78 protein-coding genes, 2 tRNA genes and 1 pseudogene are annotated in these 96,587 nt (G+C 50.5%); 33 read left to right on the top strand and 48 right to left on the bottom strand.

The genetic code is table 11. The annotated features are described in order from the left end of the window. Positions 1-158: 158 nt before the first annotated feature. Together ACO0K8_RS21755 and ACO0K8_RS21750 are read right to left on the bottom strand one after the other, a co-directional pair. Positions 159-323, bottom strand: a pseudogene (locus ACO0K8_RS21755) (TipAS antibiotic-recognition domain-containing protein); the annotation flags it as partial. Positions 324-338: 15 nt separating this feature from the next. Next, positions 339-539 carry a hypothetical protein gene (locus tag ACO0K8_RS21750; protein ID WP_422948753.1) on the bottom strand — a complete coding sequence of 67 codons (201 nt, stop codon included), beginning with the start codon at positions 537-539 and terminating at the stop codon, positions 339-341. Positions 540-720: 181 nt separating this feature from the next. Here ACO0K8_RS21750 and creD point away from each other — a divergent pair, with 181 nt between their 5' ends. Beyond that, positions 721-2,151, top strand: coding sequence for a cell envelope integrity protein CreD (gene creD, locus ACO0K8_RS21745; RefSeq protein WP_422948752.1), 1,431 nt, complete (start codon positions 721-723; stop codon positions 2,149-2,151). Between the two features lie 382 nt (positions 2,152-2,533). On the opposite strand, the gene ACO0K8_RS21740 is transcribed toward creD, so the two are convergent. Beyond that, complete coding sequence (locus ACO0K8_RS21740; protein ID WP_422948751.1) at positions 2,534-2,899, bottom strand: helix-turn-helix domain-containing protein; 366 nt, start codon at positions 2,897-2,899, stop codon at positions 2,534-2,536. Between the two features lie 417 nt (positions 2,900-3,316). Here ACO0K8_RS21740 and ACO0K8_RS21735 point away from each other — a divergent pair, with 417 nt between their 5' ends. The 5 genes from ACO0K8_RS21735 (at position 3,317) to ACO0K8_RS21715 (ending at position 13,261) form a co-directional block, all read left to right on the top strand. Further along, the gene (locus tag ACO0K8_RS21735) at positions 3,317-4,915 is read left to right on the top strand and encodes a site-specific DNA-methyltransferase (protein ID WP_422948750.1); all 1,599 of its coding nucleotides are present in this window, start codon (positions 3,317-3,319) and stop codon (positions 4,913-4,915) included. A gap of 8 nt (positions 4,916-4,923) precedes the next feature. Continuing rightward, positions 4,924-7,623, top strand: coding sequence for a DEAD/DEAH box helicase (locus ACO0K8_RS21730; RefSeq protein WP_422948749.1), 2,700 nt, complete (start codon positions 4,924-4,926; stop codon positions 7,621-7,623). A 417-nt stretch (positions 7,624-8,040) separates the two neighbouring features. Next, on the top strand, positions 8,041-10,887 hold the full coding sequence (locus ACO0K8_RS21725; RefSeq protein WP_422948748.1) for a type VI secretion system Vgr family protein: 2,847 nt from the start codon (positions 8,041-8,043) through the stop codon (positions 10,885-10,887). A 50-nt stretch (positions 10,888-10,937) separates the two neighbouring features. Further along, positions 10,938-12,422 carry a DUF2515 family protein gene (locus ACO0K8_RS21720; RefSeq protein WP_422948747.1) on the top strand — a complete coding sequence of 495 codons (1,485 nt, stop codon included), beginning with the start codon at positions 10,938-10,940 and terminating at the stop codon, positions 12,420-12,422. Further along, complete coding sequence (locus ACO0K8_RS21715; protein ID WP_422948746.1) at positions 12,419-13,261, top strand: hypothetical protein; 843 nt, start codon at positions 12,419-12,421, stop codon at positions 13,259-13,261. Before ACO0K8_RS21720 ends, ACO0K8_RS21715 begins: the two co-directional genes overlap by 4 nt. 483 nt (positions 13,262-13,744) lie before the next feature. Here ACO0K8_RS21715 and ACO0K8_RS21710 read toward each other — a convergent pair whose 3' ends face one another. Further along, entirely contained in the window at positions 13,745-14,764 is a 1,020-nt protein-coding gene (locus ACO0K8_RS21710; protein ID WP_422948745.1) for an aldo/keto reductase, read from the bottom strand. Positions 14,765-14,893: 129 nt separating this feature from the next. Here ACO0K8_RS21710 and ACO0K8_RS21705 point away from each other — a divergent pair, with 129 nt between their 5' ends. Continuing rightward, positions 14,894-15,790, top strand: a complete 897-nt coding sequence (locus ACO0K8_RS21705; protein ID WP_422948744.1) for a LysR family transcriptional regulator — start codon at positions 14,894-14,896, stop codon at positions 15,788-15,790. A gap of 137 nt (positions 15,791-15,927) precedes the next feature. Here the strand turns inward: ACO0K8_RS21705 and ACO0K8_RS21700 are convergent, their stop codons facing one another. From ACO0K8_RS21700 to ACO0K8_RS21690, 3 genes are all read right to left on the bottom strand, one after another. Next, complete coding sequence (locus ACO0K8_RS21700; protein ID WP_422948743.1) at positions 15,928-16,533, bottom strand: chromate transporter; 606 nt, start codon at positions 16,531-16,533, stop codon at positions 15,928-15,930. Next, positions 16,530-17,105 carry a chromate transporter gene (locus ACO0K8_RS21695; protein ID WP_422948742.1) on the bottom strand — a complete coding sequence of 192 codons (576 nt, stop codon included), beginning with the start codon at positions 17,103-17,105 and terminating at the stop codon, positions 16,530-16,532. Before ACO0K8_RS21695 ends, ACO0K8_RS21700 begins: the two co-directional genes overlap by 4 nt. 103 nt (positions 17,106-17,208) lie before the next feature. Continuing rightward, positions 17,209-17,703 carry a phage regulatory CII family protein gene (locus tag ACO0K8_RS21690; RefSeq protein ID WP_295749606.1) on the bottom strand — a complete coding sequence of 165 codons (495 nt, stop codon included), beginning with the start codon at positions 17,701-17,703 and terminating at the stop codon, positions 17,209-17,211. Between the two features lie 201 nt (positions 17,704-17,904). On the opposite strand from ACO0K8_RS21690, the gene ACO0K8_RS21685 reads away from it, so the two are divergent. After that, entirely contained in the window at positions 17,905-18,687 is a 783-nt protein-coding gene (locus ACO0K8_RS21685) for a hypothetical protein (protein WP_422948741.1), read from the top strand. A gap of 58 nt (positions 18,688-18,745) precedes the next feature. Here the strand turns inward: ACO0K8_RS21685 and ACO0K8_RS21680 are convergent, their stop codons facing one another. The 4 genes from ACO0K8_RS21680 to ACO0K8_RS21665 form a co-directional block, all read right to left on the bottom strand. Continuing rightward, entirely contained in the window at positions 18,746-19,657 is a 912-nt protein-coding gene (locus ACO0K8_RS21680) for a methylglyoxal synthase (protein WP_422948740.1), read from the bottom strand. A gap of 77 nt (positions 19,658-19,734) precedes the next feature. Next, positions 19,735-21,021 (bottom strand): putative bifunctional diguanylate cyclase/phosphodiesterase, encoded by a 1,287-nt coding sequence (locus tag ACO0K8_RS21675; RefSeq protein ID WP_422948739.1) that lies wholly within the window; start codon positions 21,019-21,021, stop codon positions 19,735-19,737. Positions 21,022-21,023: 2 nt separating this feature from the next. Beyond that, positions 21,024-22,754 (bottom strand): HD-GYP domain-containing protein, encoded by a 1,731-nt coding sequence (locus ACO0K8_RS21670; RefSeq protein ID WP_422948738.1) that lies wholly within the window; start codon positions 22,752-22,754, stop codon positions 21,024-21,026. A 197-nt stretch (positions 22,755-22,951) separates the two neighbouring features. Next, positions 22,952-23,614 (bottom strand): GGDEF domain-containing protein, encoded by a 663-nt coding sequence (locus ACO0K8_RS21665; protein WP_422948737.1) that lies wholly within the window; start codon positions 23,612-23,614, stop codon positions 22,952-22,954. A 75-nt stretch (positions 23,615-23,689) separates the two neighbouring features. Here ACO0K8_RS21665 and ACO0K8_RS21660 point away from each other — a divergent pair, with 75 nt between their 5' ends. Together ACO0K8_RS21660 and ACO0K8_RS21655 are read left to right on the top strand one after the other, a co-directional pair. Beyond that, positions 23,690-24,604 (top strand): 1-aminocyclopropane-1-carboxylate deaminase/D-cysteine desulfhydrase, encoded by a 915-nt coding sequence (locus ACO0K8_RS21660; protein ID WP_422948736.1) that lies wholly within the window; start codon positions 23,690-23,692, stop codon positions 24,602-24,604. A gap of 346 nt (positions 24,605-24,950) precedes the next feature. Beyond that, positions 24,951-27,770 (top strand): tetratricopeptide repeat-containing sensor histidine kinase, encoded by a 2,820-nt coding sequence (locus tag ACO0K8_RS21655; RefSeq protein WP_422948735.1) that lies wholly within the window; start codon positions 24,951-24,953, stop codon positions 27,768-27,770. 32 nt (positions 27,771-27,802) lie between these two features. Here the strand turns inward: ACO0K8_RS21655 and ACO0K8_RS21650 are convergent, their stop codons facing one another. Next, a complete protein-coding gene (locus ACO0K8_RS21650) occupies positions 27,803-28,168 on the bottom strand; it encodes a hypothetical protein (protein ID WP_422948734.1) in 366 nt (121 codons plus the stop codon). Positions 28,169-28,488: 320 nt separating this feature from the next. Between ACO0K8_RS21650 and ACO0K8_RS21645 the strand changes: the two genes are divergently transcribed. The 3 genes from ACO0K8_RS21645 to ACO0K8_RS21635 all read left to right on the top strand — a co-directional run bounded on the left by ACO0K8_RS21645 (position 28,489) and on the right by ACO0K8_RS21635 (position 33,103). Then, positions 28,489-30,792: a DEAD/DEAH box helicase gene (locus tag ACO0K8_RS21645; RefSeq protein ID WP_422948733.1), complete on the top strand. Its 2,304-nt coding sequence runs from the start codon at positions 28,489-28,491 to the stop codon at positions 30,790-30,792. A 333-nt stretch (positions 30,793-31,125) separates the two neighbouring features. After that, complete coding sequence (locus ACO0K8_RS21640) at positions 31,126-32,688, top strand: DUF2269 family protein (RefSeq protein WP_422948732.1); 1,563 nt, start codon at positions 31,126-31,128, stop codon at positions 32,686-32,688. A 16-nt stretch (positions 32,689-32,704) separates the two neighbouring features. Further along, entirely contained in the window at positions 32,705-33,103 is a 399-nt protein-coding gene (locus tag ACO0K8_RS21635; RefSeq protein ID WP_422948731.1) for a DoxX-like family protein, read from the top strand. 271 nt (positions 33,104-33,374) lie between these two features. On the opposite strand, the gene ACO0K8_RS21630 is transcribed toward ACO0K8_RS21635, so the two are convergent. From ACO0K8_RS21630 to hmgA, 3 genes are all read right to left on the bottom strand, one after another. Then, positions 33,375-35,246, bottom strand: a complete 1,872-nt coding sequence (locus tag ACO0K8_RS21630; protein WP_422948730.1) for an ATP-dependent nuclease — start codon at positions 35,244-35,246, stop codon at positions 33,375-33,377. A 416-nt stretch (positions 35,247-35,662) separates the two neighbouring features. Continuing rightward, positions 35,663-36,988, bottom strand: coding sequence for a fumarylacetoacetase (fahA, locus tag ACO0K8_RS21625; protein ID WP_422948729.1), 1,326 nt, complete (start codon positions 36,986-36,988; stop codon positions 35,663-35,665). Further along, a complete protein-coding gene (hmgA, locus tag ACO0K8_RS21620; RefSeq protein ID WP_422948728.1) occupies positions 36,989-38,296 on the bottom strand; it encodes a homogentisate 1,2-dioxygenase in 1,308 nt (435 codons plus the stop codon). It abuts the gene before it with no gap. A gap of 117 nt (positions 38,297-38,413) precedes the next feature. Here hmgA and ACO0K8_RS21615 point away from each other — a divergent pair, with 117 nt between their 5' ends. Further along, positions 38,414-39,319: a LysR family transcriptional regulator gene (locus ACO0K8_RS21615; RefSeq protein WP_422948727.1), complete on the top strand. Its 906-nt coding sequence runs from the start codon at positions 38,414-38,416 to the stop codon at positions 39,317-39,319. 125 nt (positions 39,320-39,444) lie between these two features. After that, positions 39,445-40,581: an alpha-hydroxy acid oxidase gene (locus tag ACO0K8_RS21610; RefSeq protein WP_422948726.1), complete on the top strand. Its 1,137-nt coding sequence runs from the start codon at positions 39,445-39,447 to the stop codon at positions 40,579-40,581. 74 nt (positions 40,582-40,655) lie between these two features. Here ACO0K8_RS21610 and ACO0K8_RS21605 read toward each other — a convergent pair whose 3' ends face one another. Beyond that, positions 40,656-41,132, bottom strand: coding sequence for an Hsp20 family protein (locus ACO0K8_RS21605; protein ID WP_422948725.1), 477 nt, complete (start codon positions 41,130-41,132; stop codon positions 40,656-40,658). 276 nt (positions 41,133-41,408) lie between these two features. Here ACO0K8_RS21605 and ACO0K8_RS21600 point away from each other — a divergent pair, with 276 nt between their 5' ends. The 6 genes from ACO0K8_RS21600 to ACO0K8_RS21575 all read left to right on the top strand — a co-directional run bounded on the left by ACO0K8_RS21600 (position 41,409) and on the right by ACO0K8_RS21575 (position 45,422). Further along, a complete protein-coding gene (locus ACO0K8_RS21600; RefSeq protein WP_422948724.1) occupies positions 41,409-41,960 on the top strand; it encodes a thymidine kinase in 552 nt (183 codons plus the stop codon). Between the two features lie 155 nt (positions 41,961-42,115). Next, positions 42,116-42,430, top strand: a complete 315-nt coding sequence (locus tag ACO0K8_RS21595; RefSeq protein ID WP_422948723.1) for a hypothetical protein — start codon at positions 42,116-42,118, stop codon at positions 42,428-42,430. Positions 42,431-42,639: 209 nt separating this feature from the next. Next, positions 42,640-43,272: a GIN domain-containing protein gene (locus ACO0K8_RS21590; protein ID WP_422948722.1), complete on the top strand. Its 633-nt coding sequence runs from the start codon at positions 42,640-42,642 to the stop codon at positions 43,270-43,272. Between the two features lie 207 nt (positions 43,273-43,479). Beyond that, positions 43,480-43,776: a hypothetical protein gene (locus ACO0K8_RS21585; RefSeq protein WP_422948721.1), complete on the top strand. Its 297-nt coding sequence runs from the start codon at positions 43,480-43,482 to the stop codon at positions 43,774-43,776. Positions 43,777-43,987: 211 nt separating this feature from the next. Then, positions 43,988-44,479 (top strand): hypothetical protein, encoded by a 492-nt coding sequence (locus ACO0K8_RS21580; RefSeq protein ID WP_422948754.1) that lies wholly within the window; start codon positions 43,988-43,990, stop codon positions 44,477-44,479. A gap of 34 nt (positions 44,480-44,513) precedes the next feature. After that, a complete protein-coding gene (locus ACO0K8_RS21575; RefSeq protein ID WP_422948720.1) occupies positions 44,514-45,422 on the top strand; it encodes a DMT family transporter in 909 nt (302 codons plus the stop codon). A gap of 45 nt (positions 45,423-45,467) precedes the next feature. On the opposite strand, the gene ACO0K8_RS21570 is transcribed toward ACO0K8_RS21575, so the two are convergent. Further along, a complete protein-coding gene (locus ACO0K8_RS21570; RefSeq protein ID WP_422948719.1) occupies positions 45,468-46,106 on the bottom strand; it encodes a cysteine hydrolase family protein in 639 nt (212 codons plus the stop codon). Between the two features lie 113 nt (positions 46,107-46,219). Here ACO0K8_RS21570 and ACO0K8_RS21565 point away from each other — a divergent pair, with 113 nt between their 5' ends. Then, the gene (locus ACO0K8_RS21565) at positions 46,220-47,239 is read left to right on the top strand and encodes a GlxA family transcriptional regulator (RefSeq protein ID WP_422948718.1); all 1,020 of its coding nucleotides are present in this window, start codon (positions 46,220-46,222) and stop codon (positions 47,237-47,239) included. A 113-nt stretch (positions 47,240-47,352) separates the two neighbouring features. Here ACO0K8_RS21565 and ACO0K8_RS21560 read toward each other — a convergent pair whose 3' ends face one another. The 3 genes from ACO0K8_RS21560 to ACO0K8_RS21550 all read right to left on the bottom strand — a co-directional run bounded on the left by ACO0K8_RS21560 (position 47,353) and on the right by ACO0K8_RS21550 (position 49,883). After that, complete coding sequence (locus ACO0K8_RS21560; RefSeq protein WP_422948717.1) at positions 47,353-48,879, bottom strand: M48 family metallopeptidase; 1,527 nt, start codon at positions 48,877-48,879, stop codon at positions 47,353-47,355. 318 nt (positions 48,880-49,197) lie between these two features. Beyond that, positions 49,198-49,566, bottom strand: a complete 369-nt coding sequence (locus ACO0K8_RS21555) for a DUF5329 domain-containing protein (protein WP_422948716.1) — start codon at positions 49,564-49,566, stop codon at positions 49,198-49,200. A 104-nt stretch (positions 49,567-49,670) separates the two neighbouring features. Then, a complete protein-coding gene (locus tag ACO0K8_RS21550; RefSeq protein ID WP_422948715.1) occupies positions 49,671-49,883 on the bottom strand; it encodes a hypothetical protein in 213 nt (70 codons plus the stop codon). Between the two features lie 316 nt (positions 49,884-50,199). Between ACO0K8_RS21550 and ACO0K8_RS21545 the strand changes: the two genes are divergently transcribed. The 4 genes from ACO0K8_RS21545 to ACO0K8_RS21530 all read left to right on the top strand — a co-directional run bounded on the left by ACO0K8_RS21545 (position 50,200) and on the right by ACO0K8_RS21530 (position 56,242). Next, a complete protein-coding gene (locus tag ACO0K8_RS21545) occupies positions 50,200-53,400 on the top strand; it encodes a fibronectin type III domain-containing protein (protein WP_422948714.1) in 3,201 nt (1,066 codons plus the stop codon). A gap of 217 nt (positions 53,401-53,617) precedes the next feature. Continuing rightward, complete coding sequence (locus ACO0K8_RS21540) at positions 53,618-54,577, top strand: 2-hydroxyacid dehydrogenase (RefSeq protein ID WP_422948713.1); 960 nt, start codon at positions 53,618-53,620, stop codon at positions 54,575-54,577. A 103-nt stretch (positions 54,578-54,680) separates the two neighbouring features. Next, positions 54,681-55,376, top strand: a complete 696-nt coding sequence (locus ACO0K8_RS21535; protein WP_422948712.1) for a tetratricopeptide repeat protein — start codon at positions 54,681-54,683, stop codon at positions 55,374-55,376. A gap of 155 nt (positions 55,377-55,531) precedes the next feature. Continuing rightward, positions 55,532-56,242 (top strand): hypothetical protein, encoded by a 711-nt coding sequence (locus ACO0K8_RS21530; protein ID WP_422948711.1) that lies wholly within the window; start codon positions 55,532-55,534, stop codon positions 56,240-56,242. Between the two features lie 158 nt (positions 56,243-56,400). Here ACO0K8_RS21530 and ACO0K8_RS21525 read toward each other — a convergent pair whose 3' ends face one another. The 18 genes from ACO0K8_RS21525 to ACO0K8_RS21440 all read right to left on the bottom strand — a co-directional run bounded on the left by ACO0K8_RS21525 (position 56,401) and on the right by ACO0K8_RS21440 (position 75,695). After that, complete coding sequence (locus tag ACO0K8_RS21525) at positions 56,401-57,315, bottom strand: hydroxymethylglutaryl-CoA lyase (protein WP_422948710.1); 915 nt, start codon at positions 57,313-57,315, stop codon at positions 56,401-56,403. Between the two features lie 84 nt (positions 57,316-57,399). Continuing rightward, positions 57,400-59,397, bottom strand: coding sequence for an acetyl/propionyl/methylcrotonyl-CoA carboxylase subunit alpha (locus tag ACO0K8_RS21520; protein ID WP_422948709.1), 1,998 nt, complete (start codon positions 59,395-59,397; stop codon positions 57,400-57,402). Between the two features lie 63 nt (positions 59,398-59,460). Then, entirely contained in the window at positions 59,461-60,480 is a 1,020-nt protein-coding gene (gene bioB, locus ACO0K8_RS21515) for a biotin synthase BioB (RefSeq protein WP_422948708.1), read from the bottom strand. Positions 60,481-60,504: 24 nt separating this feature from the next. Next, complete coding sequence (bioD, locus tag ACO0K8_RS21510) at positions 60,505-61,209, bottom strand: dethiobiotin synthase (protein ID WP_422948707.1); 705 nt, start codon at positions 61,207-61,209, stop codon at positions 60,505-60,507. Next, positions 61,206-62,396: an 8-amino-7-oxononanoate synthase gene (gene bioF, locus ACO0K8_RS21505; protein WP_422948706.1), complete on the bottom strand. Its 1,191-nt coding sequence runs from the start codon at positions 62,394-62,396 to the stop codon at positions 61,206-61,208. Before bioF ends, bioD begins: the two co-directional genes overlap by 4 nt. Next, on the bottom strand, positions 62,393-63,751 hold the full coding sequence (gene bioA, locus ACO0K8_RS21500; RefSeq protein ID WP_422948705.1) for an adenosylmethionine--8-amino-7-oxononanoate transaminase: 1,359 nt from the start codon (positions 63,749-63,751) through the stop codon (positions 62,393-62,395). The genes bioF and bioA overlap by 4 nt, the downstream gene beginning before the upstream one ends. A gap of 311 nt (positions 63,752-64,062) precedes the next feature. Further along, on the bottom strand, positions 64,063-64,845 hold the full coding sequence (locus ACO0K8_RS21495; RefSeq protein ID WP_422948704.1) for an enoyl-CoA hydratase/isomerase family protein: 783 nt from the start codon (positions 64,843-64,845) through the stop codon (positions 64,063-64,065). A gap of 10 nt (positions 64,846-64,855) precedes the next feature. After that, positions 64,856-66,478 (bottom strand): carboxyl transferase domain-containing protein, encoded by a 1,623-nt coding sequence (locus tag ACO0K8_RS21490; RefSeq protein WP_422948703.1) that lies wholly within the window; start codon positions 66,476-66,478, stop codon positions 64,856-64,858. Between the two features lie 29 nt (positions 66,479-66,507). Then, positions 66,508-66,882: a YchJ family protein gene (locus ACO0K8_RS21485; RefSeq protein WP_422948702.1), complete on the bottom strand. Its 375-nt coding sequence runs from the start codon at positions 66,880-66,882 to the stop codon at positions 66,508-66,510. Between the two features lie 135 nt (positions 66,883-67,017). Beyond that, positions 67,018-67,410, bottom strand: coding sequence for a rhodanese-like domain-containing protein (locus ACO0K8_RS21480; RefSeq protein ID WP_422948701.1), 393 nt, complete (start codon positions 67,408-67,410; stop codon positions 67,018-67,020). A gap of 139 nt (positions 67,411-67,549) precedes the next feature. Beyond that, positions 67,550-68,155, bottom strand: coding sequence for a 2-hydroxychromene-2-carboxylate isomerase (locus tag ACO0K8_RS21475; RefSeq protein ID WP_422948700.1), 606 nt, complete (start codon positions 68,153-68,155; stop codon positions 67,550-67,552). A 27-nt stretch (positions 68,156-68,182) separates the two neighbouring features. Next, positions 68,183-69,319: an acyl-CoA dehydrogenase family protein gene (locus ACO0K8_RS21470; protein ID WP_422948699.1), complete on the bottom strand. Its 1,137-nt coding sequence runs from the start codon at positions 69,317-69,319 to the stop codon at positions 68,183-68,185. Positions 69,320-69,414: 95 nt separating this feature from the next. Further along, entirely contained in the window at positions 69,415-70,083 is a 669-nt protein-coding gene (locus tag ACO0K8_RS21465; protein WP_422948698.1) for an SDR family oxidoreductase, read from the bottom strand. A 79-nt stretch (positions 70,084-70,162) separates the two neighbouring features. Further along, the gene (locus ACO0K8_RS21460) at positions 70,163-71,359 is read right to left on the bottom strand and encodes an acetyl-CoA C-acetyltransferase (protein ID WP_422948697.1); all 1,197 of its coding nucleotides are present in this window, start codon (positions 71,357-71,359) and stop codon (positions 70,163-70,165) included. Positions 71,360-71,418: 59 nt separating this feature from the next. Then, positions 71,419-73,275, bottom strand: coding sequence for a bifunctional isocitrate dehydrogenase kinase/phosphatase (gene aceK, locus ACO0K8_RS21455; RefSeq protein ID WP_422948696.1), 1,857 nt, complete (start codon positions 73,273-73,275; stop codon positions 71,419-71,421). Positions 73,276-73,472: 197 nt separating this feature from the next. Further along, the gene (locus ACO0K8_RS21450) at positions 73,473-74,657 is read right to left on the bottom strand and encodes an isovaleryl-CoA dehydrogenase (protein ID WP_422948695.1); all 1,185 of its coding nucleotides are present in this window, start codon (positions 74,655-74,657) and stop codon (positions 73,473-73,475) included. A 43-nt stretch (positions 74,658-74,700) separates the two neighbouring features. Then, the gene (locus tag ACO0K8_RS21445; protein ID WP_422948694.1) at positions 74,701-75,168 is read right to left on the bottom strand and encodes a PaaI family thioesterase; all 468 of its coding nucleotides are present in this window, start codon (positions 75,166-75,168) and stop codon (positions 74,701-74,703) included. Between the two features lie 116 nt (positions 75,169-75,284). After that, positions 75,285-75,695 (bottom strand): MerR family transcriptional regulator, encoded by a 411-nt coding sequence (locus ACO0K8_RS21440; RefSeq protein ID WP_422948693.1) that lies wholly within the window; start codon positions 75,693-75,695, stop codon positions 75,285-75,287. Between the two features lie 185 nt (positions 75,696-75,880). Here ACO0K8_RS21440 and ACO0K8_RS21435 point away from each other — a divergent pair, with 185 nt between their 5' ends. The 6 genes from ACO0K8_RS21435 (at position 75,881) to ACO0K8_RS21410 (ending at position 85,908) form a co-directional block, all read left to right on the top strand. Next, positions 75,881-76,972: an MBL fold metallo-hydrolase gene (locus tag ACO0K8_RS21435; protein ID WP_422948692.1), complete on the top strand. Its 1,092-nt coding sequence runs from the start codon at positions 75,881-75,883 to the stop codon at positions 76,970-76,972. 136 nt (positions 76,973-77,108) lie between these two features. After that, positions 77,109-77,999, top strand: coding sequence for a DMT family transporter (locus tag ACO0K8_RS21430; RefSeq protein WP_422948691.1), 891 nt, complete (start codon positions 77,109-77,111; stop codon positions 77,997-77,999). 153 nt (positions 78,000-78,152) lie between these two features. Continuing rightward, a complete protein-coding gene (locus ACO0K8_RS21425; RefSeq protein ID WP_422948690.1) occupies positions 78,153-78,746 on the top strand; it encodes a hypothetical protein in 594 nt (197 codons plus the stop codon). A gap of 339 nt (positions 78,747-79,085) precedes the next feature. After that, positions 79,086-80,222, top strand: a complete 1,137-nt coding sequence (locus ACO0K8_RS21420) for a methyl-accepting chemotaxis protein (RefSeq protein ID WP_422948689.1) — start codon at positions 79,086-79,088, stop codon at positions 80,220-80,222. Between the two features lie 15 nt (positions 80,223-80,237). Further along, a complete protein-coding gene (locus tag ACO0K8_RS21415; RefSeq protein ID WP_422948688.1) occupies positions 80,238-85,475 on the top strand; it encodes a PAS domain S-box protein in 5,238 nt (1,745 codons plus the stop codon). A 19-nt stretch (positions 85,476-85,494) separates the two neighbouring features. Then, positions 85,495-85,908 (top strand): response regulator, encoded by a 414-nt coding sequence (locus tag ACO0K8_RS21410; RefSeq protein ID WP_422948687.1) that lies wholly within the window; start codon positions 85,495-85,497, stop codon positions 85,906-85,908. A gap of 72 nt (positions 85,909-85,980) precedes the next feature. Here the strand turns inward: ACO0K8_RS21410 and ACO0K8_RS21405 are convergent, their stop codons facing one another. The 6 genes from ACO0K8_RS21405 to argS form a co-directional block, all read right to left on the bottom strand. Next, the gene (locus tag ACO0K8_RS21405) at positions 85,981-88,383 is read right to left on the bottom strand and encodes a TonB-dependent receptor plug domain-containing protein (RefSeq protein WP_422948686.1); all 2,403 of its coding nucleotides are present in this window, start codon (positions 88,381-88,383) and stop codon (positions 85,981-85,983) included. 396 nt (positions 88,384-88,779) lie between these two features. Then, positions 88,780-89,568, bottom strand: coding sequence for a helical backbone metal receptor (locus ACO0K8_RS21400; RefSeq protein ID WP_422948685.1), 789 nt, complete (start codon positions 89,566-89,568; stop codon positions 88,780-88,782). Next, the gene (locus ACO0K8_RS21395; RefSeq protein WP_422948684.1) at positions 89,568-90,344 is read right to left on the bottom strand and encodes an SDR family oxidoreductase; all 777 of its coding nucleotides are present in this window, start codon (positions 90,342-90,344) and stop codon (positions 89,568-89,570) included. The genes ACO0K8_RS21400 and ACO0K8_RS21395 overlap by 1 nt, the downstream gene beginning before the upstream one ends. 153 nt (positions 90,345-90,497) lie before the next feature. Further along, complete coding sequence (locus tag ACO0K8_RS21390; protein WP_422948683.1) at positions 90,498-91,211, bottom strand: thiol:disulfide interchange protein DsbA/DsbL; 714 nt, start codon at positions 91,209-91,211, stop codon at positions 90,498-90,500. Positions 91,212-91,238: 27 nt separating this feature from the next. Beyond that, positions 91,239-91,892: an SPOR domain-containing protein gene (locus ACO0K8_RS21385; RefSeq protein WP_422948682.1), complete on the bottom strand. Its 654-nt coding sequence runs from the start codon at positions 91,890-91,892 to the stop codon at positions 91,239-91,241. Positions 91,893-91,914: 22 nt separating this feature from the next. After that, positions 91,915-93,627 carry an arginine--tRNA ligase gene (gene argS, locus ACO0K8_RS21380; protein ID WP_422948681.1) on the bottom strand — a complete coding sequence of 571 codons (1,713 nt, stop codon included), beginning with the start codon at positions 93,625-93,627 and terminating at the stop codon, positions 91,915-91,917. Between the two features lie 244 nt (positions 93,628-93,871). Here argS and ACO0K8_RS21375 point away from each other — a divergent pair, with 244 nt between their 5' ends. Further along, the gene (locus ACO0K8_RS21375; protein ID WP_422948680.1) at positions 93,872-94,780 is read left to right on the top strand and encodes a recombination-associated protein RdgC; all 909 of its coding nucleotides are present in this window, start codon (positions 93,872-93,874) and stop codon (positions 94,778-94,780) included. Between the two features lie 361 nt (positions 94,781-95,141). Here the strand turns inward: ACO0K8_RS21375 and ACO0K8_RS21370 are convergent, their stop codons facing one another. The 4 genes from ACO0K8_RS21370 to ACO0K8_RS21355 all read right to left on the bottom strand — a co-directional run bounded on the left by ACO0K8_RS21370 (position 95,142) and on the right by ACO0K8_RS21355 (position 96,372). Then, positions 95,142-95,480 (bottom strand): Arm DNA-binding domain-containing protein, encoded by a 339-nt coding sequence (locus tag ACO0K8_RS21370; protein ID WP_422948679.1) that lies wholly within the window; start codon positions 95,478-95,480, stop codon positions 95,142-95,144. Positions 95,481-95,604: 124 nt separating this feature from the next. Then, positions 95,605-95,681: transfer RNA gene (locus ACO0K8_RS21365), tRNA-Asp, on the bottom strand. 36 nt (positions 95,682-95,717) lie between these two features. Beyond that, positions 95,718-95,793 (bottom strand) — tRNA-Val (locus ACO0K8_RS21360). Positions 95,794-95,964: 171 nt separating this feature from the next. Next, complete coding sequence (locus ACO0K8_RS21355) at positions 95,965-96,372, bottom strand: GtrA family protein (RefSeq protein ID WP_422948678.1); 408 nt, start codon at positions 96,370-96,372, stop codon at positions 95,965-95,967. Positions 96,373-96,587: the final 215 nt, after the last annotated feature.

Below are 96,587 nucleotides of genomic sequence, written 5' to 3'. Positions count from 1 at the left end.
GATTCCATCAGGGCCCGCAGGGTATTTCTCTGCTCTAAGGCCGGATATAAAACTGCAGCTTTACCTATTTAATAAAACATAAAAAATATCTTGGCAAATGGAAGGTGTTCATATAAAACCCGCATGGAATATGCGCGCTGGAGCATGCCACAAAAAATTTATAGCTTAGCGGCATAGACGCACATCGCGTCACCCAAAAAACTCAGCATCTGCGGATGATAGGCATTGTGAAAATCGCGCATGCTGGGGTTGTCTTGATAAAACAAAGCCATGCCCAGGTAGGCCTCGGGACTCGGGGTGTAAAAGCGGCAGGCGATTGTATAGTGCTGAGCTAGTAGTTACTGGATATGTGTATCGCTGGCAGTTGAAGTGTCGATCACGCTCGCCAGCGTTTTGTACAGCGCATCCCAATCGGCATGCACCTGATTGCGATCCACATGTGCCCAGTGATTGGTTTCTGCCAGGCTTATGCTCTGCTCCTGGCTAAGCGCATTTCTGCAGGTTTCCAGATAAGTAGCTTCGAGGTTTTGTAGGCGCATACTGTCTATTTTTCTCATTTCTAAATGATGATTTCTAATGCTATAACTTGGCATTGTACCAAGAATTAATTATCTGAATTGCATCGTGCAATATCCGCGCTCCGCCTGCACTTCACACAAAACGCATCATCAACGCACATGCCTTCTTTACAGTCAGGTTTCCTTATAGCCGGAGTCTGCCATGCAAAGAACTTTACTTTTTAAAACCATCATAGTTGCGCTGCTAATGCTGCTGCTAGGCGTGCCCCTGATGATGATACAGTCCACCATTACTGAGCGCCTGCGCTATCGCGACGAGGCGGTGCGCAGCATAGCGGCCGATTCGGTCAGCGAGCAAACTTTGCTGGGGCCGGTACTGGTGCTGCCGTATAGCGAAACGTATGAAGAGCAGGAAATCGTCGATAGTGTCAGCAAAAAAACCGTGTCACGGCGCTATACCTTGCAGCATAAGCATCTGGTGTATCCGGACGACTTGAAGTTGACCGGAACGGTCGATACCGACCATCGCTATCGCGGCATCCATAAGGTCTTGGTATATAGCGGCCAACATACAATGACAGGTGATTTTACTTTGCCGCTGTTGGCGAATCTGGCGCGTAGCGTAGCCAGTTCTGAGTTGACTGCAGGCCAGCCGTATATTGCGCTTGGTCTGAGCGACACCCGTGGTTTGCGTAATTTCCCCAGCATACTCTGGAACGGTAAGCCGTTTGAGTTCAAACAAGAGAGCAAACTGCGTGCCTTTAGCTCAGGCTTGCATGCGCCGCTAGAGTTAATGGCATTAAGCAGCCCAGAACACGCGAAATTCAGTCTGGATCTGGCGATCGACGGTATCGAACGCATGCACTTTGTGCCTATCGCCAAAAATAACCAGGTTAGTTTGACTTCAAAATGGCCTCATCCGCAATTTGGCGGACGCTTTTTACCCACGCCGAAAGAGCGCAAGATTGATCAGAACGGCTTTTCTGCTACCTGGAATATTTCGGCATTAGCCACCAGTGCGCAACAGCAGTTTAGCGCCTTAGAACTAGGCCGTGCTATTGATGTTCCGGCGGTAGTTGCCAGCGCCACCGTCGATGTTGCACCGGCACCTGCGGCGGCGATGGCGGTGCACGAACTCGATAGTTTTAGCGTGGCGTTTATCGAACCTATCAATGTGTATTCGCAAGCTGATCGCGCCATCAAATACGGCATGCTGTTTGTAGCGCTGACCTTTGCCGCCTTCTTCCTGTTTGAAATCTTGAAGTCGCTGCCTATCCATCCTATCCAATACACTCTGGTAGGTTTGGCGCTGGCCTTATTTTTTCTGTTGCTGGTGAGCTTGTCCGAGCACATTGCATTTGCCCATGCATATCTGCTGGCCGGTGGCGGCTGTATTTTGCTGATCGCCTTTTATCTGAGTTTTGTATTGCATAGCTGGCAGCGTGGCTTAGGTTTTGGCGGCGGCCTGTGCCTGTTGTATGGGGTACTGTTCGGGCTACTGCAGTCAGAAAGCAATGCCCTGATCATGGGTAGTATCCTGCTGTTCGCGGTGTTGGCAAGCATCATGGTGGTGACCCGTAAGGTCGACTGGTACCAACTGGGCACAGCGGCAAGCAACAAAATCGCCGCGTAAATCTGTGTTGAGGGCGACGAATAAAACATTCGGACCAAATCCCGCCTGCAAGACTTAAAGAGAAATTTAAAGGGTCCACATCAATTACTTTAACTGATGCGGACCCTTTAATTGTTTGAGATTTAGTTCGCATCTTCAATTCTATAAAAAATTAGACCTTACGCATCCGCAAAAAAGCTCAGCTAATTTTATTCCCTACTAGACAAAAACGAGGTCTGCCCTGACGCGCATATCCCATGCGGCTCGCAGGCCAGGCTGGCTTGAAACCCGCATGGGATATGCGCGCTGGCAGGGGCTTGCAAAAAATAATATTGGAAGTGAGTGACAGACTTTAATTCGGTCTACAGCAGGCATACTTAGCAATTCAATGCTATAGAGGTAATTAATCTGTCTTACCCTGCGATTTCAGCATCACGGTAATAAACTCATTTACCATCAACTGATGCTCAGGCGTGAGCAGCATAAAGCGGGTGACGAAATCTTCTAGCCTTTCTGTTCCTTCCCGTTTTTCTTTTTTTGTGCCAACGATGAGTTGCGCTTCAATATTTTGCTCCGCCATTAAATAGAGCGACGACACCGGGAAATTGAAAATCTTCGCCAATTTTTCAGTAATTTCCGGCGTAGGGTTTTGTTTGCCGCGTTCTATACGCGACAAATTCGCCGCATCCATCTCCGCGACGAATGCAATATCTTCCAAGGTGGCTTTCCTTGCCAGCCTAAGTTTGCGAATGACTTGACCAATTTTCATAGCCCAAATTGTCAATGCGGCTATCGCAGATGAAGAAAGCGGATTTCGCTAATTTTCATAGATAATTTGCGTATAATGCATTTTTTGATCAAAAAATTTGCGCCCAAGGCAAAAAATCACATCAATCAATCTCAGCACCGCTAGAAACCTGCGTTTATACGGTGACAAGCAGCTCAGTCAGATGCGGCTTTTTGCCCTGCAAACAAACCGGGCTTCATGTTCACTGCCTACCACGCCAATTACTACGCGCACGCACTCACCCTAAGGCATGGTTCGGATGGGGTAGATCGCCTGTCGCAATCGCTATTTGATGCGGGCGTTGATCTCCATCCGTATCAGATTGGCACACAAAATAAGGCGAAGTGTTAGCCATGAGCCGTTCAACCAAACAAAAAAATAGCAGGATGAAATACTGAAATGCCGACACTGACCTGGGTAGGAAAAGACAAGGTGGTCAATCACCATCATGAAGTACCGTTTCGCGTATTGAATCAGCAATATCGCTTTGATGCGCCTGCCGATAAGCCAGCTAACAGCACAAACAATCGGATTATCCACGGTGACAATCTTGAAGTATTAAAAAGCCTGCTGCCAGAATTTGAAGGCAAGGTGAATTGCATCTATATCGATCCGCCCTATAACACTGGTAATGAAGGCTGGGTTTACAACGACGCGGTGAATGATCCAAAAATCAAGAAGTGGCTTGGGCAGGTAGTTGGCAAAGAAGGCGAAGACTTGTCAAGACATGACAAATGGCTTTGTATGATGTATCCGCGATTGAAGTTGCTACATCGTTTGATAGCAACCAATGGCGTGATATTCGTATCAATCGATGACAACGAGATGGCAACGTTGCGGCTTTTAATGGATGAAATATTTGGCGCTGGAAATTTTATCGCTACCATAGCATGGCAACGACGAATTTCTCCAGATTCCAGATTGGGGCTGAGTCAGGCACACGACCACATCATCGTATTTGCAAAAAATCGAAGCATGCTGGAACTTCACCCGATTCCGCTTAGTGCTCAGCAAACAAATGGATTTAAGAACCCCGATAAGGATGTTCGGGGTGCGTGGGTATCAACCGACTTTACTGCACAAGGCTGGCGGCCAAATCAAATGTATGAAATTTCCACACCTGGAGGCGAGGTATTTTTACCGCCGCGAGGTCGCTGCTGGGCCAATATTGAAAGCGTTTTCCAACAACTCTTAAATGAAGGAAGAATGTGGTTTGGCAAAGATGGAAAAGGTCGTCCACGAGTTAAAACCTATCTTTCTGAAAGTACAGGAGTGAGTGCATGGACATGGTGGACAAATGAGGAATGCGGCCATAATCAGGAAGCAAAAAAAGAGATCATAGAAATACTTGGACATGACCTGCCATTTGATACGCCCAAGCCGACACGTCTTATCGAACGCATCTTACAAATTGCCTCAAATTCGGACTCCATTATTCTTGATTCATTTGCAGGATCTGGCACAACCGCGCATGCAGTGCTAAAGCTCAATCAACAAGATGGGGGAAAGCGTCGCTTTATCTTAATTGAAGCAATGGATTATGCTGAAACGCTGACAGCGGAGCGTGTGCGCCGCGTGATGGGCGGTTATGGCGAAGGCAGTAAAGCCGTCGCGGGTCTGGGTGGTAGCTTTGATTTCTACAATGTGGGCGAAGCCCTATTTTTGCCGGATGAAAATCTGAATGAAGCGGTCGGCATTGCGGCCATTCGCGATTATGTAGCCTACACCGAAGGGATTCCAGTATCTGATCGTTGCGCGCAAGACAATCCCTATTTACCGCATTTATTGGGACTCAATACGGAGATGGCCTGGATATTCAATTACGAAACAGATAGCGTCACTGTGCTTGATCTGAATTATTTGGCGGGCATCAAACTCGGTGCAGCCAAACCGGCGACCGCCATTATTTATGCTGATCGCTGCTTGCTGGATGACGCCTTTATGCGCCAACACGGAATTAGTTTCAAAAAAATTCCCCGCGACATTACTCGTTTTTAGGGAATAACATGGAACTCAAACCTTATCAAGAACGTGTCATTACTGAACTTGGCGAATTTCTCAGCATGTTAGACGCCACGCAAAGAATTGACCACGCTTTCAATCAATGTTGGACAGTACGTGGCGTGACCAAGATGGACGCGTACAAGAACAACGTAGCTGGCGTACCGCACGTGTGCGCCAAGGTGCCAACCGCAGGCGGTAAAACATACATCGCCGTCAATGCACTTAAAACGATATTTGATGCGTTTCATCGTCATAACCCTAAACGCCCTGCCTTTGTCGTGTGGCTAGTACCGTCGTTGACGATACTGGATCAAACCGTCAAAGCACTATCGAATACTGATCATCCGTATCGAAAACGTTTAGATAATCTTTTTCGCAAACGCGTAGCCATCTACGAGAAAAAAGATTTACTTCAAGGTGCAGGTTTTTCGCTCGATACCGTGCGCGAACAATTGTCGATAGTGGTGATGAGTTTTGATTCTCTGCGCGCTAGGAACAAAGAAGACCGCAAGGTTTTTCAGGATAACGGCTACCTGGCGTCTTTTTTGAATTTCGAAGAAGAAGATAACACCGAATATTTGCTCGCCGATTACGACGCATCTGCCTTAATCAATGTGATACGACGTTTGAAGCCAGTGGTGGTAGTGGATGAAAGTCATAACGCTGAATCGGCACTGTCGCTAGAGATGTTGCACAATTTAAATCCGCACTTCATCTTTGACCTGACAGCAACACCTAAAAACAATAGCAATATCGTGAGTTACGTTGACGCAATGCAGCTCAAAAAATATCACATGGTCAAACTGCCTGTGATCGTCGCCAATCGCAAAGATAAGCATGAAGTCATCGATGCTGCATTGATATTGCGCCGCAAACTAGAAGAGATCGCGATTGCAGAAGAAGCACAAGGTGGAAAGCATATACGGCCTATTATTTTGTTTCAGGCTGAACCAAAAACTGCAGACGACAAACAGACCTTTGAAAAAATAAAACAAGCGCTGATCGCACTAAAAATTCCAGAAGAACAGATCAAGATTAAGACCGCAAATTTAAATGAATTAAAGAATGTCGATCTGATGGCGCGTGATTGTCCGGTACGCTACATCATTACTATCAATGCGCTTAAAGAAGGATGGGATTGTCCTAATGCGTATATTTTGGCGGCGCTAGGCGATAAATCCTCCGCAGTCGATGTCGAGCAAATTCTGGGACGGATATTACGCATGCCGCACGTGCAGAAGCACGGTAACGAGATGCTCAATATGAGCTATGTCTTTACTGCCAGCACGCGATTTTCAGAAACTCTGGAGAGCGTAGTAAAGGCATTGAATCGCGCTGGTTTTTCGGATCGAGACTGCCGTTCTCTGACTGCAGAACAAATTGAGGCCATGCAATTATCAGCCAATCCACCTCAAGACGGCAAGACTGGTGATCTCTTTGCGACTCAGCACAACACTGACAATAGCGTCGCCGTTAGCAATAGTGATACAACTGAAAATGATGACGAGATTGACATCACGAGAATCACTCCCAATTTTTCTCGCAGCGATTCTGCGACAACATCAACGGATAGTGTTATCTCTATCGGCAGCTCTAACGAAAACGGCTTTATTGCAGCGATTACTGCCGAAGCCAGCGCGCAAAATCGTGCTTACGACGAAGCAGCACAGGCTAGCAGTTTTGATGCAGTACCCATTGAATTAGAGTCAAAGATGAACCGACACAGAATGAAAGATGTGTTTCGAGGCGAGGCCTTGCAACTGAGATTGCCTCAATTTTTTATCCAGGTAGAAACCGGTGGCTGGTTTGATGCGAACGAGTCACAGCAATTAGTCGAGCGCAAGTTGTTATTGAAAAATTTTAAGTTGGCGAATCTGGATGCAACGGTCAATTTTGAAGATGTAGACAATCAAATGTACCGAGTCGATCTTGAGCAAATCGGTGCTGAGGAATACTCACCGAAGCCATTTAAGATTGATCATAAAGGCCGCCTAAAATTCAACAACATTATCCTTGCGCAATCACGCGAACAACAAGTAGTTAATCTGACCTCCAGGTTATTTGACCTCATCGGAAATCTCTATCCTATCGATGATGCAGACGCTAAACGTTATATCATGCGTATCGTGGAAGCGATGGATGGTGAGCAAATTCGTGATTGTCTTGAACGCGACATTGCTTATGTAAAAAAAATTCGGCAGAAGATCGATACCTTGGCGAATACCCATGCGCAGAAGAGTTTTCAGGATTTGTTAGATGTCGAGAAAATCTCCATTCGACCTTGTTTTTCGCTCCCTGAAAACATTACACCCAGCGCAAATGCACCCGCAATTCCGAAAAGTCTATACGTCACTGAGGCATCAATTGGTAATTTTGAGCAAAGAGTTATCAACGACATTGCTAACCTTGAAAATGTGCAATGGTGGCATCGCAATTTAGTGAGGGGAAAAGGTTTTCATATCAATGGCTTCCTGAATCACTACGCGGATTTCATCATTAAAACCAAAGCAGGTCGCATCATCGTACTTGAAACAAAGGGCGACGACAGAGATAACTCGGACTCAGAATTTAAGTTAAAACTTGGTAAGTTATGGGAAGCAAAAGCAGGTGGGTGCTTCAAATACATGATGGTATTTGAAAATAATCCAATTGATGGCGCTGAGAAGTTGTCTGATGCACTCATCAAACTTGGTCAGCTCTAAAATGAACTGAATGCTCGTTGCCCGCATCGGCTGCTTCGACCTTGGATGAATTGCAACGCCAGTACACGTTGCTGTGAGTTTTAAAAAAATAGACCATTTTAATAAATATCCAATATCGGGATGTTCGTGCAATCCATCTTCAAAACTGCTGGGCGCTTGGTTCAGGAAATAATTTGCACTGCCCTGACGCGCATATTCCATGCGGTTCTCAGGCCAGGCAGGCTGGAAACCCGCATGGAATATGCGCGCCAGAGCATGCCATATTTTTTTACGCTCAATCTCCGGCGCGGCACCTGACAGCCGTGCTGAATGTGATGGCCGCATGTAGATGTTTTTTACATCCACTTACAACTAAATGACTTTTACACAAGTTATTCTTTTATAATCAGATTCCCCTGTCTTTCCTTGGATCTTCTGATGCCCGCCCTGCCTTCTGACTTTGCCGCCATCAGCGATCAACTATTCGGCTCCCTATTAAGCCAGCATGCCCGTCTGATTACTTTAGAGACGGCGCAGGGTTCGGATCTGCCCGATTCTTTGATGGTAGAGAGCTTTAGCGGGACCGAGGCGGTGAATGCATTGTTCTGCTTCGATATCGATGCCCTGAGTTTATCGACAGCGGTCGACCTCAAGCAATTCATCGGGGAGGAGATCACGCTACGACTGTTGCAGGCCGATGGCAGCAAACGTGCCTGGCATGGTTACTGTACCGAGGCGCAATGGCTAGGTGCCGATGGCGGTGTGGCGCGTTATCGTTTGCGTCTTGAACCTTTTCTGGCGTTTTTGCGCTTACGCCGTGACGCCTTTATTTTTCAGGACAAAGATGCGCAAGAAATCGTCAGCGATCTGCTGGCCGATTATCCGCAAGCCAATTTCGCCTGGGATGTCAGGCAGCCGCTACGCAAGCGCGCCATCTGCACCCAATACCGCGAAAGCGATCTGGATTTTTTAACTCGCCTGCTCGCTTCAGAAGGCTTGAGTTACCGCTTTGAACACGATCAGGCTGGCTCTGGTTCTGATTCCGGAAGTGCCAGCCAAGCCAAACACAGATTAGTCGTCTTTGATGCGCATGCCACCGCCCCGGCCATGCCAGGCGACAGTAGCATCCGCTACCACGGCGTACGCGCCAGCGAGGCCAGCGATACCATCAATCAGTTCGCTGCCATCCGCCAGGTGCAGAGCAATGCCGTGACGGTCTCGAGCTGGGATTTTGCGCAGCTCAGTGCACCGGCCTCGGAACTGCGCTCTAGTCTGGCAGCCGGTGAACTGCCTGCTCTGTCTATCTATGATGGCGTGGCAGATCGCGCCTATACCGACAGCGCGGCCGCCTCGGATCATAGCGAGCTGCAATTGCGCGCCTTAGAAATGCAAAATAAGCGCTACCAGGGCGGCGGCGCGGTGCGCCAATTGGCCGCTGGCCATGCCTTCACTTTAAGCCAGCATGCGCATTACTTGCCTGGTGACGACGCCTTCACGATGCTCTCGATAGAACATAACGCCACCAACAATATAGCAGCCGGCGTGGCGCGCCTGCTCAACATCAATGAACTAGAACGCGGCACCTATAGAAATACCTTTAGCTGTGTACGACTGAGCGTGCCCGTCGTGCCGGCTGCCAGCGCAGTGCGCCGTCCACAAAACGCACTGGGCGCACAAGTGGCGCTGGTGGTCGGCTTAGCTGGCGCCCCCTTGAGCACCGAACGCGATCATCAGATCAAAGTGCAATTTGCCTGGCAACGTGGGCAAGCGCCGCTGGCTGGTGGCTTGACAGAGACCGGCAGCCCAGTCGACAGCAAAGGCAATGCCCCCGGCAATGAAACTTCCGGCACCTGGGTGCGCGTAGCCGAGGCCTTGGCCGGGGCCAATTGGGGGACTAATTTTACGCCGCGCATAGGCAGCGAAGTCGTGCTCGATTTTATCGAGGGCGATATGGATAGGCCGGTCGTCATCGCCCAGCTCTACAACGGCAGCGATCTACCGCCCTACTCGGCCGGTGTCGATTCTGGCGTCAATCACGCCGGTTACTTGTCCGGCATGCATAGCCATAATCTGGAAGATGGCGGCTACAACCAATGGGTGGTCGATGACACCCAAGCGCAATTGCGGATGCGCTTAGCCAGCAGTAGCGCCGCCTCGCAGCTCAATCTCGGCTATCTGATCGCGCAAGCGCCTACCTCGGCGCAACGCGGCAGCTATCGCGGCATCGGCTTTGAACTACGCAGCGATGCCTGGGGCAGTCTGCGCGGTGCCGAAGGCGTATTGATCTCCACCAGCGCACGCCAGGCCAAAGGCAGCAGCGTCAGCTCAACGCAAATGGATGTACAAGAAAGTGTCGCCCAACTGAAAGCCGCGCACAGCACGGTGGAGGCAATCAGCCAGGCCGCCACCCATCAAAACGCCTTGATCAGCAGCGATGCGAATAAGGCGCAAGTGAATCGCATCACGGCATTAGATCAACAAAAAAAAGGCAAATACACGGCCGCAATCAACGGCCACACCGCACACAAAGCCAAGCCAGGCACGCGCGACTTAGACCCGGCACAGCCGGTAGAGAAGTTTGAGAGCGCCATCGTGCATCTGGAAGGTCCAGCCAGCATCAACCTCGCCAGCCCGGCGTCGACTGCCCTATTCGCCGGTCAACAGCTGCACTGGACCACGCAAGCAGACAGCCACTGGGCGGCCGCCCACACCGTAGCCAGCGTCTCGGGTAACGCCACCAGCCTGTTCACGCATGCCGGCGGAATACAGGCCTACGCCAGCAACGGCCCGCTATCGCTACAAGCCCACACCGACAAACTAGAACTACTGGCCGACCAAGAGATCACCATCATCTCCGTCAACGACAAAATAGAAATCAAGGCCAAACAAAAAATCACTTTGATGGCCGGACAATCCTCCGTCACCCTGGAAGGCGGCAACATCACCTTCACCTGCCCCGGCAATTTTACGGTGAAGGCAGCACAGCATGTGTTTGATGCGGGGGAGAACAAGGCGGCGGAGTTAGGTAAGTTGCCGGATCAGCTTAGCCCTAATGCGCCGCCCCCACATTCACTCTTCATTCACTACGATGAGCAGATTATGTATAAGGATGAGCACGATAAAGCTATCGCCGAAATGCCTATTCATGTCCTCAATCAAGCCGACACAGCCCACACACTTGTAGAAAAAAGCCTTGCTACAGGTGCGATTGAGAGAATGAATACCCCGAGTGCACAGCCGCTAGAATACGCCTTACGCTATATCGGCTTTATCCCTAAAAAATAATCGACATCGTCACAGAGTCAAGCGCAGTCAACCACAAAGCGAGCCAAACAATGGATCAATCAGTGAAACTAAAAGGAGAGGTATTAGAAGTGCTCGGTGTCTGCATGACCAACACAAGGCCAGACTCCGTCCACATTGCTGAAGTTAAGTACTGGCATTTATGGTCGTATGCGCAGCAAGCGGCACTGATCGCCGTCAGCGACAAAGACCCAAAGACCTATTTGTACGATCTCATCGACGATCCTGAACGCCGTGCCAAACGTATCGCCGCCAACTATGCCGATTTGTATTTTAAAAGTGCTACAAAAACGCATGGTAAAGTCCAATTTCACTGGGTCGCTTTAGCCGCATTTGTGGTCAAAGATATTGTCGAAGCGTTTCGCTTTGCACGCGAAGACGTCTTGCAAAGGGAGTGGAAAGCCGCTGCTGCAGCCGCCAGCGATGGAAAAATCGCCACCGCCTGGAATGCACTTTCCAGCACGGCTGCCAGCGTTGCGCGTAACTCGCCAGTGGCCGATGTAGGGAGTGTCGCCATCACCGACGCCTCGCCGTATCAGCATGTGTTACGCACCTACGCCGCCTTAGCCAAAGGAAATCTATGGTTATTCATGGATATTTTCCCCTTCATGTGGTTCTTTTTAAAATATGGGATTAACCCTGATGGCAGCTTAAATCATGCGCGACTTGAAAACTGCTTATCCGAACGCGATTGGAATACTTTTCAAATCGCCTCTAAAACTGCCATAGAAGATTTACCCTTCGGCCCTAAATGGATAGCGCGCATGAGTAATTGGCTAGACAAAGATGTGGTCTACAAAAAAGGGCAGGCATTTTTTGAGATCACTCCAAGTTGGAGCCAGGATGGCGGTTATGGTGCCTGGAGCAATGCGGCGCGGTTTGCGCATAATTATTGCAAAGTCCACGTCAAAGAGCATGACAAAGGCTACCGCACGCCAGCTAGCCATTATTGGGGCAAATTTCAAGAAGCCTTTTATGTCATGGAATCAGAACACATAGAACTGAGCCGCGTGGTAAAAGATAGCGCCGCCACCGCCGCCGTGGTGAAGGCACGCAACTTTAAGGCTACCCCAGAGATACGTGCTGCGTATCTTGAAATTATCGAGAGCTACTCAGCAAAATCCAAGTTAAAAAATCAACAGGAAGAACTTGCATTCATCGCCAACCATGAGCAAAGAAATGTTTTACAGCCGCTGATTTATAACGATCCAAAACTGATAGAAACCATGGATATGAATCACCGCTTTAGCCGCCTCACCGGCGGGTGGATTTCTCCGCAATTTAAGGTGGTGTATAGCTTCTCGCCTAAGACTGACGATCCTAAACTGCAAACGGTCTTCGATGCACCGGATGGTGTCATTGATAGATTTATCGGTAAAAATAAAAGCTTACCGAATGAGGGCGATAGGATGAATTTTGTGGCAGATATTGCGCGAGATTTTAATCGATTGATGTTTGAAAAGCGCTCTTACATGGAAGCTGAATTACGCAAAATTCAAGGCTGGTTAAACGCATGAAACACAAAATACTCAGATTGGGTGCGGTCTTGGCGTGTGTGCTGATCGCCTATAACTTTTTAGGAGCAAAGAAAATGACAGAAATTAAACTTGATATAGGTAAAAATATAGTAGAAACCGCGAAGGCCTCAGGTGTGCCAAGGTTTCAGGTAGGCAGTACCGCGGGTATGGTTTCTTATAGCATTAATCAAATACCTGCCGATATAACAGCCCACTTCATCCGACCAGGTTATGAAATTAGCGTTGCCCCCTTATTTTCTTTGAAAATATATGCAGATGAAGATCTTAAAAATAATCTCGCCGTAGACGAAGTTTACCTAGCCATTGACAACAAGATCAAAACCCATGCAGCAGGACAAGCTTTTGTGGCGCAATTAATTGCGCAGTTTCAGCGCGGAAAATGGCAGCGCCTGATTGATGAAAGCTGCCCTGCTGTTACGGGTAGATCTAGCTTTTTAAATGCAGTGGGTGAGTTAGATGTGATGAGTAATTGTGCTCTTGATCCAAATTACAAACTCAGCGCCGAAGAATGGCTATTGATGATGGTAAGAGGACATACTTACCAATGGCTGGGGGATGGGGTGATTGCCGAATTAGAGGTAAAGTGGGCGGCATATGGCGCTGGAGATATTACGTATGTTATTACACTCACATTTAAAGATTTTGCGATTCGCACCAAACGTGATGCAGAAAACGAGGCAACACGACTTAAAGAAGGCGATGCCCAAGGCTGGAACAGCACCGCCGACTCTATAAAAAACGCAAAGGAAACTGAAATTAAAATTAAATTACTGGAAGAAAATGCCCTGAAACGTGGCGACAAAGTACTCGCCCGCTAGATAAAAAATCGAGTACGGAAGATCGCGGTACATTGATCGTTCGGCTAGCGAGAAAGCAAATTAGCTGAAAATTTGTCTTTGAAATTAATAGGTTTGCACATGAAAAATGAAACCAATCACGCAATATCCATGCGCCTTCCAGCCTGAAATGTGCTTGAGACCCGCATGGATAATGCGCAATGCAATTTCAAATCTCAAATAAACAATTGCGCATCTGCCGATTACATTTTCAAAAATGTCCCGCCCTAACGCGCATATTCCATGCGTGCTGGCAGAGGCACTAGTGAGAAATTGAAATGTTTGCGAGGCCAGTTATTTCGGCCGAAGCAACCCAGCGTCGCACCATACTGGCCCAGGTGCCGCCTGCGAGATGGAAAGCTCAGCATCAATTACTTTAAATCGATGCTGAGCTTTTTGATTGCGTTGAATTGCGTTTGCTTGTTTTGATTGGATTGGAATTTTGACGAACTACCAGCAAGAAAACTATCGGTCTACCATGGCCATACGTTCCTGGTTATAACGCTGACCTGCCACTTGCGCTAATGCCTGGCGCAATGCTGCAAGCTCGCTAGTATCCAATTTAATTTCCAGTGACTGCATGTTTTGCTCCAAAAATGCGCGTCGTTTTGTGCCGGGAATAGCGACGATATCTTCACCTTGATGCAAGACCCAAGCTAAGGCAATTTGACCTGAGCTCAGTTGTTTACTCTGTGCGATACGCTGGACTACACTTGCCGCTTGCATGTTCAGATCAAAATTACCCGCTTGCAAACGCGGATCGAGATGCCGAAAATCGGTTTCTGGATATGCTTCGGCGCGTTTTGCAGTGCCGCTTAAAAAACCGCGTCCCAGCGGGCCAAAAGCTACCAGACCTATGCCCAGCTCGCGCAGGACGGGTAACACATCCGCTTCCAGATTGCGTTCCCACAAGGAGAATTCGCTTTGCACCGCACTGATAGGGTGGACCGCATGCGCTCTGCGTATATTCGCTACGCCGGCTTCGGACAAGCCTAAAAATCGCACCTTGCCCTCGCGCACCAGATCTGCCATGACACCGACTACGTCTTCTATCGGCACCAGGGGGTCTATCCTATGTTGGTATAACAGATCAATATAGTCCGTCCCTAAACGACGCAAAGAGCCTTCCACTGCTTGCCGGATATGCTGAGGATGGCTATTCACGCCGGTCGTCACACCATCCTCGATCCGGAAACCAAATTTAGTCGCCAGCACGACTTGTTGGCGTCGTCCTTTTAGTGCGCGTGCCAGCAACAATTCGTTCTCATAGGGGCCATATTGCTCGGCCGTATCAAACAAAGTGACGCCTAACTCCAGCGCCCTATGGATGGTGGCAATCGCTTCGGTCGGATTTGCCACACCATAGGCATCGTCGCTCATCCCCATGCAGCCCAAACCTAGCGCCGAGACGCAAAGTCCTTGCGTGCCTAGTTGACGTTGCGGGATGGCGTGATCACTCAACTGCCTGCTGAAATTTGTTTTCATCTTTTTTCCAATATTCTGTGTTGCCACCAGCGTTATCGCTAACGACAAGTATCATCGCAATTGCATATCGCCACAATCCGCTTAAAATGCAATAGATTATTGATTTGAACGCAACAATAGGAGCACTTGATGGAAATGCTTAAGGAAATGGCGATCTTTGCGCAGGTCGTAGACAGTGCTGGTTTTTCGGCGGCGGCGCGCCATCTTGGCCTGACTACTTCGGCGGTAAGTCGCCACGTCTCGCGTTTAGAAACGCATATGGGCGGGCGTCTATTGCAACGCACCACGCGTTCGATTGCCTTAACTGAACTTGGTCAGCAAGTACACCAAGGCTGTACCCGCATGCTGAGTACAGCGCGCGAAATCCATGCATTGGCAGGTAGTTACAGCGCGCGCCCAAATGGCGTGATACAAGTCACCGCACCTATCGTGTTTGGACAAGTCTGGCTGGCACCAAAACTACCGGGTTTTCTTGCCCTTTACCCTGAGGTAGATATACAGCTGACACTGGTAGACCGCACCGTTGATCTGATCGACGAAGGAGTCGATCTGGCGATACGTATTGCGCGCGATTTAGCCCCGGGTCTGGCAGCGCGCCCACTGTGTTCTTTGCGGTATATTTTAGTAGCTTCGCCCAACTACCTGGCAAAAAACGGTAGCCCGGATCGGCCGGAAGCGCTGCCAGAACATCAATGCATCTATCTCGGATACGCCAGATTTAGAGACCATTGGACATTACAGCGTGCCGCACAAGAAGTGAAAATAAAAGTACCGACCCGCATCACCATCAACAATAGCAGTGCGATTCTGGCCGCGGTACTGGCTGATGGCGGTATCGGTTTGCTACCCGACTTTACCGCGCAGGCAGCGCTACGCGATGGAACGGTGCAACAGATCTTGCCTGAGTGGGAATTGAAAGAACCCTACACTGGTGCCGCCTATGCGGTGTACCAACCAGGCAAACACCTGGCTCTGAAGGTCAGGGTCTTTATCGACCACCTGGTAGCGATGGCAGACTCGGTGTAGCAGAATCAGTACTAGACGCCGGAAAGCCATGCCCTAGCGCGCATATCCCATGCGGTCTGCAGCCCGGCATGCCCGCAAACCCGCATGGGATATGCGCGCTGGCAGGGTGCTGAAAAATTTATTCGCTCAGTCGAGCACTAAATCCAGCCGAACCAGCCCAGCGCGGCACCGGCCGCCAGCAACCACAGCAAATGCATTTTGGTGCGCCAGACCAGCACTGCGCAAGTTGCGGTGAGTAGCCAGATCGGCCAGTCCTGGCTGAGCGTTTGATGCGCGCTTGCCATGATCCAGCCGGTCGCCAGTAACAGCCCGATGACGATAGGCGCCATGCCGAGTTTGAAAGCGCGTACCGCGCGCAGTTCGCGGTTTTGGTGGCCCCAGCGCGCCGCTATAAAGGTCAGCGTGGTGCTGGGGATGAGGATGCCGCCCATGGTGGTCATCACACCTAGTAGACCGGCCCAGATGCTACCGGTGTTGAGGCCGACGTTCCAGCCCATCAAGGCGACGAATAAGACATTCGGGCCAGGTGCCGCCTGAGCAATCGCCACCGAAGAATTAAATTGCGCGTCAGTCAGCCAGTGCTGTTGATCGACCAGATAGCGGTGCATGTCGGGCAGGGTAGAAATTGCGCCACCGATAGACAGTAGCGAGAGCATCATGTAGTGCGTTAAAAGATTGAGCCAATCCTGCCATTGCAGACTAAGTTGCTGCGCCACCTGCAAGCTGCTGGCCGCCGCGCTCATGCGTCTAGCTTTCGGTACGCCAGATAGCAGGCCGCGCCGCCTAAACTGATCAGCACATACACCAGCGGAATCCGCAACCAGCCTATGCTGACGAAACACAGTGCACTAAACACTAAGCAGCTGCGCCAGCCTAAGGGATTGCGGTTGAGGGCGGGTGCCAGTTTGAGGGCGGTGGCAATGATCATGCCGGCAGTCACGGCACTCATGCCACGCAATGCGCCTGCCACGCCGGGATGGGTGGCGACCTGGGCATACAGCAAGGCCACCAGTAAGACGATTAACAGGGGCAGGCTCAGCATGCCCGCCAGTGCGGCCAGCGCGCCCGGCAAACCGAAGTAACGGCTGCCTATCATCATCGATAGATTGACCACATTCGGGCCGGGCATGATTTGCGCAACGGCCCAGTCTTCTATGAATTCTTCTTTCGTCAACCAGCGTTTTTTCTCTACCAGTTCGCGTTGGACTATCGCCAGTACGCCGCCAAAACCTTGTAGCGCCAGTAAGGTGAAAGAGATAAATAAATCCGCCAGCGAGCTTGGCTGAGGATGGGGGGCAACGGCAGGTTTTGGCATGATGCGCTAAAGTGATTTTATGCGCGCCGGGTGAGCCATGAGAGCGCGCTCATGGCCCTCATTGTAAAGCAGGCTCAGCGATCTTGCTGACCGGCTTACCGGTTTACTCTTCGTCTTCGCCTAAGTGATGGATGCGGATGCGGGCGCGCCATTCGCCCAATGCGGTCAAGGCACCGAGAAATTCTTTTTCTATCAGATCTGCCTCGGCCACGGTGATCACACCATCCATCAAGGCATCCGACACTGCCTCGGCCACGCTGCCGACCTGGCTCATTACACGGCACACGGTTTGCGACAAATCGTCTTTACTAATTTGATCCGGCTCCGGCACCCGGAAAGCCGCCATGCCATGCCGTCCCAGCAGTGCATGCAATGGCAACAAGGCATCCTTAACGCCGGCCTGATGGCAATGTTCTACGATCATCGAGAGTTCTTCAAACGAGGGGTAGTGGGTCTCTATGCCGGGTGCCAATTTATTGCGTAAAACGTTGACCGAAATTTGCATGCGGAGTGCCAATGCCTCTAGTCCGCCCGGATAGGCGCGCGCCACTTTATACAGCGCGTCATGCTGATTCATGTCCGAGTATCTGCGTGTCATGGTGAATTTCCTTTTTTATTACCGATGATTTTTGTCTTTTTGCTCATTATGCTGTGTCTATGCAAAATCATGCATACAGCGTCAAGTGCATGGATTGTACAGAGTTGATGCCGATTTATCCATGCAGTGCGAGGCTGCGGATGGCATCGATAGTTGATGCCAGATGTATAGCGATTTTTCACCTAGACGAGAGGATTTACCATGAGCAATTTGAACGGTTGGGGTTTGACAGCACGCTTGATCAGCAAACACTTCGGTGTGCTCGGCGACAAGGTATCAGAAGCCATCGCCAATTTTGATCCAGAAACCGCGACTGAGGCCGATCGCGACCGGCTGGCCGATACCTTGCGTGAAACCGCGCAAAAATTGGCCAGCGCGCGCGCTTCTTTCGACAAAGAGCAGGCCGATGTGATCAAGCTGCGTGCCCTGATAGAGAATGACGAAAAAGCGACTGGCACTTTGGCCGACAGACTCGCCGCCGGTAAAATTTCAGAAGCCACAGTGAGCTTGTTCTGTGACGAACTGGAAGCGAATAAATCCAGATTGCCGCTAGAAGTACAAGAGCAAGCTGACGCTCAGGAATACATGGGCGAGTTGCAAAAAATCGTCGATGCTTTGTCGCAGCAATTAGCCGAGTTTGATGCGACGGCTAAAAAAGCCATGCAAAATCTGGCCTCGGCCAGGGCACAAAAAGACTTGCAAGAATTGCGAGTAGAGCGCCAGAGTCAGCTCAGTAGTTTGTCTGGTTTAAAAGGACAATCGAGCGCCTTGAACGCCTTGACCAGACGTGCGCAAACGGTCAGCAATGAAGCAGCGGGCATGCGTATCGTGGCCGATATAGGTCAAAAACCTTTGGATCAGGCGGCTGAAATTGATGCCATCAGAAAATCGGTCAGCCAGGCAGATACTAGCGCGGAGAGTACGGTCGATAGATTAAAACGTCTGTCGGCCAAGCCGCAAGATCCTGTGATGGCTGCTGCCTAAGCTGCCTACGCTGAAAAACCAGTGCCTCGATTTATCGGGGCGCTGTTTATTCTCTGCTTCAGGAAGCGAATGCCATGCGTTTGGAGATTAGTTCCAGCCAGCGCTCGGCACCGCCGGTTTCGCTCACCACTTGGGCGAAATCGCTGACGGTGCGGGCAGCGCGTTCGAGTAACTGTATATCGGCCTCATGCTGGCGTGCCACATGCGGATCTTCTAAAAACAAAATGCGACGAATTTTTCGGTCGAGTACCAATTCGGCGATTTGTGCATCGCCGCCCAAAGGCCCAGACATAAACGGCTGCACCCAATTACGTCCCGCTTGTTCGCCCTTGATTTTTTGTGCCAGCTGATTGAGTAAGCCGCCGGTGGTGCCAGTAGCGTAGCGGTGGGCAAATTGATCTAGCAAAACAAAGTGTTTCTCAGCGATAGCCAGCATGCGCTCTTTCATCGCATCATGGGCGATCAAGGCGATGCCTTCATTTGCCAAGGCGTAGCCAGATTCTAATGCGGCGTTGGGGGTGGCACCGATGGCAATGGCTTCTAAATCTAGCCATTCGCGGGCACTGGCCAGTGTCGATAAGAAAGGTTTTTTGTGAATCACGCATTGGCGTTTTAATGCTTGTGCTTCCGGGAACACCGAAGAAGGATCGACCGGATCGATCAGGTAAATCACCGCATCGACTGCACGCAGCGGATCGCTATCTACCACTCTTGCCACTAGCTTCATCAAACCGCCTTCGCGTCCATACGGGAAGCGCTGATGTTGGCCGCAGACCGCAAGCAGATCATGTGCAATGATGGCGTCTAAGGTCCGCCCCACCACGATCCATTCTGGCTGCAAGTGGGCAATCGCATCGCGTGATCCGCGCAGCAATTGTACTAAGGCCGAATTTGGCGCATCTTGATGCGAACGATTGGCGATCAGACCGATACGCAGAGCGCGTGGTTTACTTGGGGAATTCTGCAGCATGGCGACTTTCTAAAGGGTAAACATCGGCGCATTCATCAACGCGGGATTGGTCTCAACGAAAAAACGCATTCAGTTCATTACTTGCCATGAAAATCCCGGCACCAGTCTATCAGCGCCTCGCCTAACATAGGTTTAGCGAAAAAATAGCCCTGAATCTGATCGCATCCCATGCTTTCCAGCGCCGCCAAAGTATGCGCCTCCTCCACTCCTTCGGCCACCACGGGCAGCCCAAAATTATGACCCAGACCGATGATACTCTGGACGATTTGCTTATCCGCGCTGGACTCGGTCATGCCATGAATAAACATCCTGTCGATTTTCAATTCATCGATAGGGAAGCGCCGCAAATAAGTCAGAGAAGAATAACCGGTGCCGAAATCGTCGATGGACAAATGAAAACCCAGAGCTTTCAGCTCAAACAGCAAATTGGTGGTGTGCTCAATATCGTGTATTAATGCACTTTCGGTGATTTCCAAGCCGATACAATTTGCTGGCACATTCCAGATGCTCAGCGCACGTTCCAGGATTTTCGGTAATTGCTCATGGCTGAGCAAATGGGCCGAGAGATTTACCCAGACCAGCATGTTCATTCCTGAATCGCGCCATGCCATGTGTTGTGCCAGTACCTGATTGAAGACCCGCATGGTAAGCAATTCTATGAGTCCGCAACGCTCTGCGGTATCAATCAAGACCGTGGTCGCCACCGAAAGCGCATGATCGGCTGGCCAGCGCACTAAAGCTTCGACCGATACCACGGTTTTGCTGCGCACATCCACCTTGGGCTGATAGCGCATTTCCAGGCGATTACTGTCTAATACATCTTCTAAAGCACTGAGTAAATCTTGCGGCAAGTTGCCACGATCTTGCTGCGACTCAGCCAAGAGAAATTTGTGGTTATCTCTACGGGCGTTTTTTTGTGCCGCATCGGCAGCGCGCAGTATTGCCATGGCGGAGAGTCCGTGCATGGGAGCACAGGCGATCCCTACCGTGGGATTAAAAAATACGGTTTGCGTATCAATCTTGAAGGGCGTGTTTAAGGCATTGAGCAAGCGATGTACGGCGAGTATGGCTAAGGCTTCAGACGCCAACTGCGGCAGCATAAACCAGCATTCATCTTCATTGACGAAGACATATTTATCTTTGGCGCGTAATAGCGGCTGTATCTGGGCTAAAAATTCCTGCTGCGTTTGCTGCGCGTAGTCACTCATCAATAAGGCCGCAATCCGGTCGCTACGGCGCAGTGATAAAACTAATACCGCTACTGATGCGGTATTGCTGGCGTTTCGTATCTCATCCTCAAGTGCGGTAATAAACACATTCAGAGTGGCGATTTCACAGCTGACGGAGGTAGAGGGCATAGGCATCATCAGGCTCGATAAAAATCGCGATAAACTAAACCGTAAGCGCCGTCAGGCAAACCACGGAGAATTTTTTTTTGTCGATGCTCTGCATCTATTTTTTGTCGCATCAGATCACACAACTCAGGTTTTTCCAGTATGCTTTTATCCGCTGCGGTCAACAGCAATACCTTCGGTTCTAGTCGCCTCACTTTATTATGTTCGAGCACAATAGCAACCTCGCCTGAGGAGAGCTCTATCATGCTGCCTACCGGGAAAACACCGATAGCCTGAACAAATTCTTCCACCAGTGGTTCATGTAATTTGGTACCGGCTTCTTTGAATAATTCTTTCATGGCGTCGAACGATGAGCGCGTGACGTCGTACGGGCGCTCTGAAGTCATGGCGGCAAAACTATCGGCGATCGCGGAAATACGCCCAAACAGGCTAATCCCTGCTCCCGAAATTCCCTGGGGATAGCCACTACCATCGAGGCGTTCATGATGCTCGCTAATGCCGAGTAAAATATGATGATTGAGTGCCTGATCGACTTCTAGCATATCAACTGCTGCATCCACATGGGTTTGCATCAGACTATGTTCGTCTTCTGTGAGTTTGTCGGGTTTACTCCACAAATTTTCGGGTAGCTCTAATTTACCGATATCGAGCAATAAACCGATAAAGCCCAATTCTGTCAGTTGTTGCCGGGTGAACCCAAGTTGACGCCCTAATGTCATCATGTAGATAGCGACCTTTAGGCCGTGCGCATAGGTCTCCGAGTTTTCTGAGCGCATGCGTAATAACCACATCAGCGCCGAGGGGTTGGAGATCACGCTCTCAGTCAGCAATTCTACCGTCGGGGCAACTTCAACCAGTGCGACGTTGCGATCGCTGGTAATTTCTTCGGATAATTTTTTCAGTAGGGAATCGGCTTTTTCTATTGCAGAACGGGCATACCCTAGCTCCTGCTGCAAAGTCGACTGATCTTTGTATATGACCAAATGCATGGTTTTGGGGATATACGCGCGTTTTTTCGAACGAAATATTTGCTTGCGTATATTTTGACCGCGCACAAACAGCCTATTTTTCGCACGTTGCTCTTGCCAGTTCTTCCAATGCTCTAACCAGTCTAACTTGGCAAACATCGCATCACGTGGATACAGGGATTGCAGCACCTGACTAAATTCTTTGGTCGAGGATGCTTGAAATCTGGATGAGCGACCGGTTTTTTTTGGCTTCACGCTATCGCCAGTTGCGTTGCTTGGTGACGAGTCGTAACGTAAATAATAGGGTTTGGGTTGCAGCAGCGATCCGGCTCTTTTTTTTGCCTCCGCTTGACTAGTGCGAGCCGATTTTTTTTTCAGAAAAAACGGTTTCGACGTCGTCTTTAAACTCTGACGCCAACTGGAGATTCTTTGCCACAGTTTGACTTGTTTGAAGGACGGCACAATGGACGTAATTACTCTGGCTTCTGGCACGAAGCCCGCATCTGCTGCGCTTTCCAGATCTGCAGGTAAATGCAGTGATTCCCAATGCAGATGCAGTAAAGATTTGGGATTGCTACGCAGCGGATCGATGACGACTTCTTTGACCATGGCCTGCAGTGACTGCAAATCCAATACTTCTGTCAATAAAAATCCTTGCAGCATGAACGGTGTCTGGGTCCATGGTCTATCCAATTCTGAAACAAACATGCCCACTCTTAAATCATCTACCGTGATGCGTAAGGTTTGGCATAGCGACCTGCTTGATTGACTCATGCCTGGTTTGCCTTCGGGCAAAATGAGAACGTCGAGAAATGATTACTCAGCATGAGGCGATGGGGAATTCAAAAGGAGAGTGCTAGTTTGGCAAAATTGCCTCAGCTTGTCTATAAAAAAAGTGTATCAAGTAGATATGACTATTTATCCATAAAATACTTGCTCACTGGCATCGCACAATAGGGAGCTGCGAAATATTATTCGCTAGCGTTTGCATCGTAGTTAGGCAAATCAGCCTCAATTTGCGCAGTCTCACCGGGACCTTTTGCTTTAGCGTTTGCCAATGCGCGTGTGGCGCGTTCCAGCATTTTTGCTGCGCTATCACCAGGCGAATTGGTGGTGAGTCCGGTACAAAAACTGACACTACTGCCCGGTATGGTGTCGCTCCAATCAACGCTAGCAAGGCGCGCTTGCATGCGCGTGATTGCCTTGATGCTTTGATCGAGCCAGGTGGTGGGCATCACGATGGCAAATTCGGTGGCGGCAATTCTGCCGAAAGAGTCCAGAGTACGCAGCAAGCCGTTTGCCTCTACCGTCACCATTTGTAAGATGTGCTTGGTCGCGTCCTGACCAAATTGCTCCATGATCTCAGGTAAATTATCTATGCTGATGACGGCAAAGCTAAAGCTGTGGCCGGTGCGCAAAGAGCGCTCTAGTTCGAACTCCAACTTGGCCAGCAAGGCGCGTCGATTCAGCGCGCCAGTCAAAGAGTCGTGCGTTGCCAGCGTCTGCAATTGCGACAATACCGTCTCCAGCATGGGCAAAATCTCTTCACGCGGGCCGCCTTGTTTCAGCTGAGCGATAGCCAGCGTCAGCTGCTGTTGGGCGAAGGGAACCAATTGCTTGGTATGTCGAGGCATGCTGGTCTCCTTTGGAGGGGGCGATTAGCGCTAAAATGTCTACTCTACCATTTGAGTGTCATTGAGCAAGCTTTCATGCAATTATTTCAGGATATTCAAGATTATTCCCCACTGCAAGTGCTAAAAAGCCGCTTTTTCCCTGGAATACAGTTGTGGGTGAAGCGTGATGATCTCTTGCATCCTATGGTCTCGGGCAATAAATTTCGCAAACTAAAATACCCGCTACTCGCTTTGCAAGACTCTTCACCCACTTTGGTGACCATGGGTGGCGCCTGGTCGAATCACCTGCATGCTACTGCCCATGCAGCTAAATTGGCGGGTTATCCTGCGCTAGCCCTGGTGCGTGGCTATGCTCAGGGTCAAGGCCAGATCACCGCGACGCTCGAGGATTGCCTGGCACTAGGCATGCAGCTACAGTTTGTATCGCGCGACAGCTATCGGCAGTTGCGCGATGTTCCTGGTGCATGGCGGCAGTATGTGACAGCGCCGACGCCGCAGCATGTCTGGTTGCCAGAAGGTGGTAGCGATCCGGCGGCCTTGCCGGGAGTGGCCGAACTGGTCACCGAGATCGTAAGTCAATTAGGGCTAGTTCCCGATACGGTACTGGTAGCCTGCGGTACCGGTGCCACCTTGGCCGGCATACTGGCGGGGATGCAGGGACGTGGCCGGGTACTGGGTGTGGCGGCGATCAAAAATGCTGAGTATTTACATGCGGAAATTGCCGGATTGTTGTGCCGCGCCGCTTATCCAGCGCAGTCAAATTACGAATTATTGTGCGATTTCCATCATGGCGGTTATGCCAAAGCACCGCCTGCCTTACGCCAATTCTGTCTGGAGTTGACGGCCGAGACAGGACTTTCGCTAGAACCGGTCTACACCGGAAAAATGTTTTATGCTTTACATCAATTGCTTGCGGCTGGGAAATTTCAACGCGGCGAAAGAGTGGTGGCGATCCACACGGGCGGGCTCCAGGGAGCGCGTGGTTTTTAATGAATACTCCCTAGGGGTATGACTTAAATACGGTGAAATGCGCATATAGCGTATGCGCACTTTTAAATACTCCCTTAAATATACTTATTCTCCAAGACTGGCAGAGACTGTCGAAATGATGAATAGTTACTTAAATTTAACAAATTGAAGTAGAGGCTTTGATTCGTGTATTATTTCGCAGGAAAATTATTTCAATTAATTATAGGACTAACGCAAAATTGTTCCCGCTAGGCGTACCGCCCAAGACAGTATGTCAGTACGCCAAGGCGAACAAGGACGCTGGGCGACATTGCCTTAGTCTTAATTCAGTCGGATTCCCTAACCCAGAGGCAGCCCTGTACTAGCGATGGATATATTCGTTACCAATGACGAAGTAGCGCAATCGGAAGCGGCGCTGCCTGGCTTGCAGCAAAAAGCTCGTCTGAGCACATTGCTGTATTTGGCATGGCATTTACGCCAAAGGGATACTGCACGGGCGTTAGCCTTAACGACTGAGGCAGAAATTCTGATCTTGGCGCTAGCGCCGGCTTTGCTCTCTGCCGATGAAGATACGCTGTATAGTGCGCGCCTGCGATTGGTAAGGGCCGAGGCCAAGTTGCTGTATTCAGGCTTACACGAAGCGCAAGACATGGCGAAGACGGCCTTATCGGAGTTTCAGGGTCTCGACGGTATTGCCGCACAACAAGGCTGTCTGGATGCGCATTATCTGCTGGCAATGGTGGGATTACGCCAGGGTGTGCCAGCCATTGTAGAGTCTGAATTGGCGCTGGCAGCTGAGCTGGCACTAAGCTGTCAGGATGGCGCAAGAGAAATTGCCGTGCAAGCCTTTCAGGCGATTCAGACTACCTATCAGAATCTACCTTTGGCGCTGGAGCGCTGGCAATTACATTTTCAGGTATTGGCGAATGATTTTTCGCCAGGGATAGCATGTTGCGCCAATGAATTCTTGTTTTACGGTGCGTCCACTTCCGGTAATTTTGCGCAGGCGGCCGCGTATGGTTTGCAGGCCTATGAGTTTGCATTGCAGAGTGGCCAGATTTCTAAAGCGATTAGCCTAGGCAGCAATATCGGCGATTCTTTTAATAACCTCAATGACCATCAGTCTGCCCTGCAATGGATGCAACGTAGTATAGATCTCGCCAGATCCACCGCCTGGCCTGTCAGTATCGGCAATTGCCTGACACAAATGGCTGAAACGCTCAGAAAATTAGGCCGTTTAGACGCCGCCAAAGAGATGCTTGATGAGGCTCTGCCGCTGGTGGCCTCTATGCGTGATTCGCGTCAGCATTTGATGGCATTGCGTTATCTGGGTGACCTTTTACTCGATCAGGGTGAGTATTTTGCCGCGTTTGACTGTTTTAGTGAGTTGCAAGAGCGCTCCGATCAAAGTAAGCAAGTTGATTATAAAATTGGAGCGCGGCGTGGCCGTGCCCATGCCCTGTCGAAGCTAGGCCGGCCACAAGAGGCATTGCAGGTAGCCGCTGAAGCTCTGCAACTGACCATGGAAAAAGACGACAACATCAGAAAAATTGATGTATTGCGGGTGTTGGCAACCATTTATAACCAGCATAATTTGCCAAAACCGCCAACGATAACAGCGGCAAGTGCCAACTTACATTATTTACTGTTGGCGCTAGAAGTCACCAAGGCAATTCGCGGCTATAGCGTTCCTAGCGGCTTACTCGAAGAGATCGCCGATGCGCAAGCGGCCGTTGGTAACTATCAAAGAGCCTTCAGATTAAGTCGTCAGGCCATCGCTGCGCGCGAAAAAATTCATACGCAAGAGGCGGCCAACCGGGCCACTGCAGTGCAACTGAGTAATCATACCGAACGCATGCGAGCCGAAGCCGAACACTTACGTCAATTGGCCAATGCCGAAGCCGATAGAGCCGAGGTGTTGCAAAAATCCAGCGCGATTTTGACGCTGCTCGGTGATATCGGTCAGGAGATTACCGCCAGTCTGGATGCGGATGCGGTATTTCAGACGATCAATCGGCATGTGCAGGGTTTGTTGCATGTCACTGCCTTTGTGATTTACCTGATGGACGCCGATCAGCAGAGTATGAGTTCAGCTTTTGGCGTTGAGAACGGTGTACCGATTGAGCCCGATATCATCCAACTGTCAGACCGCACGACAAAATCCGCGCAATGCATCGCCGAACGACGAGAAATCTTGACCGAATTTGCTTCTGACGACGAGATTCCAAGTTTGATACCAGGTACCGAGCGGGTCTTAAGCATGTTGTTTGCGCCCCTGATCATCGCAGACAAAGTGTTGGGCGTGATGACCATACAGTCGTCTAGAGAACATGCCTATGGCGACAGCGAGCGCATGATTTTTCGTTCACTGTGCGCCTATGGTGCGATTGCACTGAGCAATGCCGACGCCTATCTGCGCCTGAAGCAAACCCAGGCCTTTTTAGTAGGCCAAGAAAAACTGGCAGCGCTAGGCTCGCTGGTAGCGGGTGTCGCGCACGAACTAAATACACCGATAGGCAATTGCCTGCTAGTGGCAAGCACGGTGCAAGACAATAGCAAAATTCTCATTAATAAGCTGGGCGAACAAAGTCTGCGCCGCTCCGAACTGACTGCTTATTGCGAAGAGGTTAAGAATTCCGCCGACATCATGATGCGCGGCCTGACCAGCGCTGCTACGCTGATCAGCAGCTTCAAACAGGTGGCGGTCGACCGCACCTCGGAGCAACGTCGCAGTTTTAATTTGCAGCAGGTATTGCGAGATATTGTCGCCACTTTAAATATTCGTATCAGTCACGCCGGGCATGCCATACGCATGGAACTGGCAGGCAATATCACCATGGACAGTTATCCCGGTTCTCTGGGCCAAGTGATTACCAATCTGATCGAAAATTCTATTTTGCATGCTTTTGAAAACGATCAAGTCGGGAATATGCTGATCAAAGCCAACACTGTCGATGGCAAGCGAGTACTGCTAGAGTTTTCCGATGATGGCAGCGGTATCCCGACCGAAAATCTGACGCGTATTTTTGATCCATTTTTCACCACTAAGCTAGGCCAGGGCGGCAGCGGTCTGGGCCTGAATATCTGCTACAACATCATTACGTCCATCCTGAACGGCAAGATCAGCGTGCATAGTGAAGTCGGCTCCGGCACGCGATTTACCCTGGATTTGCCACTGTCGATTTAAGCTGTAAAAAACAATTGGCCCAGTGCTAGCGATCAAAACCGGTGTTCGTCAACCAGATGCTTATGAAAACTATATTTGCTGCCGCCTTGCAAAACATCCACCAATTTTTTGGGATTAGCCGCCGAAATAAAAATATCGGCGACTCCATCTTTGACCCTGAATTTGGTCGCGGGGCTAAGGATGTTGTTCGCTTTTATCGTCAGATGACGGATTATTTTGGCTTTTTCGCTGCAGATCAAAAAATGCGTGTCTTTGCGAAAATTCGCCAGAGGGATGTTTAACCACCAACCCTCGTCATTTACGTAGCGCACCACGTTGGAAAACTGGGTATTGCTGTCGTTAAGGAGATTGCTACGCATGGATTCGTTGGCGATCTGTATGGCTTCGGATTTATTCATCTTATTCTTTTCTTAATGCTTAGGTTCGCGACGCGACGCAAACGTTTTAAAGTGAGGACTTACGCAAAATTGTTCCCGCTAGACCCACCGCCGCAGACTTACTTTAGTCCGGCAATGCGAGTACAACAGCGAAAAAGTGGTTTTGTATAAGTCCAAAAAGTGCCTCGATTCAAGCCGCCATTGTATAGGCAAGATCGCAAAACGCCCGTAAAAATGCCCCTAAAAACGCATTTCACTCCCTATATTTGCTATGTGAGTGTAAACTACGCGCTATATATCCTGTCGCATCCTGCGATTTGAGCGAATCTGTGAGTGTCGCCATGTCTGAAACCAATCCCCTATTTACCGATCTTAATCTCAGCGAGCCGCTCATCCGCGCCCTGAAAGATGTCGGTTACGAATCCCCATCGCCTATCCAGGCGGCTACTATTCCTATCTTGCTGGAAAACCGAGATGTACTCGGTCAAGCCCAAACTGGTACCGGTAAAACGGCTGCGTTTGCTCTGCCGATTTTGTCGCGTATCGACATCCGCCAGACGACACCGCAAGCGCTGGTGTTAGCACCAACGCGTGAACTGGCGATCCAGGTGGCCGAAGCTTTTCAAACTTATGCTAAGCATATTCCTGGTTTTCACGTGTTGCCAATTTACGGCGGCCAGAGCTATGGTCCGCAGTTGTCGGCCTTACGCCGTGGCGTGCATGTGGTGGTCGGTACACCAGGTCGCGTGATCGATCATCTGGACAAAGGTTCGCTCGATCTGTCGAAACTGAAAACTCTGGTGCTGGACGAAGCCGATGAAATGCTACGCATGGGTTTTATCGATGACGTAGAGCGCATCTTGAAAGATACGCCGGAAACCCGTCAGGTGGCCTTGTTCTCAGCCACTATGCCGTCCGCGATCAAGCGCATCGCCCAGACTTACCTGAAAAAACCGGCTGAAATCACGGTCGCGGCTAAAACCGGCACGGCGGACAATATTCGTCAGCGTTACTGGTTAGTGTCCGGCATGCACAAGCTCGATGCGTTGACGCGTATTCTGGAAGCTGAAAATTTTGACGGCATGATCATTTTTGCCCGCACCAAGCTCGGCACCGAAGAGCTGGCCGGCAAACTCTCGGCAAGAGGCTTCTCAGTTGCAGCAATTAACGGCGACATTCAGCAGCAACAGCGTGAACGCACTATCCAGCAACTGAAAGACGGCAAGATCGATATCCTGGTCGCCACCGACGTCGCTGCCCGCGGTCTGGATGTGGAGCGTATCAGCCACGTGGTCAACTACGATGTACCGCATGATCCGGAAAGCTATACCCACCGTATCGGTCGTACCGGCCGTGCCGGTCGTAGCGGTGAAGCGATTTTGTTCATCACTCCGCGTGAAAAAAATCTGTTGAAAGCCATCGAACGCGCTACCCGTCAGCCGATTTCCCCATTGGAATTGCCGACCATCCAGGCCGTTAATGACGTACGTATCGCGCGTTTCAAGGATCAGATTACCGAGACTCTGGCGCAAGGTGAACTCGAGCAATTCCTGGCGATCATCGAAGATTACGAGCGCGAAAAAAATGTCCCGGCGTTTGAAATTGCAGCGGCGCTGGCCAAGATGGCACGTGGCTCTGAGCCTTTGCTGCTGGACAAAAACAAACGCGAAGTGAAGAGTGATGATAGCTGGCGCGATGAGCAACCGGCACGTAATACTCGCACCGAGCGCGGCGACCGTCCGGCTCGTGGCGAGCGTAGCGACAGATTTGATCGTGGTGATCGTCCTGAACGTGAAGAGCGCGGTCAACGTCGTGAGCATAGCCCACGCACGGCTGAGCCTGGTATGCGCACCTTCCGTATCGCGGTCGGACATGAGCATGGCGTGAAACCTGGCAATATCGTCGGTGCGATCGCCAACGAAGCGAATATCGACTCCAAGTTTATCGGTCGCATCGATATCTATGACGATTACACCGTGCTCGATTTGCCAGACAGTCTGCCACAAGACATGATGGAACATCTGAAATCGGTGCGCGTAGCCGGTCAGGCACTGAATATTCGTGCTGATGGCGCTAGTTCAGCACCGGCCGCAGCGAGTTTCAGCAAAGCACCTGCAGCAGCAGCGAGCAAGCTGACCAAAGTGGTCGAGCGTGCCACGCGCTTCCCTAGCGAAGAAGAAGCACCTGCCAAGTCAGAAAAAAAGCGTCTGGAAAATAAAGGCAAAGTGCAAATTCCTATGCTCAGTTATCGCATAGAAGTAGGTCGCGAGCACGCCGTCACACCGAGCAATATCGTCGGCGCGATTGCTAATGAAGCCGGCCTGGAAGCCAAACATATCGGTAAGATCGCTATCTTTGACGATTACACTACGCTGGAACTGCCCGATGGTATGCCGCCAGAAGTACTGACCCACCTGAAAGGCGTATGGGTCGCGAATCGCCAGCTGAAGATCAGCCCGGTCGCGGCAGGCAGCGTGAATACCGATAAACCGGCCAAGTTCTCTTCAGCGCCCTCCGCGTTTGGCGAGAGAAAAGCCGGTGGCGACCGTCGTGTATTAGAAAAATCGGCACCACATGCTAAAAAAGACGGTGTAAAACGTCCGTTCAAAGCAGATGGCGCTGGTAACAAGCCACCACGCAAGTAATGGCTGATACAGCAAAAACATCGCCCTCAAAGCGATAAGCTAGAACTAAGGGGCGCAAGCCCCTTAGTTTTATCACAGCACCGGACATGCGCTTACCGCTTCCGGCGGCTTGAGTTCAGCAAGTTAGCTTGCTAGCTAACACGCAAATCCCTTCTATTTTGATGCACTGGTTTTGTCTTGAGCCGCATGAAATATGCGTGCTGAGCTATGTCTGCGCTAAAACAGATCTCGATTTTTACGAAGCTATTCAGTACTAAGCTCTGTTTTATCCTGATATAAAATCGATAGCACGCTAGGTTTTATTTCAGGCACAGCTTGGTATACTGTCCGCCTATGCATACCATTCTCGTTCTCGGCGGCTACGGTTTTTTCGGTAGTCGCATCTGTCAGGCGCTGGCAGAAAATCCCCAAATTCACCTGCTGATAGGCGGGCGCGATGCCAGCAAAGCGCAGGCTCTGGCGACGCAACTTGGCTTAAACTCTAGCCAAGCTGTCGCGATCGATGCGAATGCAGCCGATCTGGCGGCGCGTCTGAGTGCGCTCAAGCTGAACACCGTGATCCATACCGCCGGACCTTTTCAGGGCCAGGATTACACAGTGGCGCAGGCGGCGATTGCAGCGGGGGCCAACTACATGGATTTGGCCGACGGTCGCGCCTTTGTGGCCGGCATAGGGGTGCTCGATAAGGCGGCACAGGCCGCTGGCGTGCTGGTCACTAGCGGTGCCAGCTCACTGCCGGCACTCTCGTCAGCCGTGGTCGATCGTTATCTGCCGCGCTTCTCACGTCTCGACCTCATCCGGCATGGCATAGGATCGGGAGCGCGCGCGCCTGGCTTGGCCACCATGCTAGGGGTCTTCGGCTATTGCGGCAAAGCGTTTACGCGCTGGCAAGCCGGGCAATGGCAACCGACTTACGGCTGGCTCGATCTACAGGCATATCCTTTCCCGGCACCAGTCGGCCGCCGTCTTTTGGGCAGTTGCGACGTGCCCGATTTAGAGTTGTTTCCGGTGCGTTATGCGGGCGTGCAGAGCGTCAGTTTTCACGCCGGTTTTGCCAGCCCTATCGGTCACCTGTTCGTCTGGGCGGCAGCCTGTCTGGTAAAAGCCGGGCTGCTCAAAAATATGACGCCGCTAGTACCGCCCTTGCACGCAATCAGCGGCCATCTGGAGCGCTACGTCAGCGATAAAGGCGGCATGTTTGTGAGGATGGAAGGCCTGGATCAGGACGGCAAAGCCTTGCAACTTAGCTGGCATTTAATCGCCGACAAAAACCATGGCCCGCATATCCCCTGCGGTGCGGCGATCGCACTGGCCCAAAAACTGGCAGCTGGCGCAGGGTTGCCAGTCGGTGCCATGCATGGGCTTACTGACGGTAGAAGACTATCTGGCCGCACTGAGCGCCTACCAGGTGCACGAGGTGCCGGCATGAACCTATACCTATGCATCAAATACCTACACATCCTGAGCGCCACCGTCTTATTCGGCACCGGCATCGGCATCGCTTTCTTTAAGTGGATAACCGACCGCAGTGGCGATGTACGAGCGATACGCATCGTGAACGAAAAAACCGTGCTGGCCGATCTGATCTTCACGACCCCGGCGGTAATCACGCAAGCCCTGAGCGGTTTTGCGCTAGCCTATCTGGCCGGCTATCCTTTGTTCAGCGGCTGGATAGTTCTCGCCACCCTGCTCTACCTGTTCGCGGGAGCCTGCTGGCTGCCGGTCTTGTGGCTGCAAATTCGCATGCGCGATTTGGCCAGAGTGGCCGATCTAGGCAATCTGCCCCTCAGCGCCGAGTATCGCAAACTAGCTAGAATCTGGTTCTGGTTAGGGATACCGGCTTTCTGCGCGCTGATGTTCGTGTATTACCTGATGGTGTTTAAACCCGCACTATGAAGACGCACTTAGCGATATGAACAGCAAAAATCTCGAGCGCCAATTACTCACCCTGTATTGGCTAAGCCGCCTGGGCATGGCAGCAATCTGGTGCTGGACCGCGTATGTCTCCTGGTTTGCCTATCCGCAAGCGCTGTCCCTGGCATGGCTACAGCGCATAGGCATAAGCCAATCTGCGGAGCTCATGTTGGCCGCGGCCTGCCTATTTGATTTGCTCATGGGGCTGGCCTCGGCAGCCTGTGCCTCGCGCTTATTGTGGCAAGCACAGATCGTCTGCGTGCTGGCCTACAGCCTGGTGATCGCATTAGGCTTGCCGGAATTTTTAATCCATCCTTTCGGCCCTATCAGCAAGAACATCGCGGTACTCTGCTGCCTAGGCTACTTAAGCATCATGGAAGCACATCGGTCTGCATAAAATTGTAAACGCATGCCGCCACTGCGCATATCCCATGCGGCTTTGCAGCCTGCCTGGCCGCTCAGGCATAGCGCATGCGCCTGTCCGGCACGCCTATCCGCAAAGCCGCATGGCGTATGCGCAGCGGGCCTGCTCGCGGCAAAAAACAAAAAGGGTCTGCATAGTAATTTTATGAGGCCAGTTCATTTGCAGACCCTTTTTGATAGGTCAATTAGAAGAATTGACCACATATGCCATTACCCGCTTTGCGCGGAATTTCGGGCGGTGTCATTTAGTTCGTCTGCTCGATATGAGAAAAAATTCGTTCGCAGACATCCTTTATTTCCTCAGTCATGTCCCAAGCGTTAGGGTTCTTAGACATATACTCGATTGCCGTATTGCTGAACTTAACCTTATTTTTGATTGTGCCGCTGTCCTCCGCAAACACTTTACGAATCGTCTTTTTAAGACCTAAAGCGTCATCGAGCAATCTTCCAATTCCAAGATCGCTATTAAAATATCCTAATTTTTTTCCCGCAATTTTTGAAAAATCAAGATCCTTTTTTGTCGCACTGTTCATGTTGTTAAATGTAAATTTTGCCGTTTCTACGATGACGCCATGTGGAAGGATATTCTCTATTTCTTTGCTGGGGAGAATATGAAACCTTTTTCCAAGTTGTGTCTCTAATTCCTTGGTTCTCGACTTGAGTTTTGTATCTCCATCACAAATAAGATATGCGCTGGCAGATGCCCGGATTGCACATAAGCCAACTGCCTCACTGTTATCGACATCATCATCGTCAAAGTTCCAATGTGCGATATTTCCACCTTGATACTCAATAAATGCATAGTGATAGTTTTCGAGAAAACCGCGATATCTACTTTTTTGGAGCTCATCGTCATCAAGTTTTTCTACGTATGCCTTCATAAAAAAATGCAAGTAAAGGCGATCGGTTATTCCCTCAACCCAGATAGTGCAATTCGCCAGATACACGGATGAAGGTCTGACACCTAGTTCATCTAGTAAAGATCTGTCTGTATCTGAATATTCAGTGATTTGAACTTTTTCTGACTCTCGAATTTTACTCACTTTGTGGATGCTTATTTGGTCGCGATGTTCAATTAAATCAAGTAAATGATTTGAGTGCGTGGTGATGAAGTACTGATGGTTTGTATGCTCGATTAAGAACGATGCTAATTGGCGTATTAATCCAGCATGAAGAGACTGTTCTGGTTCTTCAATAAAATAAAGTGAAGACTCTTTATTCAAATAAGCGGCTGAGGTAATGATAATAATTTGCTGCAAACCATCGCCGACGTTATAGATTGGAAATTGAGGATCATCTCCAATTTGAATTTCTATCGTATCGCTATCATGAGCTGGTATAAGGGTTACTTGCTTACCTTCAAAGAATTCATCTCCTAGAAGCTTTTCGTATTCGGCAATTGCTTTACGTTGTTCTGGCTTTCCAAGTAAGTGCTGCGTAAATAGTTTATATAGATGCAGCCCCGTTACGATGGAGATTTTATTGTCGCGCTCTTTATCATTGTGAGTCGGATCTTCTAGAATTTGGAGAAGAGAGGGATCACTGAAATAATCATCGATTGTTCGTTTCTGATACGAATCGTCAGATGTACCGAGTGCACGCATTCCTCGCAATATTGGTATGTAAAAATGCGCGCGACGGTAGTTTAAGTCGTCAAGAGGCTTATATCTGTCGCTTTTTGCTTCGTCTTGAAGTTTCATTTTCAGACCAGAATCGACACCGAGATTGCTTGCGATTCCCTGAGCACTCCAATTATGTGCTTTATTGTATCTTTGAAATAAACTACTTCTCTGTTCTTGAGTTAAAGGTTTTCCGCCTAGGAGAATTGACATTTCAGAGGGGGTTATTGCACCGTTTGTATTGAGATTTACGTTAATTATTTTGGCATATTCCAACATCGATGGAAGAATCGAATCTTGGATATTTTTGGAAATTTCATTATCGTTATATTCAAATGTGCGTTTATCGCTGCTAAATAATGTCCTGATTAAACGGCTCTTACCTGAATTATTTACGCCTATAAATAAGTTGAATTTTCGAGTCGAAATATAGTCATGATTACGATCATTCTTGCATTGGTAATCCGTTAATCTACTTGACCAAATTTTGGTGTGCATTTTCGTTTTCGTTCAATCTGTAAGAGTGTCAAAATATACAGTACTTATCTTGCTTAGACGTATTTTTGATATTTGCTTTCGTTTTGGGAACGCAATAGTTAGTGGAAAAGCATAGGGCACAGCCCTACACTTACAATCATACGAGCGAAAGCAATCAACCACCTCTATAGCGCCGAATATGATTTTTTCCTCAGCACCGCCACTGCGCATAGTCCATGCGGGTTTCCAGCCACCCTGCCCGCTCAGGCATAGCGCATGCGTCTGTCCAGCATGCCTATCCGCAAAGCCGCATGGCGTATGCGCAGCGGGCCTGCTCGCGGCAAAAAAACAAAAAGGGTTTGAGAACAGCGTTCTCAAACCCTTTTTAGCAGACTATTTTCTACCAATAATATGGCAGAGCTTAAATGCTTAACTGCTTACTCGCGACGCGCTGGCAGCAAAGTACCGAGCACTTCACCAAAACCTATGCGCGGCGCACCGTCTTTGCTGGCCCAGCCGCGCATCACGATGCTGTCGCCGTCTTCCAGGTATAGCCTTTGCTCACCGTTGGCCAGTGTAATGGTTTTTTTACCGCCTTGTGTCAACTCCATCAGGGAACCGGCTTCTTCTGGCTGTGGGCCGGATTGGGTGCCAGAACCGAGCAAATCGCCAGCGCGCAGATTGCAGCCATTCACGGTGTGGTGCGTCAGTAGTTGCGAGACCGTCCAGTATGAATGGCGGAAGTTCGACAAGGACAGACGCTCAGGCGCGCTGCCGGCTGAACGCATGGCGGCAGTTTGCAATAAAACTTCCAGCTGTATATCGAAGGCACCGCTGTCGCGCAGGTCGCTAGACTCCAGATACGGCAAAGGCTGCGGGTCGGCCGCATCGCGGCTCCAGGCGCTGCGATACGGTACCAGCGCTTCTATCGTCACGACCCAGGGCGAAATCGTCGAGGCAAAATTCTTCGCCAGGAAAGGGCCTAGAGGCTGGTATTCCCAACCCTGCATATCACGCGCCGACCAGTCATTGAGTAAGCACAGGCCGAACACATGTTGTTCGGCTTCTTGCATGGAAATAGCTTCACCGAGCGCATTGCCGTTGCCGATGAAGATGCCGATTTCCATTTCATAATCCATGCGCTTGGCCGGACCAAATACCGGTGTGCTAGCGCCAGGCGGCATGGTTTGGCCTAGCGGACGGCGAAACTCCTGACCGGAAACCGCAATCGACGAAGAGCGGCCATGGTAGCCTATCGGCACCCATTTGTAATTCGGCAGCAGCGGATTATCCGGGCGCAATAATTTACCGATCGCCGTCGCATGGTGGATAGAGGTGTAAAAATCGGTGTAATCGCCGATCTGCGCCGGTAGCGCATATTCAGCCTCACTTTGCGCCAGCAGACAATGTTGCAAGGCAGCTTGCGCGCTAGCACCTAGGCGCAAGGCGCGTGACAGCGCCAGGCGTAATTGCGACCAGCTTGCTGCACTCAGATTCATCAAGCCATTGAGTTTGTCAGCGAGGATGGCCTTATCGAATTCCTTATTTTCCAATCCGGTAAAAATCCCCACCACGCGCGCCGCTGCCAGATCGAGGATCTGATCACCGATCGCTACTCCCAGGCGAAATTGCTCATCGCTGCCGGCACGCCGGAACACGCCATAAGGCAAGTTTTGTATAGGGAAATCGGTATTACCGCTATTCGCGGAGGCGACCCAGCTTTGCAAACTGGCATCATGGGTTTCATTGAGTTGTGGCTTCATTTATTTTTTCTCCGGATTAAAATTTTTCTTGATGCCTTGCCAGCACTGGTAATAGTCGGCCTGCAATTGCGGCGACTCCATTGCGGCCCGGGTCGGTTTCAGGATGTTACAGCTTTCTATCATGAAGGCCATGGTGTCATCGACTTTCTGCGGCTTGCTGGTATCGATCTGGCTAGCTTTCTCGAAGGTAGGCGCATCCGGCCCGTGGCCGCTCATGCAGTTATGCAGGCTGGCACCGCCAGGGCGGAAGCCTTTGGATTTGGCATCATACTCGCCATGGATCAGGCCCATAAATTCGCTGGCGATATTGCGGTGGAACCAGGGTGGGCGGAAGGTGTTTTCGGCCGCCAGCCAGCGCGGTGGGAAGATCACAAAATCTATGCTATCGACGCCCGGGGTATTGCTGGGCGACTGCAACACCAGAAAAATCGATGGATCAGGATGATCGTAGCTGATCGAACCTATGGTGTTGAAGTGACGTAGATCGTATTTGTAAGGCGCAAAATTGCCGTGCCATGCCACCACATCGAGCGGTGAATGGCCGATTTTGGCGCGCCACAGATTACCGCTAAATTTAGCAATCAGTTCAAACTCGCCCTCGAGATCCTCATACCAAGCATGTGGAATCTGAAAATCACGCGGATTGGCCAGACCGTTAGAACCTATCACGCCCAGATCCGGTAGCTTGAGCATGGCGCCAAAATTCTCGCAGACGTAGCCGCGTGCCGCACCATCGGGCAGCGTGACTTGAAAACGTATGCCGCGCGGTATTACGGCGATTTCTTGTGGCTCTATCGCCAGCAGGCCAAGCTCGGTCTTGATCTGCAAACGCCCTTGCTGCGGGATGATCAAGAGCTCGGCATCGGCATTATAAAAAAAGCGTGTCGTCATGTCGCGGTTGGCGGCATACAGATGGATCGCACAGCCGCTTAAGGCATCGGCCGAACCGTTACCGGCCATGGTCAACCAGGATTCTATGAAATCGACGGGCTCAGTCGGCAGTGGCAAAGGATCCCAACGCAATTGATTCGGGCTCGATGGCACCTCGTCAAATTGATTCGTCATGCCGCGATTGCCGATTTGCACAAAGGGCTGATGCATAGACGCTGGACGTATTCTATACAGCCAGGAACGGCGATTGGCATGGCGCGGCGCGGTAAACGCGGTGCCAGACACCTGTTCGGCATACAGGCCGTAAGCACATTGCTGTGGCGAATTCTGGTTTTTGGGCAAGGCTCCGGGTAAGGCCTCGCTGGCGAATTCATTCGAGAAGCCGGTTTGGTAGCGCAGCGTGTCTGAGATATTCATCGTGCATTCCTGTGGAGGGTAATTTACCTCCGTAATGTAGTGCACCGCCGCTGTTTTTGCGATATAAATACATAAATGTAGAACATTCACAATATCAATAATGGTCGCAATTAAATCATGATAGAACCCAAGGATATAGACCTGAACCTGCTGGTGGTGTTTCAGGAAGTGTTTCAGGAGCGCCAGATCTCTAGCGTAGCGAAGAAACTCAGCCTGTCGCAACCGGCGGTCAGCAATGCCTTGGCACGCCTGCGCAAGAGCTTTGATGATGAGCTGTTTGTGCGCACTGCCGCCGGCATGCAACCGACGCCTCTGGCGCAGCAATTGGCCGAGCCTATCGCCAGTGCTCTGGCCAATATCCGGCTAGCCTTAAACCGGCAGGAAAGCTTTGACCCCACCAGCAGCAAACGTCATTTCACGCTCGCCATGACTGATGTCGGCGAACTGTACTTTATGCCCAAACTGATGCAGTTATGCCGCCAGTTTGCACCGCAGCTACAGTTATCTACCTTGCGTGCCAATAACCTCGATCTGAAAACCGAAATGGAAACGGGCAGGATAGATCTGGCGATAGGTGCTTTTGAAGGGGTCTCGGAAGCGCTGTACCAACGTCGTCTATTCACACAAGACTATGTCTGCCTGTTTCGGCGCGAGCATCCGCTGGCCGCTGCCAGCATTTCGTCTAAAGATTTTCTGGCGGCACAGCACTTGATCGTGGCGTCTACCGAGAGCCCCTACGATAAAATCAATCAGCTGCTGGAAAAAGCCGGAATACAAGCCAGTTCGCACTTTAGCGTACCGCATTTTGTGGCGGTCCCGTATATTGTCAGCACCAATGATTTGCTTGTTACTGTGCCAGAAAAACTGGCAGAGAGCGCCGCCCTGCCATTTAATCTGCGCTACGTAAAGCCGCCATTGCGCTTGCCTGAGCTGCAAACGAATATTTTCTGGCACCGCCGTTTTAACCAGGACCAGGGCAACCAATGGCTGCGTCAGTTTATTACTGAGCATTTTGCGCAATAATTTTCAGTGCGCACAAAAAACCACGTTGAAAAAACTTCACGCTTAAGCTGAAACGTTTTCCCCCATCGTATTTTGCTTTTGCTCTACACTTCAAAGATCAAAATTCACTCTCTGGAGTAACCGCCATGCCCGTCATTACTTGTGTAGAAGATCTGCGTTTACTTGCCAAGAAGCGCGTACCTAAGGCATTTTACGATTACGCGGACAGCGGCTCCTACACCGAAAGCACCTACCGCTCGAATAGTGACGATCTGGCGGCGATCAAGCTACGCCAGCGGGTGGCTATCAATGTTGATCAGCGCTCTACCCGCACCACCATGGTAGGACAAGAAGTGACAATGCCGCTAGCGATCGCGCCGACTGGCCTGACCGGCATGCAATGGGCGAATGGCGAAATGCTGGGAGCCATCGCGGCGGAAAAATTCGGTGTGCCATTTACACTCTCTACCATGAGCATCTGCTCCATAGAAGACGTAGCCAGCGTCACCAGCAAACCTTTCTGGTTTCAACTGTACGTGATGCGTGACCGCGGTTTTGTCAGGGAATTGATACAACGCGCCAAGGCCGCCAGATGTTCGGCACTGATGCTGACGCTAGATTTACAAATTTTAGGGCAACGCCATAAAGATTTAAAAAATGGGATGTCAGTCCCACCAAAATTTACCATCGCCAATCTGATCGACCTGGCCTGCAAACCGGGCTGGGCCCTGCGTGCGTTGGCGGGGCGTAAAACCTTCGGCAATCTGGCTGGTCATATCAAAGGCGGTGCCAGTGGCATTGTTACGCTCAGCGAATGGACTGCCAGCCAGTTCGACCCGACCTTATCGTGGGATGACGTGGCATGGATAAAACAAGAATGGGGCGGCAAGCTCATACTAAAGGGCATCCTCGATGTCGAAGACGCCAGACTAGCGGTCGCCGCCGGTGCCGATGCCATCGTGGTGAGCAACCATGGCGGCCGTCAACTCGATGGTGCCATCTCGTCGATACAGGCCTTGCCGGCTATCGTAGACGCGGTCGGGCATCAGACCGAAGTCTGGTTTGACGGTGGCATACGCACCGGCCAGGACATACTCAAAGCCACCGCTTTAGGTGCCAAGGGTAGTCTGGTTGGGCGGGCCTTTTTATATGGTTTAGGGGCGATGGGTGAAGCGGGCGTGACCAAGATGCTGGAGATCTTGCACAAAGAACTCGATGTCAGCATGGCGTTAACCGGAACTAAAGATATACGCGAAGTAGGGCCGTCTAATTTAGTCCGTTAAGCTTGGCGCAGTAACCTCGACAATCATTTCGACAATAAAAAACGCGGACCTGTGTCCGCGTTTTTTATTAAAAATTATGCCGCCTGGCGTTCTGGCTGAGCTTCATTCTGCGTCTGCACCAATTGCAAATTATCACCATCTATCATGATCTTGCGTGGCTTGTGCGCCTCGGGGATTTCACGTATCAATTCAATATTGAGTAAACCGTTTTCCATTTTGGCAGCGATGACCTTGACATGATCCGCCAGACGGAAACTATGTTCGAAATCCCTTGCGGCGATACCGCGATGCAGGAAGCTAGCCTGGGCGTCTTGCTTCTGGCGGCGACCGACTATTTTCAGTAGGTCGCGCTCGCTCTCGATTTCCAGTTCGGACCGGTCAAACCCCGCTAAGGCCATCGTAATGCGGTACTTATCTTCCGCAATCAATTCTATATTGTAAGGCGGGTAGCTAGGGCTAGTGTCGGCACCTTGTGCCTCATTAAACAGATGCGCCAGACGATCAAAGCCGATAGCGGAACGATACAGTGGAGCAAAGTCAAAATTACGCATGATGATATCCTTATCAATTAAAGCGATATGTTTAAAAAGTGCCAGACAAAAGCTGGACACCTGATCCGCAGACCTCATTTGAGCATCTGCTGTTACGAATATGGGATGCTGTTTTGAAGTTTCAAGATCTTGAAATTTGCGCTGATCGCCCCGATATGGACGCGCTTACGCGCATAATAATGAGGGCTTACGCCCCCCCAGCGTCGATGTATCCGGCTTACTGGAACAATTTTGCGTAAATCCTGATGATGGGTAGTTTTTAGTATAGGAATAGACGTGGCAAAACTGTATTTTCGATACTCGGCAATGAATGCCGGTAAATCCACCGCCATGCTGCAAGTGGCGCATAACTATGAAGAACAAGGTCAGAAAGTGCGGCTATTTACGGCCGCCATCGACCATCGTTATGGTGCCGGCAAGGTCACCTCACGCTTAGGGCCGCAGCGCGATGCCGAGGTGTTCGACGCCGATTATGATTTTTTAAAAACCAGTGAACGCGTCCATTGCGTGCTACTCGATGAGGCGCAGTTTTTGAGCGCAGCACAAGTAAAGCAATTGCATCAACTGGCGCAGGTACACGGAATCCCGGTGATTTGCTACGGTCTGCGCAGTGATTTTCTGGGCGAACCATTTCCTGGTTCGGCCTATTTGCTGGCATTGGCCGATGATATCGAAGAACTCAAAAACATCTGCGCTTGCGGAAAAAAAGCCACCATGAACATCCGCATGGACGGCCAGGGAAAGCGCGTCACGGCTGGCGAACAAGTTGATATCGGCGGCAATGAGCGCTACCAGCATGTGTGCGGTCGTTGCTTCTACAGTGTCTGAATTTTAAAAAACTTTAAAAACGAGCTCAAAAACAATTTTAAAAATAATTTCAATTATTTTTAAAATTGTTGTCAACAGAATTTTCCTTGCCTGCGTTATGGGAGTACGCAGAAATTATCTGCGACATTGAAACTCACTACAGAACAGGACCACATATGAACAAGCTGATCGCCACTCTCGTTGCTGCTACCTTCGCTATGGGTACAGCGTTCGCACAAACTGCTGCGACTCCAGCAACGCCAGCAGTAGCGGCAACACCTGCGGCAGCCAGCGCTTCGGCTAGCGTAGCAAAAACCGCTCCGGCAGCGGCGACAGCCAGCACTGCCGCATTAGCCGCCGATGCCAAAGGCGCAGCTCCGGCATCCGTCAAATCGAGCAAAAAATCAAAACATGCTGCCAAACCAGCACCGGCACCAGAAAAAAAAGCAGCAGCAACTGAAGAAGTAAAAGCAGCGACACCAGCCAAGTAATCTTGCGCTTCGCAAAGTATCGATAAACCTCGATGTTCCTAAAAAAACGGCGCTACATGCGCCGTTTTTTGCATTCTGATCGATTTTTTTGCGCTTGACTCATGCGAAACTGCCATTCATCGCAAACAGTACGCCATCCTAAGGCTAGCGCACGCATAATGCAGTCTTAGTAAGTCCCGCTCATACCGAAAAATACCCAGGAGATACAGATGAAAAATTTCGCCCGCAGCGCCCTTTTTACTTCCGTCATCATGCTGAGCCTTGCCGCTCACGCCGAAGAACAAAATCGTAATTTACCAGCCTTTAAAAACATCAAAAGTAAAAGTGCGATGACGCTGGTGGTCGAGGTCGGAAAAACGCAATCTGTCCTGGTCAAGGGAGATGCAAAATTTATTGCGAGCGTCAGTACCGAAGTGGTGGGCGATGAATTGGTGATCACGAGCCTAGAAAAAAATTCGATTAAAATTTCTGACAACACGCAAGTCCTCATTACCGTACCTGAATTAAATCGATTCAAAATGGAAGGCGCTGGTAGCAGCAGCATTAACAATGCAGCGGGTGAGCGGCTGGATATTTTTTATGAAGGTGCGGGCATGCTCAAGGCCAAAGGAAAAGTAAAATTTCTGTCCTTGAAAGCAAAGGGTGTGGGCTTGGTAGACACGAAAAATCTGATCACCGAACAAGCCGATGTTAGTCTGGAAGGCGTAGGCGCAGTCAAGGTGTATGCCAGCGAAAGATTGAAGGCATCAGTACAAGGAATAGGTTCCTTAACTTACTATGGAAAACCGCATTCTGTGAGTAAATCGGTAGAGGGCATAGGCAGCGTCAATGCCGGCGATTAAGCGCAGTAACACTGCATGAATTTGGGTAAAATTTTCTGCACTTTTGGTGGGTAAAAAATGTACGCTTTGCTTTTATTTCTATTGGTATTTTTCGATGAAAATTAAATTCAAATTTATTCGTTTTTACTGTCAACAGAAATCAGAAGGCTCGCGTTATAGGAGTACGTAGAAATTGTCTACGACGACTCATAAAGAAACGGACCTACCATGAATAAGCTGATCGCCACTCTCGTTGCTGCTACCTTCGCTATGGGTACTGCGTTCGCCCAAACTCCTGCTACTCCAGCTAAAGCTGCCGCACCTGCAACGGTCGCCACAACTGCTGTAGCAGCAACTCCAGCTGCTACAACAGCGCCAGCGGTCAAGGAAGTCGCACCGACAGCGAAAAAAACGTCGAAAAAACATAGCAAGAAAAGCAAAGCAGCGCCAACTGATGCAGCACCTATGACCAGCGCAACACCGGCAGCAACCACCGCCGTAAAAGCAGCACCTGTGACTAAATAAAATGTCGCATTAGCGATGCTTTAGATAAATAAAAACAGCAAAAATCCGGCCCTTATGAGGCCGGATTTTTGCTGTTTACGTGGACATAAAATCACGATTCACACTGTTTAAGATACGGCTACAAGCAATTTCGATTAGCATACAGGCCTAGCAGTAGAAAAGATGACCATTTTGAAAGTGAATGTCCGTGAATCCCCTTACTAATGACAATGTGTCCGAAGATTTCCCCGAAGATGCGAACGATAAATGCATACAGGAACCACGTCTGTGGAGCGACAAGGGCTGGACTGCGCGCGTCATCAAAAATGAAGACGATGAAGGCTGGGCGGTAGCGATGATCAAAGATGGTGAACCTGAGCCGGCATTGGTCGGCCCTTGGACCATGGGGCGCGACAAAAAAAACCCTAAACCTTTAGACGGCACTGCCTTTCGCACGCTGGTAAAGACCGCGTCAGAAGTATTGCGCCGGCACGAGCAGGCCCTGCACGCTACTTTGCATAAGGCGTTGTTCGTCAATTTAGCAGATGCCGATTTTCGTGTGAATCTCGATATCGTACCGGACGAAGATAATCCCTACGCCTTACTCAGCGCTTTCGATGCCGCTAATGTCGAACTAGCCCAAGTACGCGTATCGGCTGGATTTAAATTCAGCAAGGCCAGCGCCACCGCATGGATAGAAAACGAATTTCGTAATCCAGAATAAAAATCATCAATGGATCAATTGATTTAGGCTGTGCATGACACAAAAAATTTCTCCATCGACTGCTGCATTGTTGAGCATTGCGCCATTGATGTGGGCTGGCAATGCAATCGTCGGGCGATTGGTGCACCAGATGGTGCCGCCGATCACACTAAATTTTTTGCGCTGGGCGATCGCCTTTCTAATACTTCTACCTTTTGGCTGGAAAATTTTCCGGCCTGGTAGCGGTTTATGGGAAAATCGAAAACGCTTTGCGCTATTAGGTTTATTGGGAATAGGCCTATATAACGCTTTGCAATATATGGCACTGCAAACCTCCAGCCCTATCAATGTCACACTGGTCGCTGCCGGTATGCCGGTCTGGATGCTGCTGGTCGGCAATCTATTTTTCGGTTTGAAAGTAAAACTTCAGCAAATTTTGGGAGCAATACTTTCTATCGCCGGCGTCTTATTGGTACTCAGCCGTGGCGATCTGGGGCAACTACTGGCGTTTAAGTTGGTGGCAGGAGATATTTTTATGATCTTCGCCACCATCGCCTGGTCATTTTATAGCTGGCTGCTGACCCAGCCGAAAGACCCACCGTCGATCAGAAATGAATGGCAGTTTTTTTTGCTGGCGCAAATCGGTTTTGGCGTACTCTGGTCTGGTTTGTTTGCGGCTGGCGAATGGACGCTTACTAGCGCGCACATCAGCTGGAGCCTGGCACTTTGTGCCGCCTTGTTATTCGTCGCAGTCGGCCCTGCCATCATTGCCTTTCGCTGCTGGGGTGCAGGCGTACAACGCGCAGGACCTAGCGTAGCCGGATTTTTCAGTAACCTGACGCCGCTGTTTGCGGCACTGATGTCGTCTGCCTTTCTGGGCGAATTACCGCATCTGTATCATGTCCTGGCCTTCGCTTTAATCGTTGCCGGGATCGTGGTCTCATCCTGGCACATACGCGCTTAGCCGGGCGATCTTTTGGAACCGCGAAACTAAGCGCAACACACCAAATTACGCGAGGTGGCGTGCCGCAAATGCGGAAGCCGGCACGCTACTTTTTGGACTAGGTAAGCCAGAGTGAGTCAACTCTATCCACTCTGCGGTGCTACACACTGCCGCCACATTAGAATGAAAAACCACACTAAAAACGCGATGAATTTCTTCAGCGCTGGCACTGCCTACAGCGTTTTGGTAAGCCACCGCACCGCTGGCGTCGCCCAGCATTTCTACCGTGTAGCCTAGACGTGCCGCCTGATAAATCGTGGCGGCATTGCAGTTTTGCGTCATGTAACCAAGTATGCTGAGCGTATCAATCTGGCGCTCTTCTAACCATGCGACGAAATCGGTTTTGGCAAAGACACTGTCTTGAGTTTTTTCTATCAGCTGATCAAACCGACGAGCCTTTACCACTTCATGCAATTCCCACTCTGGTTGACCTTTTTGAAAAATTGGCGCGCCTGGCGCAGCAGTATGCTGCACCACCAACACCGGTACGCCAGCAGCGCGGGCGGCATCCATGGCCAAGCCTATATTCGCCAATACCGTGGCTGGCTTAGGATAGTCGGAAATTAAGCCGCCACTAAAATATTCGTTTTGTACATCGATCACGATCAGGGCGCGTTTTGGTGGCAAGTTGGTTGGCGTAGTCATATTAGTTTCTCACTTTTAGGATGAAGACTTGTTGCTGTCTATGGGCTCTATTTTCAGCCATATGCGCGCATAATTAAAGTGACCCAATAGCCAATAAACGATACAATCAGGCCATGTCTACACTTACAAAAAATGCCCCGATTAAGATCGCGGTACTGGCCTTTGACGGCATCAGTCCGTTTCACTTATCAGTGCCCTGTCTGGTATTTGGCGAGCGTCACGGCAAGCTAAGCCAGCCGCATTTCGAACTCAGCGTCTGTGCGCTAGCGAGCACTAGTGCACCGCATACCATACAGACCAACGCCGGTTTTAGCATCACGACCAAACACGGTATCAGAGCGCTACAGCGAGCCGATATGATCGTGCTGCCGTCCTGGAGCGATGATTTGGCAGTACCACCTGAATATTTGCTGCAAGCCTTGCGCAAGGCGCACCAACGCGGCGCGCGGCTGGTAGGTTTGTGTCTGGGGGCGTTCGTACTGGCGTATGCGGGTCTGCTCGATGGCCGTAGCGCCACGACTCACTGGGCACTGGCGGGCGAATTTGCGCGGCGTTTTCCACAGATTAGCCTGGACCCGAATGTACTGTACGTCGACCATGGTGACGTCATCACTTCAGCTGGCACCGCCGCCGGGATAGACTGTTGTCTGCACCTGCTGCGCGACCAATATGGATCAGAGTTGGCGGCAAATGTAGCGCGCCGGCTGGTGGTGGCACCACACCGGCAAGGTGGACAGGCGCAGTACATCGATCATCCCCTGCCAACGCTGGCCAGTGATACGCGCTTATCTAAGGTGCTGGAGTGGATGTTGAAGCATCTGGCCGAAACCCAGAGTCTGGATCAACTCGCTGAGCGCGCCCTGATGAGCCGGCGTAGCTTTACCCGCAATTTCCAAAAACTGACAGGCACCACGGTCGGGCTCTGGTTAATGCATCAAAGATTGACCCTGGCTCAGCGTCAACTAGAAACCAGCCAGCATTCGATAGAACAGATCGCCAGCGACACTGGCTTTGGCTCGGCGCTATTATTGCGACGCCACTTTTCCCAGCATTTGCAGACATCGCCGTCGGCGTATAGGCGGGCATTTCAAGGCGCTGATTTTATTCGTGCGCCTGTATCAACTGCTGGCTAAATGCCCACCGGCCTGACGCGCATATTCCATGCGCCTCACAGGCCATGCATGCTGGAGAGGCGCATGGAATATGCGCGCCAGAGCAGGCCAATTTTATTTTTCAAAGTGTAAAATTAATCGCTAGCTTGCTCAGGCATGATTTTCTTCCACCAGGCGTGCGCCGCATACTCGCCCTGATGTTTCAACAGAAAATCATAACCTAGTTGAGCGGCTTGCTCGACCAGACGTCGATCACTAGCCGCCGCTTTTTCCAGATGCTCTAGCCCTCGACCATTATCTTCATCAAGCAAGATATGTCCGTACACAAAGGCCGCCTTAGGATATGGTCCTCCCTCTTGTTTAAGCAAGTGCTCCAGCACCGGTTTGGCGGCCTGCGGGGTATCGAACTCGGCGATCAGTAAGGCAAACTCCTGCAAATCGAGTAGCGCCACTTGCGACAAAGGGAGTGCAGACAATTCTTGCAGACGCGCTTTGGAGCGAAACACATACTTACAGCGTGTCTCCCATTTTTTCGATTCTTTATTCCACCATTCCTGATCAAATTCGGCAATCAGAGTCTTGGTAGTGGTGCCACCAAGTAAAACATCGGCGGCACTGACCTCGATACAGCTAGGTAAGATCGCTTTCTGGCCGGTCGCCTCTACCCGTTCGCTGAGGGCGGGATGGGTATCGTTCAAATTCGATTTTTCGGCCAGAGCTTCGACCAGACGTTCGGCAGTCGCCCATTGCTCATAACTAGCTTTGAACGCCATACGCATTGCGCTAAATGGCATAAAGCTAGGGCGCATCGCCGTCTCTGCCTGTTGATACAGCTTGGGCCAAAAATCCTGATGTACCCAGCGTCCCAGCAAAGCATCACGTACCAGGCCATTCGCATTTGCGCTGGCTCCGGCGATCTGGCTGGCGGTACGGTCAGCCTCATACTCGTCCTGACGCGATAAGACGAAGGTATACGCATTGTAATAAGGCATAAACTTACCCAAAGCCCGCGCCATGCCGGCCTGTATCCAATTGTCGTCTGAGCTATCGCGCACTTGCTCATACAACGCGCCGAAGGTGCGGCGCTGGCGATATACCCAAGCACCCAGTTTTCCATGATTACCACACAGATGGCCGTATTCATGTGCCACCGTCGCCAGCATTTCTTTGTGCGTGACACCTAGCAAATAGGGCAAACCGAGTATCAGATAATTGGTGTGCGGACCAAACAAACCGAAGCGCGGCAATTGCGAGATGGCAGCATTATATTCACTGTCGATTAAAACCTGGTGAATTTTTGGGCCCTTTAATTTCTGCCGTATTTTGTCCAGCGTTTCAAACAATTTGGGCGCTTCTTCACGCGTAATCGGACGCCCTTCCGGTGCTGGCAGACGCATGAAAAAGCTGCGAAATACCACCCAAAAAATCGGTAACATAATCAGGGCGAACACCCCAAAACGCAGCATATTGTAGGTATTGTGGTGGCTTTGAGCCCAGTGAAATCCCAAATACAACATTGTGGCGATCGCGATCAGCACACCAAACAGGGCCAGATAGGCACTCGCGCTGACCAGCAAGACTTTGCTACGGAAGGCGGCGGGATGAAAATTGGAATCGTGTTCCAGTCGGCGAACTAAATGGGTATAGGCTAGTTGGTCCAAGGCGTACGCTCAGTAATGTCCATCTTATTTCAATTTAATCAGACCTGGGTAAGATTTACACCAAACCGCCCCAGTGTCGTTGTATCCGTCTCGCCGTACAGAAGTACTGTATTCGACGGTGGCCTGGCAGTATCAATTTTACCTAAGTCCCAATTGGCAATTAAAATTGCCAAACAGAAACTATGCCACAGAAGCGAAAACAAGGAAAGCCGCAGCACATCAGGCTGAAATCTTTGTTCGTTTTCCGTCACAAGGAATTGACTCATGAAAACGTCAAAAGACGGTTAAAAATCCCTAGGCATTAAAAAATCTTCATCATTATTTGTGTGCAGACAGCCGATACCTGATTAATTCATTACGAAACCAGCTAGCGCTATCGACGATAGCGGCATTAGGGCATTTTACTTGATAGGCGTTGCCGCTCATGCTGCTGGCTGTGGCAGCTTGTTGTATAAACGATTCGCTGGAAACGATGAGATTTTTATCGAGTAAATACTGATATTTTTTTTGCAGATGGGCAGAAGCGGCTTTGGCATCATACCAAGTGCCGTTGCGCTGTAATTGGCACGCTGAATTTTCGAGGTAGGAAAACAGCTGTGCGATCTCCTGGGTAGTGCTAGGCGATAGCGATGACGCCTGGCAAAAACAATGACAAAACATAGTCAAGAGCAGGGCGAAAATTTTCATTTTTAGGTTAACACGACAATTGACATGGGCTTGTACGGTTATTGGTACAAATACAAAGCCATCCGCAGCAAATACCGCATGCAACGAGATGGCCCGCAACAATCTTAGTGCGCTACCACAAAACGCATGGCATATTTTTTGAAGTGCCTATAGCTGTCACCCAATTGCATGACAGAGTCAAAAGAGCTATTCAAAGAACCGCCTTGCTCGGCAAAATTTTCTTTAAATTCTGCAAAAGCGGCTTCCAACACCAAGCTCAATTGATGATTATAAACACAACGATAGTTGTGGTGACGACGTTTAGTACGCATTTTCATAATAAATCCTTTCATCTAGAGCCGCATTATAGCTGCTTCGTCCAGCGCTGTTAAAACTAAGCTCAACTGTGCTAACTGTCCATAAATTGACTGCTATTTCATCGTATTACGCGCTAATTGCCGCTTCCCACCTACTTGTGCGTGCCATTACATCTTCTTACATTTTTTGCCTTTTGGGCGATGCCTGAACACGCTATGATACGGCGCAACGTAATACCAGTAAGCAATAAAGCTGCCGTTTCAAGTCTAAAAATCTTGAATTCACGGCAGCTTTGCGTTTTATTTGTACCGACTCATAGTTTATTTAGAAAAATGCATGAACAATAAGAAAATTACTCTCTTTTTTTACACACTCTTGCTGGCCGCTTGTGGTGGCGGTGGTGGCGGATCGACACTGTCACCAATTGGAAGCCCGTCTACCCCACCGGCTGCCATTTCTGCTGTCAACACGGCGATTACCTCAGAATCGACAGTAGCCTTGAGTTGGCAGCCCGTCGTTGGGGCAAGTAGCTATGAAATATGGCGCAGTATAGCCGGAGCTAGCGGCGCGGATGCCACACCACAATTGCTTAAACGTAGCGACCAGACCAGTTTTACGGATAGTGGTCTGATACCAGCGACGAACTACGTGTATTCCTTAAAATCCTGTATGGGTAACGCCTGCTCAGCTGGTTTTGAGGTCAAAGCCAAGACTCTGGCGAAGGCCTTAGCCCTGCCAGCCCGTGCCAATGCGCCAACTCTGCTGATGGCTAATGACAAGCAAATCAGCTTTAGCTGGTCCAGTGTTAACGGGGCTACTGGCTATCGACTACAAAGAAATGATGGCTGGGAAATCGCCAATGGTGCGCAACTGACGCAAACGACTTACACCGATACCGGATTGTCAGCAGCGACTAGCTATACCTACCGTGTACAGGCCTGCAACAGCGCCGGCTGCTCGGATTGGAGCGAGTCTTTCACTGCCAACACCACAGCACTGCCGACGCCACCTGTTACTCCACCTGTTACTCCACCAGTTACTCCACCAGTCACTCCGCCGGCAACCCCAGTTCCCGCAGTGCCTGCCCTCCCGACAGCCGTGGTTGCCGGGGCCGACAGCGTCAATATCTCCTGGACAGCAGTCAACGGTGCCAGCCGTTATGTACTCATGCGTAACAATCTTGCGATAGGCGGCAATGCGCTTACTGCCGTCAGATTCTTAGATAGCGGCCTGAGCTCCGCAGTCTCTTACAGCTATACCGTGCAGGCTTGCAACGTCAGCGGATGTTCTGCTGCGAGCGGTGCGACCATCGTTAAAATCAATACCGCCAACAAAATCGTGCTCAATGTCAGTGGCCTCGATACCAGCCTCAACGGCAATGTGGCAATCAGCATGGATGGCTATGAAAATGGTAGGTGGGTAAAGAGAACAGAAACTATCAGCAGCAATGGTAGCGTCACCAGCGGTACCACGGTAGAAACTGGCCAGCAGTATGGCGCCAGCATCAATGCGCAACCAGCCAACGGCCAAACTTGCAGTGCCACGCCTAACGGCCGGGTAAGCACCGCCAGCGGCGGCGACGTCAGCATCCTGCTAAATTGCCTGACGCCAGCGACCCTGAGTTTTGCCAACGCAGCACAAACCATGCTCACCGATATTACCAATGACATGGCACAACGTGCCACGGCCAAAAATAGCGCGACGAACACCATTAGCACCAGCACTATCCGCTACAGCAGTAGTAACACGGCTGTCGCTCAAGTCAATGCCACGACCGGCGCGGTTACAGCGCTGCAGCCCGGAACCGCAACCATCTCTGCCAGCCTGCCCACCACTTTATATACCGCTGGCGTCGCGAGTTACACCCTGACTGTGGCAAAAAATCTGGCATCGACACGCTTGCGTGCGATTGACGTCGCACAAGTCCTGGCGCAACGGCCTGGTAGCACCTACCAGATCCTGGTACCAGGACGCGATGTGCTGGTGCGTGCCTACTTGTACGCTATCAGTGCCAGCGACAAGCATGCGCCCCAAGTTTTGCTCTCGGTACGAGGCAGTGCCACTGAAATAGCCATGACTTGCCCTGTCGCATTGCCTGTGGACAGCGGCACCGTAACGCCGTCCTACACATTGGCCCAGACTTGTAATGCTACCTTGCCTGCGGCGCTGGTCAAAACCGGTATGCAAATTGATGTACGCACCTCCGATGGACAAACGCTCAACAGCCTACCTGTCGTGAATGACCGCAATACTCTCAAGCTGACGCTAATTCCCTTGAAGATCAACGCGAATACGGCACAGATGCCATCCAGCACCGATGTCACTACTGCGGTTAGACGCACCATGCCGTTTACCAATGTGCAAATAAGCCTGCATGCTGAATGGACGCCTAGCGGCACCTGGGATGACAGTCTGACCAGCACAGGCAGCGGCAGCGATCAATGGAGCCAGGTATTGGGTCTGGTTAACACCTTGCGCATCAGCGAAAACGCGGATGGCCACTATTACGGCTTCGTACCGAATATCAAATGGAGCAGCACTGCCGGTATCGGCTATGTGGGCGGCCCCACGGCTATCGGTCTGGACATGCGCGATGATGCCGACTTCAGTTCGCTTAATCGGACCATGATTCATGAACTTGGCCACACTTTAAGCCTGTCACATGCCCCGTGTGGCGGAGTCGCCAGATTTGATCCGTTTTTCACCAGTTTGCCGCTGGCCTGGGCTAACTCCGATACCGCACAATTGAGCGAAGTACCGCTCTACAACCAGGCCGCCAGTACACTAGAAACACCGGGAGCACTTGGCAGCCGCAATACCGACATCATGGCGTATTGCAGCGGGCTCTGGTTCTCCGAGTATAGTTACCATAAAATGGCGCGCTACATTCAGGGTAAGAACAGCTACGGGCCACAGGCCATCGCAGCAGCTGAGCAGATGCAGATTGCGCCGGTCTCGAGTCAGCGCATGATGCTAGTCAGCGGCAGTATCACCGTCAACGGAAGTGTTAATCTGGAACCAGTACATCTGCTAGGAACCAGACATCAGGCCAGTGCTGAAAAAGGCGACTACCAATTGCGTATCATCAGCCACGACGGCAGCGTCGTCCTGCGACGGTTTTCCGAAATAGTAAGCGATCACGACAATGCGTTGCGTATCGCAGTGGTGTTGCCAGCGGTCGCAAATATCGCCAGCATGGATGTGCTCAAGGACGGTAAGGCCTTGCCATCACAAGCCCGGATGCAAGCGAAATCACTGAAGGCAGCCGGCAACATACTGGCCGCTACGCACTGGAGCAATGGCGAATTTGCCAGCATCAAGCGACAAGGCAACAGTCTGCAAGTACACTGGGACCATCATGCTTACCCATGGATGAGCGCAGTGCATATTAGCGCAGACGGCAAACGCAGCATGCTGAGCTTACACGCCAGTGGCGGCAAAATGGATCTGCCTTTGCAAACGGGCATGGCCGGAGGCAGTTTCGAGATTTCCTTAAGCGATGGTCTCAATGCAGTGATGAAGCTCATGCCGTATTGACGCTGTAATAGCAAAGCTAGGCAAAAAGTCCCTCGGCACTAACACCTGAACTGAAAAATCGGGTAGCCTTAAGCATGCAGATCTTCATGATCGGCGCGCTTAAGGCGCATCAATTTTTCAGTCAGCTTTTTAGCTGTTTTCAGGGGCGTACTATGCAGGTATTGAGTCATCTGTTTTTCAATTTTTTTAGCGGATTTTCCAGTGGCGTGTTGGCACGATGATCGCTACTTACACTAAGCCCCCCATCCCATTCATCGCGACCGCCGATTACGCCAAAACCGGGCAATGGATCAACGCACTGCAACAGGCCATTCCGCAAGAGCAGATCGTCGCCTTCAGCTCATTAAACGAGCAACAAAGGCAGAGCTGCCAAATGGCGATCGTTGCCAATCCTGATCCCGCCGACATCCTTCGCTTACCGCAACTGGTTTGGCTGCACAGCGTCTGGGCCGGCGTTGAGCGCCTGCTTGCCGACCTCGGGACTAGCGACTTGAAAATTGTGCGACTGGTCGATCCGCAACTGGCCGACACCATGGCCGAGGCGGTACTGGCCTGGGTACTGTATCTGCACCGGGACATGCCGGCCTACGCCCGTCAGCAAAGACAAAATGTGTGGCAGCCGCGTGACTACATCAAACCGCAAGACAAGACTGTGAGCCTGCTCGGTCTGGGTGCCTTGGGTGAAGCGGCGGCGCTACGCTTGCTAGCCGCGGGTTTTAAAGTGAATGGCTGGAGCCGCAGTAAGAAGAGTATCGAACACGTCAGTTGTTACGGCGGCAGCGCCGAGTTGCCACAGATGTTAAGCCAGACCGATATTCTAGTATGCCTGCTACCCCTGACCGCCGATACTAGGGGTTTGCTCAATGCCGCCACCTTAGCCTTTCTACCCAAGGGTGCGGCACTGATCAATTTTGCGCGTGGCGCCATCGTCGAGGATGCCGCATTATTGGAAGCCCTGGACAGCCAGCAGCTTAGCCATGCGGTACTCGATGTCTTCAGTCAGGAGCCGCTGCCACCTGAGCAAGCATATTGGCAGCACCCGCAGGTAACAGTATTGCCGCATATCTCAGCCCCCACTGATCTGACAACGGCAGCAGCCATCGTGGCCGGCAACATTGCGCATTATAGAAAAACCGGGCAATTGCCGACCAGCGTCGATAGTCTGCGCGGCTACTGAAAGCGCTCAAACGCAAAAATGCGGCAAAGCAGACTAAAATAGGGATAATCAAGCGCGTACAGCGCTAGCATCGTCATTCGTCCATCACCAGAAAGGCAGACGTATGTTTCCTTATTTAAAACCGCTGTTGATACTGGCGTTCATGCTGTCGGCAACGACTTGCCTGGCCGATGATTTTTCCGACGGCGTCGCCTGGTATGCAGAAGAAGATTACCCTGCCGCTGCTGCCGCATTTCAAAAAGCTGCCGACAAGGGCAAAGCCGATGCCCAGTTCAATCTGGGCTTGATGCTACTCAAGGGTGAAGGGCTAGCTCAGGATTACGCAAAGGCGATGGCCCTGTTTCAGCAAGCGGCAGAACAAGGCAATGCACGCGCCCAACTCAATCTGGGCCGTATGTATGCCAAAGGGCAAGGCGTCGTCGCCAGCTATGCCATGGCCCTACCCTGGTTTAAAAAATCCGCCGAGCAAGGCTATGCGGATGCCCAGTACAGCCTGGGCGTATTGTATGTCTCTGGCATAGGCGCGCCGCGCGATTATCGCAAAGCTTATGAACTGTTTCTGGCAGCAGCGGAGCAAGGCAATGCCAGCGCCCAATATCAACTCGGCCTGATGTACTTCAAGGGCAAGGCAGTGACGGTAAATCTGGTGGAAGCCATGAAATGGTTGATTTTGGCTGCAGACTATCCTGATGCCGTGTCGTATCGCAGTTATGCCGAAAAAAGTATGAGTAAACAAGAAATTGCCGAAGCAAAAAAATTAGCCCAAGAGTGGGAAGCCAGTCCGGCTGAAAAACCATAAAGCGGCCTCCGCGCTGGCCTTCTTTCCTCAATATTAGGACTTATGCAAAATTGTTCCAGCTAGACGTAACGCCGAAGACAGTACTTTCGTACGGCAAGGCGAATACAACGACGCTGGGGCGGTTTTGCATAAGTCCGCATTACCAGAAAGTAGCAATGACCATCACAGAATTACCCTACCGCGCCAGCACAGAACAATGCTGCGCCTGGTTAGAGCAGCACACCAACAGCGCATGGAACTTAGCCCGCTTGTTAACACAAGGTCTGACCCCGCACGTCTGGCTAGACTATGACGCCAGCTATCCCGAACTATTTGGCGAGGCTAATGGCGGCTATCCGGCCCCCATCATGTTTGAACAAGATACCCAGCGACTGGCTGCTGGCAGTGAAGATGTGCTCATCACGTTTACCAAGGACGCCGATAAAATTCCGGTACGACTGCCAGCCCCCGGGATACGCAGGCCGCTCAGCGATTTACGCTTCTATAAGAAAGAGATCGTGCGTTTGCTGCATGCCTTAAACAAGCCACCTGAAGCAGAAAAAACTGCACCCGCAAAACCGAAGGACGCGCAAAAAGGCATCAACCGAGAGCAAGTATTAAACGCGTTTGCCGCCATGCTCAAGATCGACCTAGACAAAGCACTCACCAGTGAAATCGGGGTGTTTGGTGACGAGGGCGCAAAAATCAAGGGAAATGCGCGCGGCAGTAAAAAGAATACGCTGTGGAATCCGGTGACTCTGGCGCTAGGATTAAACGACAGCTACCGGGTGCCGATGGCACGTTTAACGCGTGCATTTGAAGAACAAGATAGCCTGTTAGAGTGGCGCGAAAACTGGTTGCAATCGCTAGATTTACTCGGCGAATAAGCCACGGTGTCAGCCAGCTTAAAAGCGAACTTCTAAAAATGGAAGGCGCATATTCCATGAGGGCTGTAGACCAATATGCTGCCAACAGGCGCGTCTACATTGCGGCTAGCTGCTGCGGATCTTAGTATTTCGATTATCCGCAGCGCGTCTTAAGCAACTCAGCCCAGACGTTTTGCAGCCAGGGCATTACCAGCACGACTGACAGCCTTGCGTCCCAAATGGGTAGCGATAAACTGGCCGGCGTCGACTACCGCATCCAAATTAATCCCCGTCTGTATCCCCAGACCTTGCAGCAGAAACAGCACGTCTTCGGTCGCGACATTGCCGGTCGCGCCCTTGGCGTAAGGGCAGCCGCCCAGGCCAGCTACCGAGGAATGAAAAATCGAGATACCGACTTCCAAACTGGCATAAATATTCGCCAGCGCCTGACCATAGGTATCGTGAAAATGTCCCGATAAACTGGCGATAGGGAAATCTTGCGCCACCAATTGCATCACCTGTTGCACCTGCAATGCAGTACCGACGCCTATAGTGTCGGCGATATCAATCTCATCGCAACCCAGATCGCGCAGACGCTTCACCACATCAGCGACGCTGGCGGGGTCGACCTCGCCTTGATAGGGGCAACCGAAGGCGCAACTGATACTACCGCGCAGACGGATATTGTTGAGTTTAGCGGCGGCAGCGACTTCTTGAAACCGTTGTATCGATTCGGTAATCGAGCAATTGATATTTTTCTGAGCGAAAGCTTCCGAGGCTGAGCTAAAGATCACCACCTCATCGGCACCGGCCGCCAACGCGGCTTCAAAGCCCTTCATATTCGGTGTCAGCACCGAATAGATCACACCTGCTTTACGCTGTATGCCCGCCATCACTTCAGCGGAAGTTGCCATCTGCGGCACCCATTTTGGCGAGACGAAAGACGCCGCCTCGATGTTGGCAAAACCAGCTGCTGTCAGTCTATCGACCAAGGCGATCTTGATCTCGGCAGGTATCGTTTCTTTCTCGTTTTGCAGGCCATCGCGCGGCCCCACTTCGACGATTTTTACTTGTTGTGGCAATGCGCTTTGCATGTGAATTTCCTCAGCTAATTCCTGATTGGCGATAGAATTGATGAATTACGCTCAGCCTAACGGAAGAGCGCATCCAAAACCGCACTAGTCTTGCTTAAAGCTCAGCAACGGTGCACCTTCGGTGACTTGATCGCCGATCGCGTACAGCACTTCATCGACCACGCCTTCGTGCGGTGCGGCTATCGTGTGCTCCATTTTCATGGCCTCCATGATCACCAGCGCATCGCCTTTTTTCACTTCTTGTCCGGCTTGCACCATCACCGCGACTATCTTGCCCGGCATAGGTGCGGTCAGGCGACCGCCTTCGGCTTCGGCTTCACCGGCATGCGCCAGCGCGTCTTTGTAATGCAGATTGGTGTGCGCACCCTGGCTAAACACATGGAAATACTCCCCATCACGCACTACCGTGCCCTGCACGGTCTGCTCACCTATTTTGAGCGTGATATCGCTGCCCTCGGCCTTGGCCAGCGTCACTAATGCGCTTGCCGTACCGGCCTGCACTTGCCAGCTGTGCTCCAGATAAGTCACTTGCACTTGATGCCCCTGTGCCTCTTCATCAAACTGCAGGGCACGTTGCGGATTGCTATTCATGCGCCAGCCCTGGCTGCTTTGCCATGGGTCATCACCGGATTTTTTCTCGGACAACAATAGGGCCACGCTGGCCAGCGACAGCACGGCCAATGATGCTGGCACCTGCTCAGGGAACAGCTGGTCTTGATTGCGCTCGATCAGGCCGGTGTCGAGATCCGCGCCGGAGAATGCCGTGCTCTCGATCAGACGCTTGAGGAAAGCGATATTCGATGACAAGCCAACGATCTGATACTGCGACAAGGCTTGCGCCATCCGTGCCAGCGCCTCTGTTCTGTCCTTGCCCCAGACAATCATCTTGGCGATCATAGGATCGTAAAACGGTGAAATGCTATCGCCTTCGCGTACACCGCTGTCGATGCGGAAAGCTGCAGGATCAGCGCTACCACCAAGTTCAAAATTCACCGCAGCTGGCGTGCGCGCATGGCGTAAAGTACCTATCGATGGCAGGAAACCTTTTTCTGGATTTTCCGCATACACGCGCGCTTCGATGGCATGTCCGTGGATCTTCAGTTCTGACTGTTGCAAAGGCAGTTTTTCACCGGAAGCGACGCGCAATTGCCATTCGACCAGATCGGTACCTGTGATCATTTCTGTCACCGGATGCTCAACTTGCAGGCGGGTGTTCATCTCCATGAAATAGAAAGAGCCGTCTTGATTGGCGATGAACTCTACTGTACCGGCACCTACGTAACCAACTGCTTTGGCGGCCGCCACTGCCGCTTCGCCCATGGCGGCGCGACGCTCTGGCGGCATGCCGGGAGCCGGGGCTTCTTCTAATACTTTTTGATGGCGGCGCTGTACCGAGCAGTCGCGCTCGAACAAATACACGCAATCACCGTGGGTATCGGCAAACACCTGGATTTCGATATGGCGCGGACGCTGCAGATATTTTTCTGCCAAAACTTTGTCGTCGCCAAACGAACTGATCGCTTCGCGCTTGCAGGACGCTAAAGCCGCTTTGAAATCGAGACTTTGCTCGATCACGCGCATGCCCTTGCCACCACCGCCGGCACTGGCTTTGAGCAAGACCGGATAACCGATACGGTCGGCTTCGATCTGCAAAAAATCGGCATCTTGATTCTCGCCATGGTAGCCAGGTACTAAAGGCACATTGGCTTTTTCCATCAGCGACTTGGCGGCCGACTTGCTACCCATCGCGCGTATCGCCGAAGCTGGCGGGCCGATAAACACCAGACCAGCCTTGGCGCAGGCATCAGCAAAGTCCGCGTTCTCGGAAAGAAAACCATAGCCCGGGTGTATCGCTTGCGCGCCAGTCGCTAACGCCACTTGAATAATTTTGTCGGCGCACAGATAACTTTCCTTGGCTGGCGCAGGTCCGATCAGGATAGCCTCATCGCAAACCGCTACGTGCTTGGCATTGGCATCCGCTTCGGAATACACCGCAACTGTCTTGACCCCCATACGGCGGGCGGTAGCTGCAACACGGCAAGCGATTTCGCCACGATTGGCGATCAGGATTTTGGTGAACATGATGGTTTCTTTCTGATAAAAATACACGTCTGGGCTCTCGTGAAGCCACAGATTGACGTCTTCCTAGTTACAGCTACCGGCTTTTGCTTCGACCTTGCCGCGTGTTTTCAGACCTAGCTTAGCCAGCAAGACCCGATCGTCTTCGGCGTCTGGGTTGCCGGTGGTGAGCAATTTGTCGCCGTAAAAAATCGAATTTGCACCAGCCATGAAGCACATCGCCTGCACCGCTTCGCCCATCTGTCTGCGACCAGCGGATAAGCGTACCCGTGCTTTCGGCATGGTCAGGCGCGCCACCGCGATGGTGCGCACAAATTCCAGAGGATCGAGCGGATCTAGACCATGCAAGGGTGTGCCCTCTACCTGCACCAGATGATTGACCGGCACCGATTCAGGATAAGGATTCAGGTTAGCCAGTTGGGCGATCAGACCGGCGCGTTGACGACGTGATTCGCCCATGCCGACGATACCGCCACAGCAAACTTTCAGGCCGGCGGTACGTACATGACCGAGTGTATCGAGCCTGTCTTGATAGTCGCGGGTGGAGATCACGTTATCGTAAAATTCGGGTGCGGTATCCAGATTATGGTTGTAGTAATCCAGACCGGCGGCGGCCAGACGCTGAGCCTGCGCTTCTTCCAGCATACCCAAGGTGGCACAGGTTTCCAGGCCCAGTGCTTTGACTTCGCGCACCATGGTTTCGACTTTTTCCATGTCACGTTCTTTCGGCGAGCGCCAGGCGGCACCCATGCAAAAACGGGTCGCGCCGTTTTCGCGCGCGGCTTTGGCGGCATCTAATACTTCACGCACATCCAGCATTTTTTTCGCAACTACCCCGGTATCGTAACGTGCCGCTTGCGGGCAATAACCGCAATCTTCTTCGCAGCCGCCGGTCTTGATCGACAGCAGGGTCGCCAATTCAACGTCGCCATCCGGGAAGTTATCGCGGTGGGTTTGCTGCGCCTTGAACATCAGTTCGTTGAAAGGCAAATCGAAAAGTGCCAGCACATCGTCAACTGGCCAGGTTTCAGCTTCTATCGCTTTAACCGGGGTCTGAAATGTCAGTGGAGAGGCGTTCTGTTGCATGGTTCGTCCTTTACTTCAAAATATTTAAAGCGTCAAAAAATTCAAATTTAAACACGCGGCGGCGGCTTGCGCCCTGCGGGTTTGCGTCAGTTCATTTATTCTTGGTATCCGGCCCAACAAGGGCGCCGGCAAGCGTGCCCGCAAAGCGGCTAGATTTTCATCCGGGTACAGCATGTTTTCATCGACCGTATTCGCGACCCAGCCAGCGAGCTTCAGGCCGCGTGCGGCAATAGCCTCGGCGGTTAGCAAAGCATGACTGATGCAGCCGAGACGCATGCCCACCACCAAGATCACTGGCAAGCCTAAAGTTTGCGCCATATCGGCAGTGTCCAGATCGGCATTCAAGGGTACGCAAAAGCCGCCCACACCTTCGACGATCACGACATCTGCCTGCGTCGTCAAAACTTGATAGCAAGATTGAATATGCGCGCCGGAAATCGTCACGTTTTCCAACTCGGCCACAATATGCGGCGCTGCCGGCGTTTGCATTAAATACGGCGCCACCAATTCTGGGGCCGCACGCATAGTCGCGGCTGCCATTAATGCATCGACATCTTCGTTATGCCAGACTCCGTCTATCAGATCGGCACCGGCGGCGACCGGCTTCATTCCTATCGTGCTTTGGCCACGTTGCGCCAGCGCCAGCAACAGCGCGGCACTGACCAGTGTCTTGCCGATTTCGGTATCGGTGCCAGTCACAAAATAATCATGCGGACGCTGTAGCATCATGCCCTGGTCTCCAGCGTATTCACAGCATCGAGCAGGCATGCTACATCATCATGCGTATGCGCGGCCGACAAGGTAATGCGTAGTCTGGCAGTGCCATCGGGCACAGTAGGCGGGCGTATCGCCGGCACCCAGATACCCTGCTCATACAAGCTGGCAGCGGCGCGCATAGACTCGGCATTGTCGCCGATGATGATGGGCTGCACCGCAGTCGTCGATGGCATCAAAGTCCAGCGTTGCAGGCGCAGATCGCCGCGCAATTGCGCGATCAGTTCTTGCAGATGGGCGCGTCGGGCATGCCCTTCTGCTCCACCGATAATTTCCAGACTAGTCAGCAAGGCATGCGCCAGCGCAGGCGGTGCGGCAGTTGTGTAAATATACGGGCGCGCCTTTTGCACCAGCCAGTCGATCACGGTGGCATGCGCCGCCACAAAGGCACCTCCGACCCCGGCGGCTTTGCCCAGTGTGCCCATGTACACCAGATTTGGCGAACGCAGATTGAAATGCTCGAGCACACCGCGACCGTGCTCACCCAAGGCACCAAAGCCATGGGCGTCGTCGATCACCAGCCAGGCATTGTGCTTCTCACACAGAGCCAAAATCGCAGGCAAGGGCGCAAGATCGCCGTCCATACTAAATACGCTATCGGTCACCACGATCTTAGTCGGTGCTGAACTCGCTTCCAGCAAGCTTTGCAGCGCCAGCACCTGACCATGCGGATACACGTGTACCTGAGCACGCGAGAGCTTGGCCCCGTCTATCAGCGAAGCATGATTCAGGCTTTCTGAAAAAATCTCGGTATCACGTCCAGACACTGCAGCCAAGCCGCACAAGACCGCCAGATTGGCCATATAGCCGGTGCAAAAATACAGGGCACGTGCCGATTCTATATGCGGGGCCATAAAATCGGCCAGACGCTCTTCCAAGATGGCGTGAGCGCGGCTGTGGCCACTGATCAGATGCGAGGCCCCGCTACCTACGCCATACAGGCTGGCACCTTGCTGCAAGGCTGAGATAATTTTCGGATGCGCTGCCAAGCCCAGGTAATCATTGCTGCAAAACGCCAGCACCGGATTACCGTCGACCGTCACACGCGGTGCGCAGGCTGTGTCGGCAGTGCGACGGCGACGGCGCAGGCTCTTGGCATTGAGGACATCAAGTTGCGCTTCTAATTGATCTAACAAAATCATGCTGAAACCCCGTTCGCTAATTCACCCAAGACCTGATTAAATACTTTCAGTGTCGTGTTGCCGAGATCAGCAATTTCCTTGTCGTTCAAGATATACGGTGGCATCAAATACACGGTTTTTCCTATCGGGCGCAACAACAATTCGTGTTCCAGCGCAGTGCTGAAAAAACGCCGTGAAAAACTACTGGCTGCGGTATCATCGACAACCGCATCAAAGGCCCAGATCATGCCCTGCTGACGGAAATTCTCTACCTTCTCGTGCTGCGCCAGTGGCTGCAAAGCCTTGCTTATGCTGGCAGCTTTCAGACGATTTTGTAGCAGCACATCATCGGTTTCAAAAATCTCTAATGTCGCCAGCGCGGCGCGACAGGCCAGCGGATTGCCGGTATAGGAATGTGAATGCAAAAAACCGCGACGCACATCGCTATGGTAAAAACCCTGATAAATTTCATCCCGCGTCATCACCAGCGACAGCGGCAGATAACCGCCGCTGATGCCTTTCGACAGGCAGACAAAATCGGGCCAGATGCCAGCGCTTTCACAGGCAAAGAAAGTGCCAGTGCGGCCACAACCGACCGCGATTTCATCGGCGATCATATGCACCTGATACTGGTCGCATAGAGAGCGCACCAGTCGTAGATATTCGGGATCATGCATCGCCATGCCGGTAGCACATTGCACCAGCGGCTCTATGATAACGGCGGCGATTTTTCCGGCGCGTTCCTGCAGGCAGCGCTCCAGGTCAGCGGCAGCATGGCGCGCGACGTCAGTAGCGCTCTCACCCTCTAGCGCCTGGCGTGCATCGGGCGATGCCACTACATGCGCCTTGTTCAGCAAAGGGCCGTAGGCATCGCGGAACAGCGGCACGTCAGTCACCGCCAAAGCACCTATGGTTTCGCCGTGATAACTGCCCTTGAGGCAGATAAATTCTTGTTTTTCAGCCTGGCCGCTGTTGCGCCAGAAATGAAAACTCATCTTCAAAGAAATTTCGGTAGCAGAAGCGCCGTCGGAAGCATAGAAACAATGACCCAACACGCCGCCGGTTAGGGCCGAGAGTTTTTCCGACAGCCGCACCACAGGTTCATGGGTGAAGCCGGCCAGCATCGCGTGCTCTAGCTTATCGAGCTGATCTTTGAGTGCCGCGTTGATGCGCGGATTGGCGTGGCCAAACAAATTGACCCACCAGGAACTGATGCCATCGAGATAGCGTTTGCCTTCGGTATCAAACAGCCAGGCACCACGACCGTGGCTGACTGGTATCAGCGGAACAGTCTCGTGGTGCTGCATCTGCGTGCACGGGTGCCAGACGCTTTTCAGGCTACGTGCGACCCAGTCAGATTGTTGCTTTGGATTCAATGCCACTCCCTATTTGTAAAGCCACTGCGCAATATCCATGCGGCTTACAGGCCATTTTGCTCTGCGAAGGCGCATGGATACTGCGTTATCACTATTGGAAACTTATAAAAACCTAAAAATAAAAACTTTTCTCGCCGCAGAGTTAGCACAGAAAATCTTTGTTTTTCCTTCTGTATTCTCAACTGCGTTGCGCTTAAATTTTTCTTTTTTTAAACGCTAGCATCACGGCTCTTGGGTTTTTTAGAAGTTTCCTTCTGCAATGCAGAGGGCAAATTATACACAGTGGCCGAAATGACCCGTTTTGCTTAGGCTTACAGCAACCAATCCGGCTTACGCTTCTCTAAAAATGAACGCACGCCTTCACGCCCTTGCTGCGAAGCGCGGATCTGCGCGATATCCTCGACTGTGGCGGCGATCAAGGCGGCGCTGATTTCACGGCCGCCGACTTCACGCACCAAAACCTTGGCTTGCCTGACCGCATTCGGACTATTATTGCTCAGCACTTTGACCAGTTCCGCCAGCTTGGCGTCAAGCGCGTCGGCACTCACCACTTCGTGCGCAAAGCCTATGCGTTTGGCTTCAGCGGCATCGAAACGCTCTGCCGTCAAAAAATAGCGACGTGCGGCGTTTTCGCCCATGGCCTTGATCACATACGGAGAGATCGTCGCCGGGATCAGGCCCAACTTCACTTCGCTCAGGCAGAAATTCGCCGTATCTACCGCCACCACCATATCGCAAGCCGCCACCAAGCCCATGCCGCCGGCATAACAATCGCCCTGCACCTTCGCCACCACCGGTTTAGGGCAGGTATAAATCGTATGCAACATGCTCGCCAGTTGCGCTGCGTCGGCCAGATTTTCCTGATGGCTGTAGTCGGCCATCTTTTTCATCCAGTTCAGGTCGGCACCGGCGCAAAACGCCGGACCATTGGCAGCCAGCACGATGACACGCACGCCCTCGTCGGCACCCAAGACGCTAAACACCTGCGTCAGCTCGGCGATCGTGGTTTCGTTAAAGGCGTTGCGGACATCGGGGCGATTTAAGCTCACCGTTGCGACGCGATTGTCACGCGTCAATTCCAAAGTTTGATACATGCGCACTTCCTTACATTCTGAACAGGCCAAACTTCACATCCGGAATCGGTGCATTCAAAGCCGCCGACAGACCCAGCGCCAATACCATGCGGGTATCAGCCGGATCGATCACGCCGTCGTCCCACAAACGGGCGCTGGCGTAATACGGATGGCCCTGATGCTCATACTGATCTTTGATCGGTTGCTTGAAGGCGTCTTCTTCTTCGGCACTCCAGCTGCCGCCCTTGGCTTCGATACCGTCGCGCTTGACGGTGGCCAGCACGCTGGCGGCTTGCTCGCCGCCCATGACGCTGATGCGCGCATTCGGCCACATCCACATGAAGCGCGGTGAGAAAGCACGGCCGCACATGCCGTAGTTACCCGCACCAAAACTGCCACCTATGATGACGGTAAACTTAGGCACGTTGGCAGTGGCGACAGCCGTCACCATCTTGGCACCGTTACGGGCGATACCTTCGTTTTCGTACTTGCGACCGACCATGAAGCCGGTAATATTTTGCAGGAACACCAGCGGGATCTTGCGCTGGCAGCACAGTTCGATAAAGTGCGCGCCTTTTAGGGCCGACTCGGAAAACAAGATGCCGTTGTTGGCGATGATACCGACTGGCATACCGTGGATATGCGCAAAGCCGCAGACTAAAGTCGTACCATAACGCGCCTTGAATTCGTCAAAATGGCTACCATCGACCACACGTGCGATCACTTCGCGCACGTCAAAAGGTTTGCGGGTATCGAGCGGAATTACGCCATACAATTCTTGCGCTGGGAACTTCGGTTCTTCCACAGGCTTCAACACCATTTGCTGCGGTTTCTGGCGGTTCAGATTAGAAACAATAGTGCGCGCCATAGCCAGCGCATGGATATCGTTTTGTGCCAGATGATCGGCGACGCCTGACATGCGCGTATGCACATCGCCGCCACCCAGATCTTCGGCGCTGACCACTTCACCGGTCGCGGCTTTGACTAAGGGCGGGCCAGCCAGAAAAATCGTACCTTGATTTTTGACGATAATTGACTCATCGCTCATCGCCGGCACATACGCACCACCGGCGGTACACGAACCCATCACCACCGCGATTTGCGGTATACCTTTGGAAGACATGGTGGCCTGATTAAAAAAGATGCGGCCGAAATGGTCACGGTCCGGGAACACGTCTTCCTGATTCGGTAAATTCGCCCCACCTGAGTCAACCAGATAGATACACGGCAGATTGTTTTGTTCGGCGATCTCTTGCGCACGCAGATGCTTCTTGACCGTCAGCGGATAGTAAGTACCGCCTTTGACGGTGGCATCGTTACAGACGATCACGCATTCTTGCCCGGCCACGCGGCCTATGCCGGTAATTACACCGGCCGCAGGAGCGGCATCTTGCCCGCTCTTTTCCTTGTACATATCGTAGGCTGCCAGTTGGGAAAATTCCAGAAACGGCGTTCCGGCGTCGAGCAGGGTTTGCACCCGGTCACGCGGCAGCAGCTTGCCACGCGCCAGATGTTTTTCGCGTGCGGCATCGCCACCACCGAGCGCGATTTTCGCCACTTTCTCTTTCAGATCGTCGACCACGCGCTGCATGGCAGCGGCATTGGCCTTGAAGTCTTCCGAGCGGCTATTGAGTTTGGAATCCAGAGTCGTCATTTTTTAATCTCGCTGTAGCGTTAATTACTTTATTTTTTAGGAAACGTGCCATCCACGTATAACCATTTACCGTCATGTTGTACAAAACGGCTTACTTCGTGCAGGCGATGTGCGCGCCCGCCTATCTTGTAACGTGCCACAAACTCGACCGTAGCACTGCCACCGTCGGGGATAAAACGTTTAATTTCCAGACCCAGCCATTGCGTAGGATCGTCGTGTACCAATTGCTCGGCCGGCAAGGTGCGCTCATCCCAGGTGGCTCGTAAATAGGCTTCGTCACCCAAGCTATAGGCGGTATAGCGCGAACGCATCAAGGCTTCGGCATTGGGCGCTAGCGCAGCAGCTGTCAGATACGGCTGGCAGCACAGCTCAAAATTTTTACCAGAGTCACAAGGGCACTTCATGTTTTTTACTTACTTTCTTTCTTTTTAGGACATACGCAAAATTGTTCCAGCTAGGCGTACCGCCGAAGACAGTACTTTAGTACTCAATGGACGATTGGGCGGATACAACGACGCTGGGGCAGTTTTGCATAAGTCCTACTTTTTTTCTTTTTCTACCACCGGGGCTCCAGCCGCCTTCCATGCACCAAAACCGCCTTCTATATGCGCCACGTTTTCCAGGCCCATGTCTTGTACCGTTTTGGTAGTTAAGGCACTGCGCCAACCGGCGCCGCAAAACAAAATAAATTCTTTACGTTCACCGAATACCGGTTTGTAATACGGCGATTCTGGATCGACCCAAAACTCTATCATGCCGCGCGGCGCGTGAAAGGCGCCTGGCACCACGCCTTCGCGCTCCAGTTCACGGACATCACGTACGTCGATGAATTGCACCTGAGGATCATGCATCTTCGCCAGCGCTTCGGCCACGCTATAGGTCTTAATCTCTGCGCTGGCTTCGTCTACCAATTGCTTGTAGCCTTTTTTCATTTTCGTCTCCGATGATGTCTGTGAACTTACTTAGAGGACTTACGCAAAATTGTTCCAGCTAGGCGTGCCGCCGAAGACAGTACTTCAGTACGGCAAGGCGGATACAACGACGCTGGGGCAGTTATGCGTAAGTCCTAATTTAAAAACCGCCATTCGCCAACCATAGTTCTACTTGTGGCAATCTATCATTGCCCCAGAATGCCTCGCCATCTACCACTATCCACGGCGCGCCGAATACGCCTTGCGCCACCGCTTGCTCGCAAGCAGCTTTCAGTTCGTCTTTGCGCACTGTGTCCTCACAGGCCGCCGCAGCGGCCGCGCCGTCCAAACCTAAGGCCTGCACCTGCGCGGCTAACCATTGCGGTTCATTGATCGCTGCCGGGCCACTGAAGTAGGCCAGCGTCACCTGTCGCACAAAGGCCCCCACCAAATGCGGTGCAGCTTGTTTCATCCACAAACACACCCTGGCGGTATTTTGCGTGTTGATAGGAAACGGATCGGGCATGACGAAAGGCAAATTTGCAAAACGTGCCGAACGTTGAAAATCATGTTTGAAATACTCCGCCATCACGGGCGGGCGCATGGTCAAAGGCATAGAGCCAGTGTTCTTGAATACCGCCCCCAAAAGCATAGGTTTCCAGTCTACCGTGCGGCCATATTTTGCCGCTAAAGTCTCGATAGACTGGCTAGCCAGATATGCATATGGCGAGACGAAATCAAACCAATATTCTATTGCTGCACTCATGATTTATCCTTATTTAACTAACTTAAGCTAACTCGCCAGCAAAGCGCGCCCTATCAAGATTTTCTGTATGTCCGAAGTGCCTTCATAAATCTGGCAGACCCGCACGTCACGATAAATACGCTCTACCGGGAAATCGCTGACATAACCGTAACCGCCATGGATCTGTATCGCATCCGAACACACTTTTTCCGCCATTTCTGAAGCAAACAGTTTTGCCATCGCGGCTTCTTTCAGGCAAGGCAAACCGGCGTCTTTCATGCTAGCGGCGTGCCAGATCAATTGGCGCGCCGCTTCGATCTGGGTCGCCATGTCAGCCAATTTAAATTGCACAGACTGATGTTCAAATATCGTTTTGCCGAAGCTGGTACGGTCTTTTGCGTAAGCCAAGGCGGCCTCGAAAGCCGCACGTGCCATGCCGACTGACTGCGAAGCGATACCGATGCGGCCACCCTCCAGGCCGGACAAGGCGATCTTGTAACCCTGGCCTTCGACGCCGATCAGATTCTCTGCAGGAATACGGCAGTTTTCAAACAGGATCTGCGCCGTATCGGAGGAATGCTGGCCCATCTTTTGTTCGATGCCAGCGACGATATAACCGGGCGTTTTAGTATCGACCCAGAACGCGCTAATGCCTTTTTTGCCGGCTGCTTTATCGGTCACCGCCATCACGATCGCCACGTCTGCGGTCTTGCCGCTGGTGATGAATTGCTTGACGCCGTTGAGTACGTATTCATTGCCATCACGTCTGGCAGTCGTGCGTAATTCAGAGGCATCGCTGCCGGCATGCGGTTCGGTCAGGCAAAAAGCACCGAGTATCTCGCCCTGCGCCAGCGGCCTTAGCCATTGTTGTTTCTGCGCCTCGTTGGCATACATCATGGCGATACTGCAGACCGGGCAGTTGTTGACCGAGATCACGGTCGAAGTACCGCCGTCACCGGCCGCTACTTCTTCCAGTACCAGCGCCAGCGACAGATAATCCATGCCGGCGCCACCATATTCTTCAGGCACGGCCACACCGTAGGCCCCCATTTGCGCCAACTCTTTTAATTCTGCCGCCGGAAAGTGATGCTCTTTATCCCAACGCGCGGCATTGGGAACCAGTTTTTCCTGGGCAAAGGCGCGCACAGCGTCGCGTATCATTTCGTGTTCGGGTGTAAGTAGCATGGTCGCGTCTAATTTGAATGTATCAATGAATAAAACAAAGCTTGCAATAATTAATCTGGATCATTAAAGCAAAAAAATACGGTGATGCACAGGCATCACCAATCTATCGCGGCACCCAGATAATCTAAAAATTTTCCATTATCACCTGGTACAAGAGCCGCCAAGGTCGCCCGCATACCGGCGACACTTTCTTGTACGCTGATGTCGGCACCGGCACCACCCATCTCAGTTTGTACCCAGCCCGGATGAAACGCGATGCAAGTCGATTTTTTGCTCGTCAGTGAAACGTCCTTCAACACCGAATTTAAGGCGGCCTTGCTGGCGCGATACAACCAGCCATCCGCACTAGTGCGCGTGCCGATGGCCCCCATACGCGACGAGATCACCGCCAGCTTACCGCCGGCATTCTCGACCAGCGGCAGTACGATAGGCAATAGACGCATCGCGGCTAGCACATTGGTATGCATGACAGTGTCAAAGTGATCCTCTTGCGGCGAAACCAGGCCTGCGCTACGCGGGCCAAATACACCGGCATTGAGTACCGCAACCTCGATTTTTTCGTCATCCAACAACCAGCCGAAGCCAGCGCAATCATTAAGATCATTGACATCCAGCGGCATAGGTTCGCACCCAAGCGCACGTAATTCGGCTAAACCTTCTTCAGTTCTGGCGGTAGCAATCACGCGCCATCCTGCGGCACGATACTGTTGTGCAAATTCGTGGCCTATGCCGCGTGAAGCGCCGATGATGAGTGCCGTTGGCATGTTTTCTTTCAATCAGAGTAAATCAAAATATTTTAAAGCGGATGCATCAGCCCGGCCGGTTGATGTATCCGCTCATTTTTTACAGCAGTTCTATCGCCATTGCAGTCGCTTCGCCACCACCGATACACAGTGCCGCCACGCCGCGCTTTTTGCCCTGCTTTTTCAAGGCACCGATCAGCGTGATGATGATACGGGCACCGGAGGCACCGATAGGATGTCCCAGTGCGCAAGCGCCACCGTGTACATTGATCTTATCGTGAGGAATCGCCAACTCTTGCATGGCGGCCATGGCCACCGTCGCAAAGGCTTCATTGACTTCAAACAGATCAACCTCGGCGGTGCTCCAGCCTATCTTTTTGTAGAGTTTATTGATCGCGCCTATCGGGGCAATCGCAAACCAGCTCGGCTCTTGTGCATGCGTGGCATGGCCGACGATTTTGGCGATAGGCGTCAGGCCTAATTCTTTCGCTTTCGATGCGCGCATCAAGACCAAAGCGGCAGCGCCGTCATTGATCGATGAAGAAGAAGCGGCGGTAATCGTGCCGTCTTTTTTGAAGGCTGGCCTCAAAGATGAAATTTTATCCAGCTTGGCTTTCAAGGGGCCTTCGTCTTTATCGATGACAACATCGCCGCCACGACCGGAAACCGTCACTGGCGCGATTTCCCAGGCAAAAGAACCATCGGCAGTGGCCGCTTGTGCACGCTTGACCGAAGCGATCGCAAAGGCGTCTTGCGCTTCACGTGTGAACTCATATTTAGCCGAGCAGTCTTCGGCGAACGTGCCCATAGAACGGCCTCCGCCTTTTTCATCTCTTTGGTAAGCGTCTTCCAGACCATCTAGCATCATATGATCCATGATTTGGCCGTGACCGATACGATAACCGCCACGTGCTTTTGGGATTAGATATGGTGCGTTGGTCATCGATTCCATCCCGCCGCTGACCAGAATTTCATTGCTGCCGGCCGTGATGGAATCGAATGCCATCATGGTCGCTTTCATGGCAGAACCGCACATTTTTGACAAGGTGACGGCACCGGTAGAAACTGGCAAACCAGCCGCCAGCAAAGCCTGGCGCGCAGGCGCCTGACCTTGACCGGCCATCAGACAATTACCAAACAATACTTCTTCGATCAGCTCAGGCTTGACGCCGGCACGCTCTACCGCCGCCTTGATGGCAACCGCGCCCAACTGGCTGGCGGTAACAGTAGAAAAATCGCCTTGAAACGCGCCCATAGGGGTACGGGCGGCACCGACGATAACGATAGGATCATGCATGTTCATCTCCAGATAGTGGGCTTGTGTGGGTTTGTGTTGATAATTAAATTAATTTCGGTTTACTCGGCACTGACACAATCTGTGTCAGCACTGTTTTCGGTGTTGTCGTCTTCCATAGTGCTACCTGGCTTCTCAATGAGTTCAACTTTACCCTGATTGCAAAAGCGAATTTCCTGAGGATACGGAAACACATCATCGACCTTGCCGTCCAAAATGCGTTGCTTGCGACCCTGCCAGTAGGCGGCAGTCAGCAAATCGGCATGGTGGCGCATAAAATATTCACGCACCTTGTCATTGCCTAACAAAAAGGTGCCGAATTGTTCGGGGAAAACATCGTATTTACCGATCGAATACCAGGGCTCGGCCGACATCTCATCTTCTTCATTGCGTGGCAAGGGGATGGTACGGAAATTACAATCGGTGATGTATTCGATCTCATCGTAATCGTAAAACACGACACGACCATGACGCGTGACACCGAAGTTTTTATACAACATATCGCCAGGAAAAATATTCGCGCCGACCAGCTCTTTAATCGCATTGCCGTATTCAAAAATGCCATGCTCCATGGCTGCGTAATCGCCGCGTTTTTCTGCCTCGGTCAGCCAGATATTCAGTGGCACCATGCGACGCTCTATGTACATGTGTTTGATGATGACTTCCTCATCATTGACCTCTAACAAAGAGGGGGCAAACTTGGTGATTTCATCGAGCAGCGCTTCGGAAAAGCGCTCACGCGGGAACGCCACATCCGAGTATTCCAGGGTGTCGGCCATACGTCCGACGCGGTCATGGTTTTTCACCAGCAGATATTTTTCTTTGATCATCGCCTTGGTAGTTTCCTTAGGCGGAGGGAAGTAATCCTTGATCAGTTTAAACACATACGGAAACGAGGGCAGCGCAAACACCAGCATCACCAGACCGCGGATACCGGGTGCGGCATCAATGATGTCCGAGGAATATTTAAGGTGATGCAGAAAGTCGCGGTAAAACAAATTCTTGCCATGCTTTTGCAAACCCAACATGGTGTAAATCTCGCTGCGCGGTTTTTTCGGCAAGATGCTGCGGATAAACTGCACATAGGCCGAAGGCACCGCCATATCGACCATGAAGTAGGCACGCGTAAAAGAAAACAGTACCGTAATCTGCATGGTATCGAACAAGACCGTATCGAGCACCAGCTCACCCTTGCGGTTGTGCATGATAGGCACCACAAACGGATACTCGCGATTACCGTTGATACCCTTGCCTATGATGTAGGCCGATTTATTTCTGTAAAACAGGCTGGCCAAGACCTGGATCTGGTGGTTCGGCTCTAGTGTGGCACTGCCAAAAATGGCGCGCAAACGCTGCTCTACCAGATCCACATCGCGTTGTAGATCGGCAAAATTGGCGTTCAATTGAAAATTCGTGACGATGCGTTTGAGCGTGAAGTTCAAGCCGTCTTTGGCCGGGTAATACACGCGATACGTATGCGGCGTGTCTTCCGCCTCTATGTACTCAGTCGAGGTGGCTGGGCGTACGAAGATGAAATCATTGTGGAAATAATTTCTGTGCAAAAGCTTGGTACAGACCGTATTAAAAAAAGTCTCGGCTAACTCGGGTTGCAGATGATCGATCAACAAGCCCATGTAATGCAATTTAACTTCGCGCCAGACTTCATCTGTCAAATCGTCTTGCTGATACTCGTCTTCCATGATTTGCACGCACTCTTTGACACGCGCATCGTAAAAACCTATGCGTTCGCGTGCCGCGTGCTGTGCAGTCTTCCAGTCGCCGCGTTCAAAATCACGCTTGGCACCCAAACTAGAATGACGAAACAGGCGGTAATGCTTATCGAAGCCATCCAAAATCGTCCTGGCAATATCGAAGGCGATCTGGGAAGACAAGAGTTTTGGGAAGGCGACTTGGGTCATAGTGGTCTCAGCAGTAATTGGGGATTATCTGTCATTACAAATACCCCAAAGCTGTCCTTTTGGCAAATCCTAGATAGTGCTGATACAACGGTATTTCGCATATGACGAGCTCATCGCCAAATGCAATAACGCAGTATCCATGCGGCCTCCAAGCCGAAATTGCCTGAAGAAGCGCATGAATAGTGCGTATTCCCTATTTACATTGTTTCGGCAAACAACTCACGACCGATCAACATGCGACGGATTTCGCTAGTGCCAGCACCGATTTCATACAATTTGGCATCGCGCCAGAGACGACCAACCGGGTATTCGTTGATATAGCCGTTACCGCCTAAAGTCTGGATCGCTTCGCCCGCCATCCAGGTGGCTTTTTCAGCCGAGTACAAAATCGCGCCGGCGGCATCTTTACGAATCGCACGGATCGCGTCCGGGTTCTTGGCACGGTCGCAAGCCTGACCAACTGCGTAGACATAGGCTTTGCACGCCATCATGGTGGAATACATATCAGCCAATTTACCCTGCATCAACTGGAATTCGCCGATAGCCTGACCGAACTGCTTGCGGTCATGCACGTAAGGCACCACCACATCCATACAGGCTTGCATGATCCCCAGCGGGCCGCCGGATAATACTGTGCGCTCAAAATCGAGACCCGACATTAAGACATTCACGCCTTTGCCGATACCGCCAAGGACGTTTTCTAGCGGTACTTCGCAATCCTGGAACACCAACTCACCAGTGTGCGAACCACGCATACCGAGCTTGTCTAGCTTTTGCGCAATACTGAAACCTTTAAAACCTTTTTCGATCAGGAAAGCAGTCATGCCGCGCGAACCAGCTTCCAGATCGGTTTTGGCGTACACCACCAGGGTATCGGCATCCGGACCATTGGTGATCCACATCTTGGTGCCATTGAGGACGTAGTGATCGCCTTTCAAGTCGGCGCGCAATTTCATGCTGACCACGTCGGAACCGGCATTGGGCTCGGACATCGCCAAAGCACCGATGTGCTCGCCACTGATCAGCTTAGGCAGGTATTTGGCTTTTTGTTCGGCGGTGCCGTTGCGGTTGATTTGGTTGATGCACAGATTGGAGTGCGCGCCGTAAGACAGACCGACCGAAGCGGAGGCGCGCGAGATTTCTTCCATCGCGATGATATGCGCCAGGTAACCCATATTTGCGCCGCCGTATTCTTCCGACACCGTCATGCCGTGCACGCCCAAATCACCCAGCTTGCGCCACAGGTCCATAGGAAACTGGTCGCTGCGGTCGATCTCGGCCGCACGCGGCGCGATTTCAGCGCTGGCAAATTGTTGTACAGCTTCGCGTAAAGCGGCGATGTCTTCGCCATGATCAAAGGTCAAACCGGGTAAATGCAGCATGTCTTCCTCGCAGAGTTAAATTTCTTAATTTGTTTTTTGTGACTTAAGTGCCGTCACTTACTTTAGTTGATCCCTTGGGAATCACAAATAAAGTTTGTTGCATAATTGCACACAATTTCTCTTTACCCTGATGCACCGAAAACACTTCGGCACTCGTCACCACCAGGGTCTTACCCGCCTTCAGCACCTTGCCGCGTGCGATCAGGGTGTCACCAATGGCGGGTGCGACAAAGTTAATTTTAAATTCCGCAGATAAGCACTCACTCACCGGCATCAGTTGCGTATTCGCGGCATAACCACCGGCGGCATCGGCCAAAGTACCAATCACACCGCCATGGAAATAGCCATGTTGTTGGGTCACTGCAGCGCTCATGGGCAGGCTGATTTCGCAGGCACCAGGCGTCATACTGGTGAGTCTGGCATTCCAGGCCTGCATCACGCCTTGTGCGTTGAAGCTTTCCAGCAGCACCAGCGCCAGTTTGTAATCGAGCGTCGCGCTTTCATTGCTCATGAATACTCCGTCACTATCAGAAAATTGATCGTCCAAAAAACCAGGCGAATTTTCACGTCAGCAAAAATAATACCTCTAATTGACGTTAACGTAAACGTCAATTATAAAAATAGGCACTATTTGACTACGGTTCCAGCCTCGTCCGGCGTCGCCAAGCTCAATAGACGCTGACTCTCTTCTTCATGCGCACTGATTTCAGCGAGCATGATTTCTATGTCTTCGCGCTGCAATTCCAGCGCCGCCCTATGTCTTGCCAGTACTTGCAGGAAACTCTGTAGCTGCGGTGCAGTGTCCTTGGGAGAGTCGTACATATCCACCAGGCTCTTGATGTCGGCCAGACTCAGACCAAGGCGCTTGCCGCGTAGAGTAAGTTTCAGATGAGTACGTTCGCGCGCGGTGTAGACCCGATTGCGCCCGCTAGGGCCCTCACGACTAGGACTAATCAGCCCTTGATCTTCATAAAATCGAATCGCGCGCGGCGTGATGTCAAATTCTCGGGCGAGTTCGGTAATGGTAAATGTGGCCATAAAATTAAGGAGAGATCAAAAATGCAGCAAAAATATTTAACATCAAAATACTGAATATCGATTTTCTGATTACAATCGCAGATAAACCGCAGTTTACGTTAACGTCAAATAACAATTAAACGCATTGTAGGACATTCTGATTGCAGAATCCCACAACAGCCGCAAAAAAGAACAAGTGAGACTTTATGAACACGCTAGAAATGCAACTCAACTATCCGCTAGGCGAGACGCTGCCGGAAGCTGGCAAAGCCCTGCAAGTGGCGCCCGGTGTTTTATGGATAAGAATGGGCTTGCCGTTTGCCCTCAATCACATCAATCTGTGGCTGATCGAAGATCATTACCTTACCGATGAGGGTATCGTGCATGGCTGGACCGCGATCGATTGCGGGATTGCCAGCGATGACAGCCGCGACGCCTGGGAAATCCTGTTCGGCGACAATAGCAGCGCCACTGGCTTACGCGACCTGCCTATCGTGCGGGTGATTGCCACCCACTGCCATCCGGATCACGTCGGTTTGGCTGACTGGCTCTGTTCGCGCTGGAATGCGCCACTCTGGATGACCACCGGCGAATACGCGTTTGCCCGCATGATGTCGGCCAGTCTGCCGGGTGTGGATGGTTCGGCCATGTATCCGCATTTTAAAAAACACGGTCTAGTGTCGCCCGAAATGCAGGAAAAAATCGCCGAACGCAAAAGCTATTACACCAAGTTAGTCCCTGCCATGCCGACTGCTTACCGTCGCTTGCAGGATGGACAAGAGCTGGCGATAGGCGCGCAAAGCTGGCGCATCATCACTGGCTTTGGCCATTCGCCTGAGCACGCCTCGCTGTATTGCGCAGAACTCAATCTCTTGATCTCGGGCGACATGCTGTTGCCGCGCATCTCTACCAATGTCTCGGTGTTTGCGGTCGAGCCGGAAGCCAATCCGGTCCAGCAGTATCTCGATTCGCTGCAAAAATATGCAGGCTTGCCGGACGATGTATTGATCCTGCCTTCGCATGGCAAACCCTTCATCGGTATCCATACCCGCATACGCCAACTGAATGAACATCACCGCGACCGGCTGGCCGAAGTAGTCGCCGCTTGCGCCACGCCGCGCTCTGCCACCGAAATCGTGCCCATCATGTTCACCCGTCCGCTAGACGCGCATCAACTAACGTTTGCCTTGGGCGAAGCGCTGGCACATCTGCACAAGCTATGGTTTGACGGCGTCTTACGGCGCCAACAAGACCCGGATGGCGTGCTGCGCTTTGTCGTCCAGTCAATCAAGTCATAACATACTAGTAGGTAGTATCGGGTTTACCTTCTTTTTTGCGCAATATCTACGTGCGTAATTCAAGCTGCAGACCCTATACTCCCCCTATTACCTCATATTTATTGAAATATTTTCTAGCCGCTCTGCGACACTCATCGTGCAAAAAACTGCTTACCTGACTTACCTGAAACTAATCTGCGTCGCCATCTTCTGGGGTGGCACCTTTATCGCTGGCCACGTGGTGGCGACCCAGTTGCCGCATATGATCGCTGCTGCCGGGCGTTTTCTGGTGGCCTGCATCCTGTTGTTATTGCTGGCATGGCGTATGGAAGGCGGCTTGCCCAAGCTAAACCGGCAGCAGATCCATGCCACCTTCAGCCTCGGTGCGACCGGAATTTTCCTCTACAACATCTGTTTTTTTGCGGCGCTAGAACGCATGCCGGCGGGCCGCAGCGCGCTGTTTGTGGCGCTCAATCCCATCGTCACCGCGCTGGCTTTAGCCGCGCTGTTTGGCGAGCGCCTGGGTTTTAAAAAGTGGCTGGGAATCGCGATTGCCTTTGTCGGCGCCGCCATCGTTATCACCCGTGGCGAATTGATGAGTGCCGCGCACGATATCTCGGCCTCACTCGGTAGCGGCGAATTGTTTATGCTGACCGCAGTCTGCGCCTGGGCCGCCTACACCATCATCGGCCGCCATGCATTGAAGGGCTTGTCGCCGATTGCCGCCACCACTTACGCCTCGCTGTGGGGCTTGCTATTACTCGGTTGCGGTGCCTTGTTTCAATTACCGCAACTCGACCGCAGTCATCTGACTTTGCCAGTACTGGCAGCCATCGCCTATCTCGGTGTGTTTGGCACCGTGATCGGCTTTGTCTGGTATTACGAGGGCGTGAAAAAAATCGGCCCGGCCCGCACCGCCGTGTTCAATAATCTGGTGCCGGTATTTGGTATCACTTTTAGCGCCGTGTTTCTGGGCGAGCCAATTTTGGCCTCGATGGTGATCGGCGGTTTGCTGGTGATAGGCGGCGTTTCGCTCACCAATCGCTGACCAATCGCTGGCAAAAGCCTAGCCAGACGCCACCAAAAGGTGCAAATCTTAGTACTTTTTACTTATATTTTTATTATTAATGGACATCTGCGCGACACTTAGTCGCGCCAATCACTTGGCACTGAACTCATATTTGCCATGCTGAGGTGCCTCATGTCCCGCCCTACAAAATTCACCCCGAAACGCCTGCTAGTGTCCTGCCTGGGATTACTATTATTTTCATATTTACCGACTCAAGCGGCCAATGATAGGAACTTTGCCGGCGCCGCCGCACAGACTTTGGCGCAACCATTGCTGGCAGCATTTCAACATTCCATTTTGAGTTCGCGCGCGCTTGGTGCGCAGTCGAAACAGAGCCTGAGTTGCGTCGAATCCTTGCCCAAAGATAGTTTTTCGGAAATGATACAAGTGGCATTACAACAACGCCTGTCGCGCGCCGATCTTACTGCTATCGACGCCTATTTCAGCCGCCCTGCCTTCGCCGCACAAATCCCGCAATTGCTAGCTTATCTGCAAGGCCTGCCCTTAGCGGCAGCCACAGACGCACCACGCCCAGCCATGAGCGCGGAGGATCGTAAGCTAGAAGCCGATCTGCAAAGTCGCGACATTCTAAATAAATTGATGCTGGCGGAATATTTTAAAACCCCTCAGGTAATCGAAGCATTTTCTGCCAAAAGCAAGGACTTGCTCGCACAATGCGCGATACGCCAAAATGAAGCGCGCGACCCGCTAAGGGCGGTAGCTTAATTTGGCGAGGCAGTGTCCGTCTCAGACTGAGGTTGCGATTCCCCTCTTGCTGCCAGCGGCCAGTTCAGCGGCTTACTGCGCAATCAAATCTCCTATCTCTTTTTCAGCCACCGTTTGCGCATCAAAGTTGGCGATCCAAAAAACTGCACAAATCCACGTAAAAAATATAAAAAATTCAATGCATTTTATGCAAATAACATTTAAAAATTGACTACAATAGAGTACTTCGATAAATTAAAACTATCTTACCGAAAGAAAAGATTGCAAGTTAATATCTTGCTGAGCAAGCGCAGTGAATTTCCGAAATTTCACACAGCATAGCAATGAGGATCAAGAAACATGCCTTCTATACTGTCCCGCAAAAATGCTGATCTCTTGTTCGCCTCGGCAGGCGTGCTCATCGTTACTGTCGTCCTGCTAGTCCAGCAATTTTCTGTTCCGCTACTCTGCGCTTGCGTGGCCATCGTGTTTGCCACCACTTATCTAAGCTGGCAGTTATACTCCAGCCGACAATCCCAGGCCAAGTTAGAGCAGCAAGACGACAATTTAAGGGCTAGCGCGGCTTTGGTGTATGAGGTGGCGCATCTGTTAAGCTGTATTTTGCCGCTTTGGAACACACATGTAGGCACCGTCAAACAACAGTCCGAAAGCGCCGTGGGCCAACTGATCGGTAGTTTTTCTTCTATGATCAATCAATTCGACTTAGCCGGTTTTGGCGCTGTCGGCAATACCGATGCTTCAGATGCAACTATCACGCTTTTGCAATTATGCAAAAAAGAACTGACTCCGGTGATCGATTCGCTAGCAAAGATGATCGCCAGCAAGGACGAATTACTCACCAGCATACGTGAGTTGGCCGCAGCTACCTCTGAGATGCAAAGCATGGCACACGAAGTCGGGCAAATCGCTGCTCAGACCAATCTGGTGGCACTCAACGCAGCGATCGAAGCGGCCAGAGTCGGGCCTCAAGGAAGGGGTTTTGCGGTGGTTGCCGATGAAGTCAGAAAACTCTCCTTTCTATCGGCCGACACTGGCAAACGCATAGGCGAACGGGTGGTGCAAATTTCCGTCATCATGAAGCAGGCCCTGAATGCGGCAGACCGCGCCACCATACAAGATCGCAAAGTGCTGGAGGTGTCAGGCGCGGTAGTACGCGATGTGCTAGCACATGTAGAAAGCATGGGCGACTCGGCGGAGCAAATGCGTCATTACGGCAAGATCATTCGCAATGATGTAGAAAACCTTTTGGTAAGCCTGCAGTTTCAAGACCGCATCAGCCAAATTCTCGATGTAGTCAGTACCGACATCAACAAACTGCAAGTGAGCGTCGCCCATATCGATCAAGAACAATTGCCAAGCAGTGAAGAATGGGTAGAAAGTTTGCAATCGACCTACACCATGCAAGACGAATATCACGCACCCGGTGATGCGGCACAGCAGAACGCTGGTAAAGAGACAGAAATTACCTTCTTTTGAGCAGAGGGCTAGTCCATGCGCATGCCCAAGAAAAAATCCCGAATACTAGTCGTTGAAGATGACGAATTAGTCGCGCTTTACATACAGCTTAAGCTCGAATTATTAGGCTACCAGTGTGCCGGCCATACGACTCGTGGCGATACCGCAATTACCCTCGCAGCTGAGTTGCGTCCCGACCTGGTATTGATGGACATACAGTTAGCGGGCAGCATGGACGGCATTGAGGCTGCTGAGGCGATCTATAGCCAATATTCTATCCCTGTGATTTTCCTCACCGCCAGCGACGCCAATGAAACCCTGGAACGCGCCCTGCACGTCGAGGCCTTCGGCTACATCATCAAACCTTTTTCGGATCAAGAGTTACGCGCCGCTTTGGAGATGGCGCTGTATAAGCACAAAACCGAAGCCAAACTGCTAGCGAGTGAATTGCGTTTCCGGACTATTTTTGATGCCGAACCAGAATGCGTCAAGGTGGTCGATGCGGAGGGGAAAATACTCGAAATGAATGCGGCCGGGCTGACCATGCTGGAAGCTGCATCACTAGACGAAGTACAAGGACATAGCGTCAACGGTTTTATCCTGCCCGAATATCGCGCTGCCTTTAGCGCCTTGCATCAAAGCGTCATGCGAGGTAATCACGAGACCTTGCAATTTGAGGTGTGCGGACTACGCGGCACTCGCCGTTGGTTAGAAACGCATGCGGTCCCCCTCAAGGATGCGCAAGGGCAAGTCACGATGCATCTAGGCGTGACCCGTGACATTAGCGCGCAAAAAATCAGTGATACCGCATTGCGTGAAAGTGAGCAACGCTACCGCAATATGATTGAATGGTCGCCCGATGCGATCGCAGTGCATAGAAACGGTATCGTACTGTATGTCAACCCTGCTGCAATTAAGCTCTATGGCGCACAATCTGCGCAAGAATTAGTGGGGCAAACTGTGCTGGCTCGCGTGCATCCTGACTTTCGGGGTTCACTAGATTCCCGGACACAAAATATGTTGGGCAAAACCCCTTTTATTCCTTTGGCCGAAGTTAAGCATTTAAAACTTGATGGCACGGTAATCGATGTGGAAGTACAAGGGGCACAGATCATTTTTGATGGACTAGAAGCTATCCATGTAGTGATACGCGACATCACCGAGCGCAAACAAATCAGTGCTGCCATGCGCCAAAAAGATCTAGATTTAAGAGAAGCAGAATTTGTCTCTCACGTAGGGCACTGGTCTTGGGATTTACAAAGCAATCAGGTGCATTTGTCAGACGAAATGGCACGTATTTGGCAGTGTCCTGTTAGGGTCGACAGTAAAGACCTCATCAAGATGATAGGACTAAGAGTACATCCGGATGACCTGGAAAGCGTCATCAGAACTACCCGCACTGACTTTATGGCATCTAGTTTAGTGCCTTTCGAATATAGGATAGTTTTACCCGGTGGTGAGGTCAGAAATATCTGGGCCATGCCCGGTAAAACCAGCCGGGATAGCAATGAAAAAGTAATCAAAGTCACGGGAATTATTCAAGATATTACAGAACGAAAACAAACCGAAGCGGCTTTGCGTGAAAGCGAAAGTCGTTATCGTGCCATGGTCGAATGGATGCCAGAATCGATACGTGTCCATCGCGATGGAAAACTACTTTATGCCAATCCCGCCGCACTACAAATGTTCGGCGCCAGGTCACCACAGGATTTGATAGGAAAATCGATACTCGATCTGGTACATCCGGATTATCACGAGATGGTTCAAACCCGCGTTGATGCGGCCACGGCGCACGGTGGTCACGTCCCCATGATGGAGCTCAAATATCAAAAATTAGATGGCACCGTAATCGACGTCGAAGCCCAGGGTACATATATTATCTTCGATGGCGAACCGGCGATGGTCTCGATCGCACATGACATTACCGAAAGAAAATTAGCCGAGCTGGCATTGCGCGAACGTGAAGCGCAGTTAAACAAACTATCACTAGCAGTAGAGCAAAGTCCTGAGAGTATTATCATTTCCGATGTGGATGGTAGCATCGAGTATGTGAATGAAGCTTTCGTGCAAACCACCGGTTACACACGCGACGAAATCATAGGAAAAAATCCGCGCATACTGGTGTCTGACAAAACCCCGCCTGCGCGGTTGACCGCCATGGCCGAGGCCATCAAGTCAGGAACCACCTGGAAGGGCGAACTCTATAACGCAAATAAAAACGGCAACGACCTGATCGTCTATGCCATCGTCACACCTTTGCGCCAACCAGACGGCAGTATTACCCATTATGTGTCGGTGCAAGAAGATATTACGATCAAAAAACGGCTAGGCGAAGAACTCGATCAACATAGACATCATCTGGAAGAATTGGTAGTTAGCCGCACGGTAGAATTAGTCTCAGCGCAACAACAGGCAGAAGCTGCCAATCAAGCAAAAAGCAATTTCATCGCCAACATGAGTCATGAAATCCGTACCCCGATGAACGGGGTATTAGGCATGACCTACCTGGCCCTGGCCGCTGCTAAGGAGCCCAAGCAGCGTGATTACCTGCAAAAAATTCATTTATCCGGTCAACATTTACTCCACATCGTCGACGATATTTTGGATTTTTCAAAAATTGAAGCAGGAAAAATGAGTTTGGAAGCGATTGATTTTTCACTTCCTCAATTGCTCAAAAATATCGTCAACATGATGGATAGCAAAATAGCAGCACGCAATTTAAAACTACATGTCAATATCGATACACAGATTCCCCCCCAACTGCGCGGCGACCCACATCGCTTAAGCCAGATTCTGATTAACTACACCAACAATGCCATCAAATTCACTGAACGCGGTGAAATCAATATTTCCGTACATAGACTAAATACCACTCCGAATGGCTGTATGCTGAGATTTGAAGTGGAAGATACTGGCATCGGCATGAGCAAGGAACAACAAGAAGTTCTATTCAAGTCTTTTCAGCAAGCCGATAGCTCAACCACACGAAAATATGGTGGTACCGGCCTCGGGCTTGCCATCAGCAAGCAATTAACCAATTTGATGGGCGGCGAGGTAGGCGTCTCGAGCGTACTGGGCCAAGGCAGCACATTTTGGTTCACCGCACACCTAGACCAGGCCAGTGGTGCGCTGCCGCAGATATCTGACACCTTGGATGCACAAACCTCCAGCAGTCGACTACGCCACTTAGCGGAATCCCGCGGAGGCTTGCGTATTCTGGTGGTGGAAGACAATCTGTTCAATCAACAAATTGCGAGCGAATTGCTAGAAGCTGTGCATTTTACCGTGTTGCTCGCGGAAAATGGTCAGCAAGCGATAGACCTGTTGCAGCGCGAAAAAGTCGATTGCATCTTGATGGATATACAGATGCCAGTAATGGGCGGCTTAGAAGCTAGTCGTCTGCTGCGCAATATGCCTGGTCTAGCCGAATTACCTATCATCGCCATTACAGCAAATGCGATGCACGAGGACCGTTTGCATTGTTTAGCAGCCGGTATGAATGACTTCATTTCTAAACCGTTTGCCCCAGAGTTATTTTATAACACCTTAACGCGCTGGCTCTCGGCAGATATAAGCCCTGGGATGTTGCCAATTGTGGAGCCAGAATCCGACCTAAAGGTGCAGGTCATAAGGCACGAAAACACCAGTATAGATTTTTCTGTACTGGCTAAATTTTTCAATAATGCGCCTGAAAAAATAGCTAAATTTGCCAAAAAATTTGTCGAATCCGCGCAAAAAGGAATGCGAGAACTCGATGACGCCTGTAACACTAACGATCTCAATGAGCTATCCGCCTTGGGTCATCGATTAAAGTCCAGCGCGCGTACGGTTGGGGCTGATAGTTTTGCCGATCTTTGCGAACACCTCGAGCATTTGAAAGACAGTGGAGATTTAGCGCAGGCCAAACAGATCGTTAGTGAGCTTCATCCTTTATTAATAAAAATTACGGATCGCGTAGATAAATATTTGGCGTCAGATACTATGTCAGCGCTCAGCGAAACGATCAAGCCACAATTGATCCAAGAGCATAAGCCCATTGTTACGCTCCACCCTCATTTGCAACATCTGCATGTGATGATATTAGAAGATGATTCTCTACAAATGGAGATCTCCAGCAGCTTGCTACGTAGCCTGGGGGTCACAAGAATTGCTAGCTGTGTCGATGGCTACCAGGCTTTAGCGTTAGCGCGCACCTATAATCCAGATCTACTCTTGTGTGACCTGAACATGCCGGGGATGGATGGTATCTCCTTCTTGCGTCAAGTAGCGGAACAAGGTTTTTCCGGCGCCGTAATACTTTTGAGCGGGGTTGATCGTAGCGTCATGAAGGCAGCAGAAAGCCTGGCTAAAGCCCATGGCCTGCACCTACTTGCGGCGCTCACTAAACCTCTACATAGAGAAACCTTACTCACCGCACTAACACGTCAGCATCCATCTAAACCGAATTTTCAACCGCAACAAAAGCTCGCAGCGCTATCCGTATCAGAGCTTAGTCTAGGATTGGAAAATGGCGCTGTTGAGATTTTTTTCCAACCAAAAGTGTCGGTAATTGACAGGCACGTTGTTGGTGCAGAGTGTCTGGCGCGCTGGCGCCATCCAGAGCGCGGTGTTTTGGGGCCGGCCTGTTTTGTACCTGTTTTAGAGGCCCATCAGATGATCAATATTCTGACCCGCCAGGTATTGGAAAAAAGTGCCCTGCAACTGGGTAAATGGCTGAGCGCGGGACATCAAATCAAATTGGCGATTAACGTTTCTATGGACGATTTAAACCAATTGGATCTACCAGAAGAATTTGAACAGATAGTCAAGCGCGCTGGCGTACAGCCGGCCCAGATTACTCTGGAATTAACTGAGAGCCGATTAATGGAGAATCTAACGGTCAGCTTAGAAATTCTGACCCGCTTGCGTCTGAAGGGGTTTAAGCTATCGATAGATGATTTTGGTACAGGATTTTCGACCATGGAAAATCTCAAACAACTACCGTTTACTGAATTAAAAATCGATCGAGCCTTTGTCAATGGGGCTTCGCAGGATGAAGCTACCCGTGCAATTCTCGATTCAAATATTCAGCTAGGAAAAATTTTCAATTTGAATTTAGTCGCGGAAGGCGTAGAAACAAAACAAGACTGGGATTTAATTGTCGAATCCGGATGCGATGAGATACAAGGTTATTTTGTTGCCAAACCCATGCCAGCCCAGGAGTTTATCAACTGGAAAATCCTTTGGGAAAGTGAGCAGAGCAAACCCGCACTTGAGACCAATAGCAGCATATAAATAGAGAGAAAGACATACAATGAATGCCACCGCTCAACACCAAAATATAGCTTTAAAAGTAATGATCATCGACGACGATGAATTTCAAATTGAATTCGTCAGTGAGCTATTGAGTGAGCTAGGCATTAGTCAAATAATTTCAGCAAGTGGTGGAAAAAGCGGTCTGGATATTTTTGATAAAACACAAAAAAAACCAGATCTATTAATCTGCGATATACAAATGCCAGACATCGATGGCTTTGAGTTTATGCGCGCACTGGGTGAACGTAACTACCAAGGCGGCGTTGTATTAATGTCCGGACAAGGTGCGAAAGTATTGTATACCGCATCTCTGGTTGCTCAATTATCGCGCCAGAATTTCCTGGGAACGATAGAAAAGCCTATGCAAAAAAGCGCCTTGGAAAAAGTTATTTCTCAACTGTTGAATTCCTAATCTGGCGTTTAAAATGTAAAACAGGGACCACTATCGTCGTCCCTGTTTTACATTACGCGATCATATTAGTACTTAAAATTTCATCCAGAGTCGTGCGAAGTAGGCTGTACCATTTAAACCAAATTGAACGCTATCGTATTTAAAACCATTGTCGGTTTCATTCGGATTTTGCTCACTAGGCTTAACGTTGAAAATATTATTCACGCCCAAAGTCAACTTGGTGCGCTCGTTGAAAGCATAGGTCAAACTGGTGTCAGCCGAAGTTTTTGGCGCATAATATGCGTTTGGAACACCCGCTGCAGTACCAGAAAAGGTCCCCAAAGTTTGTTCACCAAAATGGATAATCTTGAAATCACCGGCCCAAGAACCCTGACTATAATCAAAACCTAAGGTGGCCTTCAAGCGTGGCCCACCTTGTTCAATAAATAGACGTTCACGTTCAGACAATAGGACATCTTCAAAGCCTAACAGCGAAGGCGGTGCCTTAACATCAGTTACTTCAGTTTTACTGTAGTTCAAGCCTAGATAAGTAGAAAGCTTACCCGCGCCTAAATTGGTTTTATGCGATGCCGTCAAATCTAAACCCTGGGTTTTAGTATTGATAGAGTTGACAAAGAACTGTGCCTGCCCCACCCCCAGTGCGCCTAAAGTTGCTCCTAATGCCGGATAGTTATCCGAATCAAAACGTCCCGACAAAACGATGCGATCTGAGATATCAATACGATATAGGTCTGCGGTAATCGCGAATGTATTGCTAGGCTTAAGCGTAATTCCGAAACTATAGTTTTTAGATTTTTCTTCTTTTAATTTGGGAATACCAGCAGCGTTTGCGACCGTTCCGCCATTCGGCGCTAATACGACATCGGTAGGTACGCCACCAATAAAGTCAGTAAATGTCGATGAAAAATACACTTGCTGCAAAGAGGGGGCGCGGAAACCCGTGCTTAAAGATCCGCGGAACATCATCCCCTCAGTGAGCTGATAACTGGCAGCCAATTTACCTGTAAGGGTAGAGCCAAAGTCACTATAGTGCTCAGCACGTAGCGCGGTTTGTACCTTAAATTGTTTGCTGACATCCGTTTCTACATCAACATAAGCCGCAATACTGTTACGGCTTTGGTTCGTCCTGTCAGCTTGTTGAAACCCAGGGAATCCTTGACTACCTGCATTTCCGCCAAACCCTACCCCGTCAGCATCAATATACGAATTTGCTTCACCTGCAGAAATTTTATAATTCTCACGTCTGTACTCACCGCCGAATGCGAAATTGACGCCATTCATGAAACCGCTATAAAACCGACTAAAATCAAGATTAGTCGTCGCCTGAGAAAAAGAAAATCCACCAGCATCAAAGGAGCTAGGGCTGATCCCCTTTCCGCCCGCCAATAAATCTTTGTTGGCAATTGAGGCATTAAGAGTATTGCTAATGTTGTACATCAACTCATTGTAACCATAGGTCTGTGACAAATCGGCAGTCCACTCGCCCAGTTGCCAACGATAACCTGCGGTGCCGTACACATCATTGATGTCGCCATTAATATAGGGTACGAAACCATTTGGGTACATGGCAGCAGAGTTGCGACTAGGAATATCGTCTGTTCCATTCCTCCCCCAAGCTGCGGAGGATGCTTTTCTGTGTTGCGCGCCAAGGGTGAAATAAAATTTATTTCCTTCTCCATTTGGCAATTCGCCATTCAAATAGACTGTGCTCCCTTGTACTTTCGTGTCACCTATAGTCCGCAGATCGCCTGGTTCTGCTCGATTGGAACGTCCCCTATCGTTGTATTCTACGGTGATCCCAAGTACACCTTTATTGCCTATCTCTACTCCGCAATAGGCAGAAGGTAAATAGCTCTGTCCGTCGCCCACTGAATACTGGCTATAACCTAACACCGCCTCACATCCCAGACTCTTTTTCAATCCTATATCCATAACCCCGGCAATCGCATCTGAACCATACTGGGCGGCGGCACCATCGCGCAAAATCTGTACATTACTAATCGCCATCATAGGTATCGCGTTCAGATCGGTACCAGTATTACCCCGATTGCGAGCACCAAATAAGTTAACCAGTGCAGTCGTATGTCGGCGCTTGCCGTTTACCAACACTAAAGTCTGATCGGAACCAAGACCACGTAAAGCAGCCGAATCAATTAAATCAGCGCCATCCGCGCCGGTTTGACGAGTGGAGTTAAACGAGGGTGATAGATACTGTAAAGTTTGTGCCAAATCGAACTGCCCTCCTTGCTCTGCGACCTTAGACAATGAGATGAAATCAACTGGCAAAGGTGTATTGGTAGAAGATGAGTTAGCCCGGCGTGAGCCCACCACAGTCACAGTTGCAGCTTGTGCCGTTGACTCAAGGCCATTTTCAGCAGCAGATGTATTTTGTGCAAAGGCACTGAAGGGCGCAAGCGCAGTCACAGTACCGGCACCGTACAAGGCGAGCAGAACAGCTTTTCTTATTGTCATCATAGAAAAATCCTAAAATTTGGTCTAAGTCTATGCCCTCCGAAACTCAAGACAGGCGCGATTCGTCATTGCATACTTCTAATAAATTTTTGCTTGCATACACTAGTCTGGCGTCTGAGCGTCTATTTAGGAGTCATGCATGAACATACATTTGAGTATCCATGTGGCTAGACTTCAAAGTCAAGGCAGCTGTCTCTTTTACGAGTAGCCGAGGGTGTTAGACAGAGAGAAAACGGAGGACTACACCGTTAAAAATTTAGCTAATTGAGAATTCACAAGAGAGAAGCCATCCATCTATCGACCGCAATCAAATTTTATTCGATCATCAACTTGTTACAAAATATCGTTACATGTGTATGTAGAAGTAAAAAATGAGCTTAAATAAAAACGTTTTCGTACTTAAATTTTTAGAGTCTGCAGGTATTTCAAACCGGCGATTGCCCGGCTTCCATACCAAGAGAGCATTTCTCCATCAATCAGTCGCACCGGTTTTGAAAGCTGCTGCTGCAGTTCGTCGCGGTGTTTTTCAGTAAAGCGATATGGTTCAGTAGAGAGTAAAACACCATCGATTTGCGATAGTAAGTCTGTACTCCATTCAAATATCGGATATCGATTTTGCGAACCAGGCGAACACCAGGTTTCCCATCCAATTAAACTGAGCATATTGGAAATATACGTATCGGATGCTACGCTCATCCAGGGATCTTTCCATATGCAATACAACATCCTCTGGCTAGGCTTAATCGACCTAAGTTCGGCATAAGCCAGTTCAAAGTCAACGCACAATTTTTCAGCTTGTCGTTGCACCTGAAAAATCTCCCCTAGTAGACGATAAAGGGATAGATTGTCTCTTACAGTAAGCGGATGAGTAACAATTACGTGCGGAATAAATGTACTCAGCACATCCACAGCAGGTTTCTGGTTCTCATCTATATTGACCAATAAATGGGTAGGCGCTAGTTGTCGAATTTTTTCTATATCAACATCTTTGGTACCACCAATTTTAGGAATTTTGCTAACCAGATTTTTCGGATGAATACAAAAACCCGTACGTCCCACCAAGTATTGGGCTAGGCCGAGATCACACAGTAGTTCAGTGAGCGAAGGAACCAGACTAACGATACGATGGGCGTCTGATCCCAATAAGATCGCTTGGTGTCTTTGACCGATTGCATCTATGCGTTCCATTAGATTTTCGTTCTAGATTTTTGTGGGGCGTTTAGAAAAATATAGTCATAGAGCCAATTTGGCAATATGCGTAATAATTTGGCGACACCTGCCATTTGCCAAGGGATCACTTGGTATGATTTTCCCGCTGCAATGGCTTTGATCGCACCAGCAGAAAACTTTTCAACCGGCATCAAAAATGGCATCGCATACGTATTCACCCTGGTCATCGGTGTATCAATATATCCAGGAATTATTGTTACTACGCGAATGCCACTTGCGGCAAGCCCTACACGCAAGGACTCACAATAACTGATGACCGCAGCCTTCGATGCACTATACGCTTCAGCACCGGGCAAGCCACGAATTCCGGCGACACTTGCGATCCCGACCAAACGACAAGATTGCGTGCTGGCGTGCTGCTTCATATTTTCAATAAATGGGCCAAAGCTCGCCACGGTTGCCACAAGGTTCGTTTGTATAACGCGTTCAAAAACCGCGAGATCCTCAGTGTATTCCGTCAACGTTCCGACAGAAATACCGGCATTTGCAATCACAATATTGACCACGCCATGTAAGTCTATAAAATTGGCGGCGGCGGCAGACAAGGCCACATGATCAGTCACATCCAAGGCATACACGCTATGCAGCTCCGGATTATCTAGACTTAAGCGCAATTGTGTCAGTAGATCGCTACGGCGCGCTACTAAGCCAAGTTTAGCGCCCTGTTTTGCGTATGCCGCGGCCAGTGCCGCCCCAATACCAGACGATGCGCCTGTGATGAATACGGTTGTCATTTTTTACATACCCATAATATTAATGCAAATTTTTACGACCAGGTACCTATTGAAACTTTTCGGTACAGTAGTATCATTCAAGCACCTTTATCAAGTCTGCTTCCAAAAAAAATCCGCCTAATCCGGCGGATTTTCTTCTCAATGTGAAAATACTTATTTTTTCTTGACTACCGCTTTAGCAGAATCCGTCACTACAGCAGTTGGGGATTTTTCTTTTTGAACCTTAGCAAGTAACCAATCTAATACCGGAAATACTGCCTGATTTTGTACTTGTTCGGTAACTCGACCCATTGTCACAGCCGCCATGGCAGGAGCCGTAATATATCTCCCGTCTACGGCTATCATAGGAACTGAGTCTATTTGAAAAGCCGTCATTAATTGTGCGGCGCGGCTGACTTTGCTTTGTATTGCAAAAGAATTATAAACATCGAGAAATTTTTGTTTATCGATGCCTGATTTCGTCACAAACTCCATGACATCTGCGTCAGTTTGTAAACGGTTACGATCAACGTGATAGGCATTAAATACTTTGACATGAAACTCATCAATTTTCCCCATGGCTTCCAGGGAGTAGTAGAGTTTTTGTTGACTGGTCAGTCCGTGAAAATTGACATGCACACGTTTAAAAACGATGTTGTCACCCTGTTTTTTTACCCATTCAGCAAGTAACGGCTCTAGCGCGTTGCAATGTGGACAAAAGTATCCAAAAAACTCGACGACTTCAATTTTTTTCCCGCTTTCAACTGACTGAGGCCGCTCTAATAGTTTATATTCTTTACCATTTTCGGGATTACCTACTGCGGCAGTAGCACTTACTGCCATAAACCCCAAGCCCAGCAATATCAACATTTGTCGAATTAAACGCATCATATTTCCTTGTTATTGATTGAGTAATTACTTCGCTGTACGAACTACGGCAACATCCACACTATTTTCAGACAATTTACTACGCATACGGTTCATTATTTCGAGCTGGCCAAACGGTCCTATCCTGACACGATAAAGGGTCCCGTTGTCTGAGGCTTTTTCACTGATCTTTGCCTCAAATCCTAGTAGCGCCAATTTCGCCCGCGCGCTCTCCGCATCAGTCAACTCCCTAAATGCACCTGCCTGTAAAAAATATACATATTTATCGTCCGCAGCATCAGTTTTCGAGGCTGAATCTGAGGTTTTGGCTTCAGGTCTCTCTTGAGGTTTCTCGCTAATTTTTTCCGCTGAATTAGACGTCAGTTTGGTCTCGGCTTTTACCTCGGCCACTTTTGTTGCAGTTTCAGACGGCTTACTACTATCGATCGCTTTGGCCACTTCTTTGGCTGCTTCTTTCACCGCGTCCTTACTTCCGTATAAGGGCTTATTTGGATCCTGCATTTGTGTTGCTGGTACATCGGCCTTATCTGTCTTGATATTCTTATTCGTGAATGGCATAGACGTTTTGGTGATCAGTAAAGCCACCGCCACCGCGATCCCGAGGCCGATAACTAATCCTAGAATCAAGCCCATGAGTGTACCGCCATCTTGGCGTGCCAAATATTTTCGATGAAGTTTCATGCGTCTCCGTTTAAAGAATTTATTACATTTTATTTGGTGCTGATACACCGATTAATGCCAATCCATTTCGCAACACTTGCCGAGTTGCCAGCATGAGTGCAAGCCTTGCCATCTTGGTTGGAATATCATCCACCAGCACGCGTTCTGCATTGTAATAACTATGTAATTCCCCCGCCAAATCGCGAAGATAAAAGGCAACCTGATGCGGCCCGAGTTCTTCTAATGCTCTTTGCAGAGCCTCAGGATATTCTGCCAATTTTGCCAGCAATAATGCCTCACGGGGAGCCGTCAATGGCGAAAGATCTACCGACACCAAGTTGGCAAGAATAGCGTCATCATCGCTATATTGCGCCAAAACCGAACAGATCCTAGCGTGTGCATACTGCACATAGTAAACCGGGTTTTCGTCTGAACGCGCTAACGCGACGTCGACATCAAATACAAATTCAGTATCTGCCTTGCGAGAAATGAGGAAAAAGCGCACTGCATCACGTCCCTTTTCGACATCACCATTACCGGACCAATCAATTAAGTCGCGAACGGTTACATAAGAGCCTGCGCGCTTGGAAATTTTAACTTCAGCGCCGTCTTTCATGACAGTGACCATTTTATGCAACACATAGTCCGGATAGCCTAGAGGAATCCCCGCATCTACGGCTTGCAAGCCTGCCCGTACGCGAGCTATGGTGCCATGGTGATCACTCCCTTGCACATTGATCGCTTGAGTATAACCACGCTGCCACTTCACAATATGATAGGCAACATCAGGTACGAAGTAGGTATAGCTTCCGTCGGATTTTTTCATCACACGGTCTTTATCATCACCGTATTCGGTAGTGCGTAACCACAAAGCGCCATCTAGTTCATAGGTTTTACCGGCAGCTTTTAGTGCATCCACTGCGGACTCAACCTTTCCATCAAGATATAAGGAAGATTCCAAATAATAATTATCGAACTTTACACCGAAAGCCATCAAATCTATATCTTGTTCACGACGTAAATAGGTCACACTAAAGTGACGTAAAGAGTCTAAATCAGCTACATCACCGCTAGCCGTAACCGGAGCACCATCGCTAGCTGAAACGGTTTTCTTAGCCAGAAAATCCTGAGCTATTTCAGCAATATAATCACCATTATAAGCAGTCTCTGGCCATGCGGCATCACCGGGCTTGAAGCCCTTTGCCCTCGCTTGTACCGATGTTGCTAAATTACCGATCTGCACGCCCGCGTCGTTGTAATAAAATTCACGTGTAACTTCATAACTTTGCGCTTCTAGTAAAGCAGCCAATGCGTCGCCTAAGGCCCCTTGGCGCCCATGTCCCACATGCAATGGGCCGGTTGGATTAGCCGAGACAAACTCCACTATCACTTTTTTTCCAAGACCAATAATGCCGCGTCCAAACTGCGCTTTTTGTTGCAGAACACGGCTCACTATCGATTGTTTTGCTGACAGATTAAGCCGGATATTAATAAAGCCTGGTCCCGCAATTTCTACTGCTGCGATCAAAGCGCTATTTTGCGCTAAGAGCGTATCGACGATCATCTGCGCGAGTTCACGCGGATTTTTTTTAAGTGATTTTGCGATCTGCATTGCGATGTTACAGGCGATATCGCCATGCGAAGAATCACGTGGCCGCTCTAACAAAATATTCGGAGTCAGCTCACTTCCCTCCAACAATGGACGAATGGCTTGTTGCAGAAGTTCCAGTATTTCTTGTTTTTGTTGGGCTAGCATGGCGGGTCTATTTCGTTTGCCTAAGAGCAAATGTGAGGTGAATGACAGCGCACATTATACTGTCTAGCATGCTGGCTTGTCCGTCACAGCAACAGTCTCAGTGAAAAATCTCACTTATGCCGGTGAGCTTTAGCTCCGCCGCCTACGATACTTAGTATTTACGAAGTCCGAATATCGTGGACGGTCCGAGCCTATTCCTAAGCTGAGCGTGTAAAATGGATTGTTTCCCCTCTTTGGATTTGCCATGTGGTTTAAGAATTTACAGATTTTTCGTCTACCTGCGCCTTGGAAAGTAGACATCGAGCAATTAGCTACCCAATTGGCATCACAAGCCTTTTCTCAATGCCCATCGAACGAGATGCAAAGCGAAGGTTGGGCCTCACCGAGAGACAATGGATCTCTGGTTCATAGCGTTAATCAACAAATACTTCTGTTGCTGTCCACAGAAAAAAAGTTGCTACCGTCCACAGTGGTTAATCAAGTGGCGAAGGCGAGAGCGGCTGAGTTGGAAGAACAGCAAGGTTTCGCCCCAGGTCGCAAAGCAATGAAGGATTTAAAGGAAAGGGTGACCGAGGAATTGTTACCTCGCGCCTTCGGCATAAAACGTAGCACCTGGGTTTGGATAGACCCGGTTCACGGCTGGCTAGTAATCGACACATCCAGTCCGACCAAAGCTGATGAAGTCATCAAGCTCATATTGAAATGCGATAAGCTTCCGCTAGAAAGCTTACGCGTTAAATTGTCGCCTCAGACTGCAATGACAGACTGGCTAGTTGGTAACGAGGCGCCAAAAGGGTTCACCATCGATCAAGATACCGAGTTGCGTGCTCATACCGAAGACAAGGCAACTGTGCGCTACGTGAACCACTCAATAGACGCCGATGATGTGCAGCGTCATATAGCTGCAGGTAAGCAATGCACGAAATTGGCAGTGACCTGGAACGACAGAATCTCATTTATTCTCACCGAATCTTTGGCCTTAAAACGCATTAAGCCTTTGGATATCCTAAGTGAAGATAAGGAGAGCCGTACCAGCAATGAAGATGAGCGCTTCGACAGCGATTTTGTACTTATGGCAGCAGAACTTGCAAGCATGTTGGATGATTTGGTATTCGCGCTGGGTGGTGAACTGGATAAAGCTCAAGCGGCTTAAATTCGACCATAGACAATCAGAAACGATTGTTTTTCCCCACCCGTTTCGGATATTAAAATTCGCACATTAAAAAGACGAGCAGATTGCTCGTCTTTTTAATGTGCGAACAATAAGCGATCCAGCCAGTTTAAGTATTGTTCTCGAGTGAATCTTTAAGAATTATTTTTCGTGTTCAAAAAATAGAGCCTCTACAAAATAGCTTAACAATTTTCGTAACGAAAAAACCGCATCGTTCATATTAAGCAATGCAGTTTTTTTGTTTCATGGCACTGCAAGAAACATATTAGGCGGACGGATTTCGAATAACGCCTTGAAAGTCTCATGAATAAACGATCTATGATTTGAAAAATCAGATATACCGTCATAGATATTCGGTATTTTCTGTAACGATCTCAATGCTGTCGAAGGTTCCTGCTTCCAATAGTTCTCGCGTTGCCTTGCGTTGATCTCTGGCCTGTGTCAGCGTAGTTTCTGGGTATTTGCCAAAGGCTAAGGTATTGCGCTTGTCGTTCAAGCGATAGTCTAAGCGCCAGTATTTGGTGCCGTCTGTGTTGACCAGCAGATACATGCCGCCCCCGTCTGCCAGCTTATGGGCTTTATCTTTGGGTTTCGCTGTTCTGACTTGTATATCAGTAAGGGGAATGGCTAATTTTGGCATGGTGACGGTATACGTTTTGGCGGTATAAATGTATACCGTCAAAGCTACCGTCAAAAAACTGGGCTGTCAAGAAACCCCTTGGCACGTCCTGAAACAAAAAAACCGCATCTCTCATGGTGAGGTATGCGGTTTTTGGGACTTCATGGTACTGCATGAAACGTATTACTGGCGGAGCGGACGGGACTCGAACCCGCGACCCCCGGCGTGACAGGCCGGTATTCTAACCAGCTGAACTACCGCTCCGAAACTACTAAAGCTTGAATTACAATATTTATCTGATGGTGGGTGCTGAGAGGCTCGAACTCCCGACCTACGCCTTGTAAGGGCGCCGCTCTACCAACTGAGCTAAGCACCCAATATTTTCGCTTAGTTCAGATAAACATTCATCGTTTGTCACCACGACTACAGAAGAAAGATTATAGGGCATCTGATCGATTCTGTCTAGAGTATACGCAAGATTTTTATTATTTGAAGTACCTATTGTCCTTTGAACCCGAATGGCCAAATATAATGACTAAATAAAGTGTTATCTTGAATGCTTTGTCGACGCACCCTTAAATGCCCAAAACTTACTTCCCGCGAAGTTCCAACATAATCCTATGCCCGTCGTAATCAATTGAGACAGCCATGGATTCCAATCCAAATGAAGCACGAACAAGCTCATCAAACCCAAGCTCAGCCACCAACCGACTCCAAGCACAGCAAAGTACTTAGAAGCAGCTTCCATATGTGACTTGTCACTATCAAACGTTAAAAAATAATTCAGAATGTAGTTCACGACCGAACCTAACAGGTAGCCGATGGCCGAGCCAAAAACAGCAGCTGTTTTTCCGGAGGAGGCCATTGCAATGGCAACACACATATATTGAACAGCCGTGCCAGACAAGCCGACAGCAGCAAAGCGCAGAAACTGATAAAAGAGTTGTTTAGTCATAAATACCATTGAAGAAAATTTTCAACATCACTAAAAACATTTGATATCTAAGCAACGGAAGAATCAGTTGTTTTTTCACAATGATCGAGCAAAGCAAAAACCCCTCAACAGGAAACTGTTGAGGGGTTTTCTAATAAAAGCCTGACGATGACCTACTTTCACACTGGTTGCAGCACTATCATTGGCGCGGAGTCGTTTCACGGTCCTGTTCGGGA

Origin of the sequence: Undibacterium sp. Ren11W, assembly GCF_049340485.1 — a bacterium.
Classification (GTDB): Bacteria; Pseudomonadota; Gammaproteobacteria; order Burkholderiales; family Burkholderiaceae_D; genus Undibacterium.
Note: the sequence above shows the minus strand (reverse complement) of the source record. Positions and strands in the feature narration are given on the sequence as shown.

What these genes read in the sequence shown, in the direction of transcription:
- ACO0K8_RS21750 (WP_422948753.1), bottom strand. Translation starts at nt 539, where the DNA reads ATGCGCCTACAAAACCTCGAAGCTACTTATCTGGAAACCTGCAGAAAT.
- creD (WP_422948752.1), top strand. Translation starts at nt 721, where the DNA reads ATGCAAAGAACTTTACTTTTTAAAACCATCATAGTTGCGCTGCTAATG.
- ACO0K8_RS21740 (WP_422948751.1), bottom strand. Translation starts at nt 2,899, where the DNA reads ATGAAAATTGGTCAAGTCATTCGCAAACTTAGGCTGGCAAGGAAAGCC.
- ACO0K8_RS21735 (WP_422948750.1), top strand. Translation starts at nt 3,317, where the DNA reads ATGCCGACACTGACCTGGGTAGGAAAAGACAAGGTGGTCAATCACCAT.
- ACO0K8_RS21730 (WP_422948749.1), top strand. Translation starts at nt 4,924, where the DNA reads ATGGAACTCAAACCTTATCAAGAACGTGTCATTACTGAACTTGGCGAA.
- ACO0K8_RS21725 (WP_422948748.1), top strand. Translation starts at nt 8,041, where the DNA reads ATGCCCGCCCTGCCTTCTGACTTTGCCGCCATCAGCGATCAACTATTC.
- ACO0K8_RS21720 (WP_422948747.1), top strand. Translation starts at nt 10,938, where the DNA reads ATGGATCAATCAGTGAAACTAAAAGGAGAGGTATTAGAAGTGCTCGGT.
- ACO0K8_RS21715 (WP_422948746.1), top strand. Translation starts at nt 12,419, where the DNA reads ATGAAACACAAAATACTCAGATTGGGTGCGGTCTTGGCGTGTGTGCTG.
- ACO0K8_RS21710 (WP_422948745.1), bottom strand. Translation starts at nt 14,764, where the DNA reads ATGAAAACAAATTTCAGCAGGCAGTTGAGTGATCACGCCATCCCGCAA.
- ACO0K8_RS21705 (WP_422948744.1), top strand. Translation starts at nt 14,894, where the DNA reads ATGGAAATGCTTAAGGAAATGGCGATCTTTGCGCAGGTCGTAGACAGT.
- ACO0K8_RS21700 (WP_422948743.1), bottom strand. Translation starts at nt 16,533, where the DNA reads ATGAGCGCGGCGGCCAGCAGCTTGCAGGTGGCGCAGCAACTTAGTCTG.
- ACO0K8_RS21695 (WP_422948742.1), bottom strand. Translation starts at nt 17,105, where the DNA reads ATGCCAAAACCTGCCGTTGCCCCCCATCCTCAGCCAAGCTCGCTGGCG.
- ACO0K8_RS21690 (WP_295749606.1), bottom strand. Translation starts at nt 17,703, where the DNA reads ATGACACGCAGATACTCGGACATGAATCAGCATGACGCGCTGTATAAA.
- ACO0K8_RS21685 (WP_422948741.1), top strand. Translation starts at nt 17,905, where the DNA reads ATGAGCAATTTGAACGGTTGGGGTTTGACAGCACGCTTGATCAGCAAA.
- ACO0K8_RS21680 (WP_422948740.1), bottom strand. Translation starts at nt 19,657, where the DNA reads ATGCTGCAGAATTCCCCAAGTAAACCACGCGCTCTGCGTATCGGTCTG.
- ACO0K8_RS21675 (WP_422948739.1), bottom strand. Translation starts at nt 21,021, where the DNA reads ATGCCTATGCCCTCTACCTCCGTCAGCTGTGAAATCGCCACTCTGAAT.
- ACO0K8_RS21670 (WP_422948738.1), bottom strand. Translation starts at nt 22,754, where the DNA reads ATGAGTCAATCAAGCAGGTCGCTATGCCAAACCTTACGCATCACGGTA.
- ACO0K8_RS21665 (WP_422948737.1), bottom strand. Translation starts at nt 23,614, where the DNA reads ATGCCTCGACATACCAAGCAATTGGTTCCCTTCGCCCAACAGCAGCTG.
- ACO0K8_RS21660 (WP_422948736.1), top strand. Translation starts at nt 23,690, where the DNA reads ATGCAATTATTTCAGGATATTCAAGATTATTCCCCACTGCAAGTGCTA.
- ACO0K8_RS21655 (WP_422948735.1), top strand. Translation starts at nt 24,951, where the DNA reads ATGGATATATTCGTTACCAATGACGAAGTAGCGCAATCGGAAGCGGCG.
- ACO0K8_RS21650 (WP_422948734.1), bottom strand. Translation starts at nt 28,168, where the DNA reads ATGAATAAATCCGAAGCCATACAGATCGCCAACGAATCCATGCGTAGC.
- ACO0K8_RS21645 (WP_422948733.1), top strand. Translation starts at nt 28,489, where the DNA reads ATGTCTGAAACCAATCCCCTATTTACCGATCTTAATCTCAGCGAGCCG.
- ACO0K8_RS21640 (WP_422948732.1), top strand. Translation starts at nt 31,126, where the DNA reads ATGCATACCATTCTCGTTCTCGGCGGCTACGGTTTTTTCGGTAGTCGC.
- ACO0K8_RS21635 (WP_422948731.1), top strand. Translation starts at nt 32,705, where the DNA reads ATGAACAGCAAAAATCTCGAGCGCCAATTACTCACCCTGTATTGGCTA.
- ACO0K8_RS21630 (WP_422948730.1), bottom strand. Translation starts at nt 35,246, where the DNA reads ATGCACACCAAAATTTGGTCAAGTAGATTAACGGATTACCAATGCAAG.
- fahA (WP_422948729.1), bottom strand. Translation starts at nt 36,988, where the DNA reads ATGAAGCCACAACTCAATGAAACCCATGATGCCAGTTTGCAAAGCTGG.
- hmgA (WP_422948728.1), bottom strand. Translation starts at nt 38,296, where the DNA reads ATGAATATCTCAGACACGCTGCGCTACCAAACCGGCTTCTCGAATGAA.
- ACO0K8_RS21615 (WP_422948727.1), top strand. Translation starts at nt 38,414, where the DNA reads ATGATAGAACCCAAGGATATAGACCTGAACCTGCTGGTGGTGTTTCAG.
- ACO0K8_RS21610 (WP_422948726.1), top strand. Translation starts at nt 39,445, where the DNA reads ATGCCCGTCATTACTTGTGTAGAAGATCTGCGTTTACTTGCCAAGAAG.
- ACO0K8_RS21605 (WP_422948725.1), bottom strand. Translation starts at nt 41,132, where the DNA reads ATGCGTAATTTTGACTTTGCTCCACTGTATCGTTCCGCTATCGGCTTT.
- ACO0K8_RS21595 (WP_422948723.1), top strand. Translation starts at nt 42,116, where the DNA reads ATGAACAAGCTGATCGCCACTCTCGTTGCTGCTACCTTCGCTATGGGT.
- ACO0K8_RS21590 (WP_422948722.1), top strand. Translation starts at nt 42,640, where the DNA reads ATGAAAAATTTCGCCCGCAGCGCCCTTTTTACTTCCGTCATCATGCTG.
- ACO0K8_RS21585 (WP_422948721.1), top strand. Translation starts at nt 43,480, where the DNA reads ATGAATAAGCTGATCGCCACTCTCGTTGCTGCTACCTTCGCTATGGGT.
- ACO0K8_RS21575 (WP_422948720.1), top strand. Translation starts at nt 44,514, where the DNA reads ATGACACAAAAAATTTCTCCATCGACTGCTGCATTGTTGAGCATTGCG.
- ACO0K8_RS21570 (WP_422948719.1), bottom strand. Translation starts at nt 46,106, where the DNA reads ATGACTACGCCAACCAACTTGCCACCAAAACGCGCCCTGATCGTGATC.
- ACO0K8_RS21565 (WP_422948718.1), top strand. Translation starts at nt 46,220, where the DNA reads ATGTCTACACTTACAAAAAATGCCCCGATTAAGATCGCGGTACTGGCC.
- ACO0K8_RS21555 (WP_422948716.1), bottom strand. Translation starts at nt 49,566, where the DNA reads ATGAAAATTTTCGCCCTGCTCTTGACTATGTTTTGTCATTGTTTTTGC.
- ACO0K8_RS21550 (WP_422948715.1), bottom strand. Translation starts at nt 49,883, where the DNA reads ATGAAAATGCGTACTAAACGTCGTCACCACAACTATCGTTGTGTTTAT.
- ACO0K8_RS21545 (WP_422948714.1), top strand. Translation starts at nt 50,200, where the DNA reads ATGAACAATAAGAAAATTACTCTCTTTTTTTACACACTCTTGCTGGCC.
- ACO0K8_RS21540 (WP_422948713.1), top strand. Translation starts at nt 53,618, where the DNA reads ATGATCGCTACTTACACTAAGCCCCCCATCCCATTCATCGCGACCGCC.
- ACO0K8_RS21535 (WP_422948712.1), top strand. Translation starts at nt 54,681, where the DNA reads ATGTTTCCTTATTTAAAACCGCTGTTGATACTGGCGTTCATGCTGTCG.
- ACO0K8_RS21530 (WP_422948711.1), top strand. Translation starts at nt 55,532, where the DNA reads ATGACCATCACAGAATTACCCTACCGCGCCAGCACAGAACAATGCTGC.
- ACO0K8_RS21525 (WP_422948710.1), bottom strand. Translation starts at nt 57,315, where the DNA reads ATGCAAAGCGCATTGCCACAACAAGTAAAAATCGTCGAAGTGGGGCCG.
- ACO0K8_RS21520 (WP_422948709.1), bottom strand. Translation starts at nt 59,397, where the DNA reads ATGTTCACCAAAATCCTGATCGCCAATCGTGGCGAAATCGCTTGCCGT.
- bioB (WP_422948708.1), bottom strand. Translation starts at nt 60,480, where the DNA reads ATGCAACAGAACGCCTCTCCACTGACATTTCAGACCCCGGTTAAAGCG.
- bioD (WP_422948707.1), bottom strand. Translation starts at nt 61,209, where the DNA reads ATGATGCTACAGCGTCCGCATGATTATTTTGTGACTGGCACCGATACC.
- bioF (WP_422948706.1), bottom strand. Translation starts at nt 62,396, where the DNA reads ATGATTTTGTTAGATCAATTAGAAGCGCAACTTGATGTCCTCAATGCC.
- ACO0K8_RS21495 (WP_422948704.1), bottom strand. Translation starts at nt 64,845, where the DNA reads ATGTATCAAACTTTGGAATTGACGCGTGACAATCGCGTCGCAACGGTG.
- ACO0K8_RS21490 (WP_422948703.1), bottom strand. Translation starts at nt 66,478, where the DNA reads ATGACGACTCTGGATTCCAAACTCAATAGCCGCTCGGAAGACTTCAAG.
- ACO0K8_RS21485 (WP_422948702.1), bottom strand. Translation starts at nt 66,882, where the DNA reads ATGAAGTGCCCTTGTGACTCTGGTAAAAATTTTGAGCTGTGCTGCCAG.
- ACO0K8_RS21480 (WP_422948701.1), bottom strand. Translation starts at nt 67,410, where the DNA reads ATGAAAAAAGGCTACAAGCAATTGGTAGACGAAGCCAGCGCAGAGATT.
- ACO0K8_RS21475 (WP_422948700.1), bottom strand. Translation starts at nt 68,155, where the DNA reads ATGAGTGCAGCAATAGAATATTGGTTTGATTTCGTCTCGCCATATGCA.
- ACO0K8_RS21470 (WP_422948699.1), bottom strand. Translation starts at nt 69,319, where the DNA reads ATGCTACTTACACCCGAACACGAAATGATACGCGACGCTGTGCGCGCC.
- ACO0K8_RS21465 (WP_422948698.1), bottom strand. Translation starts at nt 70,083, where the DNA reads ATGCCAACGGCACTCATCATCGGCGCTTCACGCGGCATAGGCCACGAA.
- ACO0K8_RS21460 (WP_422948697.1), bottom strand. Translation starts at nt 71,359, where the DNA reads ATGCATGATCCTATCGTTATCGTCGGTGCCGCCCGTACCCCTATGGGC.
- aceK (WP_422948696.1), bottom strand. Translation starts at nt 73,275, where the DNA reads ATGACCCAAGTCGCCTTCCCAAAACTCTTGTCTTCCCAGATCGCCTTC.
- ACO0K8_RS21450 (WP_422948695.1), bottom strand. Translation starts at nt 74,657, where the DNA reads ATGCTGCATTTACCCGGTTTGACCTTTGATCATGGCGAAGACATCGCC.
- ACO0K8_RS21445 (WP_422948694.1), bottom strand. Translation starts at nt 75,168, where the DNA reads ATGAGCAATGAAAGCGCGACGCTCGATTACAAACTGGCGCTGGTGCTG.
- ACO0K8_RS21440 (WP_422948693.1), bottom strand. Translation starts at nt 75,695, where the DNA reads ATGGCCACATTTACCATTACCGAACTCGCCCGAGAATTTGACATCACG.
- ACO0K8_RS21435 (WP_422948692.1), top strand. Translation starts at nt 75,881, where the DNA reads ATGAACACGCTAGAAATGCAACTCAACTATCCGCTAGGCGAGACGCTG.
- ACO0K8_RS21425 (WP_422948690.1), top strand. Translation starts at nt 78,153, where the DNA reads ATGTCCCGCCCTACAAAATTCACCCCGAAACGCCTGCTAGTGTCCTGC.
- ACO0K8_RS21420 (WP_422948689.1), top strand. Translation starts at nt 79,086, where the DNA reads ATGCCTTCTATACTGTCCCGCAAAAATGCTGATCTCTTGTTCGCCTCG.
- ACO0K8_RS21415 (WP_422948688.1), top strand. Translation starts at nt 80,238, where the DNA reads ATGCGCATGCCCAAGAAAAAATCCCGAATACTAGTCGTTGAAGATGAC.
- ACO0K8_RS21410 (WP_422948687.1), top strand. Translation starts at nt 85,495, where the DNA reads ATGAATGCCACCGCTCAACACCAAAATATAGCTTTAAAAGTAATGATC.
- ACO0K8_RS21405 (WP_422948686.1), bottom strand. Translation starts at nt 88,383, where the DNA reads ATGATGACAATAAGAAAAGCTGTTCTGCTCGCCTTGTACGGTGCCGGT.
- ACO0K8_RS21400 (WP_422948685.1), bottom strand. Translation starts at nt 89,568, where the DNA reads ATGGAACGCATAGATGCAATCGGTCAAAGACACCAAGCGATCTTATTG.
- ACO0K8_RS21395 (WP_422948684.1), bottom strand. Translation starts at nt 90,344, where the DNA reads ATGACAACCGTATTCATCACAGGCGCATCGTCTGGTATTGGGGCGGCA.
- ACO0K8_RS21390 (WP_422948683.1), bottom strand. Translation starts at nt 91,211, where the DNA reads ATGCGTTTAATTCGACAAATGTTGATATTGCTGGGCTTGGGGTTTATG.
- ACO0K8_RS21385 (WP_422948682.1), bottom strand. Translation starts at nt 91,892, where the DNA reads ATGAAACTTCATCGAAAATATTTGGCACGCCAAGATGGCGGTACACTC.
- argS (WP_422948681.1), bottom strand. Translation starts at nt 93,627, where the DNA reads ATGCTAGCCCAACAAAAACAAGAAATACTGGAACTTCTGCAACAAGCC.
- ACO0K8_RS21375 (WP_422948680.1), top strand. Translation starts at nt 93,872, where the DNA reads ATGTGGTTTAAGAATTTACAGATTTTTCGTCTACCTGCGCCTTGGAAA.
- ACO0K8_RS21355 (WP_422948678.1), bottom strand. Translation starts at nt 96,372, where the DNA reads ATGACTAAACAACTCTTTTATCAGTTTCTGCGCTTTGCTGCTGTCGGC.